Source organism: Paenibacillus sp. LC231 (assembly GCF_001860525.1).
Lineage (GTDB): Bacteria > Bacillota > Bacilli > Paenibacillales > Paenibacillaceae > Paenibacillus_AQ.
Genome location: NZ_JFOM01000021.1, coordinates 1 through 85,321, shown reverse-complemented (window position 1 = coordinate 85,321; position 85,321 = coordinate 1). Strand labels below are relative to the sequence as shown.

The window sequence follows — 85,321 nt, the reverse complement described above, 5'->3', positions numbered from 1 at the left end:
ACTTCATAGTAGAGCGACCTCCTGGATGGGCTTTTTGAGGCAATGACCTCGTGTGTAACCCCATCGTACCGAGGCGCTCGTTTTTGTTCAATCTCCAAAATATTCGTATTACAGGAATTCTAACGGGTAGATTAGCGTAATAACAGATAAGCCTTTAATAGTACTATTCAAAAAGTCTTGTGACACTATCCATAAACATATGACAGATATCGAACGACAAGAACATATAGACATTGAAAGCCGCATAAGTTGCGGTCTTTTTGTTTTAAGTATATAAGTTCTTGTCATAACTCAATGACAAAGGCGCCAGCGAAGGGGGGAGTACCCAAGCCATTGCGGTGGATGCGTCCGGGCACGCCTATATGACTGGTGCTTTTGGCGTCGTTTTCCCGTTACGCCGAGCGCTTTTCAACCCTCTAACGCCGGCAGCACAGATGCAATCGTGTCCAAGTTCGATCCGACCGGGTCTTTTCTTGTCTATTCCACTAATATCGGAGGAAGCAGTACCGATGAAGGTCTTGGGATTGTCGTGGATCCCATTCGGCAACGCCATGATTACGGGAATTACAACGTCCCCCAATTTTCCAACGACACCCGGAGCTTTGCGCAGCGTTATTTCGGAGCTGAGCCCGGATGCCTTCGTTGCAAAGCTGAATGCTGACGGTACCGCTTTGATCTACTCTACCTTTCTTGGCGGAGTGGACGGTTTTAATTTTGGTCGTAGCGTTGCCACGGACGGTTCCGGCAATGCTTATGTGACAGGGAATACCATCGCTAGCGATTTTCCGACGACGCCCGGAGCTTTCCAGACGGTAAAACCCAGTCCGCCCGGATTTTCTAGCTGCAGATCAATTGTATAAATAGAATAAAAGGTTTCAGAAAGATACGTTAGATATATATTTAAACCTTAATCATCGGCGACCAGCATGTACGAAACGATTCATGAATATTGAATCATAAAAGTAATCAAGGGTGTCCCAAATGTCATTAGCATAAAAATGACGATGGAAACCCTCTTTTTGTTTTTATCAGCTTGTTCGCCGAAGCTGTAAAAGAAAACATGTATAAAATTAGTTTTATAGGGAATTTTACGCGGGTAGCATGTAGTGTTTAAACAAGGGACTTATCTCAACCTAAGCACTAATAAAATACTTTGTTTTCCTTGAACTCCTCATCTGCTCGTACAAAAGCTTATCCTTTCGACCCCCTACCCGAATTTACACAAGCTGGGTTATTTTTGTCGTGAAAAAACCAACTTTTAGTAACAAATAGGTGTTGTATATTTAAAAGCTAGCAATGTAATGAAAAGAAGTAATTCAAATTTGCAGTTAGTTTATAATTTAAGTTAGGCGAGTGCAAATTATGAATCAAAATTCCCCGAGAATCCAAGAGAAAAAGCAATTTCTGTCGTAGAAAGATATTTTAGTGATTTACAATCAGGTGATTTTGAAGATGCAGTAAAAATCTCCGATAATCATAGATTTAAAGATGAAAAACATCATCAGAGAAAACTATCTTATATAACACTCATATTCATGTGAAGGATTTCAAAATTATTTCAGTAGATGACAATGTGAAAGTGGAGGAAACAGCTAATGGTGAACTGCTGTAATGTATGACGATGATTTCAAGAATGGTAAATATAAATCGCAAATAAGGACGTATTTATTGATATGACACCTTCCCTCCCCAACATATAAGACAGTGGAATATAAAAGACTAAAGTTCCATTCATTATTTTTCTAAAAGTGAACTACCTCTTATGGTCGATCCAATGTTATGGATTTGAATAATGGTTCAACCATAGTATATTAGCGAATCGAAAATGGTTCATTTCCACCACCCATAATACCTATGTAAAATAAGATCATATTTAGTAAAATAGGGAATTTATTACTATATACAAATACTGGGATGATATCTATAATTTATATCTAAATTAAATAAAACTTATAAGGAATCTTTATCACTAAGGGTACCTTTGAAACAAGAAAATTTGTAAGCGCTTTTACTTTATAGGCATTCATCTGATCAGTAACACGAATATAGGAGGGGTTATATGAATATTACTATTATAGGAGCCGGAGCAGTTGGAGGTTATTTTGGAGCAAAATTTATCGAGCATGGTTTAAATGTTAATTTTCTGATCCGTACTAAAAGAGCAGAGCAAATTACTAAACAAGGACTTATTATAAAAACTAACACAAATTTAACAAACATAAAAACACCACGCATCTTCACAAATTCTAAAGATATAGCGGATGTTGATTTAGTAATTGTTGCAGTGAAAAATTATCACCTCGATGCAGAATTGATGAAGAATCTTATTGAACTTACAAATAAGGGTGCATATATACTCCCACTGATGAATGGAGTTGAACACTACAAAGTTCTTTCAGAAAAATTGGGGGATGAAAAGGTTTTAGGAGGTACATGCAAAATAAGTGTGACTATGGACGATGACGGCTATATTCATTGTATCGGAGAGCTAAAAGAAATATACTTTGGTGCCCTTTTTCCTACTCAAAGAAATTTTTGTGAAAGATTTGAGGAATTAATGAAGGACTGTAGTATCAAAGTAATAAGATCAGAAAATATTATGAGAACTATTTGGGAAAAGTTTTCGTTCATAGTAGCTTACTCAGGAGTGACATCAACCTCAAGGTTAAACATAGGTCAACTGATTAATTGTGAATCAACAAAGAAAGTTTTTAGTGATGTACTTAATGAAATGATGTGTTTATCACGTTCCTATGGTGTGAATCTTGAAAAAGACTTTATTGAGAAGACAATACGTTGGTGTGGACGTTTACCTAGTGAAGTTACTTCCTCAATGCATTTTGATTTAACTAATGGTAGAAAGTTGGAGATTGAAAGTATACAGGGATCCGCTATCAACCTTGCAAGACGAAAAGAAATAGAATTGCCTACAATAAAAACGTTATATGCACTACTTAAACCATTTGAGAATGGAGTTCCTCAGCATGTATATGCATTGGATTAGAATCTCCAGGGGAAAGTGGCTTTAATAGGTATCAATTTTTTAAAAAGTGAACTGCGTACCAAAGATACTCTTCGTTTGAGCGTAGGGGAATATGCCTTGCATCCTTCCCCAAAGCGCTGCTTTCATTTAATTCCCTATGCAATTACAGAATAGTATGCAAACTCAACTCGATTTGAGGAGGAGAAGACTATAAAAATTTTAAACTTCTTTCCTGGTCAAATAGATTCTGAATTTAGTGATTTTTTCGGGACATCAGAGCTTTTCGATTTCTTACCTTCACTTGAATATAATGTCGAAGAATATATAAAAAGTTATACCCTAAAATCTTATATTGACCCAACAGCTAAAATATCTCCTAAGGCAACAATAGAGGGCAATGTATTTATAGGAAAAAATGTAGAAATTCAAGATTTTGCTTATTTAAAAGGACCCCTCGTGATTTTTGATAATGTTTTTATAGGTAAGTCCTCATTTATAAGAGACAATTCAATAATTGGTACAGGTTCAAAAATAGGACACTGTTGCGAAGTTGTAAGCAGCCTTATATTGAATAACTCTTCCATAACTCACTATTGCGGAATATCCAGTTCAATAATTGGAAGTAATGTGCATTTTGGGGCCTACATATCAACTGCTTCCGTTTTACTAAATGAAAGTCCTATAGTAATGATTAATAAAAATAAGGAAAAAATTAAATTAGGGATAAGTAAATTCGGTTCAGTTATAGGTAGTAATTGCAAAATAGGATCATATGTACTTCTTAACCCTGGAGTAATCATTGAGCCTAATTGCTTAATATTCCCTCAAATTTCATTGAGAACTGATTATTATCCAGAAAATTCGAAAATCTATATACCAAACTACCATTCTTTAATTAATACTGCTCCACTAAATCAGTTCTAATTATTTATATAAATATTTCCATTAAAATACACGAGGTGATTAAGCAATGGAGAATAAGTTAGTGGTTTATGGAGGGAATATAATTAAAGGTAATCTAAAAGTTAGTGGGGCCAAAAATTCAATACTAGGGCTGATTGCAGCAGCCCTAATTGCTCATGAACCAGTGATTTTTACCAATGTACCGAATATTCTAGATATAGAGAACTATTTGAAAATATTGAATAAGTTGGGGGTTGAGTCAAATTGGATAAAAGAGGAGGGTAGACTCGCGATTCATGCCCAAAATTTTGATTCTCATATTATTGATGTGGATCTAGCACGGAGTTTTAGGGCATCTATTGGTCTTATCTGTCCTCTATTAATAAGGAAAAAGAAAATAATGATCCCATTCCCTGGAGGAGATCAAATAGGGGAACGACCTCTAGCTGAAATGATGAGAGGAATTGAGATGATGGGTGCAAGAATAAAATATGAGTCTGGGATATTTTTAATTGAACGAGATGAGATTTTGAATGGAATTGATATAGAGCTAGAATATCCTAGTCATTCCGCAACAATAGTTTTAATGGTATTGGCTTCTTTTGCACAAGGGAAAACCACGATTAATAATGCAGCATTGGAACCGGAAATAATTGATATGCAGAATTTACTTACTAGAATGGGAGTGAGAATTTATGGCGCAGGCAGTTCCAAATTAATAATCTATGGAACTGAAGCTGTTAAAGGATGTGAGTATGATGTAATGCCTGATCGCTTACAGATAGGTACTTATGTAGTTGCAACGCTTATGACGGACGGCGAAATATTGGTGCCTCGAGGTTATTTGCAGAACCTAGAGAGCTTTATGGATTTGATAAAGAATATTGGTGCAATAATTGAAACAGTTGACACTAACACGATTAGGATTTCTGGGAAGCGCCCATATAGGAGTGTGAGTTTCGAAACAAACCCATACCCTGGAGTTCCAACTGATTTACAGGCCATTTTAACTGCTTTGCTAACAACTTGTAGTGGAGAAAGTTATATCAAAGAAAATGTATTCGAAAATCGGTTGCATCATATACCTGAAATTATTAAGTTGGGGGGAATTATAGAGATATTATCAAACAGAGAAGTAGTGATAAAAGGGCCAACCAAATTTGAAGACAATCATATAGTAGCTGCCAAGGATATCAGAGGGGGAATGTCTCTTCTCCTTTGTGGACTTTCATTATGTGAGGGTGAAAAAGTTACAATAAACAACACTTTTCATATCGAACGGGGCTACCCCGATTTTGTTAAGACTTTTAATTCATTAGGCGCGCATATGCAATACCAGGAGGGTGCTAATGTCTAAGGATCATAAAAACTTGAAAGTCTTGGTAGAGAAGATTGAAAGCATGAATTTGGGGAAAATAAGACTTTGTGAGCAAATGTCAAAACATACAACCTTACGAATAGGAGGATTGGTAGATATATTTTTTATCCCTCATGACATTAGATCACTGAAACAATCTATTGAAATGTTTAAGCAATTAGATATACCTTGGAAATTTATTGGTAATGGATCGAATGTTGTAATAAAAGATGGTGGAGTGAGGGGTGTTGTTATTAAATTACCGGAAAATATTTCCAATACTGAATTTAGTGATCATTCTATCAGTGTTTCTGGTGGGTTTTCATTGACTAAACTAAGTATTCTTGCAAGTAAGGCTAGTATGTCAGGATTGGAGTTTGCTTGTGGTATACCTGGAACTATTGGTGGGGCTATATACATGAACGCTGGGGGTTATGGGTCCGAAATGTCTGATGTTGTGAATTATATACATGTTCTTGATGAAAATGGAGAAATGCATTCCATGCACAGGGACGAATTAAATTTTGGACCTCGCAAATCTATATTACAAGGGAAAAAATGGGTTGTATATCAAGCAAATTTAAAACTAATAGAAGGAAATAAAGAGAGTAGTATTAAGAGAATGAAAAAGTTTATGAATCACAGAAAACAAACTCAACCATACGGAATTCCAAGCGTCGGTAGTGTTTTTCTAAACCCACCTAATGAATATTCAGGTCAAATTATTGAAGCATCGGGTTTAAAGGGATATAGAATGGGAGATGCCCAAGTCTCTGAAATACATGCTAATCATTTTGTAAACAAAGGACAAGCAACTGCATCTGATTTTTTAAAGTTAATGGAGCATGTAAAAAAAGTCATCGCCGACAAATACAACATTAACCTAATACCAGAGGTGGAAATTTTGGGTGAGAATCTCTAAACTAATGTCCCATTGTAGAACGATAACTTTCAAATAAAAAATTTATAGGAGGTATAAATGAGGATTGATGAGGTAATAAAGTCTCATGCTATCAATAGCCCGGAAAGATTTGCAGTAGGTTTTATGGATCACAAGGTAACGTATAAAGCCCTTGACAAGATGATCGACAATTGTACCAACTTCTTGTTAAATAAAAATCTAAAACCGAAGCAAAAAGTAGGAATTATGATGTTAAATACTCTTGAATTTATAATTTGGTATTATGCAGTTTCAAGAGCTAATGGGATTTCAGTATTGATTAATCCCCTACTTACCCATCGAGAAAGCGAGTATATTCTAACAGACTCCTCACCGAAATTCATAGTGTCTAGAGAACCTTTTATTAAGAATATAAGCGATTGTATCAAAAAATATAGCACAATAATAGATATTGATGAACAGCTTAATAAAATTACAAGTTTTAAGCCTTCCTTACAACCTACACAATATGAAAAGACCGATGTAGAAGATTGCACAATAATTTATTCATCTGGGACAACAGGCAGACCCAAAGGAATAATACTTACACATAATAATCTCTACAGTAATGCGAAAGTTTTTTCTGAATCGATAGGTTTAACCCACTTAGATAAGACCTTAATCGTTTCCCCGTTATTTCATTCTGCAGCTCTAACATGTTGTTTAAACTCCACACTGCTAATAGGTGGATATGTCCATCTTTTGGAGCGCTGGAAATCCAGCGAACAAACCCTAACTGTACTAGAAAAAGAAGAAATAACATTTTTCTTTGGTCCCCCAACAATGTATACGTATTTGTTAATGGATCCCAAATTAACTCAATATAATCTTTGCTTGCAGATTGCCTTTACTGGGGCTGCACCTTTGCCAATGGAAGTGTTTGATAAATGGAGGGAGATTTTCAATTTTGAAATCACAGAAGGTTATGGACTTACTGAAACTTCACCAATGGTTACTTTGAATCCATTAAAAAGGAAAAAAAAGAAAGGCAGCATAGGAGTTGCCTTACCAGGAGTAAAACTTAGGATTGTAGATGAAAATGGCAATGATGTGACAATCGGAAAGGTCGGGGAGTTATTAATAAGTGGTCCAAACCTTATGAAAGGCTATCTAAATAATGATATAGAAACTGAGAAAGTAATAAAAGATGGTTGGTTATACAGTGGTGACTATGCGAAGCAAGATGAAGATTCTTATTATTACATTATCAATCGTAAGAAAGAGATGATAATATATGGCGGGTTTAAAGTCTATCCTAGAGAAGTAGAGGAAGTTATATATAAGCACCCGAAAGTGTTAGAAGTTGCTGTTACAGGAGTACCTGATGAGGTTTATGGTGAAAAAATTTCGGCAATTGTCGTACTGAAAAATGAAAATGAAGTACTAAGTTTAGAGGAATTAAAAGTATTTTGTGAAGACAAACTTTCGAGGTACAAGATTCCTTCAGTCATAGCTCTGGCAAAATCATTACCAAAAACTGAAAGTGGAAAATTGATAAGATCTAGGTTGTAAAGCTTCACTAAACATAATACAAAAATCATAATGAATCTTTAAGCAAAGCTAAAGGAAAGACTTTGTTGTAGTATATTTCCAGATAAAAAGAGATCTAAAAGCAATTGATTATAGAAGGAAATTTTTATGCATATTTGAGGTGTGATATTTTGAGAATATTAATGATGACTCCCGATTATCCACCTAATTTATATGGTGGAATAGGCACACATGTCTATAATTTAGCTACAGGATTTGTTAATGAAGGTAATTCTGTGACAGTGCTTGTTGCTAAAATTAATCGACATTCTGATGACCCTAATAATTTTGAAGTTAGTGAAAATGGTAAGCTTACTGTTATTAATTTTCCCACTACAATGGATGGAGATTTCAGTAATGAAATTGATCCTCATTTTAGTAAAACACGTATCGCAACACCGTTTAAATGGGCAGAGCTAAGTAATAAATTATTTCCTATGGTATATAGATTTTTAAAAAGTGTTGATCCATTTGATGTATTTCATGCTCATGATTCATTTCATGCCTTCACTAGTGTTGCTATAAAAGACCTTTTTAATATTCCCATGGTAACAACTATTCATTCAATTTCAGCTCCCCCTAACCATTTCAATGATTCTTTGCGAAGATATATGTTAAATAATTCTAATAAAGCTATTGTTGTTAGTAAATGGTTGAATGAAGAAATAGGTACAAGGTATGGGGAATTAGCAACAGATGTTCATGTGATCCCCAATGGTATTGACTATGATTCTTGTGAAGACTCTTTTAGAAGGGCTTGTAACCCTCAATTTCAACCACTATCTATAACATTTTGTGGACGCCTATCGCCTCTAAAAGGCTGTGATGTTTTATTAAAAGCATTTGCAATTTTAAAAAGAAGTAATAGTTCCTTTAACTATAAATTGAAAATAGCTGGTGACGGTCCATTAAAAAATGAGCTGAAATTACTATCTGAATCCTTATCCATTGATAAAGATGTTGAATTTTTAGGATTTCTCAAAAATAACGAAGTGAAATTATTATTAAGACAGTCATCTTTACATGTGATACCTAGTATAGAAGAGTCATTTGGGATAACAGCTCTAGAAGCAATAGCTGAGGGCATTCCCGTAATCGCAAGTCAAACAGGAGGACTTTCTGAAATTATTGAAAATGGTGTGAATGGGATTGTATTTCCGTTAGGAAACTCTGAGATATTAGCAAATGAAATGGATAAGTTACTAAATAACCCCTATACCCGGTCCCAATTAGCCAAACAAGCTCTAAAAAGAATAGAAAAGTATAGCTGGGATAATATTGTAATTGAGACGAATAATATTTATAACATGATAATTAATGATTAATTTGGAGGGGATAATGGATGGGATATGTTGAAGATTTAAGAAGGTTAGTAGGAACTAGGCCTCTAATTTTTCCCGGAACTGTTATTATTATTCTCAATGATTCGAATGAAGTCCTACTTCAACAAAGAAAACAGCCTAGAGGTTCTTGGGCAATTCCTGGTGGGCTTATGGAATTGGGAGAAACTACGGAAGAAACAGCGAAAAGGGAAATTTTAGAAGAAACAAATTTAAGGATTGAAAATCTAAATTTGCTGAATGTATATTCGGGAAAAGAAAATTTCATAAAAGCACCGAATGGTGACGAATTTTATGTTGTTGTAATTGCATACTACACTAAACACATAAGTGGTGAGATGATAATTAATCGTGAAGAATCTCAGGATTTTAAATTTTTTCCGCTTGACGAAATTCCAGAGAACTTAGCTAAAAGTCATAAAACAATCATAAATGAATTTATCTCTAAATTTTCAAATTAACTCGAGGGAATTTTTATCTATGGATCAAACTATAAGCGTTTATACACAGATATAAGGGGAGGTTGAAGGGAGTTTTTTAATTATAACTCTATTACTTGGAGGAAAGAAAAATGGAGGTTATTTCGGTTAAGCATCTGCATAAATCATTCTTTCTTTCGATATCTAAACGATCTGGTTTTTTAGGTGCGTTATCTACTCTATTCTCACGAGAGAGGCAGGAAATACATGCCGTTAATGATATAAGTTTTTCTATTAATATGGGAGATATTATTGGATTTATTGGACCAAATGGAGCTGGAAAGTCTACGACAATAAAAATATTAACGGGTATTTTAACCCCAACTTCAGGTGAAGTAGAAGTTTGTTCAATATCTCCACACAAGCAAAGGTTAAAGAATGCTATGAACATAGGTGCTGTATTCGGCCAGCGAACCCAGTTGTGGTGGGACTTACCAGTTATTGAATCATTAAACCTACTTCAACGCATCTATGAAATAGACGATAGAACATATCAGAACAAACTTAAAGAATTCATTGACCTTTTATCATTAGACGAATTTATTAATCGCCCAGTACGCCAACTATCACTAGGACAACGTATGAGAGCCGATCTTGCAGCAGCGTTCCTGCATAGCCCAAAAGTAGTATTTTTAGATGAGCCGACAATCGGGTTGGATATTACAGCTAAAAGAAAAATGCGGGAATTTATTAAAATGTTAAATTCGCTTTATAATACTACAATCATACTGACTACACACGACATGCAGGACATTGAAGAACTTTCAAGCCGAGTTATGATTATAAATCATGGCAAAATGATCTTAGATGATACAATAAGCAGTTTACGTCAAAGATATGCTGGTAATCGAACAGTGAATTTTAAACTGGCTGAACCAGTAAGTAGCATAGATATTGAACGATTTGCAGCAGAATATACTATGATGATTAGAGATGAAATGATTTCTGTCCAAATCCCAGTAAATATATCACCAGCCGAAGTTTTTGCATTTATTGATTCTAAGTATAAGATACTTGATATGCAACTTATCGATACAACTGTAGAAGATATTATAGAGAAGGCATACACTCTATGAACTTTTTACGAAAATATTTTGCGTTTACAACTATAACTTTTAGAAATGGTGTTCAATATCGATTCTCCTTTACCATATATATCCTCGGAACAACTATTCAGCTAGCTGTTCTCTATTTTATTTGGAGAGCAGTGTATGTTGGGAAACCGTCAATTTCAGGATTTACAGAATCAGAAATGATTACGTATCTTTTCATTTCACAAATATTAAATTCTATTTATGCATATAGGAACTCCCCAGAACGTATTATCTTTGATCGTGTCAAAAATGGAAATTTAGCTTTCGACTTGATTAAACCCGTTCGTTTCAGTATTGCTCGCTTGATGGAGAATATCGGGGGAAGTTTAGTCAGTATCGTGCAGGCATCAATCGTCATGCTGATTATAACGTTTTTATTTCCTACTATAATTCCTCCAGCCGGAATTGGATATGTTATAGCTTTTATTATGAGCGTAGTATTGAGTTTTTTGATTCTTTTTTCACTGAGCTTAATCACTGGATATATATCTTTCTGGACTATGAACTTTTGGGGTCTACACTTCTTAAAAAAATCTTTGTTCGACTTTTTCTCAGGAGCAATCGTCCCACTTTCTTTGTTTCCTGCTTGGGCTATGACGTTAAGCAATTGGCTTCCATTCAAAAATATCATCTATACCCCAACTTTGATTTATATGGGACGATACGATTTTAACGACACACTTGTACAGCTTTTAATACAAACTTTTTGGAGTGTTGTATTATGGTTAATCTCTGAAAGTCTTTATAAGTTAGCAATTAGGGGGTTACAAATTAATGGGGGTTAAAAAGCATATCATACTCTACCGCTACTTTTTGATTAAAAATCTACGTGAGAGTATGTCATATAAGTTGGATTTTTTGATGGGAGTATCAGCACATATAGCGAGACAGACGGTCGGAATCCTTTTTTTATCAATTATTTATACCAATACCCCCGCGCTAAATGGATGGACTTATCATCAGTCCCTAATGCTCTATGGGTTTGCACTTATCCCAGCAGGTCTGGATGAATTTTTTCTCCGTAATATATGGACTTTACCCAATAAGTATGTGCGTATGGGTAATCTTGACAGACTATTGTTGCGACCAATAAATCCCTTATATGCGATTACAGTGGATGGTACAAATCTACATGGTTTTATCTTAAGTATTTATGGAATAATTGTTTGTGTTTATTCTGGCATAGAGTTAAATCTGGTTTTTACACCTATGACATTTCTCTGGATACTTGTTCTCATCATATGTGCAACAAGCATATATTTTTCAATAACAATTTTAATGGCTACTTTCAGTTTTTGGTTTATAGATGTTATGAGTTCAATGGTTCTTATTGAGAGTTTAAATCAGTTTTTAAAATACCCCCTGGCAATCTATCCCTATGCCTTACAAATATTATTAACGTGGATTATTCCATATGCATTTACAAGTTATTTTCCAGTTGAATTTATACTCGGGGGTTCTTTAGCTGCATATGCTTATATCACCCCTGTGATAGCATTGTTACTACTATTTATCGCATCACGTTTTTTTGTTTTTGGTTTAAAACGCTATAGTAGCGCGGGAGGGTAAGAAAGTGAGGGTTATATGAATCATAAAATCAGTATAATTATTCCAGTATATAACACGTTGAACTGGCTCCAGGATTGTGTAGATTCAATATTGAAACAAAGCTATGAAAATATAGAGGTTATCTTGGTTAATGATGGATCAACAGATGGAAGTGGAGCAATTTGTGATTCAATAAAAAAACTAGATACTCGAGTTCGTGTTTATCATAAATTGAATAGCGGACTATCTGATACACGGAATTATGGATTAAAAATGGCTTCTGGTAAGTATATAATTTTCGTTGATTCGGACGATATTGTTGCAGAAAATCTAGTAGAAGTACTTTATAATAACTGTAAAGAAAACAAATTCAACCTTGTCCAATGTTACTATTTACGTTTTGAAGATAAAAATAATTTATTTTCATATAGTACCGCGCCACCGGAATTAATCGTTTATGAAGGAAAAGCAATGCATTGGGGTCTTATTGGTAAGGGAAAAACCCGGCCAATGGCGTGGGCAAAGATTTTTGAACGTTCACTTTTTAATGATGTTACATTTCCAGTAGGATTAATTCATGAAGATGAAGCTGCAATTCATAGGATCTTATACAATGCCAAATCCATGGCCGTTATTAACGATAGGTTGTACTTTTACAGAAAAACACCAACTAGTATTATGAACAATAAATTCAGTATGAAAAGATTCGATATTCTCTTAGCTCTTCGAGATAGACTTGAATTCTACAATAATTTGGGCTGGCATGATCTTGGGTTTGCAACAGCTCAACGATATAGTGTAACAATTATTGATTTGTACAGAAAATCAGCAGAAAATTTTGAAAACCCATCACAACAATTAAAATACTTAATTGAATTATATAAAGAAAGTTGGAGTTTATTGAAGGAATCTCCATTTATGACTGATAGAATCAAACATAAGCATGAAGAATGGTTAGAGGATCCCACAAAAGGAAGTTTATATAATGTTTTTGAATATTTTAGTGTTTGATGGGCCAGTGAAATATTTACAAAAGCTCGATAAAAGGAGTAACTGACTGTTTGTGCTCATAATGTGATATCCCCTTCAATAAAAAAATTCTAGTATCAATGACGCCAAGTTTCGACTATAACTTATCGCCTTAATAAACGGCACTTGGCCCTCACATGTCCTTAAGAGGAAACATCTTTTTCGTTGTGGCAATTAACTGACCTATAGCGGTCATTGTTTTATCATAGGCACATTAGAATCGAACACTGGTTTAGATCAGTTGTACAACATCTTGAGATAAATGGCGCTCAAAATCAGATTCTGTAAAGAAATCAAAACATAACTCTTGCTCACCTTTCCGATTTGTACTTTTCATCAAATGTAGAGCCTCTATACATGCATGGGGAATAGGATAAGTCATCAACCGATAAATTTCATTCAAATCACTTTTAGTTAAGGGGCTGGTGCCAGGAAACCTTTCGCCCCATTCTTTGGTGAATCCAAATATCTTAACGGGGATATTCAAGGCTTTCCCCATTAATTTTTCCTTTATATTAATGGCAATGGACAACCCAAAAGGGTCAAAGTCTGGCCATATGGTAATAGACACTAGATTAAATGTTGAGGCATAGGAAATAAGCTCAATTTCTTCAGAAGATATAAAGCCTTTACTGTAAAGGAGAGACCATTTACATGGGTCTAACCACTGACTATCAACTAGTGAATCGAACAAATCTTTGTTTTCAATAATGAGAAGATGGGGGGAGTCCCAGGATATTATCCGCATTTTATGAATCATACTCCGAGTTAAAGATAAACTTCCATGAAATGCAAGCCCATAGTTCGTATAGCCATTTAGTTCCCATGAAAAAGGACCGGTTATCCAAATTCGTGACTTATTGGAGTGAATACCAAAGTCGGATAGTTTTTTTCCAAGTAATTTTCGTAAGCGATGCTTATCCCCTTCTGAAAGGGCTTTTGTCGAATAAAAATACTGTTGCGAGAACATTTTCCAACTCATGGTTTTTTGCTTCTGATTGTGGTCAAAAAGAGCAAATAGCAGTCGTATCATGTGTATGGTAGATGAATCTCTCTTTATTTTTACGAATTGAATGACCTTTTTTATGAGATGTTCGTTTTCGGTCAATGGCTTAAGGTCCTGGAACGCCATCGTGAGTGAATCGAGTTCGGCTGTATTCGTGTCGAAATTCATTTCCATGAGGCGAGCAATATCAGATTCAAACATTCCAAGATTAGCAGATACGAACTTGGGATCCCAGGTCTGGATACGATTGTGGAGCTTTTTCTCGTGCATGACTAGCAAGCCCCAGTTAAATAATCTCATTACGGATTCGTCAAATAGTTGATATTCAACATGAGTTAACCAGTGTGCTTTCCAATTTTCCCATCGCTTGCGAGTCTTTGATTTGATTAGATCTAAGAGGAGGGAGCGAGTCAACTCTAGCATCTCTCCCTCTAGAACATTATCTAGATCATAAGGGGGTTCACCGGCTCCATATCTGATCCGTTCAGATATGGGAGTTTGACGAGTAAAGCCACAATGTCTGCAGGTAGAGACTTTTATTTTCCTACTTGTATAGTTTTCGTTTTCGAATTCAACTGGAGTCCACATCGTAATTGTTTTGAAAGAATGTTTGGTTGTGCCACAGGTCATCATTGGTTTCCCCTTATGTAATTAAATCTACGGACGAATTTTTCCGTAAGTAATCGGAGGCGCTACTGTTTCATTCCTCTTTTTAGGTCGGAAATTAAGTAACATATTCATCCATGGCATCATCAATTTGATGTTTTCAGAATAGGGCATCCCTATAATGATTTGAGCCTCGGAATTACTTAGAAACTGGCCGGCTAAGGCAATACGCTCTTCATCCAAATGGGCAAACGGTTCATCCAATAACATAAAGCTGAGTACGCCATCTGCTTTAATCGCAGCGAAGGTTAGAAGTAATGAAGCAATGACTTTTTGTCCACCGCTAAGTGCACTTTTATCCCGGTAACTTTTTGCCGGTTTCCCATTAAAGCCTAGACGATAATCAACCTTCCAACGCTCATCCTCCAAATAAACAGCTCTTAATGAGGCTTCGAAATTACCCCGCGCTGCCATTTCCTCGAGTGATTTCCGTACTTTTTGAAATACCTCATCAACCATAATTCGGTACTCGTTTTTAGCTTCAACACGCTTCTTTTCAAGTTTGTCCAAATCATCTTGAATTTTTTGAATCTCCTCTTGATGTTGATCCAGAAGCATGCGGTGTTTTTCATACGACTGCTCTAATTTGACTGTAGCTATTTCTTCTCCCGGTCGGACGGCTCCTCCTGATATATTATTCCGCAATATCTCGACAGCGGATTCCTTCATTTCTATACTCTTTCGGTATTGCTCCGGTTTCTCTAGTGTGGCCAATTTATCGGCAACAGCTAATGCCACTCGTTGTTCTTCGGTAAATTGACTCCGAATTTCATCGGCTTGGGCTTCGATGTTGATTTTCTGCGATTTCTTATCCCGAATGCTCACTTCAACGATAGATAATTCACCACGATAACCGTTCAATTTTTCAGTTAGTACGCCAGCTTGATTACTAAGTTGATTTTGAAGGGTGACAAGTTCTAATAGAGAATTCGTACATTCATCTCTCGATTTCGTCAGGGTATCCATCTCATGTTGAAGTTGCTGAAGGATCATGTAGGTGTGAGCGAGAGTATCTTTTTTACTAGGTAATAGAAGAATTTGCTCCTGGGTCTTAATTTCTTCTATTATTGCGTTCAGCTGTTCCAATAAGAGAACTTCTTGCTCTTCTGATTGAATTAGTAGGGATTTTTGTTCGAGTGCATGTTTCTTGTCTGCCTTAAGCTGGGCTTGAAAAGCAGACTGACCACAATAAAGACCTTTTGCACCAATAGAACGTCCGCCACGTTCAACAACATAATAGGGAGACGGTGAATTTAATAAAGCACTATTACCTTTACGAACCCAGGCCCATGCTTCTTCAAGATTATGGGCAATCATTACATTTTCAAATCGCTGTAAATAACCAGCTATTCGTTCGTCTTTAAGAAGGATTTTGTTCAGAACGGCTTGTTTTTTAAGCTGTAAATACGCAGGTTTATAGGGTGATACCCAGAAAGGATACTTAATTGCTTGTGCTTCTTTCATGACTTGGACCATGTCTTCAGGACTTACAACGATCGTAAATCGTTCCGTTCCTAACATAGCTTCTATAGCTTCTTGCCAAGACGGATCGGGGATGTCGATACAATCGGCAATTAATAAATGATCAATGGCTTTAGATTCCAGCCATTTTTTTAATTGTATAACGCCGGCAGGAAATTCACTTTTCTTTGATGTTTCCATGCGAGCAATTTTATGTTCAAGCTGATGTAGCTGATTCTTCAAATTTGTTGTTATGGTTAATTGGTCTTTATAGCTTTGATTCAATTGATGTTTTCCCTCAGATAGTTGAGCTATGTCTTGAACAGGAAGGGGATGATACGTCTCGATGAACGTGCTTAGTTCTGCAGCATTACGTTCATGATTGGATATTTCAACCGCTGTCGATGTTCGTTTTTCCGAAAGCTCTCTCATGGATCCATTTAATTCTATGATGTTTATCTTGGTTTTGGATAATTGCTGCGTATGATCGGCAAGCAATTGAGCATTTGTCTCTATTTTTGAAATTAATTCATGTTCTTTTTGTAAAAGATCTACTATTTCTTGGTTGAACTCCTCATATACATTCATTAAGTGTGCATATTCTGAAAGCGGAAGTTCCAATTGAAGAGCTTTTATCTCATGCTCGAGTTCGAGTATCCGCTTGCAGAGGCTGATGTTGTTTTCAATTTCCCTCAATGTAAGTTCTTGCTGTTGTTTCTGTAGATTAATATGAAAATACTGTTCTTTTAACGTTTTAATATCCGCTTTAATCTGGTTAAAGCGGTCCAATCTCTCTTGTTCTCCACAAATCTGCAAAATATAGTCAGCCAATTTTTCTTCATTGAGATCCATAATATCTTCCGTTTTACCTTGGTCTAAACTACAAGCATTGATGAGGGATCTGGTTAGACCGATCTCTTGCATTTGCCGAGCATATTGCTCCATATTCAACCAGCGGATGTAGGCCTTTAAATCAAGATCTAAATCAAAATAGCCATCAAAAACGCAGTATTCACGTTTGCATGGATCGCGTTTGATTCTACAAACAATAGAAACGGTGTCTTGCCTTTTACCAATAGCTTCAAATGGACGTTTTCCGTAAGTGGGATGAATGGTATTCACGAAACGTCCGACAATATAGATTTCATCGACATCATCCCGTTCAAAGAATGTTTGAAGAGATTGGTTATTATCGAATTTTCTTGACCCAATGAGTACTCGGATCATATTCAGGATGGTCGTTTTGCCGGCACCATTATTACCAATTAACCCAATGATTTGTGCGTCTAATGGGATTTCTTGACGCGGGAAGTAGGAAAAGCCTTCCATTTCCAGATTCAGAAAACGAATCGGCAAATACTTTTTATCCATAATTCTCTTCATATGTATCCCCACCTTCTTTCGTTATTTCCGTAAACGCAAGTGACGTTTCTTCTTTCAATGCATCAGTTTCATTGATAAGAAGATCAATGACATGCTTTCGGACCTGTTCATAAAGTTTTGAATTATCCACAGCTGTGGATAAGCGGGGGCCCGCGATCATAGAGGTTGTACCGCGAACCCCTAGTATAAAACCTTGTTGCTTCAGCACGGTTAAATTTTTCCTCAAGTTCTGCATGGAGCCAAGCTGTGATTTAAAATTTTCAAATAGTTGTTCTTCGGTTACATGGGGATCCTCATCCATTTGTTTTTTTAGCGAATGATCATATTTGGGCAAAATGAGATTGCACCAAAGAATCACAAGTAATGCCTTTCCAACAACCGACTGCCCCTCATTAGGTGGAAATGGACCCTCGGTAAAAGGCTCGAGGTGACGAATATCCTGAGATAAACGTGCATCAAAATGCTGGGAAATCGGATCATCGACAAACTCGTATCCAACCTCTCGAAGTCGATTCGTTACATCTGTACGAAAAGTATCATCAAACTCGAGTCGAGGAATTAGATGCTTAGGACATGCTTTGATGGTTAGCATCGCACAAACTTCTTCCGGGCTATAATCCATCCATTGGTTTAAGTTAAACATGTGTACCCATCCTTTCAATGAGAGCATCTGAAAGCTGATGAAAAAGGTGTTCTTGAAGGGTCAGACTATGCATTTTCGTATCTAACGTGTACCCTATAAATGGGGAATCTCTCCAAAGAAACTTCTGATTTTCCATTGCGCAGAGTGCAGCCAGATACATGAAACCTTCAACCTTTTCCGATAAAGGCTGAAGAAATTGTTCCAAAGTCAGGGACTCCTTGACTTTAAATTCCTCAATTAATGCGGTGGTCAATTTTTCGGAATAAGGAGATTCGATAAACATGTTCTCCAGCATTTCTTCCCCTCCACTTACTTTTCGGCTTATTCTTCTTCCACGGCTATGTTTTCTTTGCTGTAGAAATAATTGCAAGGATTCAATTAAATTGTTTTCGTCGAACCAAGAAGAGCCAGAGGGTGTAAAAACCCCTTTATCAATCCACGCGGTCATTTGATAGAAAGAAGAGCCTGACAATAAACGGTCAATATCACTTTTGGTGAATGGTGCAGAGCCCAGTACTTGATGATCAAGATAGTATTGTTTACGCTCATCATATAAACTCATGACTCGTTGATGGAAGGTGAGGAGTATTTCGATGCCGTGCTTATCTGCTTCTGTAAGTTCTAATCCCTTTGAAATCTTGTAATTCGTGATGTCCGACATGCGTTTAATTAATTCATCAATATTTCCGACAAATTCACTGATTTTGTGGATAAGTTTTCGTATTCGCTCATCATTTCTGGATACTAACGCATTGGCGAGTTCCGAAATGTGACGTCTTACCGAGTACAAGATTTGATCCCGCAACAGCTCCATGGACGATAAACTTAAGCCCATCAGATCAGCAACCTTTAAAATTTCGGTTACTGCAAGCTGGAAGGACATTTCATCCATTTCATCGCCCCGATAAAGAAATGGGAGGAAACGTAGAAACAACAAACCACTTTTGGATAGTGAATATTGGAGTGTACCTTCTTGTCGAACTAACCATGTTCCCTCAATAAGGCTATTCAGAATGGTATCAAGTTCTTTTGCAGTATATTGGGGGAACATCGCCTCAATATCTGCCCGAGAAACGTGACTTTGCTGTGTTTCTCGTGATAAACGAACCATGAGGGAGACCTTATGCCCGAACCATTGTTTGGAGCTCGTTAAATGGCTCAGTAGTTGATATAAGTAATCAAAGCCTTCCGCATAGCCCAGATCTGGGAGTTCCTGTTCTACAATGTCTTCTTCCACGATTCTATCACCTCTTCTATCAGTTATTTCCCGGATGAAAAAATTCAAACTTAAAAACCCTAAACTTTTTGGATTTCAACTTTTCAAAAAGTACAAGTTTAGCTTTCGATGAAATGGGAAAAAAAGGTGAATATATGAAAAATCAAGAGGTGAGGGGTTTGGAAGGTTTTGCCGAGGTAACTGTAAATGGAGTTCTGTTTAACGGAAAATATTACACATGTTCACTAGCGATCAAAGAGAAGTGGTTTGAACAAGCTGCGAAAACCAGCCACTGGACACTTTCAGCGTACATGAACGAGGAAGAACGTTTGATGATCCTGCTGCCTAGTCAGGAACAATATATACCTTGCCTGATGCTGACAAGACGGATTGTTATGCCGGAGATCGAAAGTTATCAAACAAAGATACAACAACTGAAGGAAGCACGGAAAGATAAGAAACGGTTAACGTCTAGAAACTAAGGAGGCTTGCGTTTGAAATACGTAGATCGTTTTCAAAGTTTCATTTCGAAGGGTCATTACCACAGGATGATAGAGAGTGAGAAGAAGCTTTCTTGTTTACGCGAAAACATCCGTGAATATCAAACAAGCACAGGAGAGAAACGCCTAGAGTGGACAGAACTAGGCGTTGTTGGCTTTTTTCAGGGCATCCGTGTTTTTGAGGATGATATCGAAGCGCTCAAAGACCACTTACTACAGCTTGGGGTACTTCCCGTTGTAACAAAAATAGATTTGGAATCGTTGCCAGTAGATCTTCAAGAAAGCATGAAATCATGGACGATTCCCAAACGCCCCACGATTCGTTTTTCACCAAATAAAACCGTGAGAATCGATCCTACGAGGTTACATGGTTATAGGGAATGGGTAGGGAATATGGACGTTAATGATCAAGTAAAGGCCTGGACGCATGAAAAAGATAAATATGAGGTTTTATCTAATGAATGGATGCATTTAAAAAGACTCCTAGTCATTGATATCAAGCCATTACAGAGATTCAAACTTTCGTGCGGATCCGTAGCATGTGTTCCTTCAAAACGGGAGGTTTTGGGTGTCGATGTATTTCAACATATAGGGACCGAAGCCCTTATGACATTTGGTCGGGTCGACATGAAGAAAGTAATGCTTTATACAGGTAGGGGGATCTTGAAAAAATCGGACGTGGATACATATCGAAAGGTTGTTGATGTGAATCTAAGATATACCTTAATGCAGACCCGTAAAGAAGAACTTCGAAATCAATACTATCACGAATATCTGATGAACCTTTAGTATAACCAGCAGAATATGAATGTATAGCGTGCAAATCTACTAAGTGCCAGGTTAGCACTAAAGTAATTCTGATGTAAAGTCATGAAAAAAACAATATATGGTATAATGGATGCAATATTCAGCAGGAGCGCACAACGAGATCTCAAGTTGTGCGCTTTTTTGTTACAAATAGGAATCAAAAATCCTATCCCCCACAATAATATTCAACTCGTTCAACCTACCTCTTCATGCAACCATACCTCATGCAGGCTGCCTTTCCATTTCTTAATCATAAAGGAGGTTAACTCAATTATGGCGAAACGAAAACGTAGCACTACACGAAGCGTCATTGCAAGACGAATAAAGGAAAAAAGAGGACAAGGGCAAGGAGCGACGTATAAACCTTGGCTGACGATTCACGATGTTCCATCCATAGGGGTTGTAAGTCGCATAAAGGGTTGGAAAACGGGAAGAATCCATCACTTGTTATCGGAGCATCTTGAAACAGCCTATTTTTATATGTGTGAGTGGTCCCCCCGTATTGTGGATATTCGGGAGCAATTTCCGCTTTTACCCCAAGAAAAGACGATGTTTATTGCGGATACTTTAAAAATTAGGTATCCCTGTGATCCGAAAACAAAAGAACCCATTGTGATAACCACGGATTTTATGCTTACGGTTCAAACCGAACACGGTTTGGAATATTGGGCACATACGGTCAAACCGCGAGATAATCTAACCCCTAGAACCATAGAGAAATTTGAAATTGAAAGACGTTTTTTTGCAGATGAAGGGGTTCAATGGAGACTCATTACAGATAAAGATATCTCATACAATCTAGTTAAAAATGTGTCCTGGGTTCACTCCGCACGAGGGTTGGAGGGGATGAGTCATTTGAATGAATCCATCATCGACTCCGTTGAGCCCGAATTGTTTAATTTGCTGCAGAGCAGGAGTATGTCTTGTTCCAAATACGCTGCAGAGTGTGATCTGAGATTTGGATTTCCTATAGGTACAAGTTTGTTTATTGTCCGCCATCTTATTGCAAATAAACGGTGGCTTGTAAATATGAATCGAATCATTCAACCAGCGATGGATCCGATTGATATCAAGCGGGCATAGTGGGAGGAGACAAATGGAGATACAAGTGAATGTCATCCTGCAAAGTGAGAGGGCTCAAGAACGAATTTTATATATCACCCCGGATAGACGGTTTTTGTATACCATATCTATCTTTGAAGATAGACCCATTCCGGTAAAGAGGGAGTTTACCGAAATTGAAAAGGCTCTAAGTAAAGGTTTATATACCATTGCTGAGGTGGATCCCTTCGCAAACCTTATGGATCCCCATTCGAAGTATGTAAAAGAACACAGTTCTAGCATTGAAGAAAGGTGGGAATTAATCAAAGACTTGGTGGATAACGAACCTGCTATCTATAACCGGACACACCGGGGGGAACTGATAAGGGAACGATCTCAACAAACAGGCAAAAGCAAGACCTTAATTTACCGGTATATACGATATTATTGGACCGGTGGAAAGATGAAAAACGCACTAGTAGCGCACTATTTTAATTGTGGCCGGCCAAGTAAGAAGGGGGAGAAGAAGACTTTCACAAAAAAGGTCGGTAAGCGAAGTCTGCTCGCGCAAATGCATCCGGAATCTCCAGAATATCAAGGCGTTATCATCACAAAAGAAATGAGAAAGATCTTGGGAGCAGCCCTTGCCCAATGGTATAAAACAACGGATGCAAATAGTATGGAATTTGTTCACGAGCGTATGTGGCACACGTACTTTCTTGAAAAAGTTATGGTGAATGGAGAACTAAACGAGATTCCATTGCCCAGTCACAAAGTCCCTACGATTGATCAATTACGGTATTTTTACAGACAAACGGAAGACTACCGTAAGGTTGTAATGGCACGTGAGGGAGTTCGGAAATACCAATTAAAATTCAGACCTGTTCTTGGTAATGCTACACGAAGAGCGGTTGGACCAGGCAGTATTTTCGAGATTGATGCAACGATAGGAGACATCTATCTCGTCAGCCATGCTAATCGAACCAAGGTTATCGGAAGACCTGTTATCTATCTTGTTATAGACGTATTCAGCAGGATGATTGTTGGATTCTACGTGGGACTAGAAGGCCCATCTTGGCAGGGTGCCATGATGGCTATCGAGAATGCGACCACGAATAAGGTAGATTTTTGTGCGGAATACGATATCCACATTAACGATGAGCAGTGGCCATGTCAGTATATGCCTGAAGTCATTGTGGGGGATCGAGGTGAAATGGAAAGCAAAAAAGCAGATTCTCTTTCAGAAAGCCTTGGAGTCACAATCAAAAATGAACCACCGTATCGGGCGGATTGGAAAGGAATAGTAGAGTCTAATTTTAAAACGGTGAATACCACGATTAAACAATGGATTCCTGGAGCAGTGAAGCCTGACTTTAAGGAACGTGGCGGAAAAGACTATATTCTCGATGCTAAGCTGTCGTTACGGGGCTTTATTAAATTGATGATTGAACTGATCATGTATCACAATAATAGTAAAGCGATTAGGCATTATCCGCTTGAGACCAGCATGATTCCTGATTCCATTCTGCCAGTTCCGATTCACTTATGGAATTGGGGGATACAGAATCGGTCAGGCCATCTTAAGGCATTTCCCAGAGACATTATTCGATTAAATTTGCTTCCTTGTAAAGAGGTAACAGCTACAAGGCTAGGTATAGCCTTTGAGGGAATTCATTACAAATGTGACGAGTTGACGGAGGTCGGGTGGTTTGTAAAGGGTGATTCCCGTTCAGTCACGATAGCGTATGACAGAAGATGCATGAATTCGATTTATGTGAAATCTCCAGATGGTCTCCATTATTTCACCTGCCGTTTACAGGAGAAATCGGATCGATTCAAGGACCTGAGTCTGGAGGAGATAAAGATGATACAACAGGAGGAGAAACTTGCGCTCGTTTATCATAAAGACACTCAAAATCACGCCAAATTTAAGATGAATGAAAGATTTGAGCAAATCAAGCAGGAGGAAATCTCGTTAACGGAACAAGCACGAAGTGAAGCAAGTATCAGCAATGCAGAGTTTAAATCGAATATTCAAGAAAATAGGGCGACAGACCGAAAGAAGATACAAACCAAGGAAGCTTATCGTTTAGGTGTTTCTGATGAAGTGCCAAAAATAAATATAAACGACGAATTAATAGAGGACGAAATGTTTACAGAGGTACGAGGCTTAACTCTAATCGAGAAATTGAAGAGGCGAAAAAATGAAAATGATAACGAATAATAGCTCCATACTAAACAATGAGAAAGGTATGGGAATGTTCCTCACAAGATATAAAAATTAACGCATCAAAGTCAGGAAGTTTTTGATCACCCGCATTTGTATCTAGCTGTAGAGCTTGAGACAAACATAACTAATGGACTATAGATTTCTCTTAATCCAGTAAAACCGAATGAAATTATTCTCATGGAATAAAAGTAAAGAGAGGAGGGGTTAAATGGTTAAAACCATTGAGCAGTACACACGCAATCCGATTTTGAAAGGTGTTGTTATAGAGGCTCAGTATCATTCCGATCAGGTAATCAAGGGTTACATTGGAAATCCCATGATCGAATCACTTCCTAGAATTTTGGACGAAGATGAATTACTGGATGCGATACCCCACTATCCTGATTACGATCACTCACAGCGGGATCTCAGTAGAAGGCTCAGGCTGCATTGTGTGCAACAGCTAAGTGATTATGTGGAAATTCTCCCTATCCATTTGTCCATAGAACAGCGATTTTCACGGATGATTCGGCATGGCTATGTAGCACGTAATCCTCTGCAAAGGGAGTATGCAAGACAATTTCATGTCGGATTCGATAAGATTCTGAAAGCAGGAGTGAATGAGAAAGGCGAGAACGCAGCAGGCATACGATCAACTGCAGCTGGATTTAATATCATTGGTGTTAGCGGCCAAGGGAAGTCAACGGCGGTGGATCTTAATTTGCTCCTGTATCCTCAAGTAATTCAGCATACGGCTTATCATAATCAACCACTCGTTTTGGATCAGTTGGTGTGGCTTAAATTAAACTGTCCCTATGATGGCTCGATCAAAGGACTTTGTATCAACTTTTTTCAAGCCGTTGATGCGGTACTGGGTACCTCTTATTTCAAAAAAATTGTTACGAATGGCTCGACCACGGACACATTAATCCCACAAATGGCCCACATCGCTTCCCTTCATTGCTTGGGGACGTTAGTGATTGATGAGATTCAGAACTTAAGTCTAGCAAAGAGCGGCGGTTCTGAGAAAATGCTGAATTTCTTTACGCAACTTATCAATACGATAGGTGTTCCGGTGGTTCTCGTTGGTACCTACAAAGCACTTCGGTTGTTCGGCGGATCATTTAGTCAGGCAAGAAGGGGATGCGGACAAGGAGATATGATTATTGACCGCATGTCGGATAGTGAAGACTGGGATTATTTCATATCCAGTTTGTGGAGATACCAATGGACGGCCACCCCAACAAAATTAACGGAACCGATGAAAAAAACAATTTATGAGTTAACCCAAGGCATTATTGATATAGCGGTAAAACTCTATATGCTTGCCCAGTGGGATGCTATCGCTCTTGGAGAAACGGAGGGGGGAAAGGAACGCATTACAGTTGCCAGGCTTAAGAAAGTTGTTTCCGAACACCTTCAATTGGTTCAGCCGATGATCAAGGCATTAAAAACTCAAAATAAATCAGCCTTATATGATATAGATGATTTGTATCCGAAATGGAATGACTTCTCTCACTATCTCGCTCAATCAGAAGAAAAGGTAAGTATTCACGGTAATCTTCGAGAGAAAGAAATGCCGACAGAAAAAATAGACCACGACCGTAAAACATACATGGAACTGGTCAAACTGGCTGTAAGTTTAGGTACCACAATTGAACAAGCAGAGGAAATTGCTCTGCATTATATAAAAAATCATGAGCCGCACGCAGATGTTACTGCTTTACGGATGGAGGTGGCTAAGCATATCTTAAGCGGCTTTGACGAAGCTGACCCGAACGATATTCGAAACCATGTACCCAAAAAGGGAAAGACAACGCCAGAAGAGTTATACAAATCCTTGACCGAGGCTGGATATACCGGATCTCAAGATGTGTTGTTCCCAGATGAAGATGTCTCGTAATCGAGAGTGCAAAAGTTTAGTTTCTATGAAAAGGGGAAAACTAGAAGTATAAACCAAGATAGGACGTGGTTATACTGACTGGTTTCTTCCCTTCCTTATTTCCAGATGAATTACTGTATAGCGCCCTAGCGAGATACCATTTATATGCGGGGAATCATAGCAGCAAAGCGACTATGACTGAGTTATATAATGGTTCTGTCTTCTGTGCTGCTACAGGTTTGCCAGCACACATAGATCAAATTAGCCATCTTATGAGGCATAATATGAGCCCTTCAGAGATCATCCAGTCTCACACCCTGTTACCGTATTTTGCTGCTTTTCTTCCCGAAGACCGAACTCATTTCGTAAAATCAGCCATGACGGGGGAACTAGGCAGAGCCGTGAATGCTCGGTTAGGTTTACTAGCTTCGACGGTGAAAAATCCTCCTTTTCTTAGAGTGTGCCCTCAATGCATCATAGAGGATGAGATAACGTACGGGCTTCCATATTGGCATCGGTCACATCAATTACCAGGCGTTCTTGTTTGTTATAAACATGAATGCATATTAGAAGACTCAGTGATTCCTTACACTTTAAGACGAAACAGGCACGAATATGTAAGTCTGAAACGTGATCTCATTCGTAAAAAAATGGCTGCGCCTCATTCGTGTAACGTTCAAAAAAAACATTTGATTTTCCTTGCAAAACAATCACATGCGCTACTTAATATGCCGTATGACGACGAATACCTGAACAATATCCCCATGTATAGGGCAAAGTTATCGAAGCGCGGCTTCATCACCCCGAATGGAAATATACGTTTTCAAAATCTTCGTTCAAACCTATATCAAACACTGGGAAAGGACCTACTCCACATGTGTCACTCCGAAATCAATAAACATTCGGAGGATACCTGGTTGCATAAATTACTGCGCGGCCATGATTATATCCATAGCCTGCGGCATTTGCTAGTGATGCAATTTCTTGCTGAAACTATAGATTCGATCTGCGAAATGCAGAAGGAGACCTATCATCCCTTTGGTACAGGTCCATGGCCGTGCTTGAATAAAGTGGCAGATCATTTTAAAGAAAACACTATTCCGAGTTGTATAGTCACGAGATGTTCGGATACAGGGCGACCTGTGGGTACGTTCAAGTGTAATTGCGGTTTTGTGTACTCCAGAAGAGGGCCGGACACAAGTGAGTGCGATCGAGTGAAAATCGGTAGAATCAAGCAGTTCGGCATCGTTTGGGAACAAAAATTTGACGAACTCCGAGTTAACTCAAATCTTTCACTTAGGCAGAAAGCCGAGTGTTTAGGGGTTCATCGCTCTACCCTTTATTTAAAAATGAAGGAGCAGCCTAGATCCATGGATAAGTATGAATCATTTGGTGAAAATGTAAGAACAATCGACCTAGATCTGCTTTCCGAAGACTTGTCGAACCAAACAAATGCCACTTGTTATAGCACGGCTAAAGAGGACATACTTCAAATTCGAGTCGATTGGGAGAAAAGGGATCGAGAGCTTCTACCGATTATTTCTCAGGCAGTTAGAGAAATTAGATCAACCTCGGGTAAACCGATTCGAGTCACCATCTCAGAAATTGGAAGAAGGATTGGGAAGCTTTCATTATTAGAAAAGAAGCTCGTAGCTTTACCCAGATGTAAAGCTTTGATCGACAGGGAAGTAGAGACTATCCATCAGTTCCAAATCAGACGAATTGAAGTGGCTGCGCAAAAATTATTTGAAGAAGAACAAAGCGTAGTCAAATGGAAATTAATCCGAAATGCGGGTTTGCGTAAAGACGCTGCTGTCCAGTTAGACAACGTAATTAATAGTGTGATCAGTTACTACAATGGAGTTGAAGGCAGAACCGATTGAAAAACGAGCAGAGTAGGTGATACTTTTGAGCCGAATTCAAATGTTTCCATCTCCTTACCCAGATGAGGAATTAAGAAGTTTAATTTACCGATATGTTCTCCGTAAAGGGTGCTCCTATATAGAAGGGATTCAGGAATTAATGGGAATAAATTCTAGAAGGGTGCCCTTCCTGCCTCATAATTTGGAGGTGCTTCAGAGAAAAGTGCCATCTTTATTCCCCGATAGTGATACACTTCTCCTCCAACATACATTTTACCCCTTTTTCGCTGCCTTTTTGTCTGACGTCAATCGTGACGAATTACGGTCAAGGATGATCGTTTATCGACAAGGTGAAAAATATGCAACTGTTTTAATTCCTCCTATTATTTCGAAAGATGTTCGCTACTGTACTCAATGTATTACAGAAGATGAGGAGCGTTTTGGGGAAGTATACATTCATCGTTCTCATCAAATTGGTAGTATAGACGTATGTCATAAGCATCGATGTGTTTTAATTAGTCAGTGTCCGGAGTGTGAAGTGTCATTGGGGCAGCTATATGGCACAATATTTCTAGGATCTACCCACTGCCCGAATGGGCACGAACTAAGTGGCACAATAGACACGTTACACCAAGATGAAATTATGCAGTTAAAACTTCGGATTTCTAAAGATGTCTATCAAATACTAAATGGTGAAATTAAGATTGGTGACCTGTTTTACATTTACAACTTGTTAGCAAGAGAAATGGGTTATCAGCATCCAGATGGTAGGTACATGAATCAAAAATTCCATGAAAAATTCCTCCAAAGATATTCACCTCGAACACTAGAAGAACTAGGGTTAATACCAGACTTACTAGAAAAACGAAGTGCACTACAAATTTTCAGCGAAAAGAATGCCATCCGAAATCCAATTGTTCATATGTTGGTGTTGGACTGGTTAATTGGAGGTTATGGACAACTCCATAAGTATGAAAGTGCACATAAAAAAACGCCCATTCCATTTGGTAACGGGCCTTGGCCATGTATAAATAAGGTTTGTGCGAAGTATGCCCAAAATGTGATTACCTCCAATAAGCAGCATTATTGTTATTCTACTAAAAGAATCAGGGGCAGATTTCTATGTAAACACTGTAAAATGGAATATCGGTCCAGCTGCGTAGACGGACAATTAGAATTTGATTTCGCTACTGTAAAGGTGGTTGAATATGGGCCGTTATGGCACGAACAACTTGTCATTGAATATAATAAAGGGAAGAGCATGAATAACATAGCTGCCTCCCTAGGAGCTAATCGAAGCACCATAAAAAAATACCTGCTTCTTTATATGGGGAAGAAAGTTAACCAAGAACATCCTCTCACTAAAGGAAGTTTGAATTGGATTCATAAGCTCTATCTCACCTATGATCAGACGCAGAGTATCAATGAAACCAGTATATTACTCCATACAAGCAAGAGCGTCGTGACCCGCTATATAAATGAAAGAGAGAAGTATGAGAAAGAAATCCTTCCAGCTATGAAAGAAGCTGCTGTGACGTCCGAAGTAGAGGTAGAACCAAGGGCGAAGCTGATGGAATTATTAGAACGATTCCCAGGGCTCAGCAGATCCGATCTACGGAAAATCATGGGGAGTAAAATCCTATCTAAACTTATGAAGGAAGAGGGTAACGGGTTAGAGAACATTTTGCCTCTGACAGATCACCCATTTAAAAGCCCTCTTTGGGAAGAAGAAGATACAAAATTAATGTTAGTGATTAAAGAAGTTTGTCAGCAATTATATAAGAACCCTCCTAACAAGCAAATAAAACGGTATACGATTCTGAACTTATTATCTACTAAAGATAAGGCTCGAATCATACGTTACAGTGAGAAGTTACCGCGATCTACTAATATGTTAGATCAGTATTTGGAATCAACCGAACATTATCAGCTCAGAATGATTCCTCATACGGTTGCTTTGCACAAGAAGCATTATGGAAATACTACGTTGCCTATGATACTTAGTTCATGCAGATATAAAAATTGCTCTCAACAGGTACAACTCTCTATTCAGGAATATTTACGAAGTAAGGAGTTGTAGTAGAGAAAGGAGGTAATCCTATGGCTAAAATCATCAAAAATGCAGTCCGATGTTTATCCTGTAATGATGTGATTGAATCTTGTCACAGATATGATGTACAAACATGCCGTTGTCGTAACATTTCTGTAGACGGTGGCCGCGATTATCTGAAACGGGGATACCCGCCTGGAAAACCAGAAGAATGGTATGTAGAATTATCTGAATGGGGTTAGAAAAAATGAAAATCCAGTCTAAAGTCGAATGGCTGCATGATGCAGGATTCATAGTCAAATGCGGCATAACTTCCATGCAGTTCCTAATCGAAAAAATTTCTTTTGAGACAAGAGCCGAAGTTTTAACAACTATAACGTGGAGCTTGGGATTATTGAACCCGGTTTCACTTTGAATCGAAGCGAGAAGAAGTGTGTTTCACCTGTCGAAACTGTTTTTGAAGGGTTCGGGCAAGGTACTTTAAAATGGATGAATTACAATATGGGCTATTATCTTTAAACAAAGGAGAATACGAATGATATTTGAAATCACAGCTGAAATGAAAAAGAAGATAAAGAATTGGGATTCTTGTGAGTCACTAGATGTAACAGGTGGGAAGTTTTCTTATATTTTTACACCAACAAGTCTAGGAGTTGTTGTTCAAGTTCATTGCGATATCTGTAATAGAAAATTAGATCTTACAGAAGACTGGTTGAATTAATTTGCTTATTTGATGATTGCTGTGCATCTTTAAAGTAGGATAAAGATTTTATAAAATGTGCTATTTTACACAACCTTCTATTTCTCTCTATATGTACTCAAGTGTATGACTTGATTTTCTGATATTAATCACTATTACAAATAATTACTTTTGTTAGACTAGACCTCCATGGAACGATGATTTTTTTACTAATGCCTTGTTTTAATTATTGCTTCATAACGTAGTTGAATAATCTCCCACTTCTAGCTGGTACCCGAAGTGGGAGGATTTGGATTCTAATAGGAGCTTAAGCTATTGGTGGTAGCCGATACACTTTTGATGACTTATGAGCCAGCTAGGGTCGCTTTGTAGGTTTCTGAGAACTTACATAATAATAGGAAGCTTACAATGCAATCAGAACAGGCGATATAATATGCACTGTATTAAAACCTGGAATAGAAAGCGTAAAAGTACTTTCATCTTGGAACATTAACTCTAACCGAGTTCGATCATTTGCTTCACGAAAAGGAAACTAATATTATTATTGGCCTTACCGCTTAATTATTTCATCAGAATCTGAAGTTTTTCGTTGACTTTGTGATAGTTCTTCGTAAATATCTTCAGCAATTAATAAGTGAGTGTCTATTAGCATGTTTGATTTTGATAAAGAAACACTAAATATGCGCATGCAAAACACAGTGAATATAATTGCTAAAAATATTATCGTAACAGAATCTAGAGCTGCCTTACTAAAAGTCAGCAGGATATCTACTTCTTTAAAAGTGGCAATGAACAGAGTGGCTATTATAGCCATGAGAGGTACGATAGTAGAAACCATTTTTAGTATATCTTCGAAAGGGCTATCTGAGGATAGTTTCTTTTTTTGAATTTTCAACTCTAGAAGTGCTCTCTTAAAAATATGGTCCGACTCGCTGAGGAGATGAGAATAAGCTTTAATAAGTTTCATCGTCTCTTCTTCATGTATAAGATATTGGGTATGGAATATTTTTACAATTGGTTTTTCGATCTGATTTTTCAATTTTATATATTTTTTCCTTTCAACATAGATGCTTATAATTATTAGCACCAGAAATAGACATATTGCGACTAAAAGTACTATATTTATCACCCTCCCATATTATTTATTATCGGTGGTATTAACGCTTCTTTTTAGACTGGAAATTCGATAGCGGCAAAGCTAATTTGAATATTCGGTGGTTAGGCTTGGGACCGGGAAGTTGAGAGTAACCAACTGTTTTATTAAAAAAATTGGACACTTATAGGCCAATAAATAAACTATTAGCTTCAGCAGCAGATACGGATACAAAATTAGACCCATCCAAGCAAACTAAAAAACAATACTGAGTCTTGCTCTTAAAGCCATCCAAGGGGAGTTAGTGGAAGAGGAATTACATAAGATTGTTTGAAAGCATTTAGTTCAATGTACGGAAAGGTGAGATGGTGGATAACAATTTTGCTTTTCTATAATGTGTAATGGCATGGCAGTCAATCCCTAGTACTTGTTACCTGGACAGCTAGTACAATAGGCAGTAGACTGAGAAGTGAGTTGCGTGAATTGGGGCATGAACCTTATGTTAAATGCATAGCAGATTGATCACAAGGAAGGATGGGGATGTTGTTTAAAATCCTAGTTGTAACTCAATCAAAAGACGTAACAGTTGACTATCTTATTTCTACATACAGCGATTACATTTATTGGTTTAGAATAAATGTTGACCAACTTGATGACTATCAAATTCAGGTTACCAATGAAGGGGTCATACTTGCAAAAGGCAACATTTGGAGTATATCCAGTTCCTGTATTGATGCCGTTTATTATCGTAAAATTTCACTCCCTGATCTTTCATCTTATGAGAGTCATTATATTCCAATGATGCAAAGAGATATTATGAATTTTATTGAAGGTATTGTTGAGACATTTGATAAGCCGTGTATAACAAAACCCTCCATTCTGCGTAAGGCAGAAAACAAAATTGTACAACTTAACATTGCTTCTTCATTGGGGTTTCAAATCCCTCAAAGCTTAATTACAAACGATGAGGTATCTGCTTATCAATTTTGTCAAGAGAAAACATCCATTGTAAAACCTTTATCAACTGGTCGAGTTAAAGTACCTGGAGGATGGGAAATAATCCAGACTAATGTGGTGAATAGAGAACATGCTGTGAGCGGGCTTTCTCATGCACCTTCTTATTTCCAGACTTACGTAGAGAAGTCGGAAGGTGAGTATCGCGTTACAATTGTTGGAAGAACGGTATATGCTGTTCGAATTGACTCCAGCAATACAATCGATTGGAGAAGAAAGAACGCAGAGAACTTTTATCAAACAGTAGAGATACCAATTCATATAATAGAATTGTGCTACAGACTTATGGATGAATTAAAAATAACATTTGGTGCCTTTGATTTTATAAAAATGGGAGATGAATATTATTTTCTTGAAGTAAACCCAAACGGCCAATGGCTATGGTTAGAGGAAAAGGTTGGTATCCCCATCTCTCAATCTATTATCAATCAATTAATAAAGGACGTGCACTTAACTTGAAGATTAGCTTTTTAAAATTCTATAAATTAATGAATTTTATGGCCTGGGTCTTCCCCTTCTTTGTTATCTCAGATGATGACAATTTTGGGACGTTAGAAGAAGAGTCAAGAGAACTCCGATTTTCATTTTTAACCATAAAGTTTGGTGACGTCATTTATTATTTTCTCTCAATAGGCTTCTGGTATGGAGATCATAATGAGAAAGCCAAATTTCCAAAAGGATTTCGGTTTATGTATTCACTTCGAGTTTCGCAATATAAGCGAGAATATAATACTGAAAAAATTAATGATTTAAAGACCAAACATATTGCTTTTCTTCGAACTAAGGACTCAGAAGAACTTAGTGTATATAAAGAAACTTTGTTATACAAATTGGATCAAATTAAAGAGAAGAGCACAAAGACCACCAATAAATTTCTTGCCTACTTAGCAATCATTGCATTTCTAATTCCACTTTATATTCCTGGTGCTCTTCGAATTGGCGAAGTTTTTGATAAGCCTATGTGGTTAGTTATTGCATATATCTACCTGGCTGGTTACTTAGCTTATAACCTCATTAATTTTGTTAAATTGTTTTTTAGGTTCGTTCAAGTGAAGCCGTATGCTCAATTTAAGTATTCAATGATAAAGAATTCAAGCAAACCAAACATTGACCTGCTTACAGCACTATACATTGAATATCAACTGCGCGACAATGAAAGTGTTGAGGAAGTATCCTTCATTAAAAACATAGACGGGTATATGAAAAGTATCTTATTGATAAGCAGTTTTTTACTTGTTTTTGACATTATCTTTGGCTCAGTACAAGCCGAAGAGAAAATAAAACCGCCGGTAAGCCCAATAAGTAAAGTCTTTCATTTAGATTTATCCCAGTCCTCAAAAATGCTTTTCACCGATCAATTTGATGTTATAAAAAAATTTGGAGAAGATCTGGTTTTAAATAAAGTAACAAGGATAACACTTATCAGAACTGGTGATGCGGAATCAGATAATTATAACCGGATTGTTCAAATAATTACTTCATATAACATAAATAAGGCAGAAATTATACAAATACAGGATAAACCCAATGACATGTCCGCCTCAGGACATTTACAAATTATAGTAGAAAGGAGGTGAAGGATATGAAGAAACCTTACATAGCAAATTATGTAATTAGGTCTAGTTCAAGTTCAGAGCGTATTATTACAGAAACGATTGAGCAATCAGAACCTGATGAAATTCTCTTATGTCAAAACGATGATTACAGAAAACAAACTGCAACAATTGAGCAAACAGAACCTGATGAATATATTTTATTTTCTGATGAGTGGAGAAAGGAAACTCGCTCTATTGAAAATTCTGAACCTGATGAAATGATTTTCTGGTGAGTGAAAAGAGGGTAACCTAAAAAACAAACTTACAGTTGTATGAAGAGAAATACAACCTCTAAAGTATCACAAATTGTTCGTTGGAAGATCCGCCTGAGTCATAGAAGTTAAAGTTATGAGGCTGCGCAGTTGCGCAGCCTCATTCATAGCCGCATATATTTTTTCTTATGTCTTTTAAAGTCGTTCTCTTTAACGAAATAAAGCTCGTTTGTAACCCTAGTCATTGCTACATAGAGTGGGTTTATTTGAGTAGGTGATAAATGAGTGCTTGAGAAATCTTCCTTAAACAGTGCCGCAAAAGTTTTAGTAAGAATAATACAAGCTTTCTCGTAGGTGTCGCCTTTAGAATAACCCCAATTTATAGTGGGCAAGCAATTATATTTACGGCTATCATTATAGAATAATTTTATAATACTAGTATCTTCCATTACCTCTGAAATTCTAGAATCATCTTCCAACAACTCGTAGCGCCCTTTGATTGTGCTTGATGAATGTAAAATAATTTCCAACTTATTTCTAATGAAACTGCATATTTCCTCCGGAACTCGTCTACTGTTTATTAAAGTACTTTCATCTATGTCTACAGCACCTTTAAAAAGTGCTTTATATTCATCCCTTGAGATAAATGTTTTGCCTTTCTTCGAAAAAGGTTTATTCGTTGAAAAGTTTGATTTGCTAACCGAATGTTGATGAAAGTCCCCTACAGCAAATACGTTTATATTTTTTTCTTTAATAATCAGGGACAATAAATCAAAGTCCTTCCCCATGAAATCCTGGAGTTCATCAATATAAAGCTGGTCGCAAAATTTGAGCATACGTCCTAATATGATTTTTTTGACTTCTTTTGATTGTGCTAATACTAAACCAGACATTCTAGATGAATAATATTTTCGATTATAGATATAGTGCCTATAGTCATTTTGTTTATAATACTTATAATTTGGTTCTCCGTTTATTCTCTGTGGTTCGGGCTCTTTGTTAATTTCCACTCCAGTCGTTATAAGACCTTTACTGCCTCCAATGATTAAGATGGGTTCAAAGGGTTTCAGCAGCCATCGATAAACAAAACTAGCAAATGTTAATACCTGTGTGTTTTTTGGTATCTCTCCATGAATATTATGGATCTCTTTTTTTAGATTAGATACATTCTGTCTAGTATACGTAATGACCAGATTTTTAGAAGTCGGGTTTAAATGATTAGCTATATAGCGTGTTTTCCCCGAACCAGCTACAGCAAGCATTATCGTTGAACGAGCCATTCTATCCCCTCCTGAATGTACTCGGGTAAAACAATAATATTTTTAAAAGTATTCTCTTCAGATATCCGTAAAGCTGCTTCTGTTTTATTTTTTAGCATATATGCAAGGTTTTTATCCATGGGTATTTCGCGATATTCTGCTTTTGTACCAGGCTTAGTATTTGAAATAGTTTTAAGATTAGCAGCGTTTTTATTAAAGAGGCAAACCTCAAAAGTAAACTCACTAACTAAATCGGAACATTTAACATAAATATTGGTATGGTTTTTATTTAATTCATGAATAGATTCAATAGTTTCTTGGTCTCCATCATTATCAGTAATAACTAATAAAGAGTTATTAATTACTTTTGAAAGTTCGATATAGTGTTTATAGGTAATTCCCCCGCCCGATAGGATTTCAATGTATTTTTCTTCTAAAGTATAAGCCAAAGAATTCTTTACAAGTTGTGGCAACAATATGTATTCACTATTTCCCTCTACAAGAATTATCTTCTGAGCTAATATAAAATTCAATAACTGCATATTATCTGTTTTCATAAAATAATCTGCAGTTTCATCAGGCACTTTACTTAGAGAATGGTAGTTTTCATTGCTAATCCATATTGTATTTTGCAAATTCAATCTACTGACTATGAGTGGATTATGTGTAGTAATTATCAACTGAGCACCATCACACATATTTTGGATATCTTTTATTAGTTTTCGAGTACTGACATAACTCAAATGATTTTCTGGTTCTTCTAATAGAATTAGATCACTCTCGACCTCTAAGGCAATTTCCGTTTTAATTAAATTTTCTTTTCCTTTTCCTTTATTTTGAATGGAGATCCCGTTACTTTTTAAATCCAGTAAATTCTCTAAAATTGTTTTATTTTCGTCAATTCCCAAATTATATTCTTTTATAGTTAAACGTTCGGTATTCTCGTCAGCAAAGTTCTGGATGTTTTTCCTTAATTGATAAGAAAGATTTTGCCTATCCGATATTTCAAAGTTATTATTAAAAATTCTTTTTGAGTAGGAATCAAAGAGATTGTTTTTTCGAATAGAATTATCAATTAATACGTTTTTAATTGGTGACTTACTATAAATATATTTTCTTCCGGCAAAAGTGATCCATTCCGCTATGTAGTAATCTGTTGGTATGAATTTTCCATCATAACTCCCATCGTACATTGTCTCTAAAAGTTCGCGATAATTTTCATCAAATTTGTACATGAAATTAATGCCGCTCTTGGGTATAGGAGACGATGAAGAATGGAGTCCATTAAAGTACTCAGAATTCAAAGCATTTTCACCACTAATAAATAACTCAATTTCAATTTTAGGAAGAGCATCGATGGAAGGGGAATTTTTATATTGATTCACAACATCATTATTAAAATACTTTTCGAAGTTATTGGTAGTATTGAATATTTTTTGATTCAGTGCAACATCGATAGCTTCTAAAATGGTGCTTTTACCAGCCTCATTCTCACCGATCAGTACATTAATCCCTTCTTTGAATTCAATATCAAAATTTTTGAATTTCTTAAACCCCTTAATCTTTATCTGTTCGATATACATAAAGTTCTCCTTTTTTAAAGAGTTATCAATGTTTTTGTCATGGTTACGGACCAACGATTGAAGTATATTAACTATTTTGGTATGGATCTCTAAGCGGTCCATTAATATCCGGAGGGGCAGCTTAATCAACCGACATCTTTTGAGATTTCAATACTAAGCAAAGCGGCAAGGATTTTGATCGACTGCGCTATCAGGCATGGTATGATGATCCGTGAAGAGGGTCTGTATATTTAGACGCGTTGGATCGTCTACGTCAGGACTACGATGGGATCCTTAGCGAAGGAACCAAACTTATAGAAATGGTGTATCATACAAATAAGAGTATGACTACTGCAGCGATAATGCTTGCTAATGCTGATACAAATAATATTATGACTGCAGCAGAGATAGTGCTTGCTAATTTATTCGACTTTTCCAACAATAACTCCCCAATCATATGGCTTCTCACTTCCCAGAATAAGACGTTTGGGGAATATTGTCAAAATATTGGAGGCATGGTAGAGATCAGGACAACAAATGAGTATCAGAAAGCTTGTCAAAATGGGCCTTTTCATTCCCTCTGATTACTGAGTACAGATGTTTTTTTGCTTCGGCTGGTACGGTCGTGATTCGTTCAAAATCGTTATATAAAATGGAAGGGAGAGTGATAATATAGTAGAAACGTGTGTACTGATAATAGTGGAAACATTTAATCAGCACATAAAAAAGGAAAGGAAGGGTTTCATTGAGGGAGGGAGAATATGATTCAAATAATATTTAAGAGTTATATCATTCATAATTGAATAAGAAGAATGTGTGTGGGATAATACAATAGGGGAACGTAAGTTCTTTAATTTGATAATAGGACTGTGGTAAATGGGCAAAGCGATTGATGCAATAAACGCTGGTTTGACTTATCAGAATTTATACTTTTGGTTGTTTGCTTCTGAATTGCTACATAAAGATTCGAATATCAAAGAGGTATCTTACGAAGATGATCGAGTTAAATCTTTGGATGATGTTGTTGTTGAATATATAGAACCTGTTACAGGGGACTATGGTATTGATGATGAAATCACTATGGATTTCTACCAGGTTAAATATCATGTTAAAAATACGCATCAGATTGAATTGCTAGACCTCATTGATCCTTCATTTATTAATGCTTCAACGCACTCTTTTTTACACCGAGTAAGGGATGCCATAAAGCAAGGATATACAAATGCCCGATTCCATTTGATAACTCCATGGAATATTCAAAAAGGCGACCTTTTAGAAAATTTATTGGATAATCATCACAACAAGTTGAACTTAGATTCTTTTTTTGACGGAAGACAGAGAACAAAAATCGCACTCGCTCGAAAATCGATGATGAAACAACTTGAACTACATTATGAGGCTGAACTACGGCAAATCCTAAGAAGTATTCGGATTCATCATAGCAAGCCAGGTATTTCACTTTTGATTAAAGAACAGCTTAATCCAAAACTAATGCTTGCTGGGCTTAAACCGATTGATTCAAAGGTTCTCGTCAACCCTTATAATGATCTAATTGTGAATTGTGCAAGTAAAGGAAGTAAAAGCTTTAATAAAGTTAATCTTCTGAAGTTATGTCGAAAAGAGCGACTATACTCGGGTCAACCTTTAATTCTAAAGGATGAAATCCCTGTAGGAATCCGGAGCTTTCTTCCCTATACTGAAACATTAGAAGAAGAGACTAACCATCTTCTGTGTCTTAGTGACCACTTTGATCAACGCCTAATTAAAACAGATCAAAGTTGGAACGGTGACGTTGCACCAAAATTAAAGGGATTTATACAGGATGTCTTTTCTCTAGGCAATGCCTACTTGATCCAATTTAATACACACCTTTCTATAACATTTGTTTCAGGAATGATACTGAATCCAAAATCAGGAGTAAAAGCATTTCCTGTACAGCGAGGAGATGGATTGATGGCTTGGATTCCTGATGTACATTTTGAAGAAGACCAGAATTACACGACATTCATAGAAGAGTTTTCATCTGACCAATTAGATCAAGGTGATACAGTAGTTGCTATTAGTGTAACTCGAAATGTTAAACCTCACGTAGAATGGCACATAGAAAATAACAAGCTAAAAGTACAAGCTTTCTATCATTTTTGCCTGCCGTCAGAGGGATTTAAGGCAATAAAAGATGGCACGCATGCTTGGCTACTAGCTGAGCAAATCATTAAGGCACTAGATAGACGCAATCCAAGTCAAAGAAAAGGAAAAGTTCACCTTTTTATTGCAGCGCCTGGTGGCTTTGTTTTCTTTCTTGGTCAACAAGCATCAAATATACCAGAAATTATACTATATGAGCATAATTTCTCTGGAGATGGATCATATTCTCCTTCATTTATACTCCCACTTTAATAATTTGGAGGTCTCATTATGAATATTCCCACCTATTTTGCAAGATTCCTTAAAGAAATTCGTCTAACAGAGAATCAAGTGAATGATCTTATCAAAGGACATACTACTTTGAGAAATAGATTAGAAGAAGACGAGGATCTATCTAAAATTATTGTAAGTACATTTCTTCAGGGGAGTTATCGAAGGTCTACCGCTGTTCGTCCAAAAGGAGACAGTCGATCGGATGTCGATGTAATTGTAGTGACTAAATTGAGTATGGAGGAATATAGCAATCCAGAAGATGCACTTCAAGTATTTGTTCCATTCATGGATAAACACTATGCAGGTAAATACGAGATTCAGGGACGTTCAATCGGAATTTCATTAAGCTATGTAGATTTAGATGTTGTTATCACGGCCGCCCCCTCGGAAAGTGAAGAGGGAATTTTGGAATCTAATAGTGTAACCGACATGCGGGCTTTGGAGGATATTGAAACATGGTCATTGAAGAAGTCTTGGGAAGTTCTTGAAGAAACATTGGATACGAGCTCTGTTTTAAGAACATATTCTAATGCGAATGAACCTGAGTGGAAATCGGTTCCCCTGTGGATTCCCGATAGAGAGGCAAAAGAATGGAAACAAACTGATCCTCTAGCTCAAATTAAATGGACTCAAGAAAAAAATAAATCTTGTAATCGCCACTATGTTAACGTCGTTAAGGCTCTGAAATGGTGGAGAAGATCAAATGATGTGCCTAAATATCCAAAGGGCTATCCTTTTGAGCACTTGATAGGCTTATGCTGCCCGGATGATATCCAAAGTGTTGGTCAAGGGGTGACCGAAGTTTTGGAAGAGATTGTAAATAACCATCCTACGAAGCCAGTTATGCCGGATCATGGTGTACCAGATCACGATGTAATGGGCAGAGTGACAAATGAAGAATATGAAGAGTTTTACCAGCTAATTAAAGAAGCAGCTGTAATTGCTAGAAGGGCTACAGATGCTACTACTGTAAAAGAAAGCGCAGAGGAATGGAATAAGCTTTTTGGTTCTAAGTTCCCAACCTCTGAGGCAACCAGCAAGAGTGAGAACAGCTCTGTTGGATTTTCAAAGAGAGAAAATCCAACAACTCAAAATGTTATGGGTGGACGTTTTGGATGATAAATATCGCAGTATCTGAAAATATATACTCTGGTTGTATTCAACTTGATATTGTTAAGGGATACGAACAATTAGAAGAGCTTTATTGGTTTGAAAAGTTAGATAGTTGGGTCCTGCATTTTAGTTTAAATGTGCCTGAATTAAACCAACTCTCTTCTGTACCTCAAACTACCCAGTGGTATATGCTAATAGATCCTCTTTATCCAAGAGGATCTATTAGCATATTTCCCGATAAAATTAGAAGTATCACTCTTACGTATCAACACATGACTGAAAATATAAATGTTGACTATGTTCCTTGGAGATTAGGAAAGATTTGTACCGATTGGGATAGCGGTCAACTGGAATTGTTATCGGACAGTGATGAACTTTTAGATTCTGACAAGCGAATCTCTTGGCATGTACAGAGATTGAAATTATGGCTGATCGCTGCCTCTAACGATTCTTTGGCTGTACCTGGAGATTATTTCGAATTACCTCATACACATTTCAAATCAGAGTTATCCATTGTTTTTGCGGAAGAGCGAAAGGATCTTATAAAGTGGAGTGAAATCTATACTCGGTCTGGTTTGGTATCTCTAAGGGAGGTTAAGGAGAATTCGGATACTATTTATATATCACGCTTCTTTGATAGAGAGTCAGAAGTATTGCAAACCTATGATTGGGGAAAAGTTGTAGAGCTTAATACCCAAACTAAGATACAATATGGAGTATGGGTATTGCTACCCTTTAAACCTATACAACAACCTTGGTCATACCCCAAGACAGTCAGCGATTTAGAAATGGTGTGTAAAGAACACCATTTTGATATCTGGAATGAGATATATGATTTAATGCATACATTCCGTGAGTATAATCGTAATTTTATTATGATTGGCTTTCAAATTCCTCAAATCGTTGGGGAAGAAGATCAGGTGGTTCATTGGATCAGTATTGAAATTGCGAAGTTGACTAGGAAAGTCAAAAGGATTAAAGGATTTAGAAAAGCACGTGACTATTATTTTCATCGAGATCGATTGAATGAGCTAAAACCAGAAAAAGAATTAAATTATATCCGTACTGAGAACTGGAGCAAGGAAGCGATTCTTAGCCGCGGGAGTTTAGATAAAAAAATCCATCAGGATAGTGCATTTTTGATAGGTGCTGGAACGCTTGGTTCAGCTATCGGTGAATTACTATCACGCACAGGCATATCAAAAATCACTGTTTGTGACGATGATATTTTAAAAATAGGGAATCTTTCACGACATATTCTCGGTGTGGATAAAATATCCAGAGAAAAAGCAGAATCTTTATCTAGACGAATAAATCAGAACAATTTACACATTTGGTCATCACATATAAATAAATCTTTCCCAAATCTGAGTGAAGATGAGGTCGAGATTTTAGAAGAACATGACGTCATTATTGATACTACGGGTAGCGATGCAGTCATTGACCATTTATATTCTTTCGACTGGACACTTCCTAAAAGATTTGTGTCTATATCGCTTGGCTTCGGAGCCAAAAGAATGTTTATCTTACAATCAAACAAGCATCCCTTTCCCCGTCAGGTATTTTATGATTTTCTTAAACCATGGATCGAATTAGAACGAGAAGAAAATAAGAAAACAGTCCTTCCAAGAGATGGAATTGGCTGTTATCATCCGTTATTTCCGGCTAGACTTGATGATATTTGGATAATGGCAGGATTAGCAATAAAAGAAATGGAAACATGGTGGCTAGACCCGTTGGGATCTAATATATTTGCTGTATATGAACAACAGCAATTAAACGGGGTATCAGCAGGGGTAATACTGAAACAACGAGAGGTGTTTCAATAATGCTTGTTTATAGATACAGAGATCATGAAAGTGGCTTGGAAGTTGAATTTAGCGAAGATATTTTAGCGTTTATGTTAGCACAATGTACTTCTTATGGTAATTTGGAAACAGGCGGCATTTTAGCAGGTTATTATGACGACACATATAAGAAGGCCGTTATTCTGGGAAGCAGTGCTGCTCCTACTGACTCAAAACATAGTAGAACTAGATTCTACAGAGGTGTAAAAGGCCTTAAGGAATGGTTAAATAAACTTTGGAAAAAAGAGAAGGCTTTTTATTTAGGAGAATGGCACTTTCATCCTTTTGCTACAAGCCAAAGGAGTTCAATTGATTCGAAACAGATGAATGCAATATCCGCTAATCAATCGATGAATTGCCCAGAACCAATATTATTCATCATTGGGGGAGACCCTAATCATAAATACTCAGTTTCCATCAGTGTTTTTTTTGATAGTAAGAAATCGATAGAACTTAAAGAGTATTCAGTTGAAAAAATATGAGATAAGCTTAAAACTACCAGTAGTCTAAGTCAGAATCCTCAGAATTCTAGCACACAACTATATATCAGTATTATAACTGAATTATGATAAACTCAGAAAAATCAATAACTTCAGAACACAACTTTAATACCAAATAACAGCACAACATGTGCAATGCAAATAAAGTCCTTTACCAGCAAAATAAACTCGTATTGAGCAATTAAAAGTCGTATCAGAGCCGAGCAGGTGCAGGATTATTTCCTGACATTTGCTCGGCTTTTCTTTTTGGGGCAGGAGTGGGAGATTGGGGGAAGGCAGGAGAATGCAGGGTTCTTCTCGAATCATATCTCAGAGGCTTTTCTCAGGCATTTCAAGGCTTCTCAGGCGTTAGAGTGGGTCTAACCTAACACAGGCATTTGCTCACGCTTTCACCCAGGCTATTTCTGACTCTGTAGCCCGATCTTATCACTGTCCTTTTCCTCTTCGATACGACTTTAAAATGCATTTCCCAAACTCCACCTAAGCTCCAATCCTTGTCCTTTCCCATGTGTTCCTGATACGAGTTTAATTTGCACAAGTTGTCAGACAAATCAGGGGAAATAGGCGGCAAATGGTGTAGGGGCGGGCTTTTTTTAAGGTGAGGGGAGCGAGGGAGGAGCCATACGATTTTATTTTCGTTGCATAGCATATGATATTATTTTGTATTGAAGCTGTGTTCTCTGTTGTATAAAGTTGTGTTATAAAAAATATGTAGTGTCCAATGAATAAATTAATTGATATTAAAATTGTGCTCTACTGTTGATTATGGAATTATTGTTGTGTCCTAGTACTTAGGTCGAGTAATTGCAGGATATTTCCTGACTTTTGCTCGGCTTTTCTTATTGGGCCAGTATTAAAGGGAAGGGCAGGAAGATTTAATGGCTCTTCTCGAATCATATGTTCAGGCAAGCATCTATTCCAGGGTATTGTTCCTGGGTTAGCTCAAGAGATCCTGTGCCTTTACACACAGTCCTGTTACCCGTCCTTGATACTACTTTAAATTACATTTCCATACCACCTTTCAGCCGAAATCCCTGCCGTTTCTCTGTTTTTCCCGATAAGACTTTCATTTGCTCAAGTTGTGGGACAATTAAAGAAGAAGGGCGAGAAAAACTAGTCCGGACAAGGGGTTGAGCGAGTTTAGATAATGGGGGGATACGACTTTTGCTCGATAAATGGATGTGGTATTTCTATTATCCCCTTTGGGTAGACATGCGGTAAAACACCCGATAAGATGAGCTTAACACAGTAGACTGGAGGAATAGTCATAAAAAGAGGCGATATCCTATCGTTACAGCATAGAGACGAAAGTTTAGGCTGTGATGTTAACATCCAATAATCTTAAACGCCCGTATTAAAAAGTTTGAACCAAGCGAATAAAGTTTGACTGGAAGCCGGAGCTGAATTATTCCTGATTTCACTCCGGTTTATTTCTTTTTTCTCCCCGATGATTTCCCTGATCAATATCTCTCGTAAGCATGACTCTCTCGATTTATGCCTAACCCTCATCATCCTGTCCCCTGTGTTTTCCCCTTGCTTTTCCAGGATGATTCCACCCAGATTTTCAGTCAAACTCGGCCTTGCAGGGAATGAAGGGAAGGGATTAGGAAAACGAACAGCACATGTTAATAAAAAAATGTGGAACCGCTGAAGTCAGTCCCGATGAGATATCATCGGGAAGTTGAAGTTATAGATAAATGGGTTAAATCAGATTGAATTTGCAAGCAGAATTGGAGTTCTGCACGGAACACAGTGAGCTTGAGCTGTAAGATATACTCGCTATCCTACATAGGTTACTTAAATTTAATTATCATAGGTAAATCTGAGCTTGTCGCTAGAGAGACACTTTTTTGAGGAATGAAGTTGAACAAATTAGAAGCAGTAGATTGTCTTTGGTGGAATTTTAATCGTAGTTATTATTACTAAAAGGGCATTATCGAAGTTCAATAATGTTGTAATCCTCCCTTCATCAGTTACAATTGAATAGCAAATGGTACACATTAAAAGTCACCCATATATTTCACCCTAAACTTGCTATATTAACATTTTCTAGCCACGTGTATGATGCAACAAGTAAGAACCAGCAACAATCGTGGAATAGAAAGTACGTGTTGATGGTGCTGGATTGGTGATTTAGCGACGTTTATGAAAGCATGTAATAGCCTAGTTGTCTGCCAATAATTTTAGCCAAAAACACAGAAGAGATTACCTCGAAGGGCTATGAGAATAACTATTATCATGATTAACAGATAACGAATTACACGGTTTGTTAATCTATCGTTTGTTTCTTTATTTTGGAGAAAAGGGAAACCCAACTCATAGGGATTTCCCTTTTTTGTTATATAATATATCTTTTTGGTGTAAAGGATTTTTTAGACTCTACTTAAAACTTGTGATGACAAAAATTCCCTTTATATATTGATTTACCCTAAAATGTATGTTATTTTTTGAATTGTAAAGAAAGGAGGGGAGTCCTATGAAGAAGAAAAATCCTATCATTGAGGGTACACAGCCAGCTTTTAACAATTGTAATTGTTCAGGACCAACTAACCCGGACAAAGAAACTAGATAATTAGTAAGTTTTTGCCAGGGACTTTAATGAGTCTCTGGTAATTTTTATTCAATAATATTTAGATGCGGAGGATCATCTGTAATGTATATAGTTCTTAGTGATAATGTGATTTTACGTGATGAACATCGATATTTAGATTCAGAAGCAAGATTCTTTTTTAATGCTTATACAAGACATTCAGAGTTTGTTTCTGCTGCAGCCTTTGATTTATTAGTACATTTATCAAACTCTAGAACTAAAGAAGAGGCGTGGGACTTTTATTATGAAAGGGCTTTACAGTTAAAAGAGTTACCAGATAAGGAAGAGTTTGATCAGTTTGTAGATGAAATGATTTTTCGCGGTACTGTTATTGAAACTGAAAAAAAAATGCAGGTAAGAAGGCCGCTTTTAAACTTAGGGATTAATTATCCCTTTTCCTCCAAGTATACACCGATGACATTTCCGACAAAGGTCAATGTTACAAGTACTATGAGATGCAATCTCGCTTGTAAACACTGTTTAAGAGAGTCATCTCCCTTTGTAGATACCTCTGATGAATTATCAACTGATGAAATAAAAAAATTATTTACGGATTTAGATAATCTAGGTGTTATTGAGCTTGCATTTTCAGGTGGGGAAACAACTACACGAAAAGATATCTGTGCTATATTGGAACATGCTAGTACACTCAGGTGCTTCTTTGAATTTTTTACGAATGGTCATAGAGTGACTGATGCTGTATATAATACTTTACTGGAAGTGAAAAAGAAAAAGCAGAGAGGATTACAAATTCATTTGTCGTTAGATGGTGACGAATATTACCACGATCAGATTCGTGGTAAAGGGTCATATGAGCGTGTGATGAAGACGCTTTCTAGATTTGCTAAAGATGATTTTAATGTAATTGTTGAATCTGTTTTAGTTCCCGAATTGGTGAAAAATGATGGTGTTAGAAAGGTTATTGAGGCGTGTATAGAGAACGGGGCGAAGGGAGTTAGTTTACATCCTGCATCTGTATCTGGAAGAGCAAGTTTAGATCCGGATTATTTTCAATTTACATTAACAGAGTTAGACTTTTTCTCAAAAGAAGTATCAAGATTGAAAAAGAAATATAATTCTATCAAAATTGAGTTTCAAACATATTATTATCCAGGACCAAAAAGTTCAAGTAGTGAAGTAAAACTACCTCCTAATGTTGGACCTCAGGGTATGTACTTGTTGGCTATCGGAGCAGATGGAAATGTCTATCCTTGTACAGAATCCATCGGAGATAAGTCGCAAATTATCTCAAATGTAAGGGATGAGGGAGGAGTTCTTGCGGCATGGCGTAGTAGCAAATGGGATTTTTATCGTGGTGGATGGAATCTCGAGGACTTAAAAGTATGTTCAGGATGTATTTTTAATGGTAATTGCATGATGCAAACTTGTCGTTGTTATGCTCAAAGAACATTATTGAACAAATTTGATGCAATGCCAGAATGTTATAAAGTGAGGGATGAGATATGGGAAACATCAAAGATTTAAGCTTCCCAAGTTTAAGTACTCATATAGATGAGCTTATGCGAATTAGTAAGGAGGAACTATTGTCTTTATGTTCAGATCCCGAAGCTTGGCGGGTTTCCCAATATTATTCCATTTTTGTAGAAAATAATCCTGATTTAATTTTGAAACATAAGGAATTTCTTGCACAACGACCTATGCATTGGTCATTGCTTATAAAACTGTTGAAAGAAAAAGGAATAGATAATTCATTTTTGAACATTCCTACAGATATTACGAGGCTTGTTGACAAACCTTGTATATTTGTAATACCGCATTTCGGATTACATATGTTAGTTCCTTTAATTTTGGCTCATTTTATTGAATCTGGTTCTCATATAGTAGCTTCTGGGATGGAAGACGGAATGGAAGTTGCTAATAGTGTCAATGAAATATTTCCAGATATTCAGATACATTTTAACAAGATTCCTGATATTTGGATTCTAAGAAAGCTTTATCGTGCATATAACAAGGGGAATTACCCTGTAATTTATCCAGAATTAACAGCATCAGATGATAAATCTTTGTTTCAAATAGAATTATTAGGGGAGAAACTAGGGGTACCTAGAGGTGTTGAAAATTTAAGTCGTTTATGTAAAAGTAACGTGATACCTGTAGCCATGACGTATGATAAAAAAAAATATGAACTACACTTAGGTCCAATGCTCAGTTATTCAGAAGAAGGGAGTATTCTTACACCATTGTTCGTGTGGATTGAAAAGCTAATCGAACAACATCCAGATCAGTGGTTTGGTTGGCAAATGTTTGATGAAATGATGAATCAGAAAGCAGTGGAATATGCGTAAAAATATAAATATATTTATAGTCTCTTTGGGGGCACAAGCACTGCAGGGGAGTATCGTTTTTATTGCGATAGCGTGGTATTTTACCCACATTACCAGTTCACCGTTGGTATTCGGTTCAATTATGTCATTTCGCTACATTCCAAGTATTTTGTTTGCAATGTTTAGCGGAATAGCGATTGATCGTATGGATAAAATCCAGCTTGGTATTATCGCTTCGATTTGGAATGCTGTATCACATGTCTCGCTACTTGTCGTGGGCATCTTCAATCTTTCCGCAGAAGGGACTGGTTATTGGATCTATGCATTAATTGTTGTATGCATAGGGATATCTAGCTCTTTCTTATCACCATTAGAAAGAACACTTATTCCATCAATTATTGATTCTGAGCGGTTAAAATCGGTAAATAGTATTATTAGCATGGTGAAGCAAACGGTTGGGCTTGTTGGTACGAGTTTAGCTGGAGTTTTGCTATTTTTAGGTGGCTTTAATCTTGCGATGGTTGTTGCGATTATTTGCACTATTGTCACGTTTTGTGCATTTTTGTATTTACGCTTACACATACAATTACCAAAACCGAAAATATCTCCAGAAGAAAAGGGAATTGTCAATGCAGTTAAAATATTGGGGGAGCTATTAAAACAACAAAGATGGATTACATATGCTATTATAACGACTGTATTCACGAATATGGCTTTCGTAATGCTTATGGATGTTCTCTTACCACACTTGTTTGCTAGTATGAAGTGGAACAGTTCACCAATACTTGGGATATGTTTTACGGTGATGGGGATTGGGACGATAATTGGCGCGTATATAACTCATCGAGTGAAAAAACTAAACTTAGAAATTGCTGTTATCTTATATGCTGTATCAGCTGTGACAGGCATAATCGCTGGGTTTATGGCGGATTCGTTTCTAGTTAGCCTTGCGTTATTCGGTTTATTTAGTTTGCTTTCTGCACCAGTGTCCATCATATACTTAACAGAACTACAACAAATCATTCCAAACAAACATTTAGGCAGTATACAAGGCTTTATCGCATCTGCTGTTATGATAGCACAGCCAGTTGGAGTTTTATTAGCAGGATTTCTTTTGTTAACATTTAGTGGGGGCACAGTCGTAATGATGGCTTGTACCTTGTCTTTAATAGCTATTTCGATAGGTTGGAGGCAATTACGAAAGCAGAAAAATAGTATTATGAGAGAAGAAGTAAGTATGTAGAGTTTATTCTAAAAAAGTTGGTGAAAAACAACTTTTGTCGTATTTACTTTATGAGGACTACCTGGTGAGATGTTTCTTTTGATATTATTTCGAATTCTTTATTTATAAACACAGAAATACATTAAACAGTTTCTCCAAAAGGAGCTGCCAGAAAATTCAAAGTCAGATGAAGTCAATGATTTCTTTTTAAAGTGTGCAATACTAAGGTTAAATACTTTAATGGATTCGATCTGTAGAGATTCTTAAAGGACGCGTACCTATTCGGTTGGAATTTATCACAAAGCTTATTAGAACGGGGTTTAGCGATGGTTAACTTGAGCAATATCTAGTTCCCGACTTTCTTTTTATGGTGATTATTATAGTTCAAAACTTTCTCATTTTTATGTTTATCACGTGATGTGGATAACCCAATACAATTAACTAAATTAGTTTCACACTTTTCTATCACCTGACACTCGTCACGTTTGTAGTTGTGAAATAAATATAAAATTCATTTCCAGCAAATTAAAGTTGTATTGTGCAATGGAAAGTCATATCAGAGCTGAGCAGATGCAGGTTATTTCCTGACAATTGCTCGGCTTTCTTTGTTTCGGGAAAGGGATAGTGGGTTATTAGAGGGAGGAAAACTGAGAAGTTCTCATAAAGTTAATCTCAGGCTTTTGCTCCGGTGTTAAGGTTTCGCTGGCATTGGAGTATGGGGAATCCAAGCACTGCTCTGGCTTTAAACTTTAGGGCTCGATAACTTGTTTTTACCACGCATTTATAATCCATCTAACCAAGGATACATACTTATAAAAATTTGATTCTCCATCCCAAGAATATGTATCTAATTCGACTAAAAGGTATAGATAAATGCCATAGGAAAGGGTCAATAGGATTGATTGTTCTACTTTACCATCTGAATTTCTAAATACCCATTTCCATAACCAATAAATTCCTTAAGGAAGAGAAATAACCACCAAAGGAAGCGCATGAGATATCCCATAGCAAAATACATGAGGATAGAAGAAAATATATAAGATACCCAAAAGATCCCCATCAACAGAACGAATAAGATCATATATATGAAGTAACTCTTAACCTTCCATCGCAAATAATAGCTCCGTTCAGTTTTTGGAATATTATATCATAGGCAATTTTAACTTCGATGGAACTTGAGAATACATGTTCAGTGGGTTATTCAGAAGTCATCAAAACCTGCTGCATTCCGATCTCGGTGTTAACGAACCAGTCTGCACACATCAGCGAAATTGAATACATTTCACGATTTCGGAAGAACAGAAAGGCTGCGCCCCTGAAGATAAGGGACGTAGCCTTTTTGTTATACTTACTCGATCGATTCCACCTGAATGACAGGCACCTGGGTGATCTGACCGGATACGGTGCTGTCACTACTTCCGTTATGGTCTTGTTGGACATCATCCGGATTGATATCCTCGATAGTGACGGCGTCGCTTGGATTCTCGGTTTCATCTATAGTGTCTCCATTGTGTCCGTCAACCTGCTCGGTCTCCGGTTCAACGGGATTTGAAGTAGTGGAACTCTGGCTTCCCGGGATCTCCAGCTGCTGATACTCGCTGCTGAATGACCCGATGAGGGTCACGTTTCCCGCTGTGAAATCCAGGGCTCCTCTTAAAATGACATGGTATCCATCGCGTTCTGCAACGACTTCGGCATAGGCATCCTCCAGGATATTAACAGTGAAGCGAACCTTCTCATTCGGATACTTCTCGATATTAGCGATATCGATGTCGGTATAATGAACCTGATATCCTGTGAATCCGTATTGGTCTCCCTGACGCTCGAAGATGGCGATCTCGTCTGGGCTTGCTCCTTCCAGATTGGTGACCAGCAAAGACTTATCTGGCTGGACCTGGTAGCCTTCGGCCGTGAACTGGAACAGCGGCGTCAGATTGGCATCACTGGCTTCATAGCCTGAATACAATATCAGACCGGTTCCTGCATCGCCCTCCACTAGGATAACCGGATTCTTCGCGGTGCTAAGCGATTCCTCGACTGAAACCTGTTGGATGGCGATGTCGGACGGGTAATCATGGTTTTGGAATAATTGCACCGTTTCATCGGCATTCAAGACCGCTAAATAGATGATATTCCCCTCATCGACTCCAATGGCATAGGCCAATCCTCCAAAGCGATTCCCGCCTCCGCTTACGTAGCTGAAGCTGCCCTTCATGCCAGCCATATTGAACAAACGAAGAGGATCGTGAATGGTCCAAGCCAGTTTAGCAGCTTGCAGTTTACTGCTCATATCCTGGTATCCCGACAGCGCTTCATAGAGTGCTACCGCTTCCTCGTGGTTCTGCTCTTTTACCATTCCTTCCGCAGCCGCGATCCACCGATTGATCTGATTCTGAATATATGCCATGATTTCCGCGTTCTTCCGCTCGTTCCGTTCCAGGTAATCACGATACCCCATGGCGTGCGAAGCAAAATCGGAGGGCCGCTCTCGCTGGACATCCCTTTGCAGCATGGTATACACAAGCTCATCAGTCTTTCGGTTCAACCAGGCAGCCGATATCGACCGGTTGGCATACTCGGAACCCATGGATTGCGACCAACTTAGCAGGTCGGTATACTGTCCGGCTCCTGCCATACGGGTTAGAACCATTTCGTCATAACGCTGGAACAGACGGAGCAGCTTGTCATTCTTCTGCTTCTCCCCGCCGTAGAATGAATCCGGAATGCGGAGCAAATTCCATTTGAAGCTGTTGTCGTCATACTGCTGCTCTTCAAGCAGCTCGTCGGCCTGACGGTTAAACAAACGAATGAACTGCAGGAATATCCGTTTCACATCGTCGGGGATTCCGTAGAACGCAGAAATTTCATCGTAGTAGGAAGCATAAGCCCCTTGTTGCCCGGCAAGCTTCTGCTCCGCGTCAAGCAATTCGGCATACACGTTCATGAAGCCGGAGAAATCGCCTGCTTCCCCGACCCGATTCAATCGATGATCAAGCGAGGAAAGGCTCTGCTTCATGGAAGTAATGGGTTCAAGCTCTTGTAGTCTTGAGGCAAGCAGCTCTTCTTTATATAGAAGGGAGCGATTATTTCGCGCCTTCTGATACCACTCTTCTGCCTGAACGAGCTTCTTCTGAGCATACAATAGCTCTGCTTGCGCCATCGATTCGATTTTCTGATAGATATGAATTCCCTTATATCCGATCAGCAGCAGAAGGACTATACATAAAAAAAGATACAAATTACGCAGGGTTAGCGTGTTTTTCATCGTCATAACGGTATAGCCCCTCTAATCCCATTTTTGAAAATCAGGGTCCGAGCGGTAGTGTTCATTATAAATGGCCGACACCCGGTCCCGCAGGCCGTTCCACGACAAGCCGGGATTGCGGCGTACGATCTGATACAAGCGTAGGAAGCGATATCTCGGCAAACCATCCGCATAGCGGCTAATGAAGTCAGGGAAGGTATCGATGTATTTTTTCTTCCGTACCGCTGCCCCGGCGGCGTCGATCATAATCTGCCTGCCTTGCTCCATCCGCAAAATGTTGGATTCATGGTCGAGCAGGTATTGGATGGCTTTGCTGTTAATCAACTCGCGTTTAATTTTGGCGATTTCACCGATATAGGCGGCTAAGTCCGGATCAAACTCATCCAGTAGCAGCGGCTCAAGCTCAAGCTCCATATCCTTGCGCAGGCTGAAGCTTTGAAGGAGAACGATCTGCTGCAGACGGATGCGGTCATTTCGGACCAAAAAGGCAATTTCCCTGACGATTTCATAACCTAGCTGGGCATCTTCCTTGATGGCGGCAGAAGCCGTCGCTTTGTTCAGGTCAAGGCCTTCAAGAATCTGTTTTCGCTGACTTCTTATAAGCTTGTCCAGAGCGTGCAAGGTCTCGGAATGCAGCACTCGCCGCTGGATCAGCCATAACCATACAAGCAGGGCCACCATACAAGCAAAGGAGATCACGATCTGCAAGAAGGTCTGACTAAGAAGCACGGCAGAGAGCCCTATTATATAGAAGAGAAGTCGGTCACTCTGCATGAAACGCTTTGCCATTTTCTCTGCAAGTTCCATAACGGGAACAAGGGCGTTGCGTTTACAGTGAGCGCAGCTGTCTTCCCAAAGAATCGTGAAATGGTGGCAATGTTTGCAAACCCTTAACTTTTGGTAGACATATCTCGTTTTATTATAGGGGCGAAGTTGTACGGGTTTTTTCTTATCCATGCTGTTCCCTCTGTGAGTTGGCAACTTCAAGCAGAGTCTGATGCAGCTGCTCCGGTGTCGGGGCGTTCTTCTTACGCTTGAAGTAGGCCGTGATCTTGATGATGACAAAAAGAAACAAAATCCCGAGACATCCGTATGTAATCATATATCTATTCCTTTCGGCATCATATTTGTTCGAAAATGGCGGGTGAGGCTTGTGTCCTAAGTCCGGGTGGTACGACTGATTATGTTGAACTTTGGCAGGTATAATTATATCATATGGACATAGTGCTGGTATATTTTAGTGATTAGCATGGTATTTTCTATATAAATACACCAGAGAAATGGATGTTCCCGTTATTGTTTTTAAGCTTTTTTTCATGTGATTTTAAGATTTATTGCCTACAGTTAGACTCATGGTCTGACAAACGAACCGAGGCATCCACCTGATGCTAGACTAAATGGATGAAGGAGTAATTCAATGTTACGTAAAAATAAATGGCTGCTCTCTTTGATGGCAGCGATGCTGCTGATCTTGACCTGGAGCGGAGGAACCATGCCTCAGGCAATGGCTGCCTCGCAAGGCTCCAAGATTGATGCCGTACTGGTGATGGATGCCAGCAACTCGATGAAAAACAGTGATCCGGAGCGGATCAGCAGCGAAGCGATGAAGATGTTTATCGATATGCTGGCCACCACCGGCGACAAGGTCGGCGTCGTTTCCTATACCGATCGGATTCAGCGGGAGAAAGCCCTGCTTGAAATTCAGTCGGAGGCGGATAAAACGGACCTGAAGGAGTTTATCGATCAGCTTGATCGCGGCCCGTACACCGATATATCAGTAGGTCTCGATGAAGCGGTGAAAGTGCTGAAGCAGGGAATGGACCCGGCGCATGCGCCGATGATCGTTGTTTTGGCCGACGGTAACAATGACCTGGATCCAAACACAGGCAAGACGAGCCAGGAAGCGTCAGACCAGTTAGATCAAGCTGTCAAGGAGGCCAAGGGAAGCGGCATCCCGATTTATACGATCGGGCTGAATGCCGACGGGAAGCTGAATAAAGAAACGTTGGCTGAATTGGCAAACCAAACGGGGGGCAAATCCTTCACTACCAGTTCGGCGGATGACCTTCCGCAAATATTAAGCGAGATTTTTGCCAGCCACCAGCAGCTCAAGATCGTTCCGGTACAGTCGATTACCGGCAATGGAAGCTATCAGGAAGTTACGGTTCGTGTGCCGAATGCGAACGTGCTGGAGGCGAACATTTCCATTATGTCCTCAAGCCCGGTCGACGTGAAGCTGGTCGATCCTGCCGGCGCTGAGCAGACTATTCCTTCGGGCAATGTCCTGCGATCTACTTCCAATTCCTACTCGCTGCTCAAGCTGCTGAAGCCGCAGCAAGGCGATTGGAAGCTGCAGGTGAAAGGCGTATCGAAAGACAAAATCGACATTAACCTCGTATTCAACTACGACCTGGAGCTGACCATGGATCCTCCGCCACCTTCAAAGGTAAAGGCAGGAGATACGATCGATATTAAGGCATATCTCGTCAGCAATGGACAGAAGCTGCAGGATCAGGAGCAGTATGGCAATATGACGGCCAAGCTGTTGGTTAAGGATCTGGATACCGGGGACGAGTCAGAGGTCGAACTTGAGAACAAAGGCGGCAGCTTTGAAGGGAATTACAAGCTTCCCCAGAAGCACGACTACGAGCTGAGAGTACGGGCGGAGGAGCAGAGCTTCTACCGCGAAAGCGCGCCTGTGAAGATAAGTGCAAAAGCGGCAGCCGCGGGCTCCGGAAGCGGTGGGAAGGAGATGACTGCGGGCGAGGATGCGAAACCTTTTCCATTATGGCCCGTAATCATTGGCATCGCGGCGCTGCTCCTTGTTGGAGCGGCTGCATATTTCATACTCGGCGCGATTAAGAGAGCGAACAAAGGCTTTGTCGGTCAGATCGTGATCGAGATCAGGGACGAGAACACCGGCGAGAAGACATTCCCGCAATACAAGAAGCTGACTTCGTTCAAAGGGAAGTTCAATCTGCATCAGCTTCTGCAGCTTGCTCCGGAGCTGAAGGAAACGGAGAAAATCCTGTTCATGCCGGGCAAGAACGACCGCATCATACTTAAGAACAATTCTTCAGCCGTGATTGAGAAATCCGGCCGCGCGCTGGATGCATCGAATGGCACGGAGCTTAAGAACGGAGACCGGCTGAGAGTTTCCCTGCAGCAGGCGGACAAAACGATATTATTTGAATATTTGGCTTAAAGTGCGTGTTCAAAAAGGGCTGCTTCCTGACTCACTTCTTATCAAAAGCGGACTTTTTGAACAATCTCTTAAAGCCATGACCTATCAGGAGGGGAAGTTATGAAACCGGTAGTAAGAGAACATATACAACAGCTTGACGTTTCACTCGGAGGCGGCATTGTCAGCGAGAAAATACGGGTGGATACTATCGACAATCCGATCCTTATCATTGGACTTGGAGGGACGGGGATCGATGCGCTGCTGCGCCTGAAGTATCAGATTAACCGCCGCTTCAAGCTGCCGGAGGATCCGTTGTCCAAGAAGAGAATGGACAAGCCGGACAACGTGGAGTTTCTGGCTTTTGAGACCAACGAACAGGATAAGAATAAACGTTATAAAGGCATCGGGCTTGATCCGATCAATGAATTCGTGCTTCTCTCCAATGCCGAGATTGGAGGCCTCCTCCAAAACCGCAGCATCTTGGAGCCGTACATTACAGATTGGCTTTCGCCAGAACTGAGCATTACCGATGGTATGAACGGGGCAGCAGGCGTACGCCAAGCGGGCCGTTTGCTCCTGTTCACGAAGATTACGCAAGTGGTGCAGGCGATCGACAAGAAGATCAAGACGCTGTCGGTCGGCACGAACAAAAAGCTGATGGTTTTCCTGCTGACGGGGCTATCCGGCGGTACGGGCAGCGGCTGCTTTTTGGACATCGCCTATATCGTCCGCGGCATTATCGAACGCGACCACGGCTCTGCCGGCATTGACCGCGTGAACACCCTTGGCTATCTGTTTACGCCGGATATTAATCTGGCGAACAAAAGCTTGAGCGAGCATACGCGCGAATACATCAAGAAGAACGGTTACGCCGCACTCAAAGAGCTCGATTACTGGATGAACGTGGATGCCAGAGGCGAGCGTTTCAAACAGCAGTACGGTAATATTCTGAATGTGAACTCTCCACTGCCTCCGTTTAATCTCTGCCATCTGATTTCCGCTACGAATACGGAAGGCAAACTGCTGGAGAACGCCTATGATTACTGCATGAACGTTACCGCTGAGAACATCACGAACTTCATGGCCAGCGAGGAAAAACAGTCCGGCGAAGAGTTTGCGATTCATGACTATATCAGCAACATCCGCACCAATATCGCACAGATGAACAAGGCGTACCCTGCCAATTACGACTACAACATTATCGGCGCATCTTCAGCTGTTCTACCGATTGAAGAGATGACCACTTATCTCGCGTACCGCGTTTTCGGCAAAATGCAAACCATGTTCGAGAAGGCGCCAAGCCAGGAGGACGTCGAGAAATTCGCAAGCAAGCTGGGCATCGACCTGGACTCGATGACGAAGAACTTCGAGTCCCGCGTGCCGGAGCCGCTCCCCGGGTATCAGAATAGCGAACGGCTCAGCTACGCGAACGTTGTGAAGAACCAGGTCATCAATATGGACACGGAGCTGGAGCAGAATTTCCTGGCGAGAGCCCGCGAGGAGTATATCAAAGCGAAGAAGCAGCTGCCGGGCGAGATCGTGGCTCAGTTCAGTGATCAAATCCGCCGCATGTTCCTGCATCCGCAGCAAGGACCGTTCTATGTGTCCCGGTTGATCTATACGGAGAAGGGCTTCAGCCTGCTGAAGATGCTGCTGTCCTACATCGAGGCGCTGCGCGAGAATCTGACCCGCATTCCCCGTGACATCGAGTCGGCCAGGGAACAGGCCATCGAACGCCTGGGCGATGCGAAGAGCGCTTTTGTCTCCAAGGATAAGAAGAAGAATATCTATATTGAAGCCAAAATCAACGAATATTGGCTGGAAGCGGATGTGGAACGCACCGAGCAGATGATTGAATTCTATGAGGATTTATACGATCTGCTGAATCAGGAGAATAACCGGATTTACAGCGTGTATACGGAAATTCTGAATGCATTGAATTCGATTTTCGCCAAGAACGGCGACATTCTCGTCAACGGGGAAGAGCAGCAGGACCATAAAGGGAATAAAACGTATTACTGGAACCTGGTCAGCGTGCCCGACATTTCCGACGTGATCAACAAAATCATGGATCAGAAGGATGTGGACGATCTCATCCGCGATTTCGCGCAGGAGCTGCTGAGCCATGCCAATCGTTGGACGCGGGAGCAGGAGATCGATATCGTCAGATCCATTTCGGAGTTTCTTACCGATAAATTCGGCGATCTGATCACCCGCTCGATGGAGGATTTCCTCGTCATGAAATTCGGGCAGGAGGATTCCATCGAAAAATTTGTCGAGCGCAATATCGCCAGCAAGCTGGATGACGAAGCCGTGCCGGTCTTCCATCTGAGCAACAGCGCAGGCAATCTGTACTTCCCTTCCTGGGGCTTCGTGTCCGTGCCGGTACAGGCACCAAGCATTCTGAAGGGGATTCGCAATTATCAGAACAATTCGGTCGGGAAGTCTCACTTCACCGTGAAGGAGAGCGAAGTGAAGAACCGGATTTTCTGGTTGAATACGAAGAACGGCGTGCCGCTGTTCGTCTATACGCCGCTTAAGGTTTATGAGGAAAGCTACGAACGCACGATCATGGACAAGGAAGGCGTCGGACGTCACTTGGTTCAGACGGACCGCAACAATTGGACGTACCTGCCGTCGCCGATTCCCGAAAAATCCTGGGGGGATACCTACGTCAACCCGCGGGTTCAGGAGTACAATGCCCGGGTTCGGTCCGAATTCAGCCAAGCGCTTGAGTATAAGGTCGTCATCCAGAAGGATGTTGACCAGAATACGAGCAGCCGCTATGCGGTCGTGTTTACGAAGCCATTTGATCTGAACGAGCTGCTTCGCGCTTATGATTTGCAGTTGGATAGTCCCAAGCCTAATCTTGGGGAAGTGAAGCGGGCATGGACCGAGCTGAAGCGGCTCTTGAACGAGGGGCTGGAGCGGGTTGGCTCTAAGGATATTTTCAACAGCATCAACGAGGATATGGCCAAGGAGAATCTGATCCGTTCGCCGGAAATGATCCGCATCGTGCGGGAAGAGCTGAAGAAATATGCTGCCATCGCGGCCAAAATCACGGAATTCGAGCTCTTGATCAGCGACAATCAGAATGAAGAGAAATGGCTTGATCAATTCATCGAGGCGTTGTACACCGGGACGATCACCAAGAAGGGTGCGCTCTTCGTTTATGATCGCGATCCGGAGGAAGATTCCTGGGAGCCGTTTGCCAACCTGCTGAAAAGCGTGAACGACGTGGAGTATGAAGTCTACAAGCACTTCCGTCAGCTGGATGAGAAAAGCCGAAGCACGCTGCTTCGCAAATCCTCCCGCCGCGATCAGGAGCTGACCGCTTCCGAGGACATTACGCCGCTGCTCACGAAGCTGGAAGAATTGGCCGAGCGGTTCCTGGAAACGCGCGACCGGCTCGAATACGAGAAGGTGGAGCTTGCGGACGGTGAAGAGCGATACCAGTTCTACAGACAGGTATCTTCGAAATTAAACGACATCCGAAGAAGGTTGAAATAGACGATGAGGGAAATTCTTCGCCAGTATGCTGCCGGTTATGCCAAATCGGAAGAGCAGCTTACCTTGAAGGAGGATGATCAGAGCAGCATCCACTACCCGGAGGTATACTTGTTCATTGGCGACAAGACAGCGTCCGCCATCGAACCGATCATGGAAATTCATGACCGCAAATGGGATAACAGCGCAAGCGTCGTTTATTTTCATGTGGGAACGGACCGGAGCGGAAATCGGGAGCCGAAAGGCTCCGACTCCTCCGGTCGCCTTCATCGGTATCATCTGCAATTGCCAGCGTCAGACGGCTCATCCAAGTCCGCACGCAAGGAGCTGTATCAGGGCTTCCATCGGGACCAGCGCCACCTGGCCGGGTTGAATAAAGCGATTCGGAAGCTGAGCCACCACATTTCAGACTATGGACGCAGCTATTCATCCTTTGACCGGATTCATCTGTCTGTCATTACACGGGTCGACGACCCGTTCAATGTGTTTATACCGGAAATTTCATTACTGGCCGCATCCATCTTCCAGCAGTCATTCAAGTCGGTGCAAATGGATATGTATGCGATCATTAATGAAAGGGAGCAGATTGATTCCTATGGTTATGCGAGCTCTGTGGGCGTTGCCTTCCTGCGGGAGCTGGAGCTGATGCAGAGCCGGGAATACAGCTTCTCCGCGCCGCTGCAGGTCACGGAGGATGGGCTGACCATTCCGGTCGTTCACCCGGCCTCGCCGCTGTTTGATCTCGTTTATGTACTGTCCGATAAGAATGAACGCGGCATAACCGGATACGCAGGCATGCAGGATATCTATGATATCATCTGCCATCTGGGTTTGCTTAAGAACCGGAAGCAGAAGGATGAAACCTATGACGGCATCAGAGGCATTTATAACAATACGTCGTTCAAAAGCAATATCATGACCGAATCCGGCCGCCAAGGTTTTGTCTCCGCCGGCTTTGCCCGGGTGAAGAGACCAAACGAGCCGATTGCGCTAACGGTGCTCTATCATCTGTGCCGCGGACTTCTTCTTCGCATGAAGGGCGGGCCCGAACCGGAGGTTCATGAATGCCGGACCTACTTTGGTCTAAATCCGGAGGCCGTATCGGCAAGAGCGGATTTAATGCTGCCCAACCCGGAGCATCTGGACGGGCTAAAGGGTATGATGTCACACCCCGTCAGTTATGCCGGGCTGAAGCGGATGAACATTCGTGAAGCAGAAGAGGCATTGTTCGGGGATGGCTGCCGGCAATTTTTTCACAGCAATTACGAGCTGGAGGTCCAAAAGAGGCTTAGAGATATGAGTACTTCTGAGGAGCTTCAACGTGCGCTTCGTCGAACCTTGGCGGATCATCCGCAAATCGGTTGTTATCAAATCGTGAAGTGGACGAGCGACAAGGCGGGAGAGGGGATACTGCTTGAAGCGGTTCGTTCCCGAATCCGGGATCTCGGCAGCCAACTGAAGAGCGAGCAGGACGGACTCAACCGCTATTATGAGGAAAGCGTGGAAAGTCAGCCGTTCAAGAAGCTTCCTTTTCGGGATAAGCAGAATGTGCGCCATTTCATTCGATATTTCGTGGGCGAGGTTTATAGACGCAAATATGAGCTTTTGCAGCTGGAAACGGAGCTTGAGCTTTACAGGTTGTATGAGACGGAGCTCGAACGGATTCACCGTGAGTACAAGCAGCAGGCGAACATGCTGGACCAGCTCGAAGCGGAATTGCTGGAAGCAGCCAAGTCGAGCATCCGTACCGCAGATGATTATATCGGCCAGAACCTGATGGAGTATTATGGCCTGGTCACGGAAGAGCTGATGCTGGAATTGGAGAGCAAGCGCGGCCAGGGTGTATTCTTCGAGGAACGGTATGTCGGCAATCTCTCCATCGTTACGCCTGAAGGGATCGAACCGATCCTGTCGAGAATGATCCGGGTCTGTCTGAGGGATCTATTGACGGCAGAGCCGTTCGTGCAGACCTTCGAGGAAGAACTGCTGCGGCGGGCGAACGTAACCATCGACTACAATAACAAGCAGGTGCTTGCCAAGGAAGATCTGTTTAAGGTGCTTTACCGGATGCTGGAGGAGAGCTCCGTTACGTTGGTCAGACTGCTTGACTATACGCAGGAGCATCGATATGAGGAGAAGTACTTCTTCGGCGATGCCGACAGCGAATTCGTCCGTTACGCGATCCACGCCGATGAAGCTTTACGGGTGTACAAGCTTGGCATCGTGCATGAGAAGCGCTCAAGCGGGGTTGAGAAGCTGAACCTGATGGGAGGTTTCCACTTGGAGGATCTGATGTACTACCGGAATGGCAGAACCTACTACGAGACCTATACGGCAAACGGTTATGAATTTCATGGAATGGAACCGGTGCAACTTCCCGAGCTGCGCTAGCGTTCTTAGATTCTGATACAGAGAGTAGGCGTGTATTGTGCAACGAAAAATAAACCCTCTCCTGCTGCTGTTTAGTCTAGTCGGTGGGGGAATCGGATTTGCCATTGGGGAATTTTTGCTTCGCCAGTGGGGGATAGGGCTTCCCGTCATCGTGGTTACAGGGATCTATTTCGGAATTTTGGCCTTGTGCATCGGATTGGCCTGCTTCATCGCAGAACTGATTTCCCCTCGTTTGAATGGGAGCTCATGGAGACAGCGATATACAGGCACATCATGGAAGCTGCTGATTCCATCCACTTTGGTGGCACTGTTCCTGTTAGGTATGCTGTTTGAGTGGGTGTATCAGTTGAACCCGGGCAGCGCCAAGCCCGTGAAGGACATCGTGCTGATCATTGATAATTCAGGCAGCATGAAAGAGACGGACCCGAATCAGGACCGATATACGGCGGCCAAAAATCTGATCAACCGCATGGACGAGGATAACCGTGTATCGGTGATGGTATTTGATCATGCAACAACGTTACTGCAGCCGTTCACGCGTGTGAAGAACCAAGAAACCAGGGATGAGATCATCGCGGAAATCGACGGTTTGGCAACGACCGACGGTGGCACGGACATCAGTCTCGCGCTGGAGGATACCATGACGCATATCCAAGAGAGCCATGATGCCGCTCGAACCGCCATGGTCATTATGCTGTCGGACGGCTTTAGCGAAACGGATCATGCGCGTGTGCTTGCGGACTACAAGCAGCAGCAAATCGCGGTGAATACGATTGGCCTCAGCCTTGTTAACCCGGACGGTGCCCAACTGCTTCAGACGATTGCCGCCGAAACGGGCGGGCAATATTACGATGTGCAGAACGCGGCAGATTTGTCTTTTGTTTTCCAGAAAATCTATGACGATGTCGGGGATCGTTCCCTGTTGACGAAACGTACGGGTGTTATGGAAGATAGCGTTTATTATCAGATTGTAAGAATCGCTGCGATGCTGCTCATTGGCGCTGCCATGGGCCTTGCCCTCGGGATTGTGTTTGATAACCGCCATCTCGCGCTTAGCTTCAGCATCGGCGGAGCGGTATCCGGCGTGCTCGCAGGCGTTGTTCTGGAATATGGCCTATCCGGGGGAGAAGTGGGGGATGCCTCCATTCGTATGCTGGCCTGCTTCATCCTAGCAGGAGTCATCGCCTTGTTTACGTTGGTGATCCCGGTTAAGGAGAACAGCAGGATCATTCGTAATGAGCAGCGGCCGGGCCGAACGGGACGAGGACAACGGCCGAATGATTCAACAAGCCGAGGATTTTAAAGCAGGGGGCGTTCGATATGCGTTTTAAAAATGCGGAGCCCGGAGAATGGGTCATTCAGGGACTAAGCTATCAGTTGGAAGATGGTTTCTGTACGCTCCGCTGGAGCTGGCCGCCAGGTCTTCAGGCGGTATACATTCACCGCGAGATGGATGATGGATTTCGTCCGCCCGCTGGGGCTTTGGAGTCTGGCAGCCTGCGTCTGTATACCCGAGACGAGTACAAGGCGAACAATGGGTATCGTGATCGGGTGGACGGAATAGGTCAGATTATGTACACGGTGTATGCCATGTCTTCCGAAGACGGAGAGATGGCCTTAATCAGGCAGCCGGATGAAGCGAACAGCATTCAGTTCAGCACCGGCAAAGCCATGCTGGCATACTCCATCCGCGAAAAGAGCCGCTGGCTGCGGCCTTATAAGACGATTGAAATTCAGGTGACGGCGGAAGTGCCGGTACCCAAGGACGTTTTATGTTATGTAAAGAAGCAGGGGGCTTATCCGGTTAACAAGGAAGACGGCATCTTGTACCCTTTCGTTACGGATTTTGCAGCGGGACGCAACGAATTGCCTGCGATCGAGGTGGGCAAGAACGATTATATTCGCTTGTTTTTTACGGATGGCAAGAAGTATGGACAACGGTATGAGCTCGTTTATAGATAGAGAGATCGAACACACAGTAACCACGATGAACGCATCAGTGTGTAATTCATAGGGTTCAGAGGGAGGTACGAAAGATGGGCATTTTTGATATATTCAAGAAAAAACCGGAGCCGGAGCCAAGGCCGCTGTTCTATGATATTGTGTGCCCTTACTGTTTCAGTAAGTTTGCTCCGAAGGAGGTTGTCTTCCGGGCTGCCCACGACCGAGAGGATGACGAGGACTATGCGCTTGGGGAAGATGATGAGCTGAATCGGTACCGTGAACGCTTTGGGCTGGATTCGGTGTATGATATCGAAGCGATTATCCGTCCGAGCGACATACCGGAGGAGCAGCACATTTATTCGGATCACGTACTGGTTGGATTGAATGACCGTTACGGCGTCGTCACGCGCAGACGGTTGTGCCCGAAATGCCACAATGAGCTTCCGGTAACCGCCGGGAAGGTGCCAAGCAACATTATCTCGATCATCGGTGCTTCGCAAGTGGGTAAGTCGGTCTATATGACTTCGCTCATTCATACGCTGCAGCATACGACGGCAGATCATTTCGATGCGGCCTGCATGCCGCTGAATGCCGAGATCAGCCGCAAGTTCCGTACCGGCTATGAGGAGCCGTTATTTGAGCGGGGAGATTTGCTGGCGTCTACGCAGAAGGAGAAGATGCAGGAGCCCTTCATTTTCCAATTCGTGTTCAAGGACGAGTCCAAGCCGCCGTTAACGCTCGTATTTTTTGACGTGGCGGGCGAGGGCATGGTGGACGAGGATTATTTGGGCCTTCACGGACAGCATATCAAGAATTCCGCGGGTATTCTGTTTATGGTGGATCCGCTTCAAATCCGCTCCATCCGGGAGAAAATCCGTCTGAAATTCGGTGACCAGCCCGGTGAATGGGTGTCCCAGTATGATGAGCCGCGGGATGTCGTGCTGACGATGTTCGGCGATTTCATCGCTTATGAGGACAAGGGCAAGACGGATATTCCAACGGCCGTCGTGCTGACCAAGAGCGACATGCTTCACGCGCTTAAGGATGAGGATGGCGAATATGTGAAGCTGAACAGCAACATTTTTAACAATGTGGTGCACCGCAAGCATATGAATTTGACCGAGTTTGAAAATATTGACGGCGAGATCCGCCGTTTTATCGAGAAGGTGGACCGTCCGTTCAAGGGGACGATGGATGTATACTTTTCGAATACTGCATATTTTGCCGTGTCGGCTCTCGGCAGCAACCCTGTCGACCAGAAGCTGCAGAGCGTGGTCAGCCCGATTCGGGTGGATGAACCGTTCATCTGGCTTTTGTACAAGCTGAAGTATATTCAGGGGAGGGAAGACTAGTGCCGGATTTCCCATCCCGAACCATACAACAGCAAATGTACACGCGGGAGCGCCGGGGCATATTCCGTTCAGCCGAAGGCTTTGATACAGTGGCTCGTTCGTCCGGATTGGAGGCCTCCTTTATCAAAAAGGTGCTGCATCCCTTTTGCCAATACGAAGCTCCTGCCGAGCTGACGGCACGCAGCGAGAGGGAAGCGGCAGCTTATCCGGCCGCCCTTCATCTGTTCCATACGGAAACAGGAGAAACGGTGCTGGGGCGCAGCGTGTTTCAGCCTGCGGACTTTACGGGACTTCGCAGTGCCTTTTTTACGCATCACTATGTCATTCCCGACGGTTTCCTTGAAGATGAGCATTCCGCTTATCAGACTTGGCTGCAGGCCTCATTCGCCGATCATTACGATATCGAAGAAGGCGTAGACCTGCCGCAGCTTCCTGCCATTCCGGTTGAGGCCGATTCTCAAGCCGCCTTTTCCTATAAGAAGGCGCCTGCCTTATTGCAGGAGCTTGGAATCGACGAGAAGGTATTCAAGCAGCTGCTCTATGCATGCATATCCGCGGCTGCCGGGAAGAAAAAGGTATATATCGTTCTGGATGTCCCGGTGGAACAGTTGTCCGCGAAGGCGGAGCAGCTGCTCTTTGTGTTGTTTGGCCGATTGCCCTATGCGCTGCGCCAGGTGCTTGGATTCGTAACCTATGCCAAGGAGCCGCAGAGCAAGAAGGGACTTCACCTTATGTTCGTGGAGAAGGGCAGCCTGCGTCTAAGCGACCGCAGCATCGAGAAGGATTATTTGTTTGAGCTCGCTGCCGGCAGGGTCATCAATGCCGATCTGAAATGGTCCGAGCAGCCTTATCTTGATTTTGCATGGGAAACGCTATTGGACCCGGATCGCTCCGAGCGCTTTTTTGCCTTCGCCGAGCAGATGCTTGCCGATATGGAGCCGGGTCTGGGGATCTTGCTGGACAGCTACGATGATTTATGTGTGCTGTTCCAGATTGAAGAAGGCCAAGAGGGCTTGTACCATGAGCATAAACATGCCGTTCTGCGTGCAATTCTGCTGTATTTGAAGCCGGCAGGTGCCCTTGCTTCTAAGGGACGGCTGGATCAGCTGTTCCACACCCTGTTTGCCCAGGAATTCGAGCTTGTCAAAGGCGGACATGTTCCGGATGCAGCCATTGCCGGTTTCGTTAGGGATTATCACGGCATCAATCCCCGGCAGCACCATGATCTGATTGTGGAATATTTTATCCGCTCATTAAATAACGCCTTATCGAAGCGGCGTCAGGATGTGACCGAGGCGATTTACGACTTGCTGGAGGGCAGCCCGGCCTTAAGCCGAGCCTTCTACGCCAGGGTGCTGACGAGTCCGGGACTGCCGGCATTGATGTTTGATCCGTACATGAAAAAACGCATGCAGCAAGCGGCGTCACCTACAGACTTGGTAGATCTGATCGGCTTGTGGGTTCGGAACCACCCGCTCCTGCTGGAACAGGAGAATTACATCAGGTTAGCCGAAGCCCAGCTTGTCGATAAGCTTAAGCAGGATTCGGATCCGGTGAGAGCGGTCAACGCCGTCCTGGACCAATTGGATTCGTTGGAGCACCATCCTCAGAAGGGAATCGGTCGTTACCAAGGCGGAACTGCATTTGCAGACCGGTTGATATATGCGGCAAACCTCTTCCTCTTGCGTGAGTTGGAGCCCGAGCAATTAAGCCAGAAACAGCTGCTGGATATCGGCTTTCTGCAAATGCCGAAGGAGTTCAAGGGCTGGGTAGAGCGGTTTGATTCCCGGATTCGGTCCAAAGCCGCGGTCATGCTGGCCCTTCACCAATGGTCCAGCCGAGAAGAAGCAAGAGTGGAGGTGCTGGAGGATCTGTCAGCCGAGGAGCGGGAACGAACCCAGCAAATCATGCGGAAATGGCTGCAGAACCATGTGGTGCCACCCCGATTTGATAGCATTACCCTAGCCTTTTGCACGGAGATTCGTTCCAGTGCCGTAGACTATCGGGGCTTGCTTGATTATTTGCACAGATACGTTAACAGTCCGGAAGTGGTATACCAGTATATGAAGTGGTCTGCCGAGCAACCTGTATTCGTTAGACCGCGGGGACTTGTTCCGGCTTATGCCACCGCCATCGTTGATTATTTCAAAACCTATGACCGTGAAGCGTTCAAGAATAAGGAATATGCGAAAACGTATTTCGATTCTCCTGCTCCAATCCTTAAACCGGTGTATACGAAGGTTAGGGCCGAATTAGCTTCGCCGTTGGTGCGATGGATTCGACAGCATTCGCGGTTCGTAAAAATCACGTCATCTTTGCTTGCGGTGATCGTTATTGCTGGCGCTGTCTTCATGATGATCCAAAACGGCAAGGGACCTGCGGATGGCAGTGCCGATCCGAATCCGGTCACTACTCCTCCGGTTACCGCACCTCCGGCTTCTTCCGATACCGTTCCTGAAAAGCCGTTACTGACGGCGACGGTAGTGGAGGAAGGCGAGCAGAAGGGCAAGACCGAGCTGAGTTTCCATTTTAAACAGCCGGCAGCTTGCCGGGATTTCAATGTGGACGAGCTGCAGATTGTAGGCAAGGATGCAAGCACGTTGTTTGAAGCTGCCAGCCCTGAATTAACGCGGGTATGCGCGGATGAAACTACAGGCGAAGCGGAAGCCGATCCATCAGGAACAGAGATTGAATCAACGGAAAATCAAACGGACCCGAATACTGGGACAGCAGAAGGGGAAGACTCGTCTGATCCTGCTGAAGGTGCAGATGGGCAGTCATCGGAGAGCGTTGGTGACGCTCAGGAAAACCAGACTTACTCAAGTCAGGTTACCGTGAAGCTGGATAAGCCGCTTGACGTGTCCCTAGTCGAAAAGGTTGTTGTGGATGGCGTCTCGTATGAGCTGTCCGACGAAAGCGCGCTTTTGGAAGAGCCCGAGCAGACTCCGGAGAATGAGACGGATGAAGGAGTTTAATATAGAAAACGAGCAGACGATCATTCGTCTGCTCGTTTTTTTTCGACGCCTCTTTATATGCACGACCGCCTATTTATGCTGGCAGCAGATTTGTTCTTCTGTTTCGAGGTTTTGTACGGTTGCGTAGGTGTTGCCCCATTCACACATTGTATTTAATACAGGCACGAAGGATTGGCCCAGCTCAGTTAAACTGTATTCTACCTTAGGCGGCACTTCTTTAAATACTTCTCTTCGGACAAGCTCATCTCTTTCCAGCTGCTTTAATTGCTCGGTTAAAACTTTCTGCGTTATGGTTGGCATGAGCAGATAGAAATCCTTGGTTCTCCTTGGTTTTTGACTCAGAAAAAAGAGGATTAAACATTTCCACTTTCCTCCTACCGTATTCATAAAAATATTGATTCCCGTATTGAGACCATTCATTATGGATTCCTCCTAAATAGGCACATAAAGGTGGCTAACCCACTTTATTGTGCGTTATTTTCTGCCACTGTACGGTCCATTATAATCGGAATGTGAAGCAAATAAAACATTTGGAGTGAGTGAGCACAATGAGTGTGAGAGAGATATTGGAACAAAGACGTTCTGTCAGACATTATGATCCCCATTATAAAGTGGAATCGGAGACGTTGGCTGCTTTGATTGAAGGAGCCAGCCAATCGCCCAACGGAAACAATATTCAAGCGACACGGTACCTGGTTATAGACGACCCGAAGTTAAAAAACTTGTTACTCCCCATTGCCTTTCATCAGCAACAGGTAGTAGAAGCCTCCGTACTAATCGTTGTACTGGGCGATTATCAAGCATTTGAAAAAGAAAACATTATAAATATCCATGAAGATGGATTCCAAAAGGGTTATTTTGACGTAACATTAAGAGACTATTTAGCCAACGCGGCTATCCAATATTATCTAAATAAATCAAAAGAGGATTTAAAGCTCGAATTAGTAAGAGACGCAAGCCTGGCGTCCATGTCGTTAGTCTTACTGGCGAACGAGGCGGGTCTTCATACGATTACCATGTCCGGGTATGATTCCGAACAGTTAAAGTCGGCCTTACAGATTTCTGACAGGTATGAAGATGTGATGCTTATAGCCATTGGGAAAGGAATTAAACAAGGTCATAAAACCGTTAGACACGATGTGGACAAAATCATTTATACAAATAAAATATAATTCATGGAATGAAATATTAGTTATGCGAAGCCAAAGCAGCCGATCACAATGATCGGCTGCCTTTTTCTTATTGATTGATGGTGAATCGATTACGGATAATGGTTACCTCCAAAATGTAATCTTGTCAGAGCTTAATCGAACGGACTCATGCCCATTTTCTTTGGCTTTCCCTAATGAGATGATCATGACAGGAGCATAGCGTTCTTCATCTAAATCGAATGCTTTTGCTAGCTGATCAGCTTCAAAGCCTGCCATTGGATTCGTATCATACCCGTGTGCACGAGCTACTAACATGAACTGCATGGCAAAGAGGCTGCTATCGACTTTTGCAATTTCAACTTTCATTTCTTTTGATAGTGTCGGAAACAGGGATAGAATGGTTTCGAGTTGACGATCTCGTACTTCAGCTGGCATTTTTCCTTGTTCCACAGCTGTATTGTAAATTTCTTCAGCATATAAATAGCTTTGGGAATCGCCAAAAAGTAATAACATGGCTGATGAAGTATCATTCTGTAACGTATTGAACCTCACAAGAGGTCTTAGCTTTTCTTTTCCTTCTGGAGTATCGACCACAATTACACGCCAAGGCTGCATATTTGCAGAGGATGGAGCCAAGCTGGCTTCCGAAATCATGTCGCTTATCTCTTCTTTCGATATTTTAATGTTCTCGTCATAATTTCGAACAGAACGTCGGCCCATAACGATATTGGCGAAATCGTTGTTTTGAATATGGTTAAACATAGAACCTCTCCTTTTGATAACATAGATTTTTTGACTTTGTACATGTCATTCGTTATCATATTTCGTATTATGAACTATGAACCTAGGTTTATAGCAAGAAATAAAAGAGGTCCTATTATGAAAATAAACGATGTATCAAAATTAACGGGTCTGCCCATATCAACATTGAGATTCTATGAACGTAAGAACCTGATTCCGGACAGCTATGTTAAAAGAGATGCAAATAATTATCGTGTTTATTCTGAAGACATTGTAGAGTTTCTAGATGATGTGAAGGCACTTTTATCCGTAGACTTTTCTATAGAAGAATTAAGTTTGTTGGTAGATCAACAACTTAACTTATCATACGAGGCTAAGGCGGCAATGATTGAACAAAAAATCAAAGAAATTGAAGAGATCCAGAAGCGATTGAAAAAATCGAAGAAATTCTTGAATGCCGTTTTGGAAGGAAAGGCAAATTTTCAAACCAAGTGTTAAGGACAATTTAATGATCTATTAATCCCGACTGCAATATAAAGGCTGCGATCAACTGCTGGAATGCTCGCAGCCCTTTCATGAATGGATCCGATTATGAAGATCGGTCAGAACTTGTTGGATCATTCAACTGTCATGGTCATTATGAGGGATTCCCGTGGATATGTGAAATTATCCTTTTTTTATGACTAACAGTCCTCGTAACACCAGACATTGATCTGGTTGCCATATGGATCATAGGTATGGAACAGGACAAGAAACTTGGGATTTCCGGCAAAATCGGTTACCTTCCATCCTTGTTCCTGCAAACGTTTATGGGTCTCGAAAAAGTCGGCCTTCTTCCGGATTACCCAATAAGGCCTTGCAGCTATAGTGAACGCGCTCTTCGTTCGGTCCATCCGAACGGTTTCCAGATAGACCGGTGCGCCTTCGTTAGTGATGATAACGGTTGCGGAGGTTCCGTCCTCGCTGATCCGTTCGACCCTGCCGCCCAGATTGGTCTCGTACCAAGCGATGGCTTCATCCAGTCGGTCTACGCCAAAGCGGGGAATCGCTTGGAATGGAAAGCGTGCGTCCGGTGCCTTAGCAACCAATGCCTCCGTACCTGGTTCCGGTTCGATTGCCGTTAAGCGGTTGCCTACCGGATCGAAGAAATCGAAGGAACGGTCAAAGGCACCTTGGGTCACATCGGTTACTTGAATATTCCGTTCGCGAAAATAGGCGTGTGCAGCTTCAAGATTCGTTGTGGTGAAGCAGAAGCGAACATTCCCGTTCTGTCCCCAGTCTACTGCAAAATGCGGGTGATCATGTTCCACCGACTTGATATGTATGCATCCCAGTGCCGGGAAAGTAAGGGTGGCCATTTTTTCGACCGGGTAATCCTCTTCGTATGTCACTTTCAGATCCAAATGTGTGCTATACCAATCGATGAGTTCCTTGAATCGATCCCAGGGGGCCACGATAAAACCTCCATCAAAATCATCCAGCCTTAATCCAACCATTCGTTTGATCCTCCTACAAGAAAGTTTTGGAAATGGAACAATCCTAGTATAAACCTTCAAGTAACTTGAAGGTCAAGTGAAGCGAGTTTGCATTACAGGAATCATGATTTCGAATATTGGAGAATCGGGAAAATGCCGTTCCAGGCGCTTGCCCGCAGGTTCGAAGCCGAACTTCTGGAGAAAGCGGATCGTTCGCATGCAGATGAAGGTATCCTCCCATGAACTATCCACCGATATGAACAAGGTAGGAGGGATGGTCTCCAGATAGGCTTCCGAAGAAGTCGGGAGAGGGGGTGGCTTCCGAGAGGACTCCGTTATGACTTGATATCCGACTTCAATCTGGACCGCGTGCGGGAGGGAATCTATCACCTTGATCAAGCTGGAGCCTTGGGTGCGAATGTTGAGGTCACGGAGTTTGGCAGCCGCTTGTTTCATTACTCGAGAGTAGGAGTTCACTGGCTTGTCTACCAAAAACGGCTGCCATATGACGGTTAAGGGTTCTTCCCAATTGATGAGATGCAGACTGCCATGATCCGATTCCATTCCATTTAGATATTGACTCGCAATCTGAACCGAAAGTAGACGTGCTTCAGCGTCCCGCCGCCAGCGTTCAAGAAGCTGGATACGCGTACTTTCATCGGCCTCCAGGAAACAGCGAATATCCCCTAGACTGATTCCCGACTGACGGAGACTGTTTACAAGTTTGGCTGTCTGAATTTGATGGTATCCATAGAACCGGTAACCGTTATCGTGCCGTTCAGCCGGAACTAGAATGCCTTTGGATTCATAGAAGCGAAGGGCACTGGGAACCATGCCCGTGCGTGCTGCGAATTGCGCGATACTCATCATTGGCGTTCACCCACTATTTTTGAATAAGTTCCAAAAGAGCACTTGCATATTGAATGTACTAGATTCTGCTGCTCCATATAATATCATAAACAAAGGCGAAATCGGTATTGATGTAGCTTTGTAGGGATGATACAAAATGAGAATTGAAATAAAGTGAGAAGCAAAATCACATCATAGAATGGAGAATTTTTATGGAATGCAGGCTTCACAATAAGGTATTCTGGATGTGAATGAGTGGAATTGTGATAACAATGGAACTGGATTGTTGGGCATGCAATAGTTGAGAGATGGGAGGTGTGGAACAATGTCATATCAAAAGGCACTTGAGGCATACATAGCGGCCACGAATACCCATGATTTTGACAATGTAGCCCGGCTGCTCGACGGAGAAGCGGTCTATTGGTTTTCGGACCGGAGCTGTCATACGTTGGATGAGATTCGGGCCTATTTCGAACATGCTTGGCATGTTATTCAGGATGAGGTGTACCGGGCGGAGGATGTAGAGTGGATCGCGAGTGATACTCATACGGCGGTATGCGTCTATACCTACCACTTCGAGGGCTATCATCAGGGGACATTTACGTCCGGAAGCGGGAGAGCTACGAATGTATTCGTGCGCGGTGCCGAGGGCATATGGAAATTAAAGCACGAGCATTTAAGTTCGATTCGATGAATCGGTTGGATATCATTGCATAAATAAAAGAAAAAGAGTCCTTGGAGGGCTCTTTTTCCATTTGTAAAGATTGCAGGCCCTGACAGATGCAATCCTGGTTGAATTTATTAACAGAATATAAAATTACAAGAATTTATCCCGTATTTATGGAAATGTATCCCTTCTCAATCGATAGTGTAGGTTCCATGATACAAATATATGAATATTTATGTGAACTCGAATGAATTCATGAAAGGAGGCTGTAGTAGAGGGCTCGGACAGTGATTCCATCATGAGTAGAAAGGGGGGACTGAACTCTACATAGTTGAGCTGGAAAAATTAGTAACCGCTTTCAATAGAAGTTTGATTTGAGCGATCTGCGAAATTAGGCAAGTCATCAAAGAACCACCCGATGACACCGAGGGACAGACATCCATCGAAATGCTGTATCATTTGCAATCGAAATTTAATCAACAGAGGTGAAAACGGTGACACCCTTTCTAACGAAAAAGCACCCAAAATGGGTGATATGTTTTTTGGCCCTTATTCTTATTTTTACGCCACTGCTTAATGCGCCTGCATCTTATGCGGCAGAAAGCACTCCTTCTACAGACGTTTCCACAGACGTTCCTACAGATATTTCCACAGGTAACTCCGGCCTAGAGCCTGCGACTGTAACGAACTCAACGTATAAAGCCTTGAGCAATGCTCAGGATCCGCTGGCACCTCAGAATCTTCGTATTGAAAGTGTCTCTCATAATATGGCGATATTTCAATGGGATTTCAAACCCGTCGAAGGTGAAAACAATATACAGGTGTGGGACGCGGATTCAGGCGGTTGGCTGGCATGGGGCAATTATTGGACCCGTGCCGTGACCGGATTGACACCTGAAACGACCTACAGAATCTATATTACGTGGGACGGCGACGTGAAAAAGGAACACAAAAGCAATGTATTGGAATTCACCACAACCAAAGACGAAGCAGAATATAAAGATGCACCGTTGACTCCTCCAAGCCATCTTAAAATTGACGATGTAACGGAAGATACGGTTACGCTGAGTTGGGGGGCGAGTCCCGGAGCCGAAGCTTATGACATTTATATTAATGGAGCATGGAAAGGCGGCACTTGGGAAAACTCCGTTACCACGGCTACTTATGGAACTTTGGAAGCAGGAGAGACCTATACTTTTAAAGTAGGTGCACAAAGAAGCGCAAATGGAGCTTTGGAAGCATCCGCCAATAGTAATGCCGTTACCCTTAAGTGGGGGGAACTGGCTCAACCTCAAGGATTGCAGGTCGTGACGGCTACACGATCTACGGTTTCACTGGGCTGGGCACCGGTGCCCGGGGCCACAAGCTATGATATTTATCAGGATGGGGTAAAGGTTGGCTCGAGTAACGAGAGCCGGTATGTAGCTGCTGGACTGGAAGAAGGAAAGACCTATTCGTATAAGGTCGTGGGCCATAACCGCCTATGGACTTCGCCAGAAAGCGAAGCAGTATCGGTAGTGCCTGGCAGCAATTATAACAATATTACGTACTACACTTCTTGGTCAGCTAGTACCGAAGAACGTAATTTTCATCCTGGTGACGTAGATGTATCACAGATCACCCACATTAACTATGCCTTCGCCGATATATGCTGGAAAAAATACGGGAGCGGACCAAGAGCCTGCGAAGATCCTAATATTCCAGCGCAGGACCGATACGTCCATGACGGAGAAATTGTAATTGGAGATCCGACCTTTGATTTTCAAAATTTCGCTGCTTTCGAATCCGTCAAGGCATCTAACCCTCATTTGAAGCTCATGATTTCAGTAGGCGGGTGGTCATGGTCTGATAATTTTTCTAACGTAGCCATGACGGAAGTGACACGCCGTGCTTTTGCCGACTCTGCCGTTAAATTCCTTCGGGAGTACCAGTTTGATGGTCTCGATATTGACTGGGAATATCCTGTTGAGGGCGGAGAAGATTCGAATTCCAGAGCACCGGAGGATAAAGAAAACTTCACATTGTTAATGAAAACCATTCGCGAGGCGTTAGATGCAGCCGGTTCAGAGGACGGCAAATATTATTTGCTGACGATTGCTTCCGGTCAGGGAGACAATTTTACCGTTAACGCAGACTTTGCGAATTCTGTCCATTATCTGGATTTTATTAATATTATGACGTATGACTACAGTGGCAAAGAAGACCCATTCGGTCATCATAATTCACCATTGTTCTATGATAAAGCACTTCTGAGATCCTCGGCTCCAAGAAATCATGTGATTGGCGGTTTGTTAGGCCATTTGAACGGCGGGGTGCCGACACATAAGTTAATCGCGGGCGTACCCTACTACGGTAAGGGCTGGGATGGCTGTGGTCCGCTTGGTCAGTATCAGACTTGCAATAAGGGTGGGACTGCTTTGAAATCGTGGGAGCCTGCCATTTTCGATTTTAGCGATCTCGAGAATAACTACATCGACAAGAACGGCTATAAAAGATATTGGAACGAATCCGCCAAGGTACCATACCTGTACAACGATCAAAATAAAGTGTTCATCACCTACAACGATAAGAACACCATGAAGTACACCGCTTCTATCGTGAAGTCGCTGGATATTGCCGGCGTCATGAGCTGGGATATCAGTGGCGACCGCAATAAGACGCTGACGACTCAACTCATTAACGACTTGCCGATCGACGGCAAAGTCAATGCTTCAGCACTTCCGGCTCCGGCGAATCTCTCAAAGGTAAGTGTCGGCGCAAGCTCCATTCAGGTGAAATGGGATGCTGTGGCAGATGCAACGGGATACGAAGTATATGTGAATAATGCTTTGTCAGGCTCGGCTATAGAGAATAGTTACACCGTGAATGGCCTTAGTTCTCTGACAAACTACAAGATTCATGTGCTAGCGGTAGATCGAACGGGGGATGAGATTAACCGCGTCTCCAGCGCTTCGAATCTGCTTAGCGTAACAACTTCAAGCAGCGGTTCCGGTGGATCTGACGGTTCCGGCGGATCAGGAGGCGCTGGAGGATCTGGTTCACCAACGCCTTCGAAGCCACAACCGCCTAAAGCCAACGATCAGCTAGAGGCAAAAGTCACGCTTCTTGGCGATAAGGCTGTCGTGACCCTACCTACAGCTGCAGCTGTTAACAGCATTAACCTTTCGGATTCCTCCAACTTCCAGATTCATGCGGGTGCAGGTGCGAAGCAGGTTGAGGTTGAGATTCCGCAAGAAGTCATCGCTGCCGTTGCAAAAAAAGGAGCCAAGGCCAGTCTCTCCATTATCGTGAACGGGACAGAATACCGGATTCCGGCTTCGCTGATTACGGTTCCCGGCCCTGTGAAAGTCTCGATTGTTTCTCCAAAGGCTGCCGATGCAGCGGGCGTGGAGAAACTGATTAAGGGAAGAGAAGTGCTAGCTACTCCGCTGTTGTTCAAGCTTGAGCAAATCAACGCGGATAAGACAACGACCGAACTGAAGCATTTCGGCAAAACCCATGTCAGCGAATTTGTTACTGTAGATGCGAAAAAGATAAATATAAAACGTGCCACCGGAGTGGTTTATATACCAGGTACCCATGAGCTTCGATCCGTTCCGACCTTGTTTAAAGTTAACGCGGATGGTACGGTAACGGTTGAAATCAAGAAAACCGGCAGCGGTGTTTATGCCCTGCTTCAGCAAGATATCCGGTTTAGCGCCGCGATCCCTTCATGGGCACGAGAAGACGTTGCGCAGGCTGCTGCCAAGCTGATCGTATCTGGTGCAAGTAACGGATCTTTTGACGGTAATCAACCCATTACCCGTGCCGAAATTATATCCATTGTGGTGAAAGCGCTGGGTATTCTCCCTGACGACAGTTACTCCAACTTCAAGGATGTAGATCCGAAATCCGGATATGCCAGAGAGATTGCAGCTGCGAAAGCGGCAGGGTTAGTGAAAGGACGCTCAGGCGATATCTTTGATCCAAACAGCTTGATTACGCGTGAGGAATTGGCCGTTATGCTAAGTAATGTGCTGAATTATGCCGGCAAGAAGAACGAAGCGAACCAAGGATTGTTAAACAAATTTAAAGACAACGCCAAGGTTTCATCCTATGCGAAGTCGTCCGTCACCTTCGTTGTGGAGCAGAAGATTATGCAAGGCGTATCGGCCTCCAAGCTGGATCCGCAATCCCATGTAACCAAAACTCAGACGGTGGTAACCGTCATGAGATTGCTGCGGGCAGTGGGTTTATCTAACTAACATGGATTCGTAATACAATGGGATGTCTCGCAGGCGAGTTTTAACACTGCCTGGAGGCATCCTCTTTTTTTTGATATGGAGTTATAGCCGTCTGAATCGCTGCTGTGTTTGATTGAACATAGCAATTGAAGAGAAATGCCGGGCTGCTGCTCATGCTATGATGAATCTATCAAATCGACGAGGTGATTCGAAATGGCTTTGAAAAGCGATAATATTTTTGTGAACCTACCAGTGAAGGACTTGGAGAAAACGAAGGACTTTTTCTCAAAAATCGGTTTTGAATTTAACGCGCAATTTACGGACAAAAACGCGGCTTGCCTGGTCATCGGCGATAACATCTTTGCCATGCTGCTCACCGAGGATTATTTCAAGACGTTCACCAAGAAAGATCTGTCGAATGCCGCGAACACAACGGAAGTAATTCTGGCACTATCCGCCGAAAGCCGGGAGCAGGTGGACGAAATCGTCAATGCCGCACTTTCCGCAGGAGGGTCGCCTTCCAATGATCCGGTGGATCATGGCTTTATGTACGGATGGAGCTTCCAGGATCCGGACGGCCACCTGTGGGAAGTCATGTATATGGATCAGAGCCAGGTCGAATAGAAGCATTGCAGCAAGCAGATGTATCTTCAACATGAAGCAGCATATTTCTCGTAAAATGAAGCGGCAGAGGTCTCCGAGGTGATGGGGGAAATCTGCCTCTTTACTTTTATTTGGAAATTCGTTATATTTGTATGTGCAAACAATCAAAGATGATTCAACAGGATGAACTCAGCGAAAGAGGTAACCGTTATGTTAAATACGTATATCAAGGAATGCCTTTACTTCACAGCCAATCGTCTTAGCCGGGTCATTACCAAGATGGCCGAAGACGAGTTTGCAGCAAGCGGATTGTCACCCACATATGCTTATTTGCTTATGGCTGTATATGAGAAGGAAGGGATCTCGCAGAAGGAATTAGGCGAAATTCTTCACCTGCAGCCTTCTACTGTAACCCGTCTGGTTGAGAAGCTGGCCGTTAAAGGGCTGGTTTATAATCGGGTGGAAGGAAGGATGTCATTGATCTATACAACTGATAAAGGAAAGGCTTTGGAGAAAGTGATTCACGAGTGCTGGATGAATTTGCGCAGTCGTTATGGCGCTATTTTAGGTCATGCCGAAGGTGATGAATTATCACTGCATCTATACGAGGTGAGTGATCAATTGGAGGATAAGGACTGAGGTCTTTATCTTCGCGGAATTATAATTGTATGTACAAACAAATTGATATAGGGAGATCATTTGAGATGATGCGTGTTAAGCGTTCATTCTAATCGGGAGGTGAGTCAGACTGCAAGCTAGCTGGTGATTTTGGTTGACCACAAAATAAAAGGAGTGTTGTTTATATGGAACACCTGCTCGTAATTAATGCACATCCGAGGGTAAGAAGCGAGTAGTCCTTGAGCTTGCAGGTGCTTGAGTTTTTCGTAAGCAAGTATGCAGCGCAGAATCCGGCCAGCCTAATCGAACAGATCGACCTATATCGGGAATTCATTCCCGCCATTGACGCGAATCTGCTGAACGGGTGGGAAAAGCTTGAGAGCGGGGAGCCGTTATCCGAGGATGAAGGGAAGATGATGGGGCGGATGGCTGAGATCCTGCAGCAGTTCAAGGGGGCATCCAAGTATGTAATCGCCATGCCGCTCCACAATTTTAACATCCCTTCCAAGTTGAAGGATTATATGGATAATATCATCATTCCAAAGGAAACGTTCAGATATACGGAAAGCGGGTCCGAAGGACTCCTTACCGACGGAAGAAGCGTTGTGGTCATTCAGGGCAGCGACGGCATATATACAGAGAATGATGGGTACCGTGAGATTGAATATTCGCATAAGTATTTGAAATCCATGTTCGAATTCCTCGGTATAACGGATTATGAGATCATTCGTGCACAAGGTCGCGCCACGCGGGATGTTAAAAGTATTTTGCACACAAGCCAATTGGCCGCAGCGGAAGTCGTGGATCGTTGGAGTTCCGTATAAATAACGCGAAAAGGCCCTCCAAGTGAAACTTGAAGGGCCTTCTAACATTAATTGACTTGGACTTCGGTCGTTACCTGCCACAATACGCCGAACTTGTCTTCCAGCAACCCGAACAGCGCTCCCCAGAATTGAGTCTTCAGCGGATCAAGCACCTTACCGCCCTGTGCCAAGCGGTCAAAAGCTTCATGCGCTTCAGCATCGCTCTCAAACGACAGGCTCAGGTGAATCCCGTTCCCGCGCTCCAGGGTTTGGAATATGGAGTCCGACATAAAGATTGGAATGCCTCCGGCTACCAGACTAAGATGCATGACCTTGTCTTTAAGCTCTTCCTTGGTTCCGGGAATCTCGCCATGCGTTTGTACGGACAGGATCTCCCCGCCTAGTGCTTGGGTATAAAACTCAGCCTGCGCTTTTGCATCCTCAGAGAAAATATACGGTGTCAGTTTAGCCACGTTCAACATCCTTCCCAGTTTTAAAATGATGGATTTGTTTTCCTTGGCTTTATTATAAACGGTCTGCGTTTCCCGTATTTCTTCTGAATTGCTAAATGTTGAGGCAGTGCTAAAGGTTTGTTTTTACAGAATAGGGGACAACAAGCGTGAGATGGATTCCTTGAACTTGATCCACCTTGATCGCTCCAGATACTGCTTCATCGTAAGCTGGCTGGATACGCGCAGATCCTGATGGAAGATGTGAGTCAACTGTTGTGATAATTGCTCATCGTACAGGAACGCATTCACTTCAAAATTCAGCTTGAAGCTTCGAACATCGATATTTGCCGTGCCGACGGAAGAAATCTTCTCGTCAATGATAATCGTCTTGGCATGAATGAAGCCATTATTGTAGAGGTACACGTTAGCCCCGGTTCTCAGCATTTCCCCGATATAGGATAAGGTCGCCCAGTAGACAAAGGGATGATCCGGTTTATCGGGAATCATCAGGTGAACCTTGACGCCGGACAGCGCAGCAATGCGGAGCGCATCCAGAAGGCTGGCATCAGGGATAAAATACGGCGTCTGAATATGAATGGATTTCTTGGCGGACGAAATCATTTTGATATACCCATTCTTGATGTGCTCATACCTGGAATCGGGACCGCTGGTCACAATCTGAATCCCGACATTGCCAGGCGAATCGATCTTGGGAAACAGATTCGATTCATAATAAATATCGTGATGGTGCGAAGCCTGATTCCAATCGAGAATGAAGCGAACCTGCATCGCATAAACCGCTTCACCTTGAATGCGCAGATGGGTGTCCCGCCAATATCCGAAACTGGAGTTGAGACCCAGGTATTCATCCCCGACGTTAAATCCGCCGACATACCCGATATCGCCATCAATGATAGCCAGCTTTCGGTGATTCCGGTAATTCAAACGCAGATTAATGAAGCGCAGCTTGGACGGGAAGAAGGCCTCGGCTTCTCCGCCGGCTTCGCGAAATGCTTTGAAGAAGCCCTTGGTTAACTGACGCGAGCCCAGCTCGTCGTAGAGAACCCGGACCTTCACGCCTTCTTTTGCTTTTTTGGTCAACAGGGATATCAGCTTCTTGCCCAGCTCGTCGCGACGGATGATGTAATATTGAATATGTATGTAGACTTTGGCTTCCTCAATATCCTGAAACAACCGTTCAAATTTCTTGCGTCCATCCGTGAAAATTTCAACGTGATTGTCGTCCGTAAGGATCGCTTGATTCTCGTTGATATGCATATGGATCAAATCGCTGCTATCCGCAGCCGCTTGATTGCTGAACGGGTATTCTCCGTTATTCATCCCTTCCATTTGAGACAGCAATACCTTCTCGATTCCGGTTTTCTGCAGATCATCCCAATGAAAGAGACGGATTCTTCTTAAATTTTGGGCGAACAACAGGTACAGCGCAAAGCCCAGAATCGGGATAAAGGACAGCACCAGCAGCCATGCCCAGGTGGATCCGGCATCCCGCCGTTCCCTGAACACGACGAACATGGAGAACACGATATTCAGTATGATGATCAGACCAAGAATGATGGATGTAACATGCATGTTTTATATTATCCTCCTACACTATAGCCTTACCCTTGCAATCCTACATATTATACGTGAGGCGTTAGGAGAAGTATATATCTCCAGGATGAAGTGAACGGAATGGTTATAAAAGCGATAGCACCTTAGATCCGACCCTCTCAACAGTGCAGATGGGAGCGATTTGTATATGGATACATGGTCATGATACGATGGTGAAAAAATAGGAGAAGGGGCATGCTTTTTGCTAAAAATGAACAAGTTTTTCAAATTAAGTCTTGCCGTGATCCTGGTCCTCATTATTATTTATTTGGGGTCGCTGGTGGATTTTATATTCAGACCGGTACTTTCGTTCTTCTCGATCATCCTCGTGCCGCTGATGCTGTCCGGGTTCTTCTATTACCTGCTTAGGCCGCTGGTTGATTTTCTCGAAAAGCGCAAGCTAAATCGCTCGCTGGCCATTCTGCTCCTATATGTCGTGTTTGCAGGCATACTTACAGGTTTTATTATTGGGGTATGGCCATCCCTGCGGGATCAGATCGTGGCCCTTGTACAGAATGCCCCCGCTTTGTTTGCAAAGCTTGGCGAGCAGCTACAGGAATGGGAGAATAACGGCTTCTTCAAGGATATATTCCCGGAGAACGCAAATCCGCTTACACAGCTAACTGATTATTTGAACCAAGGCTTCACGTTCCTCACGAATTATATTATGAACCTGTTTTCGTTTGTTTCGAGTTTTGCCATCGTTTTATTTACGTTCCCGATCATGCTGTACTACATGCTGAAGGAAGGCGGAAAGTTCGGGGAGATGATTGTCAGCTTTTTGCCTGACCGATTCAAGGAAGTAGGAGGCTCGGTGCTGGATGAAATCAATAACGCGCTCAAAGGGTTTATCGTGGGCCGGGTCCTCATCAATCTGGCGCTGGGCGTCTTGATGTATCTCGGCTTCCTGATCATTGGCCTGCCTTATGCGCTGCTGTTGACGGTTGTCGCGGTCATTGCGAATTTCATACCGTTTATCGGAGCTATTCTTTCCTCGATCCCGATCGTGATCATCGGGTTCATCCAGTCCCCGGGGACGGCGATCTGGTCGCTTGTTGTCATTCTGGCCGCCCAGCAGATTCAGGATAACCTGATTGGTCCGTATATCTTCGGCAAACAGCTGGCAATCCACCCCATTACGATCATTATTCTGGTTTTGGTGGGACAGGATCTTGGCGGAATTATAGGGATTCTGCTGGTGGTACCGATTTACATGATCATTAAGATTATCGTAACCAGAGTGTATCAGCTGTTCTTTAAGGAAAAATGGCAAAAAGCATAGACGCAGGATAGACATGTGGCCGCAGCTGCATGCTGGAGCCGCCTAAGAGCGTGGAATCGTTCTTGGCGGCTTTTTGTCTGCCTGAGATATGAAGGGCCGCTTGACAATGGTATGAAAAAAACATAATCTTGAATTAAAGATATTAAATTTAAAGATTATATTTCATCATACGAACCGAAAATCATGTAGGGAAACATCGGTATGGATACGAAACGATGAGGAGTCGATGGAGATGGCATTACAAACGGCAGGCATTCATCATATTACCGCTTATGCGCAGGATCCGCAGAGAAATGTTGATTTTTATACAGCTGTGCTGGGGCTAAGACTGGTGAAGAAGACGGTCAATTTTGATGCGCCTGAGGTTTACCATTTGTATTTCGGGGATGAGGCGGGGCACCCGGGGACCATTATCACCTTCTTTCCGTCTTCTGCTTCACGAAGAGGGATACGTGGAGGAGGACAGGTTGGGTATACAACATTTGTCGTCCCTGCAGGTGCCCTGCCTTATTGGGAAGGGCGTTTACGGAGATTCGGCGTTCCTGTCATGAAAGCATTTCGGTTTAACGAACATTATCTTCAGTTCTCTGATCGCGATGGACTTTCTCTTGAGCTTGTGGAGCGGGAGGGCGGACCGAATAACGGCTGGTCCGTGGACGATATAACTCCGGATACAGCGATAAAGGGATTCGGCGGTGCGGTTCTGTTCAGCAGCAAATGGGAGGAAACGAAGAAGGCGCTGGAGCAGGTCATGGGACTGACCTACATCGGAGAGGACGATAATTATGCCCGGTTTCAAGCTGCGGGCCTTTTCGGCAACGTGATCGATTTGCCGATGCGGGATATCCCTTTGGGAACCGGAGGCGCTGGAACGACCCATCATATCGCATGGCGGGCCCAAGATGATGGTGAGCATGTTACATGGCAAGAGTGGGTGAAACAACATGGCTTTTTGCCAACAGGGATTAAGAACCGCAACTATTTCAGATCGTTATATTTCAGGGAACGAGGGGGGATCTTGTTTGAGATCGCAACCGATCCGCCCGGGTTTACGGTGGATGAAGATCTGGACTCGCTGGGGGAGCAATTGAAACTTCCTGTCTGGTTTGAACCGGAGCGAGCCCGTATTGAGGAAGGACTGGAGCCTATACAAGTCAAAAATACAGGAGAGGGGCAACTCAAGTGATATCCATAGACCCGAATACTCAAAGCGAACGGGACATCTACAAGCTGCTGATCGGGAGCGTTGTTCCGCGGCCGATCGCTTTCGTTACGACATTATCGGAGGACGGTGTGCTGAATGCCGCGCCGTTCAGTTATTTCTCCATTCTGACGAGCAATCCGCCCATGCTGTCCGTCTCCGTTCAGCGGAAGAACGGCACGGCGAAGGATACAGCGAGAAATGCCATGCAAAGCGGCGAGCTTGTCATCCACATCGTGGACGAAGATACTGTTGAAGCCGTGAACGAAACGGCGGCGAACCTGCCTCCGGACGAGAGTGAGCTTGACCGAACCAATTTAACCCCGGTCGTAAGCGAGGTGGTTAAGGTTCCCGGCGTTCTGGAATCCAAGATTCGCATGGAATGTGTACTGGAGCAGATCGTTACCTTGAATGGCGCGGATCAACTGCCTGCTGCCGATCTGCTGATTGCCCGCGTAGTCCGCTTTCATGTTTCGGAGGAGCTATACGAGCAAGGCCGGATTGACGCTGCCAAGTTGAAGCCTGTGAGCCGTATGGCGGGAAACATCTATTCTGCACTGGGAGAGATGTTTACGATCGAGCGGCCGGTATAACAACGGACGGGCGGATAAAAAGGTTAGGACGCAGCGAATATCAAGTTATGAATTCATATGCCGTCATTCGATACTACGTAGGTTTAAGAAAGAAAAGGGGCTTGTGGAATATCATGCCTGAAGTATGCAAACTCTACATGAATGTGGAGCTGATATGATGAATTCACAAAATAGGAGTGGTCGACAAATGAAGTTTGAATCCAAGGTTGTCATTGTGACGGGAGGCGCCAGCGGGATCGGCGAAGCAGCGGTAAGGCTTTTTGTGGAAGAGGGAGCCAAGGTTGTTATCGCGGATTATTCGGACCGGGGACAAGCAGTTTCCGATGAATTAAGAGGGGCAGGCTTTGAAACGCTGTTCGTTAAAACGGATGTAACCCAAGAACAGGAAGTTGCAAATATGGTGAAGCAGACGGTTGAGCATTTTGGCCGTGTCGATGTATTGTTCGCCAATGCAGGCATTGCTCATGATGCTCCTGCCGATCAGTTGTCGATGGACAACTGGCAAAGAACGATTGATATTAATCTGACAGGAGTGTTCCTGTGCGATAAATATGTAATCCAGCAAATGTTATCCCAAGGAACCGGAGGGGCGATCGTAAACTGCGGCTCAATCCATAGCCATGTCGGAAAAGCGGGAGTTACCGCCTATGCTTCCGCTAAGGGAGGCGTTAAGCTGTTAACCCAGTCGATGAGCGCAGATTATGCTTCTAAAGGGATCCGGGTTAATGCCGTATGTCCGGGATATATCGATACTCCTCTTATTCAGGGAAGAACGGAAGCGATCACCCAGCACCTGGTTGGCCTTCATCCGATGGGCCGCTTGGGACAGCCGGAAGAAGTCGCTAAAGCCGTGTTGTTCCTCGCCAGTGAAGATGCGTCCTTCATTACAGGCACGAGCTTGCTGGTGGATGGCGGATATACAGCCGTGTAAATGAAGCAAAGCCCCGATATGAAAATCGGGGCTTTCAGATTGTCGAGAAACCCTGTACTTTTTTCAAAGTACAGGGTTTCTCCCTTTCTAAGTAGTCACTTCAAGAGGGGAAATGGGGGGATTACCCCCTGTTTTCCAGGCGATCCAGGTGGATCGCCATC

65 protein-coding genes are annotated in these 85,321 nt (G+C 41.9%); 49 read left to right on the top strand and 16 right to left on the bottom strand.

Annotated elements, in window-relative coordinates; translation table 11 throughout:
* Positions 1-509: 509 nt before the first annotated feature.
* From AK95_RS15975 to AK95_RS15925, 12 genes are all read left to right on the top strand, one after another.
* Entirely contained in the window at positions 510-860 is a 351-nt protein-coding gene (locus AK95_RS15975) for an SBBP repeat-containing protein (RefSeq protein WP_071220941.1), read from the top strand.
* 1,199 nt (positions 861-2,059) lie between these two features.
* The gene (locus tag AK95_RS15970) at positions 2,060-3,004 is read left to right on the top strand and encodes a ketopantoate reductase family protein (RefSeq protein ID WP_071220940.1); all 945 of its coding nucleotides are present in this window, start codon (positions 2,060-2,062) and stop codon (positions 3,002-3,004) included.
* Positions 3,005-3,193: 189 nt separating this feature from the next.
* The gene (locus AK95_RS33480) at positions 3,194-3,907 is read left to right on the top strand and encodes an LbetaH domain-containing protein (RefSeq protein WP_481855853.1); all 714 of its coding nucleotides are present in this window, start codon (positions 3,194-3,196) and stop codon (positions 3,905-3,907) included.
* Between the two features lie 46 nt (positions 3,908-3,953).
* The gene (gene murA, locus AK95_RS15965) at positions 3,954-5,243 is read left to right on the top strand and encodes a UDP-N-acetylglucosamine 1-carboxyvinyltransferase (RefSeq protein WP_071220939.1); all 1,290 of its coding nucleotides are present in this window, start codon (positions 3,954-3,956) and stop codon (positions 5,241-5,243) included.
* Positions 5,236-6,165 carry a UDP-N-acetylmuramate dehydrogenase gene (gene murB / locus AK95_RS15960; protein ID WP_083397646.1) on the top strand — a complete coding sequence of 310 codons (930 nt, stop codon included), beginning with the start codon at positions 5,236-5,238 and terminating at the stop codon, positions 6,163-6,165. Before murA ends, murB begins: the two co-directional genes overlap by 8 nt.
* Positions 6,166-6,222: 57 nt before the next feature.
* Complete coding sequence (locus tag AK95_RS15955) at positions 6,223-7,695, top strand: AMP-binding protein (protein ID WP_071220938.1); 1,473 nt, start codon at positions 6,223-6,225, stop codon at positions 7,693-7,695.
* A gap of 149 nt (positions 7,696-7,844) precedes the next feature.
* Complete coding sequence (locus AK95_RS15950; RefSeq protein WP_162487592.1) at positions 7,845-9,038, top strand: glycosyltransferase family 4 protein; 1,194 nt, start codon at positions 7,845-7,847, stop codon at positions 9,036-9,038.
* 17 nt (positions 9,039-9,055) lie between these two features.
* Complete coding sequence (locus AK95_RS15945) at positions 9,056-9,514, top strand: NUDIX hydrolase (RefSeq protein ID WP_071220936.1); 459 nt, start codon at positions 9,056-9,058, stop codon at positions 9,512-9,514.
* Positions 9,515-9,624: 110 nt separating this feature from the next.
* Entirely contained in the window at positions 9,625-10,608 is a 984-nt protein-coding gene (locus AK95_RS15940; protein ID WP_071220935.1) for an ABC transporter ATP-binding protein, read from the top strand.
* The gene (locus AK95_RS15935; RefSeq protein WP_071220934.1) at positions 10,605-11,411 is read left to right on the top strand and encodes an ABC transporter permease; all 807 of its coding nucleotides are present in this window, start codon (positions 10,605-10,607) and stop codon (positions 11,409-11,411) included. Before AK95_RS15940 ends, AK95_RS15935 begins: the two co-directional genes overlap by 4 nt.
* Positions 11,401-12,195 carry an ABC transporter permease gene (locus AK95_RS15930; RefSeq protein ID WP_071220933.1) on the top strand — a complete coding sequence of 265 codons (795 nt, stop codon included), beginning with the start codon at positions 11,401-11,403 and terminating at the stop codon, positions 12,193-12,195. Before AK95_RS15935 ends, AK95_RS15930 begins: the two co-directional genes overlap by 11 nt.
* Positions 12,196-12,210: 15 nt before the next feature.
* Positions 12,211-13,185, top strand: coding sequence for a glycosyltransferase family 2 protein (locus AK95_RS15925; protein ID WP_071220932.1), 975 nt, complete (start codon positions 12,211-12,213; stop codon positions 13,183-13,185).
* A 250-nt stretch (positions 13,186-13,435) separates the two neighbouring features.
* On the opposite strand, the gene AK95_RS15920 is transcribed toward AK95_RS15925, so the two are convergent.
* Genes AK95_RS15920 through AK95_RS15905 form a run of 4 tightly spaced genes read right to left on the bottom strand, consistent with a single transcriptional unit; the run spans position 13,436 to position 19,599 of the window.
* Positions 13,436-14,842 carry a hypothetical protein gene (locus AK95_RS15920; protein ID WP_143767935.1) on the bottom strand — a complete coding sequence of 469 codons (1,407 nt, stop codon included), beginning with the start codon at positions 14,840-14,842 and terminating at the stop codon, positions 13,436-13,438.
* 24 nt (positions 14,843-14,866) lie between these two features.
* Complete coding sequence (locus AK95_RS15915; RefSeq protein ID WP_063477435.1) at positions 14,867-17,719, bottom strand: AAA family ATPase; 2,853 nt, start codon at positions 17,717-17,719, stop codon at positions 14,867-14,869.
* Positions 17,700-18,362, bottom strand: coding sequence for a hypothetical protein (locus AK95_RS15910; RefSeq protein WP_063477434.1), 663 nt, complete (start codon positions 18,360-18,362; stop codon positions 17,700-17,702). Before AK95_RS15910 ends, AK95_RS15915 begins: the two co-directional genes overlap by 20 nt.
* Complete coding sequence (locus AK95_RS15905) at positions 18,355-19,599, bottom strand: hypothetical protein (protein ID WP_063477433.1); 1,245 nt, start codon at positions 19,597-19,599, stop codon at positions 18,355-18,357. The genes AK95_RS15910 and AK95_RS15905 overlap by 8 nt, the downstream gene beginning before the upstream one ends.
* Before the next feature lie 134 nt (positions 19,600-19,733).
* On the opposite strand from AK95_RS15905, the gene AK95_RS15900 reads away from it, so the two are divergent.
* From AK95_RS15900 to AK95_RS15865, 9 genes are all read left to right on the top strand, one after another.
* Positions 19,734-20,060: a hypothetical protein gene (locus AK95_RS15900; RefSeq protein ID WP_063477432.1), complete on the top strand. Its 327-nt coding sequence runs from the start codon at positions 19,734-19,736 to the stop codon at positions 20,058-20,060.
* Positions 20,061-20,072: 12 nt separating this feature from the next.
* Positions 20,073-20,867: a hypothetical protein gene (locus AK95_RS15895; protein ID WP_063477431.1), complete on the top strand. Its 795-nt coding sequence runs from the start codon at positions 20,073-20,075 to the stop codon at positions 20,865-20,867.
* Positions 20,868-21,158: 291 nt separating this feature from the next.
* Complete coding sequence (locus AK95_RS15890) at positions 21,159-21,968, top strand: heteromeric transposase endonuclease subunit TnsA (RefSeq protein ID WP_063477430.1); 810 nt, start codon at positions 21,159-21,161, stop codon at positions 21,966-21,968.
* A gap of 13 nt (positions 21,969-21,981) precedes the next feature.
* The gene (locus AK95_RS15885) at positions 21,982-24,150 is read left to right on the top strand and encodes a Mu transposase C-terminal domain-containing protein (RefSeq protein WP_071220931.1); all 2,169 of its coding nucleotides are present in this window, start codon (positions 21,982-21,984) and stop codon (positions 24,148-24,150) included.
* A gap of 214 nt (positions 24,151-24,364) precedes the next feature.
* Positions 24,365-26,038: an ATP-binding protein gene (locus tag AK95_RS15880; RefSeq protein WP_071220930.1), complete on the top strand. Its 1,674-nt coding sequence runs from the start codon at positions 24,365-24,367 to the stop codon at positions 26,036-26,038.
* A 65-nt stretch (positions 26,039-26,103) separates the two neighbouring features.
* Positions 26,104-27,900: a TnsD family Tn7-like transposition protein gene (locus AK95_RS34815; protein WP_074961876.1), complete on the top strand. Its 1,797-nt coding sequence runs from the start codon at positions 26,104-26,106 to the stop codon at positions 27,898-27,900.
* A gap of 25 nt (positions 27,901-27,925) precedes the next feature.
* On the top strand, positions 27,926-29,959 hold the full coding sequence (locus AK95_RS15870; protein ID WP_074961873.1) for a TnsD family Tn7-like transposition protein: 2,034 nt from the start codon (positions 27,926-27,928) through the stop codon (positions 29,957-29,959).
* 20 nt (positions 29,960-29,979) lie between these two features.
* Complete coding sequence (locus AK95_RS33475) at positions 29,980-30,171, top strand: DUF7695 domain-containing protein (RefSeq protein ID WP_074961871.1); 192 nt, start codon at positions 29,980-29,982, stop codon at positions 30,169-30,171.
* Between the two features lie 293 nt (positions 30,172-30,464).
* On the top strand, positions 30,465-30,650 hold the full coding sequence (locus AK95_RS15865; RefSeq protein ID WP_063477424.1) for a hypothetical protein: 186 nt from the start codon (positions 30,465-30,467) through the stop codon (positions 30,648-30,650).
* A 529-nt stretch (positions 30,651-31,179) separates the two neighbouring features.
* Here the strand turns inward: AK95_RS15865 and AK95_RS15860 are convergent.
* Complete coding sequence (locus AK95_RS15860; protein ID WP_143767934.1) at positions 31,180-31,596, bottom strand: hypothetical protein; 417 nt, start codon at positions 31,594-31,596, stop codon at positions 31,180-31,182.
* 666 nt (positions 31,597-32,262) lie between these two features.
* Here AK95_RS15860 and AK95_RS15855 point away from each other — a divergent pair.
* Genes AK95_RS15855 through AK95_RS15845 form a run of 3 tightly spaced genes read left to right on the top strand, consistent with a single transcriptional unit; the run spans position 32,263 to position 34,564 of the window.
* Positions 32,263-33,195, top strand: a complete 933-nt coding sequence (locus tag AK95_RS15855) for an MvdC/MvdD family ATP grasp protein (RefSeq protein WP_082834224.1) — start codon at positions 32,263-32,265, stop codon at positions 33,193-33,195.
* Positions 33,192-34,313: a hypothetical protein gene (locus AK95_RS15850; protein ID WP_063477422.1), complete on the top strand. Its 1,122-nt coding sequence runs from the start codon at positions 33,192-33,194 to the stop codon at positions 34,311-34,313. Before AK95_RS15855 ends, AK95_RS15850 begins: the two co-directional genes overlap by 4 nt.
* A 5-nt stretch (positions 34,314-34,318) precedes the next feature.
* Positions 34,319-34,564: a hypothetical protein gene (locus AK95_RS15845; protein WP_063477421.1), complete on the top strand. Its 246-nt coding sequence runs from the start codon at positions 34,319-34,321 to the stop codon at positions 34,562-34,564.
* Positions 34,565-34,707: 143 nt separating this feature from the next.
* On the opposite strand, the gene AK95_RS15840 is transcribed toward AK95_RS15845, so the two are convergent.
* Together AK95_RS15840 and AK95_RS15835 are read right to left on the bottom strand one after the other, a co-directional pair.
* The gene (locus AK95_RS15840; RefSeq protein WP_063477420.1) at positions 34,708-35,823 is read right to left on the bottom strand and encodes a DEAD/DEAH box helicase family protein; all 1,116 of its coding nucleotides are present in this window, start codon (positions 35,821-35,823) and stop codon (positions 34,708-34,710) included.
* Positions 35,805-37,385 (bottom strand): ATP-dependent nuclease, encoded by a 1,581-nt coding sequence (locus AK95_RS15835; protein WP_063477419.1) that lies wholly within the window; start codon positions 37,383-37,385, stop codon positions 35,805-35,807. Before AK95_RS15835 ends, AK95_RS15840 begins: the two co-directional genes overlap by 19 nt.
* Before the next feature lie 855 nt (positions 37,386-38,240).
* On the opposite strand from AK95_RS15835, the gene AK95_RS15825 reads away from it, so the two are divergent.
* The 7 genes from AK95_RS15825 (at position 38,241) to AK95_RS15795 (ending at position 49,360) form a co-directional block, all read left to right on the top strand.
* The gene (locus AK95_RS15825) at positions 38,241-39,761 is read left to right on the top strand and encodes an SAVED domain-containing protein (protein WP_063477417.1); all 1,521 of its coding nucleotides are present in this window, start codon (positions 38,241-38,243) and stop codon (positions 39,759-39,761) included.
* Between the two features lie 18 nt (positions 39,762-39,779).
* Positions 39,780-40,901: an SMODS domain-containing nucleotidyltransferase gene (locus tag AK95_RS15820; RefSeq protein ID WP_071220929.1), complete on the top strand. Its 1,122-nt coding sequence runs from the start codon at positions 39,780-39,782 to the stop codon at positions 40,899-40,901.
* A complete protein-coding gene (locus AK95_RS15815) occupies positions 40,898-42,724 on the top strand; it encodes a ThiF family adenylyltransferase (RefSeq protein WP_071220928.1) in 1,827 nt (608 codons plus the stop codon). Before AK95_RS15820 ends, AK95_RS15815 begins: the two co-directional genes overlap by 4 nt.
* Positions 42,724-43,224, top strand: coding sequence for an MPN domain-containing protein (locus AK95_RS15810; RefSeq protein ID WP_071220927.1), 501 nt, complete (start codon positions 42,724-42,726; stop codon positions 43,222-43,224). Before AK95_RS15815 ends, AK95_RS15810 begins: the two co-directional genes overlap by 1 nt.
* Before the next feature lie 2,671 nt (positions 43,225-45,895).
* Positions 45,896-47,317: a radical SAM/SPASM domain-containing protein gene (locus tag AK95_RS15805; protein ID WP_083397645.1), complete on the top strand. Its 1,422-nt coding sequence runs from the start codon at positions 45,896-45,898 to the stop codon at positions 47,315-47,317.
* Positions 47,296-48,138, top strand: coding sequence for an LpxL/LpxP family acyltransferase (locus tag AK95_RS15800; RefSeq protein ID WP_071220926.1), 843 nt, complete (start codon positions 47,296-47,298; stop codon positions 48,136-48,138). Before AK95_RS15805 ends, AK95_RS15800 begins: the two co-directional genes overlap by 22 nt.
* Positions 48,131-49,360: an MFS transporter gene (locus AK95_RS15795; RefSeq protein ID WP_071220925.1), complete on the top strand. Its 1,230-nt coding sequence runs from the start codon at positions 48,131-48,133 to the stop codon at positions 49,358-49,360. The genes AK95_RS15800 and AK95_RS15795 overlap by 8 nt, the downstream gene beginning before the upstream one ends.
* Before the next feature lie 1,327 nt (positions 49,361-50,687).
* Here AK95_RS15795 and AK95_RS15790 read toward each other — a convergent pair.
* From AK95_RS15790 to AK95_RS34530, 3 genes are all read right to left on the bottom strand, one after another.
* Entirely contained in the window at positions 50,688-52,610 is a 1,923-nt protein-coding gene (locus tag AK95_RS15790; RefSeq protein WP_071220924.1) for a hypothetical protein, read from the bottom strand.
* Positions 52,611-52,625: 15 nt separating this feature from the next.
* Entirely contained in the window at positions 52,626-53,393 is a 768-nt protein-coding gene (locus tag AK95_RS15785) for a hypothetical protein (RefSeq protein ID WP_235613131.1), read from the bottom strand.
* A gap of 160 nt (positions 53,394-53,553) precedes the next feature.
* Entirely contained in the window at positions 53,554-53,706 is a 153-nt protein-coding gene (locus tag AK95_RS34530; protein WP_164817485.1) for a hypothetical protein, read from the bottom strand.
* A 315-nt stretch (positions 53,707-54,021) separates the two neighbouring features.
* On the opposite strand from AK95_RS34530, the gene AK95_RS15780 reads away from it, so the two are divergent.
* From AK95_RS15780 to AK95_RS15750, 7 genes are all read left to right on the top strand, one after another.
* Positions 54,022-55,809 (top strand): vWA domain-containing protein, encoded by a 1,788-nt coding sequence (locus AK95_RS15780; protein WP_071220922.1) that lies wholly within the window; start codon positions 54,022-54,024, stop codon positions 55,807-55,809.
* A gap of 99 nt (positions 55,810-55,908) precedes the next feature.
* On the top strand, positions 55,909-59,298 hold the full coding sequence (locus AK95_RS15775; protein ID WP_071220921.1) for a tubulin-like doman-containing protein: 3,390 nt from the start codon (positions 55,909-55,911) through the stop codon (positions 59,296-59,298).
* 3 nt (positions 59,299-59,301) lie between these two features.
* Positions 59,302-61,686 carry a transcription initiation factor TFIID gene (locus tag AK95_RS15770; RefSeq protein WP_071220920.1) on the top strand — a complete coding sequence of 795 codons (2,385 nt, stop codon included), beginning with the start codon at positions 59,302-59,304 and terminating at the stop codon, positions 61,684-61,686.
* A gap of 37 nt (positions 61,687-61,723) precedes the next feature.
* On the top strand, positions 61,724-62,989 hold the full coding sequence (locus tag AK95_RS15765) for a vWA domain-containing protein (protein ID WP_071220919.1): 1,266 nt from the start codon (positions 61,724-61,726) through the stop codon (positions 62,987-62,989).
* Positions 62,990-63,006: 17 nt separating this feature from the next.
* A complete protein-coding gene (locus AK95_RS15760) occupies positions 63,007-63,648 on the top strand; it encodes a beta-mannanase (protein WP_071220918.1) in 642 nt (213 codons plus the stop codon).
* A 74-nt stretch (positions 63,649-63,722) separates the two neighbouring features.
* Positions 63,723-64,982, top strand: a complete 1,260-nt coding sequence (locus AK95_RS15755; protein ID WP_071220917.1) for a hypothetical protein — start codon at positions 63,723-63,725, stop codon at positions 64,980-64,982.
* Positions 64,982-67,957 carry a GAP1-N2 domain-containing protein gene (locus AK95_RS15750; protein ID WP_071220916.1) on the top strand — a complete coding sequence of 992 codons (2,976 nt, stop codon included), beginning with the start codon at positions 64,982-64,984 and terminating at the stop codon, positions 67,955-67,957. Before AK95_RS15755 ends, AK95_RS15750 begins: the two co-directional genes overlap by 1 nt.
* A 69-nt stretch (positions 67,958-68,026) precedes the next feature.
* Here the strand turns inward: AK95_RS15750 and AK95_RS15745 are convergent, their stop codons facing one another.
* A complete protein-coding gene (locus AK95_RS15745; RefSeq protein ID WP_071220915.1) occupies positions 68,027-68,377 on the bottom strand; it encodes a winged helix-turn-helix transcriptional regulator in 351 nt (116 codons plus the stop codon).
* Between the two features lie 128 nt (positions 68,378-68,505).
* Here AK95_RS15745 and AK95_RS15740 point away from each other — a divergent pair, with 128 nt between their 5' ends.
* On the top strand, positions 68,506-69,129 hold the full coding sequence (locus AK95_RS15740) for a nitroreductase family protein (protein ID WP_071220914.1): 624 nt from the start codon (positions 68,506-68,508) through the stop codon (positions 69,127-69,129).
* Positions 69,130-69,231: 102 nt separating this feature from the next.
* On the opposite strand, the gene AK95_RS15735 is transcribed toward AK95_RS15740, so the two are convergent.
* Positions 69,232-69,870 (bottom strand): nitroreductase family protein, encoded by a 639-nt coding sequence (locus AK95_RS15735; RefSeq protein WP_071220913.1) that lies wholly within the window; start codon positions 69,868-69,870, stop codon positions 69,232-69,234.
* A gap of 117 nt (positions 69,871-69,987) precedes the next feature.
* On the opposite strand from AK95_RS15735, the gene AK95_RS15730 reads away from it, so the two are divergent.
* A complete protein-coding gene (locus AK95_RS15730) occupies positions 69,988-70,347 on the top strand; it encodes a MerR family transcriptional regulator (RefSeq protein WP_071220912.1) in 360 nt (119 codons plus the stop codon).
* A gap of 185 nt (positions 70,348-70,532) precedes the next feature.
* Here the strand turns inward: AK95_RS15730 and AK95_RS15725 are convergent, their stop codons facing one another.
* Positions 70,533-71,345: a VOC family protein gene (locus tag AK95_RS15725; RefSeq protein ID WP_071220911.1), complete on the bottom strand. Its 813-nt coding sequence runs from the start codon at positions 71,343-71,345 to the stop codon at positions 70,533-70,535.
* Positions 71,346-71,417: 72 nt separating this feature from the next.
* Positions 71,418-72,194, bottom strand: a complete 777-nt coding sequence (locus tag AK95_RS15720; protein ID WP_083397644.1) for a helix-turn-helix domain-containing protein — start codon at positions 72,192-72,194, stop codon at positions 71,418-71,420.
* A gap of 304 nt (positions 72,195-72,498) precedes the next feature.
* Here AK95_RS15720 and AK95_RS15715 point away from each other — a divergent pair, with 304 nt between their 5' ends.
* From AK95_RS15715 to AK95_RS15695, 5 genes are all read left to right on the top strand, one after another.
* Positions 72,499-72,867, top strand: a complete 369-nt coding sequence (locus AK95_RS15715) for a YybH family protein (protein ID WP_071220909.1) — start codon at positions 72,499-72,501, stop codon at positions 72,865-72,867.
* A 740-nt stretch (positions 72,868-73,607) separates the two neighbouring features.
* Entirely contained in the window at positions 73,608-77,084 is a 3,477-nt protein-coding gene (locus AK95_RS15710) for a glycosyl hydrolase family 18 protein (protein WP_235613130.1), read from the top strand.
* 192 nt (positions 77,085-77,276) lie between these two features.
* Positions 77,277-77,687 carry a VOC family protein gene (locus tag AK95_RS15705; protein ID WP_071220907.1) on the top strand — a complete coding sequence of 137 codons (411 nt, stop codon included), beginning with the start codon at positions 77,277-77,279 and terminating at the stop codon, positions 77,685-77,687.
* 189 nt (positions 77,688-77,876) lie between these two features.
* Positions 77,877-78,305 (top strand): MarR family winged helix-turn-helix transcriptional regulator, encoded by a 429-nt coding sequence (locus AK95_RS15700; protein WP_071220906.1) that lies wholly within the window; start codon positions 77,877-77,879, stop codon positions 78,303-78,305.
* A gap of 218 nt (positions 78,306-78,523) precedes the next feature.
* A complete protein-coding gene (locus tag AK95_RS15695) occupies positions 78,524-79,108 on the top strand; it encodes an FMN-dependent NADH-azoreductase (RefSeq protein ID WP_235613129.1) in 585 nt (194 codons plus the stop codon).
* 47 nt (positions 79,109-79,155) lie between these two features.
* On the opposite strand, the gene AK95_RS15690 is transcribed toward AK95_RS15695, so the two are convergent.
* Together AK95_RS15690 and cls are read right to left on the bottom strand one after the other, a co-directional pair.
* Positions 79,156-79,560, bottom strand: a complete 405-nt coding sequence (locus AK95_RS15690) for a VOC family protein (RefSeq protein ID WP_071220905.1) — start codon at positions 79,558-79,560, stop codon at positions 79,156-79,158.
* Between the two features lie 123 nt (positions 79,561-79,683).
* Positions 79,684-81,132, bottom strand: a complete 1,449-nt coding sequence (cls, locus tag AK95_RS15685; RefSeq protein WP_071220904.1) for a cardiolipin synthase — start codon at positions 81,130-81,132, stop codon at positions 79,684-79,686.
* 223 nt (positions 81,133-81,355) lie between these two features.
* Between cls and AK95_RS15680 the strand changes: the two genes are divergently transcribed.
* From AK95_RS15680 to AK95_RS15665, 4 genes are all read left to right on the top strand, one after another.
* Positions 81,356-82,435 carry an AI-2E family transporter gene (locus AK95_RS15680; protein ID WP_071220903.1) on the top strand — a complete coding sequence of 360 codons (1,080 nt, stop codon included), beginning with the start codon at positions 81,356-81,358 and terminating at the stop codon, positions 82,433-82,435.
* A 232-nt stretch (positions 82,436-82,667) separates the two neighbouring features.
* Positions 82,668-83,621 carry a ring-cleaving dioxygenase gene (locus AK95_RS15675; RefSeq protein WP_071220902.1) on the top strand — a complete coding sequence of 318 codons (954 nt, stop codon included), beginning with the start codon at positions 82,668-82,670 and terminating at the stop codon, positions 83,619-83,621.
* Positions 83,618-84,229 carry a flavin reductase family protein gene (locus AK95_RS15670; protein WP_071220901.1) on the top strand — a complete coding sequence of 204 codons (612 nt, stop codon included), beginning with the start codon at positions 83,618-83,620 and terminating at the stop codon, positions 84,227-84,229. Before AK95_RS15675 ends, AK95_RS15670 begins: the two co-directional genes overlap by 4 nt.
* Positions 84,230-84,416: 187 nt before the next feature.
* Positions 84,417-85,160 carry an SDR family NAD(P)-dependent oxidoreductase gene (locus tag AK95_RS15665; protein ID WP_071220900.1) on the top strand — a complete coding sequence of 248 codons (744 nt, stop codon included), beginning with the start codon at positions 84,417-84,419 and terminating at the stop codon, positions 85,158-85,160.
* The last annotated feature ends 161 nt before the right edge of the window (positions 85,161-85,321 follow it).

What these genes read in the sequence shown, in the direction of transcription:
- AK95_RS15910 (WP_063477434.1), bottom strand. Translation starts at nt 18,362, where the DNA reads ATGTTTAACTTAAACCAATGGATGGATTATAGCCCGGAAGAAGTTTGT.
- AK95_RS15795 (WP_071220925.1), top strand. Translation starts at nt 48,131, where the DNA reads ATGCGTAAAAATATAAATATATTTATAGTCTCTTTGGGGGCACAAGCA.
- AK95_RS15780 (WP_071220922.1), top strand. Translation starts at nt 54,022, where the DNA reads ATGTTACGTAAAAATAAATGGCTGCTCTCTTTGATGGCAGCGATGCTG.
- AK95_RS15700 (WP_071220906.1), top strand. Translation starts at nt 77,877, where the DNA reads ATGTTAAATACGTATATCAAGGAATGCCTTTACTTCACAGCCAATCGT.
- AK95_RS33475 (WP_074961871.1), top strand. Translation starts at nt 29,980, where the DNA reads ATGGCTAAAATCATCAAAAATGCAGTCCGATGTTTATCCTGTAATGAT.
- AK95_RS15920 (WP_143767935.1), bottom strand. Translation starts at nt 14,842, where the DNA reads ATGATGACCTGTGGCACAACCAAACATTCTTTCAAAACAATTACGATG.
- AK95_RS15720 (WP_083397644.1), bottom strand. Translation starts at nt 72,194, where the DNA reads ATGATGAGTATCGCGCAATTCGCAGCACGCACGGGCATGGTTCCCAGT.
- AK95_RS15970 (WP_071220940.1), top strand. Translation starts at nt 2,060, where the DNA reads ATGAATATTACTATTATAGGAGCCGGAGCAGTTGGAGGTTATTTTGGA.
- AK95_RS15835 (WP_063477419.1), bottom strand. Translation starts at nt 37,385, where the DNA reads ATGTATATCGAACAGATAAAGATTAAGGGGTTTAAGAAATTCAAAAAT.
- AK95_RS15940 (WP_071220935.1), top strand. Translation starts at nt 9,625, where the DNA reads ATGGAGGTTATTTCGGTTAAGCATCTGCATAAATCATTCTTTCTTTCG.
- AK95_RS15805 (WP_083397645.1), top strand. Translation starts at nt 45,896, where the DNA reads ATGTATATAGTTCTTAGTGATAATGTGATTTTACGTGATGAACATCGA.
- AK95_RS15865 (WP_063477424.1), top strand. Translation starts at nt 30,465, where the DNA reads ATGATATTTGAAATCACAGCTGAAATGAAAAAGAAGATAAAGAATTGG.
- AK95_RS15880 (WP_071220930.1), top strand. Translation starts at nt 24,365, where the DNA reads ATGGTTAAAACCATTGAGCAGTACACACGCAATCCGATTTTGAAAGGT.
- AK95_RS15935 (WP_071220934.1), top strand. Translation starts at nt 10,605, where the DNA reads ATGAACTTTTTACGAAAATATTTTGCGTTTACAACTATAACTTTTAGA.
- AK95_RS15885 (WP_071220931.1), top strand. Translation starts at nt 21,982, where the DNA reads ATGGAGATACAAGTGAATGTCATCCTGCAAAGTGAGAGGGCTCAAGAA.
- AK95_RS15840 (WP_063477420.1), bottom strand. Translation starts at nt 35,823, where the DNA reads ATGGCTCGTTCAACGATAATGCTTGCTGTAGCTGGTTCGGGGAAAACA.
- AK95_RS15945 (WP_071220936.1), top strand. Translation starts at nt 9,056, where the DNA reads ATGGGATATGTTGAAGATTTAAGAAGGTTAGTAGGAACTAGGCCTCTA.
- AK95_RS15665 (WP_071220900.1), top strand. Translation starts at nt 84,417, where the DNA reads ATGAAGTTTGAATCCAAGGTTGTCATTGTGACGGGAGGCGCCAGCGGG.
- AK95_RS15925 (WP_071220932.1), top strand. Translation starts at nt 12,211, where the DNA reads ATGAATCATAAAATCAGTATAATTATTCCAGTATATAACACGTTGAAC.
- AK95_RS15810 (WP_071220927.1), top strand. Translation starts at nt 42,724, where the DNA reads ATGCTTGTTTATAGATACAGAGATCATGAAAGTGGCTTGGAAGTTGAA.
- AK95_RS15915 (WP_063477435.1), bottom strand. Translation starts at nt 17,719, where the DNA reads ATGAAGAGAATTATGGATAAAAAGTATTTGCCGATTCGTTTTCTGAAT.
- cls (WP_071220904.1), bottom strand. Translation starts at nt 81,132, where the DNA reads ATGCATGTTACATCCATCATTCTTGGTCTGATCATCATACTGAATATC.
- AK95_RS34530 (WP_164817485.1), bottom strand. Translation starts at nt 53,706, where the DNA reads ATGATTACATACGGATGTCTCGGGATTTTGTTTCTTTTTGTCATCATC.
- AK95_RS15745 (WP_071220915.1), bottom strand. Translation starts at nt 68,377, where the DNA reads ATGAATGGTCTCAATACGGGAATCAATATTTTTATGAATACGGTAGGA.
- murB (WP_083397646.1), top strand. Translation starts at nt 5,236, where the DNA reads ATGTCTAAGGATCATAAAAACTTGAAAGTCTTGGTAGAGAAGATTGAA.
- AK95_RS15890 (WP_063477430.1), top strand. Translation starts at nt 21,159, where the DNA reads ATGGCGAAACGAAAACGTAGCACTACACGAAGCGTCATTGCAAGACGA.
- AK95_RS15845 (WP_063477421.1), top strand. Translation starts at nt 34,319, where the DNA reads ATGAAGAAACCTTACATAGCAAATTATGTAATTAGGTCTAGTTCAAGT.
- AK95_RS15900 (WP_063477432.1), top strand. Translation starts at nt 19,734, where the DNA reads ATGAAAAATCAAGAGGTGAGGGGTTTGGAAGGTTTTGCCGAGGTAACT.
- AK95_RS15975 (WP_071220941.1), top strand. Translation starts at nt 510, where the DNA reads ATGAAGGTCTTGGGATTGTCGTGGATCCCATTCGGCAACGCCATGATT.
- AK95_RS15710 (WP_235613130.1), top strand. Translation starts at nt 73,608, where the DNA reads ATGGCGATATTTCAATGGGATTTCAAACCCGTCGAAGGTGAAAACAAT.
- AK95_RS15815 (WP_071220928.1), top strand. Translation starts at nt 40,898, where the DNA reads ATGATAAATATCGCAGTATCTGAAAATATATACTCTGGTTGTATTCAA.
- AK95_RS15725 (WP_071220911.1), bottom strand. Translation starts at nt 71,345, where the DNA reads ATGGTTGGATTAAGGCTGGATGATTTTGATGGAGGTTTTATCGTGGCC.
- AK95_RS15740 (WP_071220914.1), top strand. Translation starts at nt 68,506, where the DNA reads ATGAGTGTGAGAGAGATATTGGAACAAAGACGTTCTGTCAGACATTAT.
- AK95_RS15730 (WP_071220912.1), top strand. Translation starts at nt 69,988, where the DNA reads ATGAAAATAAACGATGTATCAAAATTAACGGGTCTGCCCATATCAACA.
- AK95_RS15930 (WP_071220933.1), top strand. Translation starts at nt 11,401, where the DNA reads ATGGGGGTTAAAAAGCATATCATACTCTACCGCTACTTTTTGATTAAA.
- AK95_RS15755 (WP_071220917.1), top strand. Translation starts at nt 63,723, where the DNA reads ATGGGCATTTTTGATATATTCAAGAAAAAACCGGAGCCGGAGCCAAGG.
- AK95_RS15675 (WP_071220902.1), top strand. Translation starts at nt 82,668, where the DNA reads ATGGCATTACAAACGGCAGGCATTCATCATATTACCGCTTATGCGCAG.
- AK95_RS15825 (WP_063477417.1), top strand. Translation starts at nt 38,241, where the DNA reads ATGGGCAAAGCGATTGATGCAATAAACGCTGGTTTGACTTATCAGAAT.
- murA (WP_071220939.1), top strand. Translation starts at nt 3,954, where the DNA reads ATGGAGAATAAGTTAGTGGTTTATGGAGGGAATATAATTAAAGGTAAT.
- AK95_RS15790 (WP_071220924.1), bottom strand. Translation starts at nt 52,610, where the DNA reads ATGACGATGAAAAACACGCTAACCCTGCGTAATTTGTATCTTTTTTTA.
- AK95_RS15760 (WP_071220918.1), top strand. Translation starts at nt 63,007, where the DNA reads ATGCGTTTTAAAAATGCGGAGCCCGGAGAATGGGTCATTCAGGGACTA.
- AK95_RS15785 (WP_235613131.1), bottom strand. Translation starts at nt 53,393, where the DNA reads ATGGCAAAGCGTTTCATGCAGAGTGACCGACTTCTCTTCTATATAATA.
- AK95_RS15955 (WP_071220938.1), top strand. Translation starts at nt 6,223, where the DNA reads ATGAGGATTGATGAGGTAATAAAGTCTCATGCTATCAATAGCCCGGAA.
- AK95_RS15705 (WP_071220907.1), top strand. Translation starts at nt 77,277, where the DNA reads ATGGCTTTGAAAAGCGATAATATTTTTGTGAACCTACCAGTGAAGGAC.
- AK95_RS15735 (WP_071220913.1), bottom strand. Translation starts at nt 69,870, where the DNA reads ATGTTTAACCATATTCAAAACAACGATTTCGCCAATATCGTTATGGGC.
- AK95_RS15770 (WP_071220920.1), top strand. Translation starts at nt 59,302, where the DNA reads ATGAGGGAAATTCTTCGCCAGTATGCTGCCGGTTATGCCAAATCGGAA.
- AK95_RS15715 (WP_071220909.1), top strand. Translation starts at nt 72,499, where the DNA reads ATGTCATATCAAAAGGCACTTGAGGCATACATAGCGGCCACGAATACC.
- AK95_RS15820 (WP_071220929.1), top strand. Translation starts at nt 39,780, where the DNA reads ATGAATATTCCCACCTATTTTGCAAGATTCCTTAAAGAAATTCGTCTA.
- AK95_RS15800 (WP_071220926.1), top strand. Translation starts at nt 47,296, where the DNA reads ATGGGAAACATCAAAGATTTAAGCTTCCCAAGTTTAAGTACTCATATA.
- AK95_RS15860 (WP_143767934.1), bottom strand. Translation starts at nt 31,596, where the DNA reads ATGAAACTTATTAAAGCTTATTCTCATCTCCTCAGCGAGTCGGACCAT.
- AK95_RS15775 (WP_071220921.1), top strand. Translation starts at nt 55,909, where the DNA reads ATGAAACCGGTAGTAAGAGAACATATACAACAGCTTGACGTTTCACTC.
- AK95_RS15855 (WP_082834224.1), top strand. Translation starts at nt 32,263, where the DNA reads ATGTTGTTTAAAATCCTAGTTGTAACTCAATCAAAAGACGTAACAGTT.